107 protein-coding genes, 5 tRNA genes, 1 pseudogene and 1 other annotated feature (1 of these 114 only partly in view) are annotated in these 115,343 nt (G+C 39.7%); of the genes and pseudogenes, 77 read left to right on the top strand and 36 right to left on the bottom strand.

What is annotated here, in order from left to right; all coding sequences use genetic code 11:
- Nucleotides 1–474, top strand: the 3' portion of a protein-coding gene (locus tag PROVRUST_RS14920; RefSeq protein ID WP_006815699.1) for a LysR family transcriptional regulator. It extends 351 nt beyond the left edge of the window; only the last 474 of its 825 coding nucleotides appear in the window; the start codon falls outside the window, past its left edge; its stop codon occupies nt 472–474.
- A 58-nt stretch (nt 475–532) separates the two neighbouring features.
- On the opposite strand, the gene cptA is transcribed toward PROVRUST_RS14920, so the two are convergent.
- Nucleotides 533–2,242 carry a phosphoethanolamine transferase CptA gene (cptA, locus tag PROVRUST_RS14915; protein WP_006815698.1) on the bottom strand — a complete coding sequence of 570 codons (1,710 nt, stop codon included), beginning with the start codon at nt 2,240–2,242 and terminating at the stop codon, nt 533–535.
- A gap of 340 nt (nt 2,243–2,582) precedes the next feature.
- On the opposite strand from cptA, the gene PROVRUST_RS14910 reads away from it, so the two are divergent.
- The 14 genes from PROVRUST_RS14910 (at nt 2,583) to PROVRUST_RS14845 (ending at nt 15,118) form a co-directional block, all read left to right on the top strand.
- A complete protein-coding gene (locus tag PROVRUST_RS14910) occupies nt 2,583–3,761 on the top strand; it encodes an ion channel (protein WP_006815697.1) in 1,179 nt (392 codons plus the stop codon).
- 33 nt (nt 3,762–3,794) lie between these two features.
- The gene (gene ccmA / locus PROVRUST_RS14905; RefSeq protein WP_006815696.1) at nt 3,795–4,412 is read left to right on the top strand and encodes a cytochrome c biogenesis heme-transporting ATPase CcmA; all 618 of its coding nucleotides are present in this window, start codon (nt 3,795–3,797) and stop codon (nt 4,410–4,412) included.
- Nucleotides 4,412–5,077: a heme exporter protein CcmB gene (gene ccmB / locus PROVRUST_RS14900; protein WP_006815695.1), complete on the top strand. Its 666-nt coding sequence runs from the start codon at nt 4,412–4,414 to the stop codon at nt 5,075–5,077. The genes ccmA and ccmB overlap by 1 nt, the downstream gene beginning before the upstream one ends.
- 37 nt (nt 5,078–5,114) lie before the next feature.
- Nucleotides 5,115–5,927, top strand: coding sequence for a sulfite exporter TauE/SafE family protein (locus PROVRUST_RS14895; RefSeq protein WP_006815694.1), 813 nt, complete (start codon nt 5,115–5,117; stop codon nt 5,925–5,927).
- 136 nt (nt 5,928–6,063) lie between these two features.
- A complete protein-coding gene (locus PROVRUST_RS14890) occupies nt 6,064–6,624 on the top strand; it encodes a LemA family protein (protein WP_006815693.1) in 561 nt (186 codons plus the stop codon).
- A gap of 30 nt (nt 6,625–6,654) precedes the next feature.
- Nucleotides 6,655–7,692 carry a hypothetical protein gene (locus PROVRUST_RS14885; protein ID WP_006815692.1) on the top strand — a complete coding sequence of 346 codons (1,038 nt, stop codon included), beginning with the start codon at nt 6,655–6,657 and terminating at the stop codon, nt 7,690–7,692.
- A gap of 1 nt (nt 7,693) precedes the next feature.
- Complete coding sequence (locus PROVRUST_RS14880) at nt 7,694–8,236, top strand: LemA family protein (RefSeq protein ID WP_006815691.1); 543 nt, start codon at nt 7,694–7,696, stop codon at nt 8,234–8,236.
- Nucleotides 8,233–8,628 carry a hypothetical protein gene (locus PROVRUST_RS14875; protein WP_006815690.1) on the top strand — a complete coding sequence of 132 codons (396 nt, stop codon included), beginning with the start codon at nt 8,233–8,235 and terminating at the stop codon, nt 8,626–8,628. Before PROVRUST_RS14880 ends, PROVRUST_RS14875 begins: the two co-directional genes overlap by 4 nt.
- Nucleotides 8,629–9,493: 865 nt before the next feature.
- Nucleotides 9,494–10,120, top strand: a complete 627-nt coding sequence (locus PROVRUST_RS14870) for a hypothetical protein (RefSeq protein WP_006815689.1) — start codon at nt 9,494–9,496, stop codon at nt 10,118–10,120.
- A gap of 56 nt (nt 10,121–10,176) precedes the next feature.
- Nucleotides 10,177–10,836, top strand: coding sequence for a hypothetical protein (locus PROVRUST_RS14865; protein WP_039855575.1), 660 nt, complete (start codon nt 10,177–10,179; stop codon nt 10,834–10,836).
- A 32-nt stretch (nt 10,837–10,868) separates the two neighbouring features.
- Entirely contained in the window at nt 10,869–11,522 is a 654-nt protein-coding gene (locus PROVRUST_RS14860; RefSeq protein ID WP_006815687.1) for a hypothetical protein, read from the top strand.
- A gap of 39 nt (nt 11,523–11,561) precedes the next feature.
- Nucleotides 11,562–13,988 (top strand): fimbria/pilus outer membrane usher protein, encoded by a 2,427-nt coding sequence (locus tag PROVRUST_RS14855; RefSeq protein ID WP_006815686.1) that lies wholly within the window; start codon nt 11,562–11,564, stop codon nt 13,986–13,988.
- Between the two features lie 33 nt (nt 13,989–14,021).
- A complete protein-coding gene (locus PROVRUST_RS14850; protein ID WP_006815685.1) occupies nt 14,022–14,705 on the top strand; it encodes a fimbria/pilus chaperone family protein in 684 nt (227 codons plus the stop codon).
- Nucleotides 14,706–14,776: 71 nt separating this feature from the next.
- Nucleotides 14,777–15,118, top strand: a complete 342-nt coding sequence (locus tag PROVRUST_RS14845) for a helix-turn-helix domain-containing protein (RefSeq protein WP_006815684.1) — start codon at nt 14,777–14,779, stop codon at nt 15,116–15,118.
- A 167-nt stretch (nt 15,119–15,285) separates the two neighbouring features.
- On the opposite strand, the gene PROVRUST_RS14840 is transcribed toward PROVRUST_RS14845, so the two are convergent.
- The 7 genes from PROVRUST_RS14840 to PROVRUST_RS14810 form a co-directional block, all read right to left on the bottom strand.
- Nucleotides 15,286–16,095, bottom strand: coding sequence for a hypothetical protein (locus PROVRUST_RS14840; RefSeq protein WP_006815683.1), 810 nt, complete (start codon nt 16,093–16,095; stop codon nt 15,286–15,288).
- A 30-nt stretch (nt 16,096–16,125) separates the two neighbouring features.
- Nucleotides 16,126–16,647 (bottom strand): hypothetical protein, encoded by a 522-nt coding sequence (locus PROVRUST_RS14835; RefSeq protein WP_006815682.1) that lies wholly within the window; start codon nt 16,645–16,647, stop codon nt 16,126–16,128.
- Between the two features lie 53 nt (nt 16,648–16,700).
- Nucleotides 16,701–19,247, bottom strand: a complete 2,547-nt coding sequence (locus PROVRUST_RS14830) for a fimbria/pilus outer membrane usher protein (protein WP_230083628.1) — start codon at nt 19,245–19,247, stop codon at nt 16,701–16,703.
- A gap of 121 nt (nt 19,248–19,368) precedes the next feature.
- Complete coding sequence (locus PROVRUST_RS14825) at nt 19,369–20,079, bottom strand: fimbria/pilus periplasmic chaperone (RefSeq protein ID WP_006815680.1); 711 nt, start codon at nt 20,077–20,079, stop codon at nt 19,369–19,371.
- Between the two features lie 59 nt (nt 20,080–20,138).
- Entirely contained in the window at nt 20,139–20,717 is a 579-nt protein-coding gene (locus tag PROVRUST_RS14820) for a fimbrial protein (RefSeq protein WP_156777706.1), read from the bottom strand.
- A 93-nt stretch (nt 20,718–20,810) separates the two neighbouring features.
- Entirely contained in the window at nt 20,811–21,110 is a 300-nt protein-coding gene (locus tag PROVRUST_RS14815) for a helix-turn-helix domain-containing protein (protein ID WP_006815678.1), read from the bottom strand.
- A 520-nt stretch (nt 21,111–21,630) separates the two neighbouring features.
- Nucleotides 21,631–22,230 (bottom strand): FMN-dependent NADH-azoreductase, encoded by a 600-nt coding sequence (locus PROVRUST_RS14810; protein ID WP_039855572.1) that lies wholly within the window; start codon nt 22,228–22,230, stop codon nt 21,631–21,633.
- A 103-nt stretch (nt 22,231–22,333) separates the two neighbouring features.
- Between PROVRUST_RS14810 and PROVRUST_RS14805 the strand changes: the two genes are divergently transcribed.
- From PROVRUST_RS14805 to PROVRUST_RS14760, 10 genes are all read left to right on the top strand, one after another.
- Nucleotides 22,334–23,245, top strand: coding sequence for a LysR family transcriptional regulator (locus tag PROVRUST_RS14805; RefSeq protein ID WP_006815676.1), 912 nt, complete (start codon nt 22,334–22,336; stop codon nt 23,243–23,245).
- A 204-nt stretch (nt 23,246–23,449) separates the two neighbouring features.
- Nucleotides 23,450–24,142 (top strand): carbohydrate-binding family 9-like protein, encoded by a 693-nt coding sequence (locus PROVRUST_RS14800; RefSeq protein WP_039855571.1) that lies wholly within the window; start codon nt 23,450–23,452, stop codon nt 24,140–24,142.
- 169 nt (nt 24,143–24,311) lie between these two features.
- Nucleotides 24,312–25,232, top strand: a complete 921-nt coding sequence (gene murQ / locus PROVRUST_RS14795) for an N-acetylmuramic acid 6-phosphate etherase (RefSeq protein WP_006815673.1) — start codon at nt 24,312–24,314, stop codon at nt 25,230–25,232.
- Nucleotides 25,233–25,284: 52 nt separating this feature from the next.
- Nucleotides 25,285–26,649, top strand: a complete 1,365-nt coding sequence (locus PROVRUST_RS14790; protein ID WP_006815672.1) for a PTS transporter subunit EIIC — start codon at nt 25,285–25,287, stop codon at nt 26,647–26,649.
- 15 nt (nt 26,650–26,664) lie between these two features.
- Nucleotides 26,665–27,507 carry a MurR/RpiR family transcriptional regulator gene (locus tag PROVRUST_RS14785; RefSeq protein ID WP_006815671.1) on the top strand — a complete coding sequence of 281 codons (843 nt, stop codon included), beginning with the start codon at nt 26,665–26,667 and terminating at the stop codon, nt 27,505–27,507.
- 2 nt (nt 27,508–27,509) lie between these two features.
- Nucleotides 27,510–28,292 carry a sulfite exporter TauE/SafE family protein gene (locus PROVRUST_RS14780; protein ID WP_006815670.1) on the top strand — a complete coding sequence of 261 codons (783 nt, stop codon included), beginning with the start codon at nt 27,510–27,512 and terminating at the stop codon, nt 28,290–28,292.
- 715 nt (nt 28,293–29,007) lie between these two features.
- Nucleotides 29,008–30,474: a basic amino acid/polyamine antiporter gene (locus PROVRUST_RS14775; RefSeq protein WP_006815669.1), complete on the top strand. Its 1,467-nt coding sequence runs from the start codon at nt 29,008–29,010 to the stop codon at nt 30,472–30,474.
- Nucleotides 30,475–30,590: 116 nt separating this feature from the next.
- A complete protein-coding gene (locus tag PROVRUST_RS14770) occupies nt 30,591–32,963 on the top strand; it encodes an Orn/Lys/Arg family decarboxylase (RefSeq protein WP_039855570.1) in 2,373 nt (790 codons plus the stop codon).
- A gap of 100 nt (nt 32,964–33,063) precedes the next feature.
- Complete coding sequence (locus PROVRUST_RS14765) at nt 33,064–34,572, top strand: basic amino acid/polyamine antiporter (RefSeq protein WP_006815667.1); 1,509 nt, start codon at nt 33,064–33,066, stop codon at nt 34,570–34,572.
- Nucleotides 34,573–34,701: 129 nt separating this feature from the next.
- Nucleotides 34,702–35,727 (top strand): FomA family porin-like outer membrane protein, encoded by a 1,026-nt coding sequence (locus PROVRUST_RS14760; protein ID WP_006815666.1) that lies wholly within the window; start codon nt 34,702–34,704, stop codon nt 35,725–35,727.
- Between the two features lie 289 nt (nt 35,728–36,016).
- Here PROVRUST_RS14760 and PROVRUST_RS14755 read toward each other — a convergent pair whose 3' ends face one another.
- Nucleotides 36,017–36,895, bottom strand: coding sequence for a nucleoside hydrolase (locus tag PROVRUST_RS14755; protein ID WP_006815665.1), 879 nt, complete (start codon nt 36,893–36,895; stop codon nt 36,017–36,019).
- Between the two features lie 532 nt (nt 36,896–37,427).
- Here PROVRUST_RS14755 and PROVRUST_RS20720 point away from each other — a divergent pair.
- The 4 genes and pseudogenes from PROVRUST_RS20720 to PROVRUST_RS14740 all read left to right on the top strand — a co-directional run bounded on the left by PROVRUST_RS20720 (nt 37,428) and on the right by PROVRUST_RS14740 (nt 41,828).
- Nucleotides 37,428–37,744, top strand: a pseudogene (locus tag PROVRUST_RS20720) (hypothetical protein).
- A gap of 914 nt (nt 37,745–38,658) precedes the next feature.
- Entirely contained in the window at nt 38,659–39,507 is an 849-nt protein-coding gene (locus PROVRUST_RS14750; RefSeq protein WP_006815664.1) for an efflux RND transporter periplasmic adaptor subunit, read from the top strand.
- Nucleotides 39,508–39,510: 3 nt separating this feature from the next.
- Nucleotides 39,511–41,142 carry an FUSC family protein gene (locus PROVRUST_RS14745; protein WP_039855568.1) on the top strand — a complete coding sequence of 544 codons (1,632 nt, stop codon included), beginning with the start codon at nt 39,511–39,513 and terminating at the stop codon, nt 41,140–41,142.
- Nucleotides 41,143–41,168: 26 nt separating this feature from the next.
- The gene (locus PROVRUST_RS14740; protein ID WP_006815661.1) at nt 41,169–41,828 is read left to right on the top strand and encodes a MarC family NAAT transporter; all 660 of its coding nucleotides are present in this window, start codon (nt 41,169–41,171) and stop codon (nt 41,826–41,828) included.
- Between the two features lie 207 nt (nt 41,829–42,035).
- Here PROVRUST_RS14740 and PROVRUST_RS14735 read toward each other — a convergent pair.
- The 4 genes from PROVRUST_RS14735 to mutY all read right to left on the bottom strand — a co-directional run bounded on the left by PROVRUST_RS14735 (nt 42,036) and on the right by mutY (nt 44,835).
- A tRNA-Phe gene (locus tag PROVRUST_RS14735) sits at nt 42,036–42,111 on the bottom strand.
- Nucleotides 42,112–42,304: 193 nt separating this feature from the next.
- Nucleotides 42,305–43,378 (bottom strand): membrane-bound lytic murein transglycosylase MltC, encoded by a 1,074-nt coding sequence (gene mltC, locus PROVRUST_RS14730; RefSeq protein ID WP_006815660.1) that lies wholly within the window; start codon nt 43,376–43,378, stop codon nt 42,305–42,307.
- 123 nt (nt 43,379–43,501) lie between these two features.
- Entirely contained in the window at nt 43,502–43,771 is a 270-nt protein-coding gene (locus tag PROVRUST_RS14725) for an oxidative damage protection protein (protein ID WP_006815659.1), read from the bottom strand.
- Nucleotides 43,768–44,835, bottom strand: coding sequence for an A/G-specific adenine glycosylase (gene mutY / locus PROVRUST_RS14720; protein WP_039855566.1), 1,068 nt, complete (start codon nt 44,833–44,835; stop codon nt 43,768–43,770). Before mutY ends, PROVRUST_RS14725 begins: the two co-directional genes overlap by 4 nt.
- Before the next feature lie 236 nt (nt 44,836–45,071).
- Between mutY and trmB the strand changes: the two genes are divergently transcribed.
- The 5 genes from trmB to PROVRUST_RS14695 all read left to right on the top strand — a co-directional run bounded on the left by trmB (nt 45,072) and on the right by PROVRUST_RS14695 (nt 49,055).
- Nucleotides 45,072–45,788, top strand: coding sequence for a tRNA (guanosine(46)-N7)-methyltransferase TrmB (gene trmB / locus PROVRUST_RS14715; protein ID WP_006815656.1), 717 nt, complete (start codon nt 45,072–45,074; stop codon nt 45,786–45,788).
- A gap of 2 nt (nt 45,789–45,790) precedes the next feature.
- A complete protein-coding gene (locus tag PROVRUST_RS14710; RefSeq protein ID WP_039855660.1) occupies nt 45,791–46,120 on the top strand; it encodes a YggL family protein in 330 nt (109 codons plus the stop codon).
- A gap of 84 nt (nt 46,121–46,204) precedes the next feature.
- Nucleotides 46,205–47,131, top strand: coding sequence for a glutaminase B (gene glsB, locus PROVRUST_RS14705; RefSeq protein ID WP_039855658.1), 927 nt, complete (start codon nt 46,205–46,207; stop codon nt 47,129–47,131).
- A gap of 42 nt (nt 47,132–47,173) precedes the next feature.
- Nucleotides 47,174–47,908, top strand: coding sequence for a DUF2884 family protein (locus PROVRUST_RS14700; protein ID WP_006815653.1), 735 nt, complete (start codon nt 47,174–47,176; stop codon nt 47,906–47,908).
- 196 nt (nt 47,909–48,104) lie between these two features.
- A complete protein-coding gene (locus tag PROVRUST_RS14695) occupies nt 48,105–49,055 on the top strand; it encodes an ABC transporter substrate-binding protein (protein WP_006815652.1) in 951 nt (316 codons plus the stop codon).
- A 78-nt stretch (nt 49,056–49,133) separates the two neighbouring features.
- Here the strand turns inward: PROVRUST_RS14695 and hemW are convergent, their stop codons facing one another.
- From hemW to rsmE, 9 genes are all read right to left on the bottom strand, one after another.
- Nucleotides 49,134–50,273, bottom strand: a complete 1,140-nt coding sequence (hemW, locus tag PROVRUST_RS14690; RefSeq protein ID WP_039855563.1) for a radical SAM family heme chaperone HemW — start codon at nt 50,271–50,273, stop codon at nt 49,134–49,136.
- Nucleotides 50,266–50,859 (bottom strand): RdgB/HAM1 family non-canonical purine NTP pyrophosphatase, encoded by a 594-nt coding sequence (gene rdgB / locus PROVRUST_RS14685; RefSeq protein ID WP_006815650.1) that lies wholly within the window; start codon nt 50,857–50,859, stop codon nt 50,266–50,268. Before rdgB ends, hemW begins: the two co-directional genes overlap by 8 nt.
- Before the next feature lie 15 nt (nt 50,860–50,874).
- Nucleotides 50,875–51,459: a YggT family protein gene (locus PROVRUST_RS14680; protein ID WP_006815649.1), complete on the bottom strand. Its 585-nt coding sequence runs from the start codon at nt 51,457–51,459 to the stop codon at nt 50,875–50,877.
- Nucleotides 51,460–51,478: 19 nt separating this feature from the next.
- Nucleotides 51,479–52,300: a pyrroline-5-carboxylate reductase gene (gene proC / locus PROVRUST_RS14675; RefSeq protein ID WP_006815648.1), complete on the bottom strand. Its 822-nt coding sequence runs from the start codon at nt 52,298–52,300 to the stop codon at nt 51,479–51,481.
- A gap of 15 nt (nt 52,301–52,315) precedes the next feature.
- A complete protein-coding gene (locus tag PROVRUST_RS14670; RefSeq protein WP_006815647.1) occupies nt 52,316–53,008 on the bottom strand; it encodes a YggS family pyridoxal phosphate-dependent enzyme in 693 nt (230 codons plus the stop codon).
- Between the two features lie 129 nt (nt 53,009–53,137).
- Nucleotides 53,138–53,557, bottom strand: coding sequence for a Holliday junction resolvase RuvX (gene ruvX / locus PROVRUST_RS14665; protein WP_006815645.1), 420 nt, complete (start codon nt 53,555–53,557; stop codon nt 53,138–53,140).
- Nucleotides 53,557–54,120: a YqgE/AlgH family protein gene (locus tag PROVRUST_RS14660; protein WP_006815644.1), complete on the bottom strand. Its 564-nt coding sequence runs from the start codon at nt 54,118–54,120 to the stop codon at nt 53,557–53,559. The genes ruvX and PROVRUST_RS14660 overlap by 1 nt, the downstream gene beginning before the upstream one ends.
- Nucleotides 54,121–54,234: 114 nt before the next feature.
- Entirely contained in the window at nt 54,235–55,182 is a 948-nt protein-coding gene (gene gshB / locus PROVRUST_RS14655) for a glutathione synthase (RefSeq protein WP_006815643.1), read from the bottom strand.
- A 9-nt stretch (nt 55,183–55,191) separates the two neighbouring features.
- Nucleotides 55,192–55,923, bottom strand: coding sequence for a 16S rRNA (uracil(1498)-N(3))-methyltransferase (gene rsmE / locus PROVRUST_RS14650; RefSeq protein WP_039855559.1), 732 nt, complete (start codon nt 55,921–55,923; stop codon nt 55,192–55,194).
- Between the two features lie 242 nt (nt 55,924–56,165).
- Here rsmE and PROVRUST_RS14645 point away from each other — a divergent pair, with 242 nt between their 5' ends.
- Nucleotides 56,166–56,810, top strand: coding sequence for a prepilin peptidase (locus PROVRUST_RS14645; protein WP_006815641.1), 645 nt, complete (start codon nt 56,166–56,168; stop codon nt 56,808–56,810).
- On the opposite strand, the gene PROVRUST_RS14640 is transcribed toward PROVRUST_RS14645, so the two are convergent.
- Together PROVRUST_RS14640 and PROVRUST_RS14635 are read right to left on the bottom strand one after the other, a co-directional pair.
- Nucleotides 56,803–57,447: a DsbA family protein gene (locus tag PROVRUST_RS14640; protein ID WP_006815640.1), complete on the bottom strand. Its 645-nt coding sequence runs from the start codon at nt 57,445–57,447 to the stop codon at nt 56,803–56,805. The genes PROVRUST_RS14645 and PROVRUST_RS14640 overlap by 8 nt on opposite strands.
- A 102-nt stretch (nt 57,448–57,549) precedes the next feature.
- Nucleotides 57,550–58,422 (bottom strand): MBL fold metallo-hydrolase, encoded by an 873-nt coding sequence (locus PROVRUST_RS14635; RefSeq protein ID WP_006815639.1) that lies wholly within the window; start codon nt 58,420–58,422, stop codon nt 57,550–57,552.
- 124 nt (nt 58,423–58,546) lie between these two features.
- Here PROVRUST_RS14635 and PROVRUST_RS14630 point away from each other — a divergent pair, with 124 nt between their 5' ends.
- Entirely contained in the window at nt 58,547–59,461 is a 915-nt protein-coding gene (locus tag PROVRUST_RS14630; RefSeq protein WP_006815638.1) for a LysR family transcriptional regulator, read from the top strand.
- On the opposite strand, the gene PROVRUST_RS14625 is transcribed toward PROVRUST_RS14630, so the two are convergent.
- Nucleotides 59,441–60,376: a LysR family transcriptional regulator gene (locus PROVRUST_RS14625; RefSeq protein WP_039855555.1), complete on the bottom strand. Its 936-nt coding sequence runs from the start codon at nt 60,374–60,376 to the stop codon at nt 59,441–59,443. The genes PROVRUST_RS14630 and PROVRUST_RS14625 overlap by 21 nt on opposite strands.
- A 121-nt stretch (nt 60,377–60,497) precedes the next feature.
- Here PROVRUST_RS14625 and lysA point away from each other — a divergent pair, with 121 nt between their 5' ends.
- On the top strand, nt 60,498–61,757 hold the full coding sequence (gene lysA / locus PROVRUST_RS14620) for a diaminopimelate decarboxylase (protein ID WP_006815636.1): 1,260 nt from the start codon (nt 60,498–60,500) through the stop codon (nt 61,755–61,757).
- Nucleotides 61,758–61,820: 63 nt separating this feature from the next.
- Here lysA and fadE read toward each other — a convergent pair whose 3' ends face one another.
- The gene (gene fadE, locus PROVRUST_RS14615; protein ID WP_006815635.1) at nt 61,821–64,286 is read right to left on the bottom strand and encodes an acyl-CoA dehydrogenase FadE; all 2,466 of its coding nucleotides are present in this window, start codon (nt 64,284–64,286) and stop codon (nt 61,821–61,823) included.
- Between the two features lie 337 nt (nt 64,287–64,623).
- On the opposite strand from fadE, the gene lpcA reads away from it, so the two are divergent.
- Together lpcA and PROVRUST_RS14605 are read left to right on the top strand one after the other, a co-directional pair.
- Entirely contained in the window at nt 64,624–65,202 is a 579-nt protein-coding gene (gene lpcA / locus PROVRUST_RS14610; RefSeq protein WP_006815634.1) for a D-sedoheptulose 7-phosphate isomerase, read from the top strand.
- 27 nt (nt 65,203–65,229) lie between these two features.
- Nucleotides 65,230–65,997 (top strand): class II glutamine amidotransferase, encoded by a 768-nt coding sequence (locus tag PROVRUST_RS14605; RefSeq protein WP_006815633.1) that lies wholly within the window; start codon nt 65,230–65,232, stop codon nt 65,995–65,997.
- Here the strand turns inward: PROVRUST_RS14605 and PROVRUST_RS14600 are convergent.
- Nucleotides 65,968–66,705: a L,D-transpeptidase family protein gene (locus tag PROVRUST_RS14600; protein WP_006815632.1), complete on the bottom strand. Its 738-nt coding sequence runs from the start codon at nt 66,703–66,705 to the stop codon at nt 65,968–65,970. The two genes, PROVRUST_RS14605 and PROVRUST_RS14600, sit on opposite strands and share 30 nt — an antisense overlap.
- Before the next feature lie 414 nt (nt 66,706–67,119).
- Here PROVRUST_RS14600 and PROVRUST_RS14595 point away from each other — a divergent pair, with 414 nt between their 5' ends.
- From PROVRUST_RS14595 to nqrM, 8 genes are all read left to right on the top strand, one after another.
- A complete protein-coding gene (locus tag PROVRUST_RS14595; protein ID WP_006815631.1) occupies nt 67,120–68,463 on the top strand; it encodes a Na(+)-translocating NADH-quinone reductase subunit A in 1,344 nt (447 codons plus the stop codon).
- A 4-nt stretch (nt 68,464–68,467) separates the two neighbouring features.
- On the top strand, nt 68,468–69,706 hold the full coding sequence (locus PROVRUST_RS14590; RefSeq protein WP_006815630.1) for an NADH:ubiquinone reductase (Na(+)-transporting) subunit B: 1,239 nt from the start codon (nt 68,468–68,470) through the stop codon (nt 69,704–69,706).
- Nucleotides 69,699–70,493 carry a Na(+)-translocating NADH-quinone reductase subunit C gene (locus PROVRUST_RS14585; RefSeq protein ID WP_006815629.1) on the top strand — a complete coding sequence of 265 codons (795 nt, stop codon included), beginning with the start codon at nt 69,699–69,701 and terminating at the stop codon, nt 70,491–70,493. The genes PROVRUST_RS14590 and PROVRUST_RS14585 overlap by 8 nt, the downstream gene beginning before the upstream one ends.
- On the top strand, nt 70,486–71,115 hold the full coding sequence (locus tag PROVRUST_RS14580) for an NADH:ubiquinone reductase (Na(+)-transporting) subunit D (RefSeq protein WP_006657395.1): 630 nt from the start codon (nt 70,486–70,488) through the stop codon (nt 71,113–71,115). Before PROVRUST_RS14585 ends, PROVRUST_RS14580 begins: the two co-directional genes overlap by 8 nt.
- Before the next feature lie 4 nt (nt 71,116–71,119).
- Entirely contained in the window at nt 71,120–71,716 is a 597-nt protein-coding gene (gene nqrE / locus PROVRUST_RS14575) for an NADH:ubiquinone reductase (Na(+)-transporting) subunit E (RefSeq protein ID WP_006657396.1), read from the top strand.
- A 15-nt stretch (nt 71,717–71,731) separates the two neighbouring features.
- On the top strand, nt 71,732–72,958 hold the full coding sequence (nqrF, locus tag PROVRUST_RS14570; protein WP_006815628.1) for an NADH:ubiquinone reductase (Na(+)-transporting) subunit F: 1,227 nt from the start codon (nt 71,732–71,734) through the stop codon (nt 72,956–72,958).
- A 222-nt stretch (nt 72,959–73,180) separates the two neighbouring features.
- Complete coding sequence (locus tag PROVRUST_RS14565) at nt 73,181–74,212, top strand: FAD:protein FMN transferase (protein ID WP_006815627.1); 1,032 nt, start codon at nt 73,181–73,183, stop codon at nt 74,210–74,212.
- A gap of 16 nt (nt 74,213–74,228) precedes the next feature.
- Complete coding sequence (nqrM, locus tag PROVRUST_RS14560; RefSeq protein WP_006815626.1) at nt 74,229–74,456, top strand: (Na+)-NQR maturation NqrM; 228 nt, start codon at nt 74,229–74,231, stop codon at nt 74,454–74,456.
- A gap of 137 nt (nt 74,457–74,593) precedes the next feature.
- Here nqrM and PROVRUST_RS14555 read toward each other — a convergent pair whose 3' ends face one another.
- From PROVRUST_RS14555 to PROVRUST_RS14545, 3 genes are all read right to left on the bottom strand, one after another.
- Nucleotides 74,594–74,962 carry a hypothetical protein gene (locus PROVRUST_RS14555; RefSeq protein WP_006815625.1) on the bottom strand — a complete coding sequence of 123 codons (369 nt, stop codon included), beginning with the start codon at nt 74,960–74,962 and terminating at the stop codon, nt 74,594–74,596.
- A gap of 23 nt (nt 74,963–74,985) precedes the next feature.
- Entirely contained in the window at nt 74,986–75,345 is a 360-nt protein-coding gene (locus PROVRUST_RS14550; protein ID WP_006815624.1) for a hypothetical protein, read from the bottom strand.
- A 175-nt stretch (nt 75,346–75,520) separates the two neighbouring features.
- Nucleotides 75,521–76,417, bottom strand: a complete 897-nt coding sequence (locus tag PROVRUST_RS14545) for a glycerophosphodiester phosphodiesterase family protein (protein ID WP_006815623.1) — start codon at nt 76,415–76,417, stop codon at nt 75,521–75,523.
- A gap of 305 nt (nt 76,418–76,722) precedes the next feature.
- Here PROVRUST_RS14545 and dinB point away from each other — a divergent pair, with 305 nt between their 5' ends.
- Nucleotides 76,723–77,778, top strand: a complete 1,056-nt coding sequence (gene dinB / locus PROVRUST_RS14540; RefSeq protein WP_006815622.1) for a DNA polymerase IV — start codon at nt 76,723–76,725, stop codon at nt 77,776–77,778.
- 50 nt (nt 77,779–77,828) lie between these two features.
- On the opposite strand, the gene pepD is transcribed toward dinB, so the two are convergent.
- Nucleotides 77,829–79,289, bottom strand: coding sequence for a beta-Ala-His dipeptidase (gene pepD, locus PROVRUST_RS14535; protein WP_006815621.1), 1,461 nt, complete (start codon nt 79,287–79,289; stop codon nt 77,829–77,831).
- 309 nt (nt 79,290–79,598) lie between these two features.
- On the opposite strand from pepD, the gene gpt reads away from it, so the two are divergent.
- From gpt to luxS, 18 genes are all read left to right on the top strand, one after another.
- Nucleotides 79,599–80,063, top strand: coding sequence for a xanthine phosphoribosyltransferase (gene gpt, locus PROVRUST_RS14530; protein WP_006815620.1), 465 nt, complete (start codon nt 79,599–79,601; stop codon nt 80,061–80,063).
- 161 nt (nt 80,064–80,224) lie between these two features.
- Nucleotides 80,225–81,475 (top strand): esterase FrsA, encoded by a 1,251-nt coding sequence (gene frsA / locus PROVRUST_RS14525; RefSeq protein ID WP_039855547.1) that lies wholly within the window; start codon nt 80,225–80,227, stop codon nt 81,473–81,475.
- Between the two features lie 71 nt (nt 81,476–81,546).
- Entirely contained in the window at nt 81,547–81,948 is a 402-nt protein-coding gene (gene crl / locus PROVRUST_RS14520; RefSeq protein ID WP_039855545.1) for a sigma factor-binding protein Crl, read from the top strand.
- 115 nt (nt 81,949–82,063) lie between these two features.
- The gene (proB, locus tag PROVRUST_RS14515; protein ID WP_039855654.1) at nt 82,064–83,167 is read left to right on the top strand and encodes a glutamate 5-kinase; all 1,104 of its coding nucleotides are present in this window, start codon (nt 82,064–82,066) and stop codon (nt 83,165–83,167) included.
- A gap of 2 nt (nt 83,168–83,169) precedes the next feature.
- The gene (proA, locus tag PROVRUST_RS14510) at nt 83,170–84,423 is read left to right on the top strand and encodes a glutamate-5-semialdehyde dehydrogenase (protein WP_006815616.1); all 1,254 of its coding nucleotides are present in this window, start codon (nt 83,170–83,172) and stop codon (nt 84,421–84,423) included.
- 132 nt (nt 84,424–84,555) lie between these two features.
- Nucleotides 84,556–85,053, top strand: coding sequence for a shikimate kinase AroL (gene aroL / locus PROVRUST_RS14505; protein ID WP_006815615.1), 498 nt, complete (start codon nt 84,556–84,558; stop codon nt 85,051–85,053).
- 126 nt (nt 85,054–85,179) lie between these two features.
- Nucleotides 85,180–87,327, top strand: coding sequence for a bifunctional acyl-ACP--phospholipid O-acyltransferase/long-chain-fatty-acid--ACP ligase (gene aas / locus PROVRUST_RS14500; protein ID WP_006815614.1), 2,148 nt, complete (start codon nt 85,180–85,182; stop codon nt 87,325–87,327).
- Between the two features lies 1 nt (nt 87,328).
- Complete coding sequence (lplT, locus tag PROVRUST_RS14495; protein ID WP_006815613.1) at nt 87,329–88,531, top strand: lysophospholipid transporter LplT; 1,203 nt, start codon at nt 87,329–87,331, stop codon at nt 88,529–88,531.
- A gap of 14 nt (nt 88,532–88,545) precedes the next feature.
- Nucleotides 88,546–89,061 (top strand): nicotinamide-nucleotide amidase, encoded by a 516-nt coding sequence (gene pncC / locus PROVRUST_RS14490; protein ID WP_006815612.1) that lies wholly within the window; start codon nt 88,546–88,548, stop codon nt 89,059–89,061.
- A gap of 92 nt (nt 89,062–89,153) precedes the next feature.
- Nucleotides 89,154–90,221 carry a recombinase RecA gene (gene recA, locus PROVRUST_RS14485; protein WP_006815611.1) on the top strand — a complete coding sequence of 356 codons (1,068 nt, stop codon included), beginning with the start codon at nt 89,154–89,156 and terminating at the stop codon, nt 90,219–90,221.
- Between the two features lie 325 nt (nt 90,222–90,546).
- The gene (gene alaS, locus PROVRUST_RS14480; RefSeq protein WP_006815610.1) at nt 90,547–93,174 is read left to right on the top strand and encodes an alanine--tRNA ligase; all 2,628 of its coding nucleotides are present in this window, start codon (nt 90,547–90,549) and stop codon (nt 93,172–93,174) included.
- Between the two features lie 228 nt (nt 93,175–93,402).
- Nucleotides 93,403–93,588 (top strand): carbon storage regulator CsrA, encoded by a 186-nt coding sequence (gene csrA / locus PROVRUST_RS14475; protein WP_004264815.1) that lies wholly within the window; start codon nt 93,403–93,405, stop codon nt 93,586–93,588.
- A gap of 431 nt (nt 93,589–94,019) precedes the next feature.
- Nucleotides 94,020–94,112, top strand: a tRNA-Ser gene (locus PROVRUST_RS14470).
- Nucleotides 94,113–94,123: 11 nt separating this feature from the next.
- Nucleotides 94,124–94,200: transfer RNA gene (locus PROVRUST_RS14465), tRNA-Arg, on the top strand.
- A gap of 134 nt (nt 94,201–94,334) precedes the next feature.
- Nucleotides 94,335–94,411: transfer RNA gene (locus tag PROVRUST_RS14460), tRNA-Arg, on the top strand.
- A gap of 108 nt (nt 94,412–94,519) precedes the next feature.
- A tRNA-Arg gene (locus PROVRUST_RS14455) sits at nt 94,520–94,596 on the top strand.
- A 188-nt stretch (nt 94,597–94,784) separates the two neighbouring features.
- The gene (gshA, locus tag PROVRUST_RS14450; protein ID WP_006815608.1) at nt 94,785–96,344 is read left to right on the top strand and encodes a glutamate--cysteine ligase; all 1,560 of its coding nucleotides are present in this window, start codon (nt 94,785–94,787) and stop codon (nt 96,342–96,344) included.
- Nucleotides 96,345–96,489: 145 nt separating this feature from the next.
- Nucleotides 96,490–97,005 carry an S-ribosylhomocysteine lyase gene (luxS, locus tag PROVRUST_RS14445; protein WP_006815607.1) on the top strand — a complete coding sequence of 172 codons (516 nt, stop codon included), beginning with the start codon at nt 96,490–96,492 and terminating at the stop codon, nt 97,003–97,005.
- Nucleotides 97,006–97,082: 77 nt separating this feature from the next.
- Here the strand turns inward: luxS and PROVRUST_RS14440 are convergent, their stop codons facing one another.
- Nucleotides 97,083–98,369 carry a CNNM domain-containing protein gene (locus PROVRUST_RS14440; RefSeq protein ID WP_039855532.1) on the bottom strand — a complete coding sequence of 429 codons (1,287 nt, stop codon included), beginning with the start codon at nt 98,367–98,369 and terminating at the stop codon, nt 97,083–97,085.
- 42 nt (nt 98,370–98,411) lie between these two features.
- Entirely contained in the window at nt 98,412–99,203 is a 792-nt protein-coding gene (locus PROVRUST_RS14435; RefSeq protein WP_006815605.1) for a cytochrome C assembly family protein, read from the bottom strand.
- Between the two features lie 283 nt (nt 99,204–99,486).
- Between PROVRUST_RS14435 and ffh the strand changes: the two genes are divergently transcribed.
- From ffh to PROVRUST_RS14395, 8 genes are all read left to right on the top strand, one after another.
- The gene (gene ffh / locus PROVRUST_RS14430; RefSeq protein WP_006815603.1) at nt 99,487–100,848 is read left to right on the top strand and encodes a signal recognition particle protein; all 1,362 of its coding nucleotides are present in this window, start codon (nt 99,487–99,489) and stop codon (nt 100,846–100,848) included.
- A 137-nt stretch (nt 100,849–100,985) separates the two neighbouring features.
- Nucleotides 100,986–101,234: a 30S ribosomal protein S16 gene (gene rpsP, locus PROVRUST_RS14425; RefSeq protein WP_006815602.1), complete on the top strand. Its 249-nt coding sequence runs from the start codon at nt 100,986–100,988 to the stop codon at nt 101,232–101,234.
- An 18-nt stretch (nt 101,235–101,252) separates the two neighbouring features.
- Nucleotides 101,253–101,801: a ribosome maturation factor RimM gene (gene rimM / locus PROVRUST_RS14420; protein WP_006815601.1), complete on the top strand. Its 549-nt coding sequence runs from the start codon at nt 101,253–101,255 to the stop codon at nt 101,799–101,801.
- Between the two features lie 36 nt (nt 101,802–101,837).
- Nucleotides 101,838–102,602 (top strand): tRNA (guanosine(37)-N1)-methyltransferase TrmD, encoded by a 765-nt coding sequence (gene trmD, locus PROVRUST_RS14415; protein WP_006815600.1) that lies wholly within the window; start codon nt 101,838–101,840, stop codon nt 102,600–102,602.
- A gap of 41 nt (nt 102,603–102,643) precedes the next feature.
- Entirely contained in the window at nt 102,644–102,997 is a 354-nt protein-coding gene (rplS, locus tag PROVRUST_RS14410; RefSeq protein ID WP_006815599.1) for a 50S ribosomal protein L19, read from the top strand.
- 456 nt (nt 102,998–103,453) lie between these two features.
- Complete coding sequence (locus tag PROVRUST_RS14405) at nt 103,454–104,548, top strand: 3-deoxy-7-phosphoheptulonate synthase (RefSeq protein ID WP_006815598.1); 1,095 nt, start codon at nt 103,454–103,456, stop codon at nt 104,546–104,548.
- Between the two features lie 13 nt (nt 104,549–104,561).
- Nucleotides 104,562–105,683, top strand: a complete 1,122-nt coding sequence (tyrA, locus tag PROVRUST_RS14400) for a bifunctional chorismate mutase/prephenate dehydrogenase (protein ID WP_006815597.1) — start codon at nt 104,562–104,564, stop codon at nt 105,681–105,683.
- Nucleotides 105,684–105,971: 288 nt separating this feature from the next.
- Nucleotides 105,972–107,528 carry a methyl-accepting chemotaxis protein gene (locus tag PROVRUST_RS14395; RefSeq protein ID WP_006815596.1) on the top strand — a complete coding sequence of 519 codons (1,557 nt, stop codon included), beginning with the start codon at nt 105,972–105,974 and terminating at the stop codon, nt 107,526–107,528.
- A 50-nt stretch (nt 107,529–107,578) separates the two neighbouring features.
- Here the strand turns inward: PROVRUST_RS14395 and pheA are convergent, their stop codons facing one another.
- From pheA to bamD, 3 genes are all read right to left on the bottom strand, one after another.
- Nucleotides 107,579–108,751 carry a bifunctional chorismate mutase/prephenate dehydratase gene (pheA, locus tag PROVRUST_RS14390; RefSeq protein WP_006815595.1) on the bottom strand — a complete coding sequence of 391 codons (1,173 nt, stop codon included), beginning with the start codon at nt 108,749–108,751 and terminating at the stop codon, nt 107,579–107,581.
- A gap of 25 nt (nt 108,752–108,776) precedes the next feature.
- Nucleotides 108,777–108,896, bottom strand: a sequence feature (Phe leader region).
- Between the two features lie 170 nt (nt 108,897–109,066).
- On the bottom strand, nt 109,067–109,396 hold the full coding sequence (gene raiA, locus PROVRUST_RS14385; RefSeq protein ID WP_039855530.1) for a ribosome-associated translation inhibitor RaiA: 330 nt from the start codon (nt 109,394–109,396) through the stop codon (nt 109,067–109,069).
- Nucleotides 109,397–109,728: 332 nt separating this feature from the next.
- The gene (bamD, locus tag PROVRUST_RS14380; RefSeq protein WP_006815593.1) at nt 109,729–110,457 is read right to left on the bottom strand and encodes an outer membrane protein assembly factor BamD; all 729 of its coding nucleotides are present in this window, start codon (nt 110,455–110,457) and stop codon (nt 109,729–109,731) included.
- Between the two features lie 136 nt (nt 110,458–110,593).
- Here bamD and rluD point away from each other — a divergent pair, with 136 nt between their 5' ends.
- The 3 genes from rluD (at nt 110,594) to clpB (ending at nt 115,003) form a co-directional block, all read left to right on the top strand.
- Nucleotides 110,594–111,571: a 23S rRNA pseudouridine(1911/1915/1917) synthase RluD gene (gene rluD, locus PROVRUST_RS14375; RefSeq protein WP_006815592.1), complete on the top strand. Its 978-nt coding sequence runs from the start codon at nt 110,594–110,596 to the stop codon at nt 111,569–111,571.
- Complete coding sequence (gene yfiH / locus PROVRUST_RS14370; protein WP_006815591.1) at nt 111,571–112,305, top strand: purine nucleoside phosphorylase YfiH; 735 nt, start codon at nt 111,571–111,573, stop codon at nt 112,303–112,305. Before rluD ends, yfiH begins: the two co-directional genes overlap by 1 nt.
- 124 nt (nt 112,306–112,429) lie before the next feature.
- Nucleotides 112,430–115,003 (top strand): ATP-dependent chaperone ClpB, encoded by a 2,574-nt coding sequence (clpB, locus tag PROVRUST_RS14365; protein ID WP_006815590.1) that lies wholly within the window; start codon nt 112,430–112,432, stop codon nt 115,001–115,003.
- Nucleotides 115,004–115,343: the final 340 nt, after the last annotated feature.

Raw genomic sequence — 115,343 nt, 5'->3', positions numbered from 1 at the left:
GTTCAATTAACGTTAGACCCAGGTTGCACGGGAAATATTCGTTTAGGATGTGAAAGTTTACGCTGCGAGGATGAATTATTTATTACGCTTTTTGATGATACTTATGCGCTTGCTTATCCCGTTGACCATCCTATCTCTCAAATAGACGAATTAACGTTAGCGCATCTTTATAATCAGAATTGGATTTTGTACCCAGAATCCAATTTTCACCAACGGTTTCAATTATTTTATGATTCATCAGTGGGTGGGAATAATACCAATGCGGGGTCATTTTCTTTAGCGTTAGATCTCGTTGAGGCGGGTTTTGGCTTAACGATAGCGCCATCTTTACTGATTAAATCCCGTTGTCATTTAGCGTCTCGACAACTGCCCAGTTATCCTTTGCCTCATAGAATCGGTATTTGCTATACCATCCAAGCATTAGAAAATTATGGAGTATCGCAATTATTGAGTGTTTTAAATAAAAGTGTGTAGCAATAAATTCATATAAATAACGTGCAAGTGAATACTCACTTGCACGTGGGATTAATAACTATTTTTTTAGATCATCGTACAGCATCAGCGATGATTTATTTTCAGGATCACCAATCCAGCGAGGTTGTGGCTGGTAATCTTTATTAATCAAGCTTTTCTGTGGTTCAAATCCCGTGTAATTCAGACCCGATAAGTCAGACCATGTATAGATAAAATCCATAGTGCTATATGGGCGGTCGGCTTTATCTTTTAGATCAAACTGATGACTTTGCAGCCATTCTGGAGACTGCCAAATAAAGAACGGAATGTTATACATCACCTTACTTGGCTTGCCCTCACTACGGCCTAACATCTCATGAGGTGGCGTGTCGTAGACATCTTCGCCATGGTCAGAGAAAAAGACCAAGAAACCATTTTCTTTCGATGCATCAAAATCTTTGATCAATGAAGAAACGACATAGTCATTATAATGTTGAGCATTGTCGTAAGCATTGTAGTCTTTGATTTGGTCATCTTTTAAGTTTGCAGGTACCGGGCTATTTTTATCGCTAAATATCGCTTTGTTTTCAGGATAACGGAACTCGTAACGCATATGGGTTCCTAGCAGGTGCACGACAATAAATTTCTTCTCAGCCGGGTCAGCAAGCGCTTCTTTAAATGGGTCTAATACCACGTCATCATAGATACGTGAGCTTTGAGCCATGTCGTTATTCAAATAATATTGCTTATCTGTTTGACGAGAAAACGCGGTCAGCAAGGTATTACGCTCAGTCATCGTTTGCTGGTTGGTGATCCAGAATGTTTTAAAGCCCGCTTGCTTCATCATGTTCATGATAGAAGGGCGAGAGTTAAAGAGTTCTGGCTCAGTTTGCGAGGCAAACGTGAGGATTTGTTGTAAAGCTTCGATGGTATAAGGGCGCGATGTGACCACATCATTAAACACGGCTAGATTATCAGGATATTCTTTTTCTAACTGATCCAATTCGGGTGTGGTTGGGCGCGAATAACCATACAAACTCATTCTGTCACGGCTGGTGGATTCACCGATGACCAGAACAAATGTTCTTGGGGTATTGCCATTCACATCGACAAAGTTTTCAAGTGGTGGAATTTTGCTGTTATCACGAATCAACTCTTCCATATTGGCGAGTTGGTTTTTATAAAGAAAGTAACCACTCACAAACTGCCATGGTGCGGCATACGCGAGCTTACTGTTAACGTAAGAAACTACGTTCTCGAAAGGGCGCTGCTGTTTGATAGCTTTATTGTAATAAGGAACGCCAAACAAGATAGTCAACACTAACGCAGAGACAATCACGCGGGCTGGCACGGGTAGCGTGACGGGTTTTAAACGGGTCCATAAAAGTATTGCGCCAAGGGTGTAAACCAAGATGACGGCAACCACCTTAAAGCTCAGATATTGTTTGAGGAACTCTCCTGCTTCGTTGGTGTTGGTTTCGAACATCACAAACATCACGCTTTGGGATAATTGATGCCCATAGACCACGAAGTAGGCAAGAGCGATGACGGAAGAAAGCCAAAGCACAATCCCGATTAACCCAGCTACAAGTTTAATTTTTCGCGGGAAAAACAGGGCAGGAACTAGCCATAAGGAGCTATAAAGTAAAGAATCTCTTAACCCGATGGTGTTACTTTGCCCAGTCACCACGACATAGAGTTGTAATAGAGATGAAAAATACCAGAAGTAAATTAGTAGCCAGAATAAGGATAACCAGCTGAACTTACCTGTTTTTATCGAATTAACCATAAATTTTTTAGCTCTTAATTATTCGTTTCGTTAAGTAACAGTCAAAACATAGTCTAAAAATCGTTTTTTAGATAGAAAGGACGAGTTTAAGTTCAAAAATAGTTTAAAAATGGATAAGGCTATGACGTTAGTTAATCTAACTTATTATTTATAAATGTTTTTTAAATGACATTCTAATTTGGTAAAGATGGATAAAATATGACAATAATGCGCTGAAAAATGATGTTTTTTGATGATGATTTTTCATTTATTGCATAAGCAATGGAATTGATATTATTCTTTGTTAATCTAAGTGCTAGAAAATACTTATGGGCGGTTTAATTGATGAGTGACTCAAACGATGCTAGATAATTCCTTTGTGGCTTTTTTGAAATCCTCTTTAGCCGTGAGAATTCTAATTTCAGTACTCATCATTATTGATGGGGCCATGATTTTAAAACCAATATTAAGTGCTTATACCGACTATATCGATTGGCGTCAGAGTGGCTTTACCGAATGGTTAAAATCCTTAGGCTTTATGAAGCTATTGGATATTCCTCGTTTTTTGTTAGGCATTTCCTTAATTTTCCTATCGCTATTTATGATCAATGGTGCGCGTATTGCATGGGCTTTTGCATTATTACTTCTCGCGATTATTGCGTTTGTTGATCTTAAAGTTGCAGAAGAACATGTGCGTCAAGGCTATTTCTCGCTTGGCTTATGTGCGGCACTGGTTATTTTTTGGAAGCTGTATCCACACCATAGCTTAAGCAGTGCGGGGTTTGTTGCCGTCACCTGTATTATCGCATTATTACTCTACTCAATTTTTGGCACGCTCTATATTGGCAATGAATTTCTACCTGTGGTGAAGGATGGCACAACCGCGTTTTACTTCGCATTAGTGTGTATGACGACGGTAGGGTTTGGGGATATTGTTCCTGTCACTGTTGATGCACGTGTTTTTACGGTTACGGTGATTATTTTAGGGATCACGATCTTTACCACGTCAGTGGTGTATGTGGTTGGGGTATTGGCTAAAGGGACGAAAGAGATTGTCCGGAAGAGGTTTTCGTATATGAAAAATCATTATGTTGTGATTGGTAGCACGCCGATGGCAGTTAACTTGTACCAAGCGCTGAAAAAGCGAGAATTGCCTGTTGCTGTCATTTGCCAAGAGAGTCACCGTAGCCATTACCCAGAAAAAGACAATATTGTGGCGGGAGATCCGACAGATTCTGCATTGTTGGCAGAAACAAATGTGAGACAAGCCAAATGTGTCCTGATCATGACGGACAGTGACTCCCTGAGCACATTTGCTTTATTGGGCGTCAAATCATTAATGGACAGTAAAAGTGACACGAAAACCGTGGTGCTAGTAAATCAAGAAAGTAATATGGATAAAATTCGTTTACTTCATCCTGATATGCTGTTTTCGCTCTCATCATTAGGTTCTGAAGTTTTGATGCAAGTGCTTTGCGGTGAAACAATTTCTAACGACAGTATCAGTGATATGCTGCTGAATAAAATTACCAAAAGCTAACCATTAGATTGATGTAAAAAGGAAATCTGACTTATGCTGAGTGCAGCGAAAATCACTTGCCATCGACAAAATAGAACGTTATTCCAGCATTTGGATTTCTCTGTTTTGCCAAGTCAGATTTTACAAGTTGAAGGTCCTAACGGTGCGGGGAAAACCACCTTATTGCGAATGATGGCGGGGTTATTAAAGCCTGATGAAGGCGAGATCCTCTGGGAAAATCAATCAATAGATAAGCTTAAAGAAGAATTTACCCGTCATCTACTCTACTTAGGGCACAAGCCCGCCGTAAAATCGTTGCTAACGCCCTATGAAAACCTCAAATTCTATTACCAGATGCACCACAAAGATTCTGAAGGCGAAAAAATCTGGGCCGCATTAGAGGAGGTTTCACTCATTGGGTATGAAGATATTCCTGTGGGGCAGTTATCTGCGGGACAACAACGGCGGGTCAATCTTGCCAGACTGTGGCTAAGTGAAGCGCCTTTATGGATTTTAGATGAGCCATTTACTGCCATTGATGTGGCGGGAGTTAATCGTTTAACCGAGCGTTTTCACCAGCATGCTCAACAGGGCGGCATGATTTTATTTACCTCCCACCAAGCAATGTCTGGGCATTTTGGCACATTAAAACTGACAGGCGGGTACGAGTGATGTTTGGGTTATTAATTAAAAGAGAGCTCAAAATTGCCTTCAGAAGTTTTTCTGAATTGGTTAACCCGCTATGGTTTTTTTTGATCGTGATTACATTGTTCCCGCTGAGCATCGGACCTGAACCTCAATTATTGGCGCGTATTTCTGTGGGGATTTTTTGGGTTGCAGCGATTTTATCTTCGCTCCTTTCATTGGAGCGTCTGTTTAAAGATGATTATCTTGATGGCTCGTTAGAGCAGCTATTACTGGCTCCTCATCCACTTTTTGTTACGGTACTGGCCAAGGTGATTTCTCATTGGTTAGTGACTGGATTGCCGTTGGTGTTACTTTCCCCTGTTGCTGCCATCATGCTGTCAATAGATGGGGATACCTTGTTGGTGTTAGCGGGGACATTATTATTGGGAACGCCGGTATTAAGTTTTATTGGCGCGATTGGCGCTGCATTGACTGTATCGTTAAAAAAAGGCGGGGTGCTTGTCAGCCTATTAGTCCTACCTCTCTATATTCCTGTGTTGATATATGCTACCGGAACCATGGAGGCCTACAGTTTTAATATGCCACTTGGCGGTTATTTTGCCATTCTCGGCGCACTTTTTGCCGCAAGTATCACCTTTTCACCGTTGGCAATTGCTGCTGCATTGAAGATTAATGTGAGTAATAGTTAATTGCTCCGTTTCTTAGACACATAGAAAGCGCATAACGATGTTAATCCTGATAGTAGAAGGTTTATTGATAGGCTGTTTGCTTGGCTTAACGGGAGCTGGAGGCGGTATTTTGGCCGTGCCTGCGCTGATGACGAGTCAAGGATGGAGCGTTGCTCAAGCGGCTCCCGTGGGACTATTAGCGATAACGTTAGCGGCATTTGTTGGTGTAGTTCAAGGTCTTATTCAGGGTAATATTCGTTATAAAGCAGCCATTTGGATTGCATTAGTCAGTATTCCCAGTGCGAAATATGGGGTGTATTTAGCGAATATCATCTCGCCGCAATGGCTCACATTGGCTTTTAGCTTGGTGATGTGTGTAGTCGCTTACCGGACCCTTTTTAAGTCAGTGAGTGACAGTGATAATGCCCTGTGCAAAATAAACCAGCAAACAGGACGCTTTATTTGGAATTTTAAAACAGCGTCTATTCTAGGGGGCGTTGGGATTATTGCTGGGCTGCTGACTGGACTTTTAGGGGTTGGTGGGGGATTTGTGATTGTTCCCGCATTAAGAAAACTAACCAACTTAAATATCAAAAGTATCATTGCTACATCATTGATGGTTATTTTTCTGATTGGTGGCATCAGTATTACAATTAATTTATTAAATGGTTTCGAATATCCTCTCGATATTAGTGCTACGTTTATTTTATCCTGTGTTGTCGGTTTGATTATCGGCCGCATCATGATTCATTATATCTCGGCACTGCGGATCCAAATTCTATTTGGTATTTTAGTGATGCTGGTGGCGGCATATCTCCTGTACTCTTTTATCTCCTTTGTTGTTGTTAACGGAATTCCCCATCTCTTTTAATTGTTTTTTTCTATCTCAAATAAATCACGTCTGATTTTTCGTATTTGCTACTATTCCGATTGAATAAAACACCCTATTTATATAGCGTGGCTTAAGATCACAGGGAAATGTATTATTCTTAATAAAAGGTATCGTTATGACAACCACCGTTATTGTTATTCTGCTGGTATTGATTGTTATTTTTGTTGGTTGGGGAATTTCTATTTATAACCGATTGATTAGTGCGAAAAATCAAGTCAGTAACCAGTTCGCTAATATTGACGTTATTCTAAAACAACGTGCAGACCAAATTCCTCAATTAGTGGCTGTAGCTGAAAAAGCCATGGAACATGAAAAAACATTATTTACGTCATTGAGTGATGCACGCCAACACTATTTTAATGCTCAGGATGTGAATGAAAAAATTGCGGCATCCAACGAAATGGGGCGTGCTCTAAAAGGGTTGATTGCTGTTGCGGAAAACTATCCTACATTGATTTCGGGTGAGCAATTCACTCAGTTACAAATCGCGCTCAGTGAAGTGGAAGATAAAATTGCCCAGCGCCGTGAAGGCTTCAATGATGCTACTACAGAATATAATACCGCCATTCAAATGTTCCCTGACAGCCTCATTGCGAACGCTTTCAATTTTACCTCATTACCATTACTTGAAATTTCAGAAGATGAAAAAAAATATGATGGTATTCAATTCAAATAATGTGATGAATTTAGGGTGTAAGGCGTAAATATGTATTACATTCTCGGTGCGGTATTTGGTTTTATTTTGTTTTATTTAGACCTAAAGCTCTCTAAAAAGCCAAGAACAAATTGGGGCGTTATCCCATTTGCGGGTATTGCGGTAGGAACATGGGAGCAACTTTCTCCCTCCGCAGGTGATTATGAGAAATATGTTTATTTAGGCATTGCTCTGATCATTTCTTTCGTGGTGATCCGTGTCATCGTTAGAGTAAGTCGTGAAGCTAATGTGCGTTACCAACGACTACAGAATGAAGGCTCATCTAAATTTACAGCGCTGTTAAAAGTTATTGTAGGTTCGTTATTGGCCACCTGCTTAGCGGTGGGCTTCTTTATTGATATGCGGATATTTTTTGGGGCTTTTGTTCTAGTTTTTATTTTCAATATAATTGAAAATACGCCCAAAAAGCGATTTTTAAAATTTCAAAAGAGTTTAGCGACGTCAAAAATTCGCTCAATGGCAATGGGATTAGTGGAAGTCGAAGGGCAAATAACCCAAGGAACTGAAATCAAAAGTCGCTTAGGTAAGCGTAGCTGTTATGGTTCTTTTTATTATGAATACTCCATATCGAAAGATAAAGACGGCAAAAAAAGTTATACCCTCCAAGATAGCAAAGTGAGTTTGAACGATTTTACGATTACAGACGATACAGGCTCGGCGAAAGTCATTTGTGACCCTGATTATTTTGTTCATGCAGGCTTAACACCACACATGGATTTTGAGCAAGGCAATCGTCGTTATAAAGAGATTTTAATTGAAGGTAATGTTAGCTATTTATTAATTGGCTCAGTAGACAGTGAAAATGGTCAACGGATCATCACCCGCAAACCACCGCACTTATTATTAGGTATTTCCCCGTCAGAGTATGTCACTCGTTGGAATAAAACCGCCCCCATGCGTAAGAATCTAGGAATGACAGCAATCATTGCGGCTATTTTGATTGTAGTTATTTTAATGACCCCCTCCAGTTATCAAGATGGTTTCCTGACTTTACATTTTAATCAAATTTCCCTGTTTGGTAGCGAATAATATGAACGCTCTTATTTTTTTGATTTTTATTGGCGTCATTGGCATGATTTTGATCCGCTATATTGTGGGGATCTATAACAATATTATTTTCTTAAAAAATAACTGTGACAAAGCGTTTGCCAATATTGATGTACTCTTGAAAAAGCAAGCCGACTTAATGCCATCATTGACGGTAGTTGCTGGGGTGGCAATGGCGCATGAAAAAGTATTGATCAATGAGTTACTGGAAAGCCGCCAACAATATTTATCAACGAATCAACTTGATATTAAAGTTGATTCGGCAAACCAGTTACACTCACGTCTTAAACCTATGTTGGCCATTGCTGAGAATTATCCTCAGTTAATTAGCAAACAGGCGCTGTTGGCTTTGCAAACAACAGCAAAACAAATTGAAAATCAAATCGCAGATCGTCGTGAATTTTTTAACCAAACAGTGACGTTATACAATACAGATATTCGTATTTTCCCCAATGTCATTTTTACTGTGCTGTGCCGATTTAACGATATTCCGTTGCTCTACCCTCAGCAGGAGTTCAAGTCATGATTACAATCCCCTTTTCTTTATTTGGTTTTACCGATTGGCTGCTCTACAGAGGGGAAGGTGGGTTGGTGATCATGTTCGCTACCTTTGGCATGATCCCAGCCGGTATTGTCGTTGCTTTGGTTATGAGAGCTATTGGGCTGAAAAATTATATTGCACCAGTGGCATTCGGTATGATGAGCTCGATGTTTGTCAGTATGATCGTGATGATCCCGATGCTATTGATGTTTGGTTTGAGTGATATCCCAAAGGCGATACTTATTTGGATGGTGGTAGTGGTTAGCTGCATTATATTTTTTCTAGTAAATATAAATTACATAGATATATGGAATTCAAGTCTAGAAGGTAAAGAGTTAAAAAATTCAATAAAATCAAAAAAAAATAAAGCGAAGTAATCTCATGGCTTACCCGTATTGAGGGTAGGGTGAATAAAATTTGTAGATATCGTATTTTTAAAGATGAATTATTACTTGCAGATATTTTTATATCTTAAATCAATAAGCCATATGTTAACTCGTAGGATAATTCTTATATTATGGGATTGCCTCAAGGGGGCGTTCGGCTCGAAAAAATGATATGACCTACGATATCTCACCACAAAGGGTTGCATAAGATAATGCTGTTTGTAATAAAATAATAGCACGCTGATAACGCCTTACACTGTATGAGTGTAAATTTTTGGTGTTAATCTAGGTATTATATAACTAAATTGTGTGAGTTTTGTATAGATACTGTCTATGTATGTTGGTTTTGGATAGTTTTTCTTTTATTTAACTTTATAATATCTACAGAAAATTTTATTTAAGTCTTTTTTTATGTAAATATAATAATCACCGATTAAACTCCATAGTGGTGTGAAATTGTAAATAACCACCACTATACGTAAGTTAAGAGTATTTTCGATATAAAAATCTAATTTTTAGCTCATTTTGCGAATAGTTTGGTTTAATATATATTAATTACGTGGCTGTGAAATCAAAGTTGTACTTATTTTATTGTTTTCTATAGTGAAATAAAATGAAACAATTTGTCATGATTTGTTTTTTTAATAACCATATAAATTGGACTGATTTAAATTATAAAAATACATGCTTATAATAGCCTCATCGAATTAATTGGTCCGATAAAATTTATTGGCATTTAATCGATATTAAAAACAAACAATTTATTACTGAGTAATTAACTCATTTTCTTATTAAATATTTTAATAGGAGGGTTTTGTTTGTTTAAATATTATTTTTATTATATAGGGTTTAATCCATGTTCAAGAAAACAGTAATTGCACTATCTTTAGTTTCTTTATCAGGTGCGGCATTAGCGGCTGCACCGGTAGCTAATTTGAAAGTCACGGGAACAATCACGCCTCCAACTTGTACTATTAAGGGTCAAAACTCTGTTGATATTGAATATGTTTTCGATGTCTCTCCGGGAATGTTCCCTGTGTCAGGTAACTTAGCTCTTGAGCCAAAAACAAATAGCATTGAAGTTATTTGTGATGCTGCAACGTATTTAACATTCACCTCAACAGATAATCGTGCCAGCTCTGTATTAACCGAGAGTATTTATAACTTCGGATTAGGTTTATTTGATACAGATAAAAAAGTCGGTTTTTATACGATTAATATGAAAAATGCGACGGTAAAACAAGATTCAACAAGTACAGCTCAAAGTGTTGGTATTTCCAATGGAGCAACCTATGGAACTACTATGTTTGCAGATAAGACTAAAAAATTAGCTTGGGCAACAGCGGCGAGTACTTTAAAAGCTGGACAAGTATTTACTGCAGATTTGGATGTTAGACCAACTCTCAGTGCTGCACTAAAAACCAGTTCAGGTGATGCTCATTTAGATGGTTATGCAACGTTAGCATTCGCGTTCTCTCTTTAATATAAATGTGAAATGAATAGGTATAATTTTATATCTATTCATTATGGATGATTATAATGATTCAAAAAATAAAATTACTAATATTATCATCGATATTTGTATCGCCATGGATAATGGCAAATACCTCTGCAAATATAAAAATTACTGGTGATATTAAGCAACCAACCTGTTTAGTTAATGGTAATAAACAGTCTGATGTTATCTTTGAGCTTGCAGATATATCTCCAAAAGATTTGAATCAAACTTCATATATTTCATTGAAATCTAATGTCAGTAAAAATGTCACGGTTTCATGTGACGCAGAAACCTATTTAACATATAGAGCAGTCGATACATATATGAATACACCGTGGCCAGCATTTGTGAGTCCTGACTATTTTAATATGGTTTTATCGGATAATTCGAACAAATCAGTAGGTTTAGTTCTGTTTAGTACATCAGATGTTACTATTGACTCAAAGCCAGCATTTATTGCCAGAGATGGAGTAACGGCAAACAATACGGTTGTCAGGAAAAATATCTTAAATGGTTGGGCAACTAAAGATTCAACGGTATTTGCCAACAGGCTAACTGCGGGGAAAATATTTTCAGCTAATTTTACTGCGGCTGGTGGTTATCTAAGCTCTATTAATCAATTTAATACGGATGGTATTGATTTATCTTCTAAAGTTAATTATCAGGCAGAGGTTGTGCTAGCTTTTAACTTCGGTATTTGATTTTTTGAACATAGTTATTGATTGAGGGATGTATGCGTTTATCTACTGTAGCAATAACTAAAAAAATAATTTACTTTATTTTTTGTAGTTTAGTTTTTAGTGGGTCGATGTATTCGCGTACATTTCAAGATAGAAGTCTCGTTGATGTTATCGAATCACCTCCTACATGTGAGATAATTACTCCAGATGGTGGACAATATCAATTTAATCAGTTGCATGCTCGTCAATTTGATTTTATTAAAAAAACAGATATTCCTGAAATAGTAAAAACATGGCAAGTCTCATGCAATGTACCAACGCAGTTGCTTGTACAATTTTCTGATAATCGAAGTGATACTTCATTAATAGGAAATGAAAGTTACTTTGGATTAGGTCGTGTTAATAATCAAGGGTTATTAGGTAATTATCAATTAATTCTCGATCAAGCTAAGGTAGATAGCCAATCTGCTGAACTTGGATTGATAGAGAGTTCAGCATTATCTAAAAATGTGCAACGTATTTCGGTACTAAAAAATAAGAGATATGGATGGCTAACGAATGGACAAACCTTATCGAGTGGACGATTTTTTTCAGTAAACATTGCTGTTAAACCAATACTAAACAGTCTGAAAGAAACAAATGGTCCTATTATTGAAGCTACTGAATTAGATGGAAGCGTAGATATTATATTTTCATTTGGAATATAGTTTTATTTTTTGTTATTTACCTTGGAAATAAAAACAATAATGAATAAGAAAAATAAATTTTATTATTGTCAGTCATTTCTATTTTTTGCTGTGATACATGCTAATAGTTCTGTAGCGTCAGAAGGAATAAAAAGTAAAGAGAATACTTCACCTGCTTCGATTAACTTTGATATAGATTCATTGAAGTCACTTGGATATGGGGCTGAGGTCGCTGAATTTTTTATGAAGGGTAATCAGTTTCTACCTGGGCGTCACGATGTCACAATAAAATTAAATGGCAGCAATGAATATACTGAAAATGTTGAAATTAATGACACCGGAGAGCTTTGTCTTACTAGTGAATTAATGAATAAATTCAAACTCAAAAAAGTGAATTTAAGTGAAGGATGCAATACATTTCAGCGGATTTATCCAGAAGGGAAAATAACGCTACATCCGAATTCATATAAGATTGATATGGTGATAGCTGAAACTCACTTAGATCCTAAATTACAAGGAAATGAATTAACCTATGGTGGATTCGGCCTCTTAAGTAACTATCAATTATATGGGATGTATATTAGTGGCAATTATGGACAGCAATTTACCCAAGGTGAGTTTGAAACAGGGATCAATTGGAAAAATTGGATATTAAGAAATAATAGCAGTATGTCTGCTGGTGAATCAAAATCACAATACCAATTTAATGAAACGGTTTTGTCAAAGAGTATTGAACCTCTTCAATCGAAACTAGATATAGGTCAGCTAAATGCTCAAGGTGTTTTTTTTGGGGGAACTCCGATTGATGGTATTCAAATCTATTCGGATAGCTCTTTGCAATCAGCCAATGCTTTAGTGGTGCCAGTAACGGGATTTGCGAGTTCTCCATCAACCGTTGAAATACAGCAAAATGGTCGATTGTTATACCGAACGATGGTATCAGCCGGTGCTTTTGAACTAAATAGAATTAATAACGTTGTTATCGGAAGCCCCTTAGATGTCACGGTGATACAGGATAATGGTGAGCAGCAGAAATTTCAGGTAGTGACTGCAAACCAATTGAGCCAAGCTTCATCATCAACATCTTATTCGTTGGTTTCTGGGCGGTACCGTAGCCGAGATAATCAACAAACTGAAAAACCGATGGTGACCAGTGCAGAGCTCAGTCATCAATATGGTGACTCAAACTACGCAGCAGGTGCTCTTTATTCAGATAAATTCCAAGCTGTCAGTGGGCGTATGAGTTCATATTTTAATGTGTTAACGCCTGTTTCTACTGGGGTCGGTATACAAAGCGCTCGAAACAGTGAGAAACGTGGAGAGCAAATTGATTTTAATACCAATATTAATTTTGACAAAGTCTCGGTTGGGGCTTCTGTTTTGTACCGTACTAACCAGTTTCCTACATTGGATAGTTCGCTATTAAAAAATGATTTTACCCAAGATACGCAAGAAAAATGGAATGGGTGGTATAGCGGTGAAATACAAACATCCTCATCACTGTTTGCCAGTTGGGGCGATATTAAATGGGGGCGTTTTAGTGGGAATATTAACCATACCCATTTTTATGGAAATAAATCAGATACCATTTTTTACTCTGCGAGTTATGGCAGAAAAATAGCAGATATTTCTTTAACGGTGAACTATCAAACGGGTGATGACCAAGATAGCCGTTTTTTTATTAATGCATCGATGCCATTAGGTAAGAAAAAGAATATCAGCATGCAAAGCCAGCATGGTCAAGATAAAACCATGGTAATGGCGAATTTTAATCAGCAAGTGAGTGATAATTTAAGATATTCAGTGGGTGCTGGTCGTAATGATAATACGAGTGTTTTAAATGGAAGTATCAATAACACGAATGCTTATAGCAATATTTCTGTTAGTGGTTCGATGTCACAGAATAATACACGTTCAGTGATGGTCGCGGCTTCAGGAGGCTTAGCTTATTCCGATGGCTTATTGGCGACATCATCAGTACCGTTAAGTGACACTTTTGGTATTGTTTATATTCCGGGTGAGCCGGGGGTTAGAGTCAATACATTAGGAAGTGGAACAACCATAACGAACCATTTTGGGACAGCGGCAATTTCATCTTTACCGATGAACCAAAAATCGACAGTGCAGCTGAATACTGAAAAATTACCACTGAATGTGCGTTTAGATACCACATCATTTGATGTTGCCGCCGCAAGGGGGTCAGTGATTACTAAACGTATTAATTCAACCAAAATGAGACAGTTATTATTGAGTATTAAAATGGAGAATGGCGATGCCGTTCCTTTTGGTGCCAGCGTGTTAAATGAGAAAGGTGATTATATGGGCGTTATTATGGGAGAAGGTAATTTACTGTTAAGTAATGAACAAATCGGAAATGATATTATCTTACGGTCACCTAATTCTAATGATTGCATCATTAAATATACAGTACCGAAAGAATTCTCCGCTGAGTCACTTTATGAAGAGGCAGATGCTCTCTGTCATTAATTTTATTATATTAAATACAATTTTGAGGTTGTAATGAAAAAATTAGGATATACACATTTTTTGTTTTTATTTTTATTAATGAGTTTTTCTGTAAAGGCGAGTTTTCAACTTGAAACTATGACTATTATTTTAGATGCGGGCGAGGAGCGAAAAGTATTTAGTGTTAAAAATACATCACAAGAGCCAATCTTATTATCAACTAAAGTCTCAGATCTTGATGGTTCAAAATCAATGGCTAAAGATATTATGGTGTCACCACCCATTATTCGTATTGAACCCAATGAAAGCCAGCAAATTAATTTTGTCTTAAAAAAAGGTTTGGAATTAAAACAAGAAGAAATTCTTAGAGTCTCTTTTCAAGGTGTAGGAGTCGCTAAACAGAATTCTGCCAAAATGCCGATTAGGCAAGATATTGCGATGTTAATTACACCTGCAAATATGTTACTAAGCCAAACGTCATGGAAAAATATGACGGTTAATCAAAGCAATAACCAACTCATATTAAAAAATACCGGTGACCAAGTTATTCGATTATCTCCATCGGTAACCGCTTTACCTAACAATGAGGCTTATTCAATTGAACAGTTTTATTTAAGACCAAATGAAAGTAAGGTGATTGATGTTAAGGGACGTGTTCAAGAATTAGTTATTTCACCTTTGAGTCGTTATGGGTTTAAAACTAAAAATGATGAAGTAATAAAAGTAACACATAACTAATTAACTTTTCATGTTAATAATGTTAATAGTCAAATTTTTTTATTTAATTTTTATATATAGGTTTTTATAAAATGAAGAATTCAGATGAAGATGGCCATTTTGGCGATAATTTTTATTCTTCCATAGCTGGAAGGGAGTTAAGACGAATTAGAAAAATGAAAGGTTTTTCAGGTGCTAAAATTGCTAAGCAACTTGGGGTTTCACAGCAACATTATTCTCGATATGAATGTGGGAAATGTCGAATATCAATTGATACCCTTTTGATTTCTTTAGCTATATTGGATTTTGATTTTAGTGATTTTTTTAATGAAATGAAATTCATCATAAAAAATGATAAAAGAGAATATCCTATAGATATCAAGTTAAATGATACACATAAAGATATTGAAAAATACTTTGAAAAACAAAACTAGCCACAATTATGGTTTATTATTGTATTCCATCAATAAACTTCAAAAATTTAATTTTTTATGATGTTATTTTTTCGTTATTAACTTGAGTAAGTAATCCGCCAATTAGGCGGATTTTTGTTAATTATTAGCAATGGATAATTAAAGGTGATGAGGAGATTCAATCAGTGCTATTGAATGGTGGTAATGTACTCGGCATTCCAAACATATTCCCCTGCTTTATTTGGGCATAGCCCTTGCAAACGAGTTTCAATTTGTCTCTCTTTTTGTCCCATTGGCATTTGAATAGTTTGGGGGGAGGTATTAAGAATATTTTGGTTATCGAGGTAAATACTAAAACTATCAGGTAGATCATTAGATTTTACCGTTAACTCCATTCTTTTACTTTGCCCCATATATCCCACAAAGCCCACAGTCAATGGAATAATGGCTTCCAGATTGTCATTGGGTGAGCAGGATTTCAAATCAACAATTGCAGGTGCGCTGATATGAGGAAATGCTATACTCGAAGCATGTAATTTAATAATGGTATAGGTGACACTTGTAGGTCTAAATAGGACTTGGCTAGCGGAGTTTGTTACTATAGTACAGTAAAAAATCCATGTTTCATTGTCAAATCCTGACAGGCTGTTTATATATGCAATTCCACTAATTGAATTATCACCACCAAAGAAATTTTTTACGCTAGCACTTCCATTAAGCTTAATTTTCCCATCATTAAAGGTCTCTTCATAGGTTCCCAATCCTTCACTATAAAAAGCATTTTTCATTTCCTCAATGCTTGACCAACATGATGTTCGTAATGGACCTGATGTACCATTGGGATTACTGTAATCTACCATAAACGAGAGTGAGTTATTTCTCCCTTGAGCTTGAATATCTTCAATATATTCATCTTTAGTTTCTTTTAGAATAAATGTCGTCTCCGCATAAACAGATATCGGGAATAACGAAATAATAAAAATAAATAACTGGCGCAATATTTTTGACCTTACTGGTTAATTCGCAATTTACATCGGCTCGATAGTGACCGTAATCTGTCCATTAACATCACCAACGGGATTACTTGAGGTGGAAGCCACCTGCGGAACGACGGTGATTGTTGTCACATTCCCATCGTTGGTGTTATCCCTTTCCAACGTTGCGGTAGTCGATGATAAATCAAGATAATCATCATTGAATTTTAAGCAGTAGCGCATAAAGTCAGCATCAGTTTTAATACAGGATGCATCAGCCTCTTTGATTTGAAAGGTATACTTATATTTATCGGTTCCAGAACATGTGGCGGTTAAATTAAAGGTTTTAGAGTAAGCCGTTAGGTCTTCCCCAGTTAATTTTCCATTAAATGCAGAACTCGGAATATCATTTAAAGAAACGGTATCGGGTGCATCAAGTGAGCAGCCTGCCAAAACAGTCGCTTTTATTTTAACTAACGCACTTGCACTTTCAGCGATGGCTAAATTGATATTTGCGCCACCAACAAAGGTGACTGCCAAAATTAAATTAAAGAGTTTATTGGTAATTAAATTCATATTAAGCCTTTTATTTGAACGAATATTTAAAATATTTTTTTATGAACCAATGGTTATTGGCAATTAACATCGAATCGAATGAATGATTGCAGATCTGCATTCTCAGGTAGAGAGTAGGTCGCTTGGCACTGATTCTCATCATCATGTCCCCATTTAGCGTTTAACTTGCCAGAGGTTTCGAGCCCAGATAAATAAACCTGACCATCATCATTCACAATTGCGGTTTGGTGCCCAATTGAAACTAAGGTACCGAAAGGCAGATTTTTGCCATTTTTGACAATGTGAACCAGTGCACGAGCACCTTGGCGAGTCACAAAGTTTGCTTTGACGATAGCGCCACGAGTGGGCACAGTCGTAAGAACGCTATTTTCAATTTCCGTTTGTTCATCTAACTCACTGCTATCTAATGCAATGCGGTTTAAACGATACGGGGTAGCGTATGGTTTGACTGTGTAACCGAACCAGTCGGTTTTAACACCGCTAGTATGTTCTACGGGAATATCGCTTGCACCCGGTGCAGAAACTAGAATATTGGTTTCGCCAAGAGGTTGGCTAAAGATGACACCATCAGAATGTAAGGTCACCCCTCCAGAAATACCCGTTGATATTTTGCGGTAGTCCTTACCGTAGCTATAACCGACTTGTGTATTTCCATAACCACCTTGGTAGGCCAAATTAAGATTTCCATCATTCCCATTACTTGAGGAATAACCTTGAGCGACGTTCCAATTAAGATTTTGTTGAGCTAGCAAGCTCCCACTTAAACTGGTCTGCTGGATTAACTCTCCTTGGTTATCGTGATTAGCGCTATAAGAGGCATACATTGGAGGTGCTCCTTGAGGTAACCATTTTTGCAAGGGTAGGGACACTGTTAAGAAAATATTCCTATCAGTCGTTTTAACGTCGTATTGATCAATATTTTTATTTAACCCATATGAAAGCGTGTAATTAATATCGCCAATTTGGCTGCTCAACCCTGATTGTATGGAAACAGAACTGCCATTTCGTTCCCAAAAACTTTGTCTGACCCCAGTTAAATAAATGGAACCAACGCCAGTTATCTTTTGTGAGATATTGGTCTGTATTTTCTCACGCTTATTATCGTAAAGATTAAAATAGTCGGTATTGTTGGTTTTCAGCTCCCCGTCAGTGCCAAGGGTTTCATTCTGTGATAGCCAACCGGACATCCGATTTAGCGATGTTTCTTGTAGGGTATAGTAGCCTCGGGTTGAATATCGATATCCCGTGAGTTGAAGATTAGTACCGGTTTCAGGGAATGCTCGTGCATATAGAAATCGCAATGATTGCCCTTGATAGCGGCTTCCATCCGTTAATTGGCTATTTGCATGTGTGATATCTGCTGAAAATGCGCCCCATGCACCAAAGTTAAAACCTGTACCGAATGCACCAGACAGATAATTTTTGGCATATTGAACTCCGCCATAGAGCGTAGTTAATGAAGAAGCACCCCAGATGATCGTGGTTTCTCCAAATTGGGTTGTATCATACTGGTCGTTGTCGGAGCGAAATTCACCTGCGGTCAGGCTATAACTCATTCTACCGTCTCGTAATAACACAGGAACAGAAGCATAAGGCACGATAAATGATTGAATATCACCACTCGCTTCAATAATACTGACTTGCAAGTCACCGCTTGAGCTCATTGCGTTTAAGTCGGTAATAGCAAATTCTCCAGGTGCAATGTTTGCTTGGTAGATTAAATAATCGTTTTGGCGAATTTCAATGGTCGCATTACTGTTTGCCACTCCGCGGATAATCGGCGAAAACCCTTGTTGACTTGAAGGATACATCGTTTCATCAGTTCTTAATTGCACCCCACGAAAAGTCAGTGAATCGAAGACGGTGTTATTGGTAGAACTATCCCCTATGACTAAACGGCTTCGCCAAGGAATGATTCCGCGTTCGACATAGCTGTTGAGGTATTGCCAGTGATTTTCTTGATTGTGTTTGCTTTTATAGCTGGTCCATGTGCGGTTATCACGGTATCTCCAGCTCCCTAAATTGACGCCATTTCTTAGATTCAAGTAGATATTTTTACTGAAATCGTGCTGATATTGGTTATCAGTGATACCTAATGTATAACTGGTAAATAACGCATTAATACCGTCATCCCATTGGTTAGTCGGGATTTCATCTTTGGCTAAATTATTTAACGCAATCTGTGGAATACTGATTTCTAATTTCATTTTCGGAAAATCAAATTCCGTACTCGCATTAGGGATCAATTGTGCCAGAGGAATACATTGAGGGTTGTTAGACTGTAGCAATGAAACGCTATCGATATTGACCCCAAGCTCAGCCAGATCATGCTTAGTTAACACGGGAACTAATCCTGTTTGGTCTGCTGCGAACTTGGGCAACTGGCTATCTTGTTTTTGGCAATCTTGGGCTTTGACAAAGGTAATATTTCTTCTGTACTTGAGATTGCCATTCAATGAAACATCAACATCATAGGTTCCTGGTAATTGTGAGCCTTGGCTTTCAAAAGTGCTTAAATCAGCAATATGCTCTGAATCGATAGATATCAACGAGGGCGGGAAATAGTAATTAGCTCCATCTTGAGCATAAGTATTTTGCATTATAAAAAGGCAGATAAATAAGCATGAGGGTCTCAAATGGTTATTCATGATTTTTTTGTTTTTTTTGAGTGAAACGAACATAGAAAACCTTATTTCCATTTGAAATAAAATAAATTGGCTCTTAATTGAAAATGGCTGGTTTTGGTGATGTGATTCCACCAAAATCATTGATTGAGCTAAATGTCAGTTTACTGGCATCAAATCCTGCTGGTGCATTAACATCAATATGACTAAATGGTGCAATCATGGTTGATGGTAATTCATGATTTCCTGAGCGAAGGTCAGTTAACGTCATATAGTAAGGTGATGGATTAGATATTTTAATTTTTTTATTATCAATCTTACTAAATCGAATTAAGTCAACCGCTTCTTTAGATGTGATTTTTAATCCTTTAGGTCTGGCGAAAAGTTTAACTCGGGTTACAGCTGCGAGAATTAATGCATTTTTATCGGCCAGCTCATTTCGATCAATAGAAGGAATTGCTTTTACATTAAAATAGAATAAGGATTCTTTATCTGTAGGTAATTTTTCACCTGCATAAACTAGGCGTATGTGGTTTTCATTCCTTGGTGCACTAGTAAATAATGGCGGAGTGGAAATGAAGTCATTTATTTTATTTCCGTTTGCATCTTCAATCCATGTTTGAATTAAAAATGCTGATTTATCTGAGGTATTACGAATGCTAGTGGTAATTTGTTTACTTTCTTGAGGATAAATAATTCGGGTACTATCAAGTGTAATTCCACCAGCAAAACAAAAAGAAGAGAGACCAAAATAGAATAGCGAAACCAGCCATTTATAAAAATGACTTGTTTTAGGTAATGAAAACATAAAAACTCCGGAAATAAATGATGCGCACCCGCTATGACACGGGTGCTAAGACGGAAGTATTACTGATAAGTGATAGTGAAGTCGGCAGATGCATTAGCTGAACCCGCAGTGACTTTATCCGCTAATGCGATGTATTGCGCTTGGAAGCGTAATGTACTATCACCTTCATTCAGCGTAATAACATCCGTTGCTTTTAAACCATCAACATTGACTAATTTACTGTTCTGTAAAATTTGGATACCCACGCCAGTTGCAGTTGTTTGTCCACTTTGAGACGCGACAGGTGCAAGGATTTTCTCTTCGTCAGGGACAGTAATACCAGTAAAGGTCAGAGCGACATTTTTGAATGTTTCAGTTGCACAGCCCGTTAACTTAATATCAAAACCAACAGGTGATGAAACAGAAGATTTTCCAGTAAAGGCATCTTGGCGGTATTGACCTAAATTCACAGTTTGTGAAGCGTCATCATTATCAATAACGCAAGGGGTATTCACAATGGTACCTGCAAAAGTAACAATACCACCACCAACCGTTACAGGGGCTAATTCCTCTGGAATGACTGCCTCACTATCTGCAAATACATTTGCAGATAAAGCGAAAGAAATAGGTAATGCGATAGCGATTAACTTAAGTTTCATTATATTAACTTCCATTAGATAAAATTTAAAAGAGATTTGATTGCTTTTTTGGTACCTGCATTAAAAATGACGCATGCACTCCGAAAAATACATTTATATATTTTTGAGATTGCCTACATGAATTACACCGTCAGTTTCTAACTCATCAATAAGTAAATAGAAAAGCCTATTTTGTTCTGGTTTTATTATCTTGTTACTAAATTCATCAAAAGGAATATTTAGCGCATTTAAAAGTATTAAAATATTTTCAATGCTTAATGTTGATATTCCTCTTTCATATCTTGATATCTGTTGTTGGCTGACTGATATTAAAGATGCTAATTCCTTTTCAGATAATCCTTTGCTTACCCTTGCATTCCTAATAAAGTTTCCTATTTTTTCGTTTAGTTTCATTATATTGATAATTAGTTAATTACCTAAATTGGTTAAATAAGGTTTGTATAATTGAGTGATTTCAAAGCGAGGCGAATTGTAGATAGGTTAAATAATGATGTAAATACTCTAAATGTGATGAAATATAATGTTACATTAACTTGAAATAAAATATCTATAATATGGGGGATTATTTTACTCTTTTTATGAGTTATTTTGATGGTGAAAGAAAATAATTATTGGGTAATGAACCAGATTAATAAATGAAATCTATTTACTGATCCCTAAATGAAATAAAATGATACAATATATAATATTTATTTTCATTTTACGCTTTTATTTACTCATCATAAGAGTATTTTGGTTTAGGGATATTAAAATACATCCTATTTTTTTAATGATGAAATCCTGTAAATATCAATAAATACAATTAGTTAGTTGGTTGATGTCAATTGTGATTGAATATTTATAGATCATTTAATGAAAATAAAATCCCCACCGATTAAATAATTTAGAGTGAGGATTTATTTTATTATAATGTTTAATGATGAATGAGATACATTAATTGTTGTTGAGCTTTAGCAAGTCCAGCCTCATAGCCTTCGGGTTTCATATCCAGTCCTTCTGCATAGATAAATTGCACGTTATCAATGCCCATTAATCCTAAAACAGATTTCAAATAAGGTGTAATTGCATCGGTTTCTTGCCCATAGTGGATCCCACCTCGGGCGCTAAATACTAGAGCTTTAACATTTTCAACTAAGCCTAAAGGGTATGTTGCTGTATAGCGGAAAGTTTCTCTCGCTCTCACCACCAAATCAAACCAATTTTTTAATTCGGTGGGTACATTGAGGTTATACATGGGTGCGCCAAGGATCAGTAAATCACTCTCTTTGAGTTCTGCAATGAGTTGGTCAGAAAGCTCAGATGTATTTTTTAAATCATGATTACTTATTTCTGCACCTCTTAAGGCCGCAAAACGGGCTTGATTCAGAACGGGTAATGGGTTTTCTGCTACATCATGCTCGATAATACAGTCTTGGTAGCCTTGGGCTTTACGTTCATCAATATATTGTTGAATTAAGGTATTTGTTTGTGATTGAGCACCGTTAATACTGGATTTGATGACTAAAATTTTCATGGAATTCTTCCTTATCAATTTAAGATGTAGCCAGTATATCTGGCTTGATAAGTTGACAATGAGTGATATTATTTCCCTATATTGTTTCCATTTGAGCACCAATATGAACAAATTAGATCTAAACTGCTTACCTATCTTCATTGCTGTAGTTGAAAGCGGAAATTTTACCGCAGCATCTGAGTTGCTACATGTAACGCGTTCGGCTGTGAGCAAAAGTATTTCACGTTTGGAAAATAGCCTAGGTGTTGCACTGTTTCAGCGTACGACTCGTCAGCAAGTATTAACGGATGATGGAATGGTGCTTTATGAATATGCGAGTAAGGCATTAAATTCACTACAAGAAGCTTCAAATTTCTTAGAAAGTGGTAAACGTCATGTAGAGGGGAAAGTCTGCATCACTGCGCCTCGATTATTGGGAAACTTATATGTTATCCCGCTACTGATTGAGTTAATGAACCTTTATCCTAAGCTAGAAATTGAAACGTTATTGAATGACCGAAAGATGGATTTACAGCAAGAAGGGATTCATATTGCTGTACGAGTGGGAAAACTTCCGGATTCAAATCAATTAATTGCTCATGAAATTGGTCATCATAAAATGATCCTCTGTGCTTCTCCGGGCTACCTCACTAAAAATGGAATTCCGCAAAAAATCTCTGAATTAAATTCTCATCAACTCATTGCTTATACACAGGTAGGGCAAGTTTTACCTTGGCAACTTTATGATGACCACCAGCAGGAATATCTGTATTTACCTACCAGTAAATTTATGATGGATGATATGCAAGCGATTATGTCTGCAGTGTTGCAAGGGGGAGGAATTGCATATTTGCCACAATGGTTAGTGCAAACGCACATTCAATCAGGATCATTAAAAACAGTTTTATCTGAGTACCAAAGTGCGAGTTATCCTATTTCAGTCGTTTGGCTCACAACGCCTTTTTTACCTTTAAAGATCAGAGTCGTTATCGATACTATTCGTGAAAAATTACCCTTGATTTTGATGTCTGGATGATATTTTTTTCATCATCATAAACAGTGAGCCTCCTCACAGAGTGATGGTTTTTATTTGAACAGATCTTGCATGGTGTGAAATTTTAATTCTATATTCGATATATGATATGAAATTTAATTTCTTAATCAGGTGCAACTATTCAGCTATAAACAACACATCATTCAGCGATCAACACATTATAAAATCGATAAAGTGAGGCAAGGTATGAAATTAGCAACTTTACTCGCGACAATGGCGATGTTAGTCACAGCCAGTGTTGCAGCAAAAGAGTACCAAATACACCATACACAGCAGATTAAATCCTTGGAGGATGCCCAAAAATCAGCGAGTTGGGAACAGGCAGAAGTGCTAACTGATTTTATTTATCCATGGGAAAAAGAGACGCCACCAAAAACAGATTTTCGTGCACTCTGGAATGATGATGCCCTTTATTTTCGTTTTATCGTGGATGATAACGACATTCAACTGGGGGATAATCCTGATAAAGATCAGGCTGTATTAGATTCAGATCGTGTGGAATTATTCTTTGCCACTAGTCCTGAACTAAAACCTTATTACACCGCAGAAATGGATCCGCAAGGGCGCACATTCGATGCAAAAGCTAATTTCTATCGTGAGGTTGACCCAAGTTGGAACTGGGAAACCTTGAAGACGGTAGGAAAAATTACCCCTGAAGGTTATATTTTAACGGGTAAAATTGACCTTAATGAATTGACTCAGCTGGGTTTGTGGCAAGACACGGATCAGAAAACATTAATGTGTGCCATTCTTCGCGGTGAATTTAGTGCTGGCGAACCTAAGCAGGTACGCAAATGGATTAGCTGGATTAAGCCAGATTCCGTGAAACCTGATTTTCATATTCCTTCCGCTTTTGGTAGCTGCAAACTCGTCAAATAAATTTCATCCGGTGGTGTAATCCACCGGTTTTTCACTCTCTTTTACATCGTTGTTGTGAAACCAGTCACGTAAATCGTCACAGGTGAACAACTTATTATGATTAAGATTGAAATTAAAATTCATAAATAGTAATTTTTAATGAAATATTATTTCAATTAGGGGTGAGTTGATGACAGTCATCGAAAATACGCTCAGTAATTGTTTACAAAACGAACTTAATCAGGACACGTTACAGTTTTCTCGTTTAGATACATTGTCCATGTTGACAGTGATTAACCAGGCAGATAGGACTGTTGCAACTTCACTGCAATCGGTACTGCCGGAGCTGGCTCAGGTTGTTGATGTGATTGCCGAACGTTTAAAGCAAGGAGGAAGAATATTTTATGTCGGCGCGGGTACTAGCGGACGACTCGCTGTTCTGGATAGTGCAGAATGCCCTCCAACCTTTGGAACATCGCCCGATATGGTGCAATCGATTATCGCTGGTGGACATTCAGCCATGCTAAAAGCGGTTGAAAATATTGAAGATTCAACTGAAGCCTCTATTCACGAGCTACAACAACGTGGCGCGACAGAAAAAGATGTAATTATTGGCATTGCCGCCAGTGGGAGAACACCGTTTACCTTAGCTGCGATCGAATATGGTAACAAAATTGGTGCATTAACGGTGGCAATCACTACGCGGGGACATGGCTTACTCAGTGATTTAGCCCAATATGCGATTGCACCAGATGTAGGAGCTGAAGTGCTTTCTGGCTCAACGAGAATGAAAAGTGGCACGGCACAGAAAATGATATTAGGCATGCTGAGTACTTGTGTGATGGGGCGTTTAGGGCGAATACATACCAACTTAATGGTTGATGTGGTGGCGAGTAATATCAAGTTACTGCGCCGTGCAGAACGTATTGTTGGCGAAGTTTGTGGGATTGATATGCCAACGGCGGCGGCGCTATTAACACAGGTTGATTACCATCCTCGCCGCGCAATTTTAATGCATGAACTCAATATTAGTGCCCAACAAGCGACAGAAATTGTTCAGCGAAACCCCAATACCAGTTTGGATTCGATGCTAAATACCCACGGTAAATAGCCTAAAAATAACATAAACAGCGTCATGACTCAGTCAACACCGGGGAAATACTATGGCCAATAAAATAGAACATCTGGACGTACTCGCAAAAGAAATAGAAAAATATGCGGGTGGATTCGATAACATCGCAACACTAACCCATTGCATGACTCGTATTCGTTTGGTTTTAAAAGATAATAGTAAGTTTAATTCAGAAGCCTTGAAGCAAATTGAAGGCGTAAAAGGTGTCGTTTTCAATGGTGAACAACAGCAAGTGATTGTGGGTATGGGAACCGCGGCAAAAGTTTTTTCAGTGATGAATAAGCGAATGCAAGGCCAAGGTCTTGCCAGTGAGAATAATGCGGAATCTCTACCGGAGAAAAAACCGTTTTCGATTCGTCGTATGCTCAACACTCTCGCGGCTATCTTTGTTCCCACGATCCCCGCATTGATAGGGTGTGGTCTCATCATGGGAATGATTAATATTGTTCGCCTTGTGGCGCCGGGTGTAGTGGAGCAATTCCCTGAATTATTTAAATTATTAAAACTGATTGGTAGCGCGGTCTTTACGTATTTATCCATCATGATTGGTGTGAATACGGCGAAAGAGTTAGGCGCATCCACGTCAATTGGCGCCGTGATGGCAGGATTACTGGCAATGCCGGGATTGGCGGATATCACGCTATTCGGTGAAAAACTTCAGCCAAACAGCGGCGGCATATTTGCGGTTCTGATGGTGGTTGTATTTTCGTCTAAATTTGAGGTGTGGTTTAGAAGTATCATTAAAGAAAGCTTGGATCTCATTGTGACGCCATTTGTGACTATTTTAGTGTCAGCGATGGTTGCATTAGTGGTCTTCCAACCGGCAGGGCATTACCTAAACCAAGTGTTAGCGCAAGGTGTCTCTGTCGCACTGCTTAACAGTGGTGGGGGTGCAGTGGCAACTGGGGGAATATTAGGCGGAAGTTTCTTATTCTTACTTTTGACTGGCTTACATCAAGGTTTGATCCCAATCCATGCTGAAATTTTACAAACTTTTGGTTTGAACTATTTATTTCCAATCTTAGCGATGGGCGGTATGGGGCAAGTCGGTTCCTGTTTCTGGGTATTCTTAAAAACTAAAAATCCACGCTTGAAGAAAACATTAGTGGGTGCATTACCCGTTGGTATCTTTGGGGTGGGGGAGCCATTATTATTTGGCGTTTCATTACCTCTCGGTAAGCCATTTATTGCTGGATGTATTGGTGGGGCTGCGGGTGGAGCGCTAATGGCATTCTTCCATGTGGGCATTATTATTCCATTTGGTACTGCGGGATTATCATTAATTCCATTGGTTGGAGATGGGCAAATACTTGATTTTCTGATTGCGGTTGCAGGCGCATGGATTGTCGGTTTCATTGCCAGTATGATAATAGGCTTCAACGATCCAGAAAAATAATAAGAAGGAATAGCCATGTCAGCTCTGACGGTAAAATTGGAAAGCTTATTGACGAGAGGCAAAGGGACTGAGCAGCGTATCGCCAAGTTTTTGCTTGAATGTCGTGACAGTCTTGTCGCGATGAATGCCGCTGAACTTGCTCAAGCCGCAGGCGTCAGCAGCGCTTCAGTCATTCGCTTCGCTCGCCAGATGGGCTACCGTGGCTATCCTGAATTCAAAGTAGATTACTTATCTGATGAAAAACAGCTTAAAGCTGAAACGCTGTATGGCAATTTGAGCCGTAATGATGGTACGGCTCAAATTATCGCAAAATCAGGGCAAATGTTTATTTCTGCTATTGAAAAATCATTGGAATTACTGGAGCCTGTCGCTGTGGACACCATTGCTCAAAAACTGGTAGAAGCAAAGCGTATTGTGGTGTTTGGGATCGGTTCTTCGGCAATTGTCGCCAATGATATTTTTCATAAGCTTATTCGTGTTAATAAACCGGTTTTATTTAGCACGGATTTACACGTACAACTTAGCTATTCTGCCAATTTAAATGACGGTGATTTGGCGATCGCGGTTACTGCCAGAGGCAATACCCCTGAAATTAATCGGATGCTGAAATCGGCACAGGAAAGTGGTTGCACCACGGTTGCCTTAACCCGCTTCGGGCAAGACGAATCGGCACGTATCGCAGATTTAATCTTGCCTTATTACTATGATGAGCAGCATACCCAGCTAGGGGTGATTACGCCGCAAGTGTTACAGATGGTGATTTTCGACACGCTATTTTTTAAGTATTTAACACTCGCCAATGAAGATACGGATATCGCCTTACAAAAAGGTCGACAAGCCGTGACACAGGCAGGATAACTATGATTGTCACTGAATTAGCCATCGGCGCATTGATTGGCTTAATTATTAGCACCACAGGGGTAGGCGGTGGTGTGATTGTTTTACCCATACTCACTTACTTTTTTGGGCTTAATGCCTTAGCCGCAGTAGCAACTGCAAACTTTTTATCGATGTTGATGAAAATATCTTCGTCATATATGCACTTTCGGTTGGGTAATATCCCAATGAAAGGCGCATTGATTGTACTGGCCATTATGCTACCAAGTACCTTTTTATCGAGCCTATTTGTGACTTGGCTGGGAAGTATCCCGGAATATACACAACAGGTTGAGTGGGGAATTAATTTACTGGTTGCTACGGCGATTATTTTTTCTCTGTATCTGTTTATCCAACGGATGTTTTTTCTTAATCCACTCAAAAAATTAGCGGTGAAAGAAAATCAACTTCGGGCGATGGCATTTCCTGCGGTGATGGCAGGGATTGTATTAGGAGCGACAGGTGTTGGCGGCGGAGTCGTGGTATTGCCGATGTTACTGCGTTATATGAATTTAAACATTAAGCAGGCGATTGGGACATCCATCATTGTCACAACTGTTTTATCAGGATCTTCAGCATTGGCTTATGCACAAGATGGCTACACTGATTTAAAACTGGCACTAATCTTATGTGCAGGTGCGTTATTGGTGATGCCTTTAGCTAAATATCTGTTAGTGAAGTTATCTGAGCGCACTTTCCAATACATGACATTATTACTGATTTTGTGTAGTGCCGTGATGATGACATGGAAAGTAATAATGCCGTAAAAATAGCCCCTCTTGGTGTTGTTGAGGGGGCTTTTATCTATTTATATGATACTTGTGATTAACTCATTACTCTTTTTATGCAATGTAAAAAATGGTTAAGCATGTTTTTTTACTCTTTTCTATGTATGTCATTCCAACAGATATTTATCATTTTAGCTTCATTTGATCTTATCAATAGTTTCAGCTCTTAATTGACTGAATATCCTATTCTTATATGAAAATATAATTGTATAAATTACATGTGATAACCAAGTTAAATTTAATTTAATGTTTTTTCATAATGGTTGCATTTTGTCTTTTTATTGATACTTTTTAATTACTTGGTAATATATGTTGCTGAATGTATATCTAAATACCTATCAGTAAAGAATTGATATTTTTTGTTTTTTTATATTATTTAATATTGATGGAAGTTAATTTGTAATTAAAAATATTAAAAAATATTAATGTCAATATATAATCCTTAAATATTAGTCTAAATTTGAATTGATTTGGATTATATTACCATCTATTTTTGATGCTTTAAATGTGACTGCTTTGTAAATGTTTGTAATATATTAAATTTAATGGTTCCATTATACGATTAATGTTTTTTTTACATGTCAATTAAAATAACCACTAACTTGGCTTCTATTGTCTTTACCCTAAATATGATCCAGAATTAAAAAACTGATTAATATTTTTTGATTCTTCATTCTTATTTTGGGAGTTTTTTATGTCTGTGAAAATATCAAAGAAGAATGAAAATCAAAAGATTGGATTAATAGCCTTGGTTGCCATTGTTGTTAGCTCAATGATTGGTAGTGGCGTCGATGGGCTACCACAAAATATGGCTGAAAATTCAGCTGTAGGTCCAGTGGTCATTGCTTGGCTAATTTGTGGGTTTGGGATGTTTTTTATTTCCCGTGTATTTATTGTGTTATCCAATATTCGCCCTGATTTACAGGCTGGTATCTATATGTATGCAAGAGAGGGATTCGGACCTTTTATTGCTTTCATTGTGGCGTGGGGATATTGGCTTATGACCATTTTTAGTAACGTTGCCTTTGCTATTATGGTTATGGATACCCTAAATTATTTTATTCCTGGTGATTTTAGAGGTGGAAATAATATCCCATCTGTTATTGGTGCATCTATTTTGGTTTGGGGGTTTAATTTTCTTGTCCTATCCGGAACTCGTGTTGCAGGCGTCGTGAATATATTAGGTACATTTGCGAAAATGATACCTCTAATTGTCTTTGTTTTTACGGTAGCTTATTTTTTAAATTATAATGAGTTAACCAAAAATATTTGGGGGCATAGCCCCGAGTTTTCACATCAAAAATTAGGTTCTATTTCGAGCCAAATATTCTCTCCATTGGATGTTGCTCTTTGGTCGTTTATTGGTGTTGAAGGTGCTGTTGCATTATCCGGTAGAGCCAAAAATAAAAAAGATGTTGGTAAAGCTACTTTTATAGGCTTCGTTATCTCGCTATTTATCTGTATTTTGGTTTCAATATTACCTTTTGGTATCTTTAGTCAAAGCACTCTGAGTGAGATCGCTACACCATCGACTGCGGGAATATTAAAATCATTAACAGGGGATTGGGGTGAATGGTTAATTAATATTGGCGTTCTAGTCTCAGTATTAACGAGTTGGTTAGCTTGGACGATGATTTGCGCTGAGATACCTATGGTTGCAGCACAAGATGGTACTTTCCCGAAAAAGTTTTCTCAGAAGAATAAAAATGGCTCTGCATCAGTTTCACTATGGGTGAGCAGTGGATTTATGCAGGTGGTTATTTTCCTAGTCTATTTTTCTAATCATGCATGGCTAGCGATGTTAGCAATTTCTGCCCTAACAGTTTTACCTGCATATTTAATGTCAACCGCCTATTTATTTAAGCTTTGTATCACGGGTGAATACAGTAAATATACAAATAAAAACTCCACAATTGCATTAGTGACCAGTGTGATAGGAATTTCATTTTGTTTATTAATGTTTTATGCCAGTGAAGTGAAATACCTTACGATGGTACCAATATTATTAACAGTCGGATTACCTTTGTTTATTTGGTCAAGAGTGAAACATTTTAAAGATAAACCTATTTTCACTCGAGTGGAATTAAATATTTTTATTTTTTTAATTATGCTCGATATATTGATTATTATTCTTTTTATGAATGGTATTGTTAATTTTTAATTAACCCTATAAATAAGCTTATGATTTATTTTCCTACCTCATTCATTAAGGAATGGGTATCAATTTATGATTGTCAATTTTTTGCAGTAAACAATAAAATAAAATGGAGATATATTTTGAAATTTAATCATAATATTTTATTTGTATCATCTTCTTATCTAAAAGAAGATCACCCAGCCAAACAAGCTCTTGAGCGCCTTAAAGCTGCCGTAATAGAACGTGATTTTAAGGTTTTTATCGCAGATAAAATTCAGGATGGAATAAGATTAATTCAAGAAAACCCTAAATATAGTGCCGTGGCTATTTATTGGGACGACAATGATCCTAATATGGCGAAGAATTGTGTACAGGTTGTAGCCGTATTACGTAAACGAAATCCAACGACACCGCTCTTATTAGTGTCGGAGGAAAATATTACAGATAATGTTCCTCTAGATGTCTTAAAAGAAGTTAGTGAGTACATTTATTTATATTCAGAAACGCCACCATTTACGGCTAATCGTATTTATACGCTTGTACATCGTTACGCCGAAAACCTCTTGCCACCCTATTTTAAAACACTGAAAGATTTTACTGAGGATGGTGATTACTATTGGGATTGCCCGGGACATATGGGGGGCATGGCATATTTAAAACATCCAGTAGGTATTGAGTTTATTAATTTTTTTGGCGAGAACATGATGAGGGCCGATATTGGTGTCGCCACCGCAGAAATGGGTGACTATCTGATTCATGCTGGTCCCTCAAAAAAATCAGAAGAAATCGCGGCTGAACTTTTTGGTGCTGATTGGACTTTTTACGGTGTATCAGGCTCATCAGGTTCTAACCGTATAGTCGCGCAGGGTGCTGTTGCTGCAGATGAAATTGTCATCGTCGATCGCAACTGCCATAAGTCGCTTAATCATGGCTTAACATTGTCGCAAGCTCGTCCTGTGTATTTAAAACCAACTCGTAATGGTTATGGTCTTATTGGCCCTATTCCGAATGAGCGTTTAAAAAAAGCAAGTATTGATAAGCTCATAGCTCAAAGCCCATTAAGTCAAGGTGCAGCAACATCAGAAGCGACCTATGCAGTCGTGACTAACTGCACGTATGACGGCTTTTGTTATAATGTGAACGATGTTGTTAAATATCTCGGCGAAAGCGCCCCTAGAATTCACTTTGATGAAGCTTGGTATGCTTATGCACGCTTCCATCCGTTATATAAAAATCGTTTTGCTATGGGGGTGGAGGATACACCAAATCGTCCTACTATTTTTGCTGTTCAATCAACACATAAAATGTTGCCATCGCTCTCAATGGCTTCCATGATCCATGTGAAAAAAAGTGAACGTGCCCCCCTTAATTTTGATGATTTCAATGACTCATTTATGATGCATGGAACTACCTCACCTTACTACCCAATCATTGCATCCATTGATGTGGCCGTTAGTATGATGCAAGGTCAATCAGGTACATCATTAGTTCAAGAGTCTATAGAAGAAGCGATAGCGTTCCGTAAAGCAGTTGTGTCCGTGAAACGTCAATTAAAAGAGCAAGAAGGTGAGTCAGCTTGGTTTTTTGATGTCTTGCAGCCTACGGAGGTCAAGAATCAAGAAACAGGACAAAAATACAGTTTTGAAGATGCACCGATTGAATTACTGAGTCAGGACCCAAATTGTTGGGGTTTACGTGCTGGAGATAAATGGCATGGGTTTACTGATGAGGATTTAGCCGACACAAACAGTATGCTTGATCCAGTAAAAGTCACTATTACTTGCCCTGGAATTTCGCCTGACGGTAAATATCAAGATAGAGGGATCCCCGGTTATATCATCACAAAATTCCTAGATGACCGCCGTATTGAAATAGCACGTACGGGGGATTATACCATTTTGATTTTATTTTCTGTGGGGATTACCAAAGGTAAGTGGGGAACACTGCTCGAAAGTTTATTGTCATTCAAAAAACTCTATGACAATGGCACACTTGCGATTGACGCTATTCCATCATTAAAAAATCATTCATCGAATTACGATAAGTTGACCCTTAAACAACTCTGTCAGGAAATGCATGAAAAAATGTGTGATCTTGATTTAATGAAGCATATCAATGATGCGGTTAATACCGATCCTGAACCTGTTTTAACACCTGCGGATGCCTATCAAAAAGTGGTTCGCTATAAGTCCGAACACATTCGTTTAGATGATTTTTCTGGGCGTATTGCCGCCAGTATGCTTGTTCCATATCCTCCTGGAATTCCAGTCTTGATGCCCGGTGAACGTTTACCTAAAGGAAACCAAGGAATTATTGGTTACTTACGTGCACTTCAGGAATTTGATAAGCACTATCCGGGGTTTGAGCATGAAGTTCAAGGTATCAATGTCGATGATAATGGTGATTTTTGGGTTAGGGCCATTATTGAAGATGACCGCAAAGCAGTAGAGGTTCCTAAGCATATAACCTTTAAACGTCATGTGACTTCAACCATCAAAAAAGGTCGTCAGTAACTTTAGCTTAAAGTACTGGTGACGAGAGCCATCAGTACTTGATAAAAGCTAAAAATATATTTATTGGCGTTTTTTTAACGACTTTTAAAAGGCTCTATTTATGGCAAATCAACCTTCAGCGACATCAAGTAGCACAACAGACGCCTCCTCTTCTGGAGGAACTAAATTAGGGTTAATTGCATTAATTGCAATTGTTGTTGGGTCAATGCTTGGTGGTGGCGTATTCAGCTTACCGCAAAATACAGCCGCAAGTTCTGCAGTCGGTCCTGTAATTATTGCGTGGGTGATAGCTGGCATTGGTATCTATTTTATTGCTAATTCATTTCGTATTCTGTCGGATCTCCGCCCTGATTTACAAGCAGGGGTTTACATGTATGCACAAGAAGGATTCGGTTCTTTCATTGGTTTTAGTGTGGCGTGGGGATATTGGCTAATGACTGCGTTTGGTAACGTCGCCTTTGCAGTTATTTTGATGGATGCATTTGATCAATTTTTCCCCGGGGTATTTACTGACGGCAATAACCTTAATTCAATTATTTGTGGCTCAGTTTTAATTTGGGGTTACAACTTCCTTGTATTATCAGGGACTAAAGTTGCTGGTTTTGTGAATACCTTAGGAACAATAGCCAAGCTAGTTCCTCTCATTTTATTTGTTATTATCTTGGGTTTATTAATTGATTATACTCAATTATTTAATAATTTTTGGGGGACTGCGCCTCAAGTTGTTACTCAAGTTAATCAACATATAGAACCGGCTTCTTTAATGTCGCAAATATTAGCGCCTATGACAGTAACACTTTGGGCATTTATTGGTGTCGAAGGTGCCGTTGTATTATCGGGGCGAGCTAAAAACAAAAAAGATGTTGGTAAAGCAACGTTATTAGGGTTCTTAATTGCTTTAATTATTTATATGTTTTTATCTATATTGCCTTTTGGTGTAATGCCGCAAGCTGAATTATCATTAGTTGAAAACCCTTCTACTGCCGGTGTTCTTGGGAAAGTTGTTGGTGATTGGGGAAGCTTATTAATGAATATTGGCCTGATCATATCTGTATTAGCCGGTTGGCTAGCATGGACAATGCTTTGTGCTGAAATTCCAATGGTAGCAGGACAAAAAGGTGCATTTCCTCGAGCATTTGCACGTACTAACAAGAAGCAGGCAGCAAGTGTGTCTCTTTGGGTTAGTAGCTTCATTATGCAGGCCGCAATGTTATTAGTTTATTTTTCCAGCAATGCTTGGAATACCATGTATAACATTAGTGCCTTGATGGTTGTACCTGCCTATATTACAACTACGCTTTATATGACTAAAATATGCTTGAATAAGGAATATAATCAATATTCTCAAAAAGGTCGTAATATCGCCTTGGTGAGCGGTGTAATTGGTGCATTATTTTGCTTATTCATTCTTTATGCAAGCCAAATTCAATATGTTGCACTTATTCCTATTTTATTAACTTGTGGCTTACCTATTTTTATTTGGTCTCGTAAAGAGAAAAAAGATAACTTACCTATTTTTAATAAGATGGAATTAATCTCTTTAGCTATATTATTAGCTTTAGATTTGATTGTTGTTTTCTTATTATTTAAAGGCGTTATTTCCATTTAAATCTCAGTCTTATTTCAAAGGTTACTCTTTTTATAAGAGTAACCTTGTAATAAATAAATTATTCATGATTTTTAAATTTATTCAGTAATTATCTGAAGGGTTTTGTATTTGAAAGTTAAGGTAAACAGAATGAAAATATTAATTAAATCTACAGGCGCTGCACTAGTTCTGATGACTTTTGTGAGCCAAGCGGAAGAGTTTATACCTAGTGGCTCTATTGGGGTAACACAAACATTTTATGGCAATGCGGGTAGCTATAAAACAGCAACATCACACCCATCATTACTGTTCAATTACAATTTTTATCCTAAGTGGAGTATGGCTTTACAATGGGATAGAACATGGAATATGTACCATTATGACGGTTCAGAAAAGCAACAAGATAACCGGTTTAGTGGTCCAAAAGGTACATTAAATTATAACTATGGTGTGATTGATGGATCAAAAGTGAAATGGAACTCTTCGCTAATGGTTGAGAATGAGGATGATTTTGATGGTACCAACCAAACCTACGCATTGATGCAAACAGCATTCGATTTTTCTGAATACATTCCTAAAAATGATTATATTCAAGCGACTCAATTTGCATTTTCACCTATGTATATTTATGGATGGAATACCCAAGGACCGTCAGGACATGTTAATACAGGGATTTTAAGTTTACTTACTAATTGGCAGCTCCCTGCAAATTTTTCGATTACACTAAATGCTTATGCTTTTAGAGAATGGTATGACGGAAATATGCTCATAACTGATGGAACACAGTCCTACAGTAATGCAAATTATTATATGTTTTTAGCATGGTTAAATTATTCGAATACCTTATATCAATTTAATGATAATACTTCATTGTCATTTAATTTTGTTGGTGGATTAGATCCGTATATATCCTCGAATAAAAAAGCAGCTTGGGATCCATTTATTGCAGGAAATCAAATGTCTGAATGGTTATCGCCAACAATTATGGACGGTAATTATAAAAGTACTTATACCTTGTTTGCACTACCCCAGCTTAGTTTAAATTATCAATATAATAAGGCTCTAAATTTATCTGCATTTGTTCAAGCCAAATATTCTAATCAAGTCTGGGGTTCAACTGAAAAAGATTGGGAGCTACAGCCGCAGGGAGGCGTGGGTATTCGTTATGCCTTCTAGTAAAACATGCTCATATTTAAATATGAGCATGTTATTGTTCTAAATTGTACCCGGCTTATGCTTTATAGGGGAACAATATGGCAACGTATTAATAAGGTTTAGGCAAATCAAAAAAATTCTAATGGATTTACCTATTCTAATTCTTAGAATGCTGGTTTTTTGGATAAAAATAGTGATATTCACTAATTTTTAAATTAAAAAATATGGCTATATTTTAGAGGTTTTTAATAAAATAGATTCTGGATATCAGCGATTCTGAGTATTTATTTCTATAGATATCAGCTGTATATCAAAGAGTTAAAATACGTTCTACAATTAAAGACATTAATTTTGATGCATCGACATCAGTAATAATTTTACATTTAGATTCATTATTCATAGTTTCCGAACAGTGATTAGTAGCAGTAGATATGGTGGCAAGACTATGACCAAATAGTCTATTGGATTCATATTCAATAGTAATTGAACCGTCAACACCTGAAAAAATTTCAGGTTGAATGAGGTATGCGATAACGCAGGGGTCATGCAGAAAAGGATCACATTCGGCATATCTTCGGCACATCTCTGCCACTTTCAGGGCAATAACATCACCTTTTTCCAAAGACGTGCACAAACCTGCTCTTATATCAGCTTTACTTGTTACATCCAAACCAAGCATAGTAATATGTCGTGCGCTATCAAAAACAATATGAGCAGCATGGGGATCTACATAAAAATTAAATTCAGCTGCTGGTGTTATATTTCCCTGTGTAAATGCGGCTCCTCCCATAACTACAATATCTTTTACATTATCAACTAATTTTGGTTCTTTAATGATAGCTATTGCGATATTAGTGAGAGAAGCCATTGCGCATAATGTTACTTCACCTGGATTTGACATTACTGAATCAATAATAAAGTCTACCGCATGACCTGAATCATTTTGGTATTCTGGCGTAGGTAGGAGCACCCCAGCTAGCCCATCTGTACCATGAACATTAGTTTTATTTCCAGTTTTGGTCATTAATGGACGATCGCAGCCTTTTGCTAGAGGAATATCTAGCCTATTCGCTAATGTAAGTAATTTTTTTGCATTACTGTGAACCTTTTCTAACTCTACATTCCCAGCGACTGTCGTTATCCCGATGATTTCTATTTCTGGTGACGCTATCGCGAGAAAAATGGCCACTGCATCATCAACTCCAGGATCACAATCTATTATTATTTATGCATTTTTACTCCTTGATTTATATTTTATTAATTAGAAAGGTGAAAGTATTAAGAATTAAATCTAAAGTGACTATATATTTAAATTGTCTAAATATTAAAAAATATGAAAGATAAAGTTATAAGGACTGCAACAATAAAAACATAGAGGGTTTATTCTGTGTGCTTCCCAAAAAACATCTTTATTGGAATGATTACATTATCAATTCTTGATGCTATATCATCAAGAATGGCAAGTCTATTTTTTGAAGTCAAGAAAGTGTATAGTTAAAAATAAAAATCACAACAAATATAAATTACTCCAAAAGGATTACAATGTTAGTAGATTTTAATTTTTAATTAATTATATCGGTTATAAAAAAGGATTTTAAAATTAACCTATTATTGCATAATTGATTACATTAATAATTAAAAAATTTAAAATATAGTAATCTAAAATAAGCTATTTTGTTTGTCTTTTTTTTAAATAATTCTAAAAGTGTGAATTTCATCGCATTTATAAACTCATTGCTCAAAGTCCATTAAGTAAAGGTGCTGCAACATCAGAAGCGACTTATGTCGTCGTGGCTAACGGTAAGTATGACGGCTTTTATTATAATGTGAACGATGTTGTTAAATATCTTGGCGAAAGTGCCCCTAGAATTCACTTTGATGAAGCTTGGTATGCTTATGCATGCTTCCTCCCGTATATAAAAATCGTTTTGCTATGGGGGAGGATACACCTAACTGTCCCACTATGTTTGCTGTTCAATCAATACATAAAATGTTGCCATCGCTCTCAATAGCTTCCATGATCCATGTGAAAAAGTGAACGTACCCCATTAATTTTGATGATTTCAATGACTCATTTATGATGCATGGAACTACCTCACCTTATTACCTAATCATATCCTCAAATAAAAAATCAGCGTGGGGATCCAATAAGCCTTTTGATTGAAATTACGGGGCACTAAATTTACTCATAAAGCTAACTTCGCATGAATTATGTGTAATCGAAAAACAGGCTCCGGTTGGCATTTGTTAATAATAAATAGTAATTAAATTATATTTTTTATTATAATTTGATATAATTAATTTGTTATTAATAGTAGAGTAAGAATATGAAAGTATGTATGGGAGGGACACAGTTTGATGAAGATAGTACTTACATTGAATGAGGCCAGTTTGAATATATTTTATTGTTTTTTTTATTAGAATTTAAAATGGATACGAATTGTTTTAAGTGGATATTTATTACATTACCATTATTTACTCTGAAATGGAGTAATATATCAATGTAAGTTCGGTTGTTTATCGATTGATTGTCACTTTGTGACAATATAATAAACTGAAAATTATATATTTTTATGTCTATTTTAGATTAATTTACTAGAATATCTAAATATTCACATTCTCTAATCAATTCTTTGATGTTGTTACTATTTAAAATTATTATACATTATATGAATGTACTATTGTATTGAGTAATCAATGATATAAAGTCTAACTAAATATTTAATTTATGATGGGATGGCTATATGAAAGATCTAATTTTAGGGGGGAGTGTTTTTATACCCGGTATAGCCCTTATCTTGTTTTTGGGTTTTTTTTGTGGTTGTCTATAAGGGCTATCTATATTGGTTTGGTTATGAGGAATGAATATGCTGGCAGCCTTTTCGATATTTCAATGTTGTTTTTTTGCATATTAATAATACATGTGATTGCTAATTTATAATTGGTTATAGAATGAATATTAAAAAGTACTTATTAGTTGTAATATCCATATTTATTATTATCTCATCTATTTATGTGTTATGGAATCATTATGCTATGAGCCCATGGACCCGTGATGGCAGAATTAGAGCTGAAGTGAGTGAAATAACAGCTGAAGTTTCAGGTAAAATTGAAAAACTCTTAATTGTTGACAATCAAGAGGTGAAGAAAAATGAGCTACTATTAGTTGTTGATCCAACTGATTACGATATTAAATTACGCGAGTCTGAAATTGAACTTAATGAGCTTATTGTTCAATATAATTTTGCTAAGAGCCAACTTGCGAGACGTAGTAAACTTAGTCAAGTTGCTATATCAAAAGAGGAGCTGGAAGATGCAAAATCAAGGCTGGATAGTTTAACGAAAAAAATTGAGCTATCGAAAGTTAAAATTGAAAAAGCAAAATTGGATTTATCAAGAACGGAAATTAGATCACCAGTAAATGGTTTTATAACAAACTTAAATTTAAGAAAAGGTAATTATATTAGTGCAGGTGCGCCATTATTCGCTATTATTGATGAAGATTCCTACTATGTTATCGCTTATTTAGAAGAAACAAAAATGCGTAACGTAGCTGTAGATAATAATGTAACGGTAACGCTTTACAGTAATAATGAAGAACTTAAAGGAAAAGTACAAAGTATAGGCCGAGCAATTGATGATAACAACTCTAGAACGGGTAATCAGCTTCTTGAAAATGTAGAGCCTAATTATCCTTGGGTTCGGTTAGCACAACGAGTTCCAATTAAAATTTCCTTAAATAATATTGATGGGGTACACCTTATTCCCGGAACAACCTGTACCGTATTTATTGAAGATTAATATATGAATTCAAATTGGATGTTTGCAATAAAATTCACATTGGCAATTTTATTGGCTTGGTATGTATCTTCATACCTCGGTTTTGATAAGCCATACTGGGCAATGATGACTGTTGCAATCATTGGATACCCTGACCGGTCATTAAGTCTTGCTAAAATGGGAGCAAGATTAGTCGGTAGTTTTATCGGTGTCATAGCCGTAACCTTGATTGCTAACATTAGCCTCAATGATCAATGGTTATTTACATCATTAATTATAGTTTGGTTATCAGCATGCTTATTTTTAACGTTAACTTCACGCTATATGATGCCATACATGTTTTCGTTATCAGGGTATACTTCAGCAATTATAGCATTTGGTACATCGGTTTATCCTTTACCGATGACAATTTTTGAATTGTCCCAAGAGCGGCTAATTGAAGTGACAATAGGTATTATCGCTTATACCTTCGTTATGTATATTTTACCGTCTAAACGACATGTTTTTCAAACTCAGATAATTAAGAAAAAAATTCAGAGTGAGAAGAAAAAAGTACTTTCTGAATTATTTAAAGGTCATAGGGGTAATACCATTAAAGAAGTAAAGGAGGTTATTACATCGAGTATATCTTATGATGAGTTAAGTCAATATGAGAGTAATTTTATTTCATTTAAGAAGTCAAGTAGCCAACTATTTAAATTACCATTATTTATAACTTTTATTATTATTGGATTAGAAAATAAAGATATTTTGAAATATAAAGGCTATAGCGAATTTTTAAATATTAAAAGTAAGAGTAATATTAAGCTGGATTATAGCCACTATGAGTTTTTTGATTGGAAAGATATTATATCAAACATAATGAGGTTAGTTCTTGGTCTCGTGATCAGTGTTATCTTCTGGTTTAATACTGCATGGGATTATGGATATATCCTAGCTGTACTTGTTAGTATTTCATTTACTTTTGGTGTGACTATACCAAAAGCAAATAAACTTGCATTTGTCATTTTTATAGTTGCATTACTTGTTGTTTTAATTGGTTATATTTTGAAATTCTATTTTTTAATTCAAGTATCAAGTTTTTCTCAAGCTGCATTGGTTATGTTACCTATTTTTCTTTTATTAGGTATTCTTAAAACAGGTGGTAAGTTATCTTTTTTGATTTCACATGTTATGTGCATATCAATTATATTTATAATTAATTTCACTAACCCAATGAGTTTTGATTTTGTAAGCTTTTCAAATACTTCTATTGCTCTTGTATTTTCAATTGTTATAGTAACTCTTATGTTGTATATCATTCCTTTAAGTACTGATGAGCAAGTGGAAAAAAGAAAAACTCAATTTATATTGAGAAAAATAAGTGAATTTAAGGGAAATAAAGATGAAATTTCAAAATTAAAAAATACAATTATTATTAATATTAACTCATTCTCTAAAAAAGAAAATATAATTAAGATGTATGTTTTTTTATCATTATTATGTGTCTATGAAATGGCGAATTTACAAGAATCAAAGGATCTTTTAATGGCTGTTATTTTTGGGATTTTAAATGACGATGATAAAACAAAAATCTTATTCATATTAGAAAGCCAGAATAGTAAAAATGATGATGCAATTATTCGTTATACTAAAAATATTCTTAATTTTTTATAATAACTTTAAACTAAAATGAGGTGGTCATGTTTGATTTATTAACAGCGCTGGGTATTGGGCTTGCTGTTTTATTACCTTTATCTAACCCATTGACAACGGTTGCATTGTTTCTTGGTTTATCGGGTGAAATGACAATAGAAGGTCGCCAAAAAGTCATAAAAATGACACCTATCTATGTCTTTTTCATTATGATAATTTCATGGTATTCAGGCCAAGCCATCATGAATACTTTTGGTGTATCAATTCCGGGATTACGTATTGCTGGTGGTTTTATTGTTGCTTACATAGGCTTTAGAATGTTGTTTCCTATTGTTACTAGCAATATAAGTGATGATGATAAAAAAGTTAACGATAGCAATTCTAGCGTTGCATTTGTACCATTAGCAATGCCGAGTACTGCAGGGCCCGGTACTATTGCGATGATTATTAGTATGGCTTCTTCAGTCATTACTAATGAGCATGCCTATCCGCATTGGGTGATATTGATTGCACCTCCTTTAGTATTTCTTATATTTTCGATTATTCTTTGGGCATGTTTAAAAAGCTCGACTATTATCATGAAATTTTTTGGCAAATCGGGTATTGATGCAATATCAAGATTAATGGGATTTTTATTAGTTTGTATGGGTGTACAATTTATTATTACAGGTATAGGCGAGCTAACTCGGTCAGGTTTTTTTAGCTAATTTCATCAACTGTAGATAACGGCTATATACATCATAATTTAGGTCACATAGGTATATATTAATATGTGGCTTGAAGTATTTTGGGGAAGAAATATATGGTTGGGAGTGAAGTGAGTTGACCCCCAGTAGAATTAACACTTTGGGATAGTATGGGTTTTGGTAGATTTAAAAAGCAAAAACCCGCAATTAAGCGGGTTCTTTAAATAGTGGTGCCCGGACTCGGAATCGAACCAAGGACACGGGGATTTTCAATCCCCTGCTCTACCGACTGAGCTATCCGGGCAACGGAGCGTATTAAACCTGATTTAAGAGGGTGAGTCAAGGCAGATCCTAAAACTTTTGATTGAGTGCGCTTTTTTTCAGCATTTGAGTTAAATTTTAAACAAATCAACATGAAAATACGTAATGAAATAACCAAAATGCCAGCAAAGAGAAACACTTGCTGGCATTTTTTAATGGCATTTTAGTGAGCGAAACTAGCGCAAATAGTTTTTCTGAGCTTTATTCACTTTAATGAGATAGTTACGCGACTCTGCCGCAGGGTGTTTAGTGGATAACGTTTCATACACTTCACCAGGCTCTAAATTATTTATTTTCTGAGCCGCTTGTTTCTTATCATTATGGAATACGCGCAGAACGCTGCCTGCACCGCCATTATAAGCAGTGATCACCGCATAGCGGCGCGATGTTGGATTGCGGATATCACCGAGATAGCTATTTTGTAAAATAGCTAAATAGGCTGTACCCGTATCAATATTTTTCTCTGGGTCAAACAGGTAGCTGCGGCTTGGTACGCCAGATTTTCCTTGAGAACGGAACACATCTTTACCCGCAGTATTTTGCATTATCTGCATCAGACCCATTGCGTCCGAACGACTCACTGCATACGGGTTGAAGCTGGATTCAATCTGCATAATTGCCAAAATCAGCGACTCATCAACACCATACTTAGCGGATGATTTCTTAATATATGGTAGATATTTATGGGCTCGTTTATCTAAGTGGTTCGGTACTAACTGCATAGTGACCGACCAAACCACATTCATACCAGATTGCCTGCGCTGCATTTTATTGCTGATCAGATAATCTGCAAATTTAGTTGCACGCCATTCCCAACGAATAGGCTCGCCAGTATTATCCATCACTTGCCCAAACAAGAATGGCTCTTTACTGTGTGGAATATCGTTAATATCGGAGTAGAGGTCGATAGAGTTTGGGTCATCGCCCATTAATAATGTGGTAACAATCGCTTTTTTCAGATGCTCTGAAGGCTCGACTGCCGCAATTGTTTCGACCGTGATGGTTCCTGCATCAAAATTAATATGACTGCGGGTACGATATTGGTCGGTATATTTCACATAGTCCTTTGGACCGGCAATCAGAACTTCTTTTATCCCCCAAATATTTTCAATATTGTGGGCAAATTGACCCATTAAAATATCGAACCCATTGGTATCTTTGACATAGTCAGGATTAAAGTCAGATTTCTGTTTACTGGAACAGGAAACGATAAGTGGTATCAACAATGTGAGGGCAAATAATTTTTTCATACGATCCACAATATTAATGCAAACTAGCGATTATCTCGTCCATATACTCTAAATCACCCAAGTTGCATGTCGGTAGCAAACCGAGCCATGCAACTTGACGAACTATAAATATAGACCTAAAAATTATTTTTCAGGGGTATATCCATCAATTTTAATATCATGACCTTCAAATAAGAACTTAACCATTTCCTGTTCTAGCATTTTACGGTCATCAGGATTCATGGTATTTAATTTTTTCTCATTGATCAGCATGGTTTGTTTAGTCATCCATTGAGCCCATGCTTCCTTCGAAATTTCATTAAAGATACGCTTTCCTAATTCACCAGGATAAAGCTGAAAATCTTGCCCATCAGCATCACGTTGTAAGAAAGTGCAAAAAATGGTTCTACTCATTTAATTTTTCCTCGAATATCAGGTAGTAAGGCAAGTTGTTTTAATAAACTTTCAACCGGAGCTGCAAGACCGATTGTTGCGCCTAGGTGTAAGTTATACCAGAGTCCTGTGCCTTCATCCATGGCAGAGTTAAATGCCTGAATATTAACTTTTACAGGGATAATATCTAAATGGAAATGGCTAAACGTGTGGCGAAATGCAATTAATTGTTCTGGCGTGTCATATTTCATTCCCGAATCCGCCAGCCAAGCTGAAAGCTGCTCACTGTTTTCAAATTGTGGGAATGCAAATAATCCTCCCCAGATCCCAGAGGGTGGACGTTGTTCCAGCCACACCTTATCGTCGTGCTGTAGGATTAAAAACCAAGCGCTTTTCTCAGGGATCTTCTGTTTCGGTTTTTTCCCCGGATAGGATGCCCAAGAGTGATTGGCATAAGCGACGCAACCACTATTTAATGGGCACAATTCACATTTCGGTTTGCTACGTGTACAGACCATCGCACCAAGATCCATCATGGCTTGGTTAAAGTATTCAACTTCAACAGCAGGGGTAACTTTGGTACTAATTTCCCATAACCGATTTTCGACCTCTTTCTTACCCGGCCAGCCACCGACGGCATAGCAGCGAGCCAACACGCGTTTTACGTTACCATCGAGGATTGGAAAATGCTGTTGCTGAGAGAGCGAAAGAATCGCGCCTGCGGTAGAGCGTCCCACTCCAGGTAAGGCATTCACTTCTTCAAAGGTTGTAGGAAACTTGCCGTTGTATTGTGTGGCAATCACTTGCGCTGCTTTGTGAAGATTACGTGCTCGGGCGTAATATCCCAGCCCTGTCCAGAGGTGTAAAACCTCATCTAACGGGGCATTAGCTAACGCAGTGACGTCAGAAAAGCGTTGAATAAATTTTTCAAAATAGGGAATGACAGTGCTGACTTGGGTTTGTTGTAGCATCACCTCGGAAAGCCAGACATGGTAAGAGGATTTTTCCTGCTGCCATGGCAAGGTTTTTCGTCCATATTTGTGATACCACTTGAGCACTGCACTTGAAAATTGTTGAGCTTCCATTGATTCGTTATTTTTATTGGTATTTCAGTCATGGGGAGGATTGCAACATAGACCGAGGTAGCTGTAAACCGCTTCGTGTGTAAAGTTATCCAATTATCAACTGCAAGATCCCTGAAGTTTTGGTAAACTCGCGTACTCGCTATAATTTGGCGAGAATTGATGAACACAATTTGGATTTTTTTATACTCTTGTTGGCACATTATCTAATTGGACAACGAATTTTTTAGAACTTTATTATGATCAATAACGTTATCTCCCCCGAATATAATGAAGATGGGCGTGTTATGCGCCGTGTCCGTAGTTTTGTCCGCCGTCAAGGGCGTCTGACAAAACGTCAGGAAGAAGCATTAGAAAGCGAATGGGCTGAAATGGGTATCGATTTTATTAACGAACCTTTTGATTTCGCTAAATTATTTAATAATTCAAATCCGGTTATTTTAGAAATCGGTTTTGGAATGGGTACTTCGTTAGTCACTATGGCGGAGCAGAACCCAGATAAAAACTTTCTCGGTATCGAAGTGCATGCACCGGGTGTGGGCGCTTGTTTAGCATCAGCAAAAGAAGCAAATGTGACTAACCTGCGCGTCATGTGCCACGATGCGATCGAAGTCTTAGACTTTATGATCCCTAACGGCAGCTTGGCGATGGTTCAGTTATTCTTCCCTGATCCTTGGCATAAATCGAAGCACAGTAAACGTCGTATTGTGCAGGTGCCTTTTGCAGAAAAAATTCGTACTAAATTAACGGACGGTGGTGTATTCCACATGGCAACAGACTGGGAGCCTTATGCAAAACATATGCTTGAGGTAATGAACAGTGTTGCAGGCTATGAAAACGTATCCGTTTCAGGGGACTATGTGCCTCGTCCAGAATCAAGACCAGAAACAAAGTTTGAAAAGCGCGGCCAGCGGTTAGGGCACGGTGTATGGGATTTAATGTTTAAGAGGATTTAATGATGGCTAAACAACAACGTAGTCGCCGTTTACGTAAAAAATTACGTTTGGATGAATTCCAAGAATTAGGCTTCATCGTAAAATGGAATTTTAAAGAAGGTACGCCAATTGAAGAAGTGGATAGCACAGTTGACCAACTGATTGCTGAAGCTATCGAACCAAACGGTTTGGCATTTGAAGCTAGCGGCTACTTGAGCTGGGAAGGTATTGTTTGCCTACAAAAAATTGGCAAATGTACTGAAGAGCACCGTCAAATTGTTGAAAATTGGCTAAAATCAAAAGGGATGAACGACGTTGTTGTTTCTGAACTGTTTGATGTTTGGTGGGAATAATCACTAATTTGATTATTGATTAAGGCATCCAATTGGATGCCTTTGTTTTCTGTATTACGAAGTAACCATTCTGGAGTAACGCATTTGAGTACCCAGTTTTCTGACCAATTACTACATGATATTTTGGATCAAGTTCGCCCGTTGATAGGTCAAGGGAAGGTTGCGAACTACATTCCAGCTCTTGGCTGTGTTCCTTCACATCATCTGGGTATTGCGGTGTATACCGCAGAAGGCGATATTTTTACTGCTGGTGATGCACGGATACGCTTCTCTGTTCAGTCTATTTCTAAAGTCCTAAGCCTAACGCTGGCGATGACGCGCTATGAAGAGCAAGAAATTTGGAGCCGTGTCGGCAAAGAGCCGTCAGGTTTGCCTTTCAACTCATTGATTCAAATAGAAATGGAAAAAGGCATTCCCCGTAATCCATTTATCAATGCGGGAGCGATTGTGATTGCGGACATGCTGCAATCCCGTCTTAGCGCTCCGAAACAGCGAATGCTGGAGTTTGTTCGGAAATTAGCTTGCGAACCTAATATTAGCTATGACATTGCTGTTGCTCGCTCGGAAATGGAACATGCTAGCCGTAATGCGGCAATCGCGTATTTAATGAAATCTTTTGGTAATTTTGAAAATGATGTTTTAACTGTGTTAGAAACTTATTTTCATTATTGCTCTCTAAGTATGAACTGCGTTGAGCTGGTGAAATGTTTCTCCTATTTAATGGCTCAGGGGGAAACAGCTTGCTCAATTGACCCGATAATCACGCCGTTACAATCTAGGCAAATCAATGCGCTTATGATGACTTGTGGCATGTATGATGGCTCTGGCGAATTTGCATTTCGAATTGGAATGCCCGGTAAATCAGGGGTCGGTGGCGGTATTGTTTGTGTGGTTCCGAATCAATTCACAGTGGCGGTTTGGGCGCCGGAATTGGATTTAGCGGGAAACTCTTTGGTGGGATGTGCCGTCTTAGAATTACTTGCGAAACGAATTGGACGTTCTGTTTTTTAATTATCGTTCTATCAATAGAAAGATAATCAACGAGGAGATTTTATGTTGCGCCGTACTTTCATTGCATTTTCATTACTGGCATTTGCAGCTACGAGCCAAGCGGCTGATTATAATTGTGCCGTGACGCCAAAAGACGATATTTTTATGACGCCAGATAGCGTCCAAGTTGTTGGGCAGAGTGGGGATTTAAAAATTACGCCAAACGGCGATGTTACCCTGAATGGTAAAAATGTTGTGCTGACCGCTGAACAGCAGCAGCAAGCATTGCGTTACCAGTCGGCTATCCGACAAGACCTTCCATGGATAAAAAAAGAGTCTGAGCAGAAATTGTCTGCATCCAGAAAGTCACTGGATAAAGTGGTCGCAAAAGTGGTTGGCAACGAGAGTAATATTCGTAACCGTTTAACGAAACTCGAAAAAGATTTAAATGGTCAGATTGACCAGATCATTGAAACTCGTCCAAATGGCTATGTTTTCCATCATCAAGGTATTAAGAAAGTAGAAGCTAGCGGACGTCAGCTAGTGAATGAAAGCTTAGGTGGCATCTTACAAGACAGTATCAATGAGATGGGCTGTAAGCAGCTAATGGCTGGTGGTGATACCAATGCACTGTTGCAAGGTATGCTGGGTGATTTAGGTGGCTTACAGCAGGAAATTGAAGGCGAATGGAAAAACCAAGAAAATAGTTTCCAGCAGTTTGGCCAGCAAGTTTGCACCAAAGTAACGTCATTAGAGCAGCAACGAATCAGCTTACTTAATTCAATCAAAGCTAACTAGTTAACTTCTATCTCTAATTTTAAAAGCAGCAATCAGGAAATGGGTTGCTGCTTTTTTATATCAAAAATAAAGGATAAACTATGATGCAAATAACATAAACGAAAACAATAGTAATAATCATTATCATTTAATTGACTTATTAGTAACTCTCCTTAGAATGCGGGTTTGGCTTAACGACTAAATTGGTGTCATTCATATGAAAAAATTTATTCCAGCTGTACTCGTTTCTATCCTGTCATTCTCCGCACCTTACGCACTGAGTGCTGAATCTACTGCATTTACACCTAACGCAATCACTGCACAAGGTACGGATAAAGTGACTGTTAAGCACCTCTCCGGTGAAACTGACGTGGTTAAAAAACCACAAAAAGTAGTGCTATTTGATTTCGGTATTTACGACTCAATGCAAAAGCTTGGGCTAGGGGATAAGGTTGTTGCATTGCCAACGGCTAATGCACCCGCTTATGTGAAGGCCGGAATTCCTGCGACAATGAAAAATGCGGGGGGCATGAAGCAGCCAGATTTAGCTGAAATTGAAGCACTAAAACCCGATTTAATCGTGATCACGGGTCGCCAAGGCAAATCTTATGAAGCACTGTCAAAAATTGCGCCGACATTGAATTTAGGTTCTGATAGCAAAAATTATATCGATTCGGTAAAAGCGAACATCAGCTTAATTGGCGAATTGTACGGTAATCAAAAAGAAACTGCGGAGCAGTTAGCGCAATTGGATAAAACTATTGCAGCAGCGCAACAAAAAGCAGCTGCTTCCAACAAAAAAGTATTGGTTTTACTGCATAACGACGGCAAGTTAATCCCGAATAACCAAGCAGTTGTTTATGATGTAGTTAAAGCTCAACGTGCTGAATTACCGGTTCAAGCAGATGCTGATAAATCAAAACGTCGTGTCGTGGACACCAAAACTATTGCTCAAGCAGATCCGGATGTCATTTTAATTGTGGATCGTAGCGAAGCGATTGGTGCAGGTAAGCTGGATAAAACGGTATTTGAAGACAAAAATATCCAAGAAACCAAAGCGTATAAAGATGGCAAAATTACCTATCTGCAATCTGATCTGTGGTATCTCTCTGGTGGTGGCTTAGTCAGCTTAACCGAACAAATCGATGCAGTGACTAAAGCACTGTAATTGATAAAATCAGTTATTATTCTCAAGAGAAAGCCAGCATTTAGCTGGCTTTTTTTCATGCTGAAAATTATTCGTTACCTACTCATCCCCTAAAAATAGCTCCAGCAGAGAGTTTAGGAATAATTTACCATGTTCAGTAATTTGCCATTCATCAGCGGTTTCCGTGATATAGCCTTTGGCTAACGCTTCATCAATAGCGGAACGTACCACGGACTCAGGCAGTCCTGTATATTCCGTAAATTCACTACGAGGCATTGATTCGAGTAACCGAAATCGGTTCATAAAATATTCGAATGGACGGTCTTCATTCTCAACATTGTAACGGTTATCGAGATAACGACCTTCCATATAACCCCGTGGGTGTTTGGTTTTTACCGTGCGTAAAATTTGCCCATCGGTGGACGTGATTTTCCCGTGAGCACCGCAACCAATTCCGAGGTAATCCCCAAATCGCCAATAATTTAAATTATGCTGACATTGATAACCGGGCTTTGCATAAGCCGAAGTTTCATATTGCTGATAGCCTGCAGCTGACAGTAATTTATGACCTTCGGTGTAGATATCCCACAGTGTGTCATCATCAGGAAGAGTAGGCGGTCGCGAACCAAATTGGGTATTTGGCTCGATAGTTAACTGATACCAAGAAAGATGCGGTGGCGCGAGCTCAATCGCTTGGCGTAAGTCAGATAAACCTTCATCGCGAGTTTGAGAGGGGAGACCGTGCATCAAATCTAAATTGAAACTACGTAAATGCAAGTTAGTTGCCAGTTTGGCTGCACGTTTTGCTTCATCAGGACCATGAATGCGCCCAAGCGTAATCAGTTTATCGTTGCCAAAACTTTGAACACCAATAGAGATTCGGTTGATCCCTGCGGCTTGGTAGCCAGCAAAACGTTCGGCTTCTACTGTTCCGGGGTTGGCTTCCATCGTCACTTCGGCGTCAGGATCAAGATTTACACGCTGACGAATGCCATCCATCAGCATCTGCATGGATTTAGCACTGAGCAAGCTTGGCGTTCCACCACCGATAAAAATCGTTTTGACTGGACGGGAGCCTATTAGCCCCACGTCGCTATCAAGATCGTGCAGTAAGTGCTCGACATACTCAACTTGGGGGATCTCCCCCTTCATTGTATGTGAATTAAAATCACAATAAGGGCACTTTTGTACACACCAAGGAATGTGGATATACAGGCTTAACGGGGGAAGCTTAAGCATTTTTTAGGACATCCAACATCATGGCTAAGGCTTTACCGCGATGGGACACCGCTTGTTTTTGTGCTTTAGTTAACTCCGCAGAAGTACAGCCCAATTCGGGGACATAGAAAATAGGATCGTAGCCGAATCCACCTTGACCTTTAGCTTCACGGGTTAATATGCCGTGCCAGCGACCGTGAAAGACTAATGGAGTAGGATCCTCTGCATGACGCAGGTATACCAAAACACAGTTAAATTGTGCCTGACGTTGGTTATCAGGAATATCTTTCATGGCATCGAGAAGCTTGTCTAGATTTTGCTGATCACTTGCCTCTTCTCCAGCATAACGCGCGGAGTAGATCCCTGGAGCTCCACCTAATGCATCGACGGAAATACCTGAATCATCAGCAATTGCAGGTAAGCCTGTTTGTGCTGATGCATGGCGAGCCTTGAGAATAGCATTCTCAATAAAGGTCAATCCGGTCTCTTCTGCGGACTCAACCCCAAGGCTGGTTTGTGCCACGATATCCATACCGAAATCCCGCAGTAAATCGGCTAATTCATTCACTTTGCCCGGATTACCGGTCGCTAAAACTACTTTTTGCATCTTTTACATCTTCCCTTACATAATGCCAATAGAGAACAGCATGGCGGTTAATGATGGGTCAATCATTAAAGAGACATCAACACGCAGGTAGTTCAGGGCTATCAAAATAAACATGACAATCATGGCTGAAAAATCTAATCCGCCCATCGCAGGAATAATGCGGCGAATTGGTGCCATTAGAGGTTCAGTTAATTGGAATAGCAGGTAATCAACGGGATTACGACCTTGGCTAACCCAGCTTAAAATAGCGCGGATTAGGATCATCCAGAAAATCAGCTTACCAATATAAGTTAGTAGTAAAATCAGCGCCATAGGTAGCAAAGTAAGCCCTATCGCTGGGAGCATATTGGTTGCCCACATCCCAAAGATAATATCGGCAATGGAGAGCACAAATGCGACGAGTAACGTAGCCGTGTCGATAGAACCCACGGATGGAATTAGGCGACGTAGTGGCCCAACAATCGGCTGAGTTGCTTTGACGACAAACTGTGAGAATGGGTTATAAAAGTCTGCACGAACACACTGCATCCATACTCTGAGCAAAAGCACAAAGATATACAGTTGGAATAGGGTGGTAACAATAAAAACGAGAGTCTGCATGGCTTGTCCCAAAAATTAATTAAAAAAGTTTTTCCATCTCTTCCGCTCTATCAATCGCGCTTTGCATAGCTTTAGCGACAGTTTGCGGTAGATTACCATTATAAAATTGCTCTAAAGCCATAGCGGTAGTGCCGCCTTTAGAGGTGACTTGTTCACGTAATGTAGAGAATGCAGTGTCACCCTGTGATTTAGCTAGCGCAACGGAGCCTTCAATGGCATTAAGCACTAATTCACGAGCTTGTTTTTCATCGTAGCCAAGTTGCTCTGCTTTTTGCTGCATCGCTTCCATAAACAGGAATAAATAGGCTGGAGAGCTACCGGTTACTGCAATGATATTATTAATTTCTTTCTCTTCAGTACACCAAGTGGTACTGCCAACACTTTCCATTAACTGCTGGGTAAACTGTTTATCATCTTCAGTGACATTCGATTGAGCAAACAGGCCACTGACACCTTTACCTACCAGAGATGGGGTATTGGGCATAATGCGAACAAGGTGTAATGGATGTGCAAAATAGTCATTATAACGATCCGCTGGAATCCCCGCGGCGATGGTTAAAATAAGTTTATTGTCCAGATTATCTAGCTGCTGTAACGGTTCACAGACCTCTTTCATCATTTGAGGTTTTACTGCCAAAACAATCACTTCAGCTTGCTGCGCAGCGGTTAAATTATCATTGGTACTGATAATGCCGTATTGCTGTGCCATCTTATCGCGTCGGACGGGGGTCGGGGAACACACGGTGATCATTGATGCTGGGTAACCATGAGCCACGAGACCCGCAATAATGGCATTCGCCATATTCCCCGCGCCAATAAAGGCAATTTTGCGATGTTGCATGTTGTTCTCCTAAAATTAATTATGGTACTGACGAGCACCAAAAATGGCGGTACCAATGCGAACAAGGGTCGACCCGCAGTGGATAGCAGCGGCCATATCATCAGTCATTCCCATCGACAAAGTATCAACGGTAGGATAGTTATTTTTCAATTGTTGAAAAGCCTGTTCCATTTGTCTAAATGCTGCACACTGGCGCTCGTAATCAGTTTCGGGTGCCGGAATGGTCATTAAACCTCTCAGCACCAGATTCGGTAATTGAGCAACTTGTGCGGCAAGAGCGTCAACGTCTTCAAGTTTGATGCCTGACTTACTGTTTTCATCGCTAATATTAATTTGGATAAGTACATTCAGTGGGGCTTTATTTTGTGGGCGCTGTTCATTTAAACGCTGAGCGATTTTAGCTCGGTCTAATGTGTGGAACCAATCAAAATGCTCTGCCACTAAACGACTTTTATTGGACTGTAATGGTCCGATAAAGTGCCAAACCAGATCGGTTCTATCAGCGAAATATTGGATTTTCTCAACGCCTTCTTGAACATAGTTTTCACCAAATTGGCGAAGACCGGCGTCAATAGCCTCTAAGATGGCTTCACAAGGTTTGGTTTTACTGACGGCTAACAGTGTAATTTCTTGTGGGGAGCGGTGACACTCAGTAGCAGCAAGATTGATGCGAGCGGTGACTTCCGCAATATTATTTTGAATGGTCATTTTTATTCGATACCGTTTTTCAGTTGCTTTCGGTGAATATTCAGAATTAACCCTAGTGTAAAGCAATTTGCGGGAGAACGGCACCTTTGCAGCAACTGAAAGGGTAAAATAAACGTAAAGATGTGTTTTCTAGTAATTCTGCTCAAACCAACTTTCTAAAATCACGACCGCAGAGGCTGAGTCGACCTTACCTTTACTTAAGGCGCGATATCCACCTTGTTCAAATAGACCTGCTTTGGCTTCAACGGTGGATAACCGCTCGTCGTGTAATTTCACTTGCACACCAAAACGTCCGTGAATGCGGTTAGCAAAGTTACGCGCTTGGCTGGTGACTAATTGCTCGGTACCATCCATATTCAGCGGCAGTCCCACAATCACTAATTGAGGTTGCCACTCTTTAAGTAGTTTTTCAATTTGTTGCCAATCTGGTCTGCCATCATTCGCCTTTAACGAGGTGAGGGCGCGGGCGGTTCCTGTAATTTCTTGTCCTACTGCAACACCAATACTTTTGGTGCCAAAATCGAAGGCAAGTAACGTTCTTGCTGACATTATGCGTGCCCCGCTTGCATAGAAATAGTGTGGATATTGATCCCCAAAAGGTTGCCTGCCGCTTTCCAACGCTCACTCAGTGGCGTGTCAAAAATCAACTTAGGATCAGCATTGACGGTGAGCCAGCTATTTTCCATGATTTCACGTTCCAATTGCCCCGGCTCCCAACTCGAGTAGCCTAATGTCACCAATGAATTCATCGGATGTTGCTCATTGCCCAAGGTCTCTAAAATATCTTTCGATGTGGTTACCATAATATGGTCATTGAGACGTAGACTAGCCGCATATCCAGTGACTGGCGTATGGATAATAAAGCCGTGTTCTTCCGCAACAGGGCCTCCCGCGATCACCATTTTTTCAAGGTTTCGAGAATTAATATGTTCAGACACTGAAATTTCGAGTTTTTTCAGCATCGAAAACACAGAAAAATCTTCAATGGGTTTGTTAATCACTAACCCCATAGCACCATTTTCGTTGTGTTCGCAGATATACACGACGGATTGGTGGAAATAGGGATCCGTGAGTGACGGCATAGCAATTAAGAAATGGTTCTGTAAATTCATAAATGGCAAGCTCAGCGTTTTAGGTTCCTATATAAACTATAACGGATATAGAAAATAACACTAAAGGCAACCCAGAGGGCTGCCTTGTGAGTATCATTTCTTTCACGAAATCACTTATTTTTGTAGACGGCGCTCAATCGCATCCATCAACATACCCGTAATTGAAATATCAAATGCGGCTTCAATTTCACGGGCACAGGTCGGGCTGGTCACGTTAATTTCCGTTAGACGGTCACCGATAATATCCAAACCAACAAAGATTAAACCTTTCTCTTTCAGTGTTGGTGCGACGGCGCGGGCAATTGCCCAATCACTTTCTGTTAATGGGCGCGCTTCGCCACGACCACCTGCGGCAAGGTTACCACGCGTTTCCCCTTGTGCTGGAATACGGGCTAAGCAGTATGGAACGGGTTCACCATCAACGACTAATACACGTTTGTCACCGTCTTTGATTGCCGGTAAAAAGTTTTGCGCCATGCAATAGCGAGAGTTATGTTCGGTTAAGGTCTCAATAATCACGCCAACGTTGGGGTCGTCTTGCTTCAGTCGGAAGATTGATGCGCCACCCATCCCATCTAAAGGTTTAAAAATAACATCTCCATGCTTTTGATGGAATGCTCTCAGTTTGTCTGAGCTGCGGGTAACAAGGGTATCTGGGGTCAATTCAGGGAACCATGCGGTAAACAGTTTTTCGTTACAGTCACGTAGGCTTTGTGGTTTATTGACGATTAAGCAACCCGCTTGTTCTGCGCGTTCAAGAATGTAGGTCGCGTAGATATATTCAGTATCAAATGGGGGATCTTTACGCATCAAAATGGCATCAAGGTCACCTAATGCAATATCTTGCTCAGATTTGAATTCATACCATTTGTTAGGATTTTCTTCGACGGTAACGATTTTGGTGGTTGCGCGAGCTTCGCCTTGGTGTAAGTAAAGGTCATTCATTTCCATATAATGGATTTCGTAACCGCGACGTCCTGCTTCCAGCATCATTGCAAAACTAGTGTCTTTTTTAATTTTAATGGACGAAATAGGGTCCATTACTATGCCGAGCTTGATCATTTTATCTCCTTAACCCAAGTCACCTAAGCGCACTTGCAGTGCGGTTATAGCGGTTAACGCCGTCGTTTCTGTTCGTAATACTCTTGGCCCCAACAGGATATCAGTGAACTGATAATTCGCTGTCATGGCGATCTCTTCTGTTGATAACCCCCCTTCGGGACCAATCAGCAGTCTAACGTGTTTTAAATCTGCGGGGAGTGTATTCACACTGTGTGATGCCCGCGGATGTAAATTAATTTTAAACGCTCCGTCATTTTCTGCACACCAAGCTTCAAGTGATTGGACGGGACGAATTTCTGGAATACGGTTACGGCCACATTGTTCACAGGCTGCAATAGCAATTTTCTGCCATTGCTGTAATTTTTTCTCAAGCCTTTCTCCATCAAGACGAACGCCGCAACGTTCTGAAAGCAGCGGAGTGATCGTATTAACGCCTAATTCCACAGACTTTTGGATGGTGAATTCCATTTTTTCTCCACGGGACATAACTTGCCCAAGGTGGATATCTAATGGGGACTCGCGGTCATCAAGGGTACTACTTTCAATGTGGACAAAAACACTTTTTTTTGTCGCTTCAGTAATTTCAGCGCTGAAGGTATGGTTGCTGCCATCGAATAACTCGATTTTTTGCCCTACAGACATGCGAAGAACTCGCCCCACATGGTGTGCTGCATCATCACAAAGAGAAATGGTGGTATTGGTTTGTAATGGCTCTGGGTGATAAATGCGTGGGATGCGCATGATTTTTCCTTAGTCGATAATCAAGATAACTGTTGCAGGATATGGGGACTCAATCCCAAAAAGCAAGAGCAAGAGGATAGTTTATAACTAAAACGAGGTGTTTTTTGCTTAGTCTGTGCCTTGAGGTTGAAAGTCATTTAACCGTCGATAAAACCGACGGTTAACCACGAAATTATGGTGTTGGTTTTTCCTTTAAGCCCCGTATATTGAAAGGCAGTTTTACATAGGTTTAAGGAAAAACCATGGATACGTTCTTGAATGGGTTATGGGTAACTGGTTTGTGTTTTATCTCTAGCGGGTTAACGTCGAAATTACTGTTGCATATCCCCAATCGTTATTTAGGTCTTCCGAGTATTTCCATTAACGGTATAACTTTATTGATAGCTTATTCTGGTGTAGCTGGCGTGGGGCTGCTTTTAGGATATTCATCATTTTCTATTCTGATGCTGTTTTTATTCCTCAATTTGGCTCTTCCTCTATTCTTTATTGATTTCAAAACAGGTTATTTACCCAATATTTTAACCTACTCATTGTTATGGGTAGGGCTGCTTTATCAGGGGATTTCACTCAATGGAAATCTGATTTCTGCATTTTACGCGTTGATATTGAGTTATGTCCTGCTGGTGGTAATGACCACTATTATGGAAAAAATACGTAAACGTCCACAAATGGGGCGAGGGGATTTCAAATTAATTGCGGCGTGTTCAGCGTGGCTAGGATTGCTGGATTTACCTTATTTTCTAGGGTTATCTGCCAGTTTGGGAATAGTGCATTTTATAGCTCTTTGCATCAAGACCAAGGGAACTCTCGTTTCCAGCATTCCCTTTGGTCCAGCGATTATTTGTAGTGCAATGGTTTGGTTATTTGTCTCCATGTCGCCTAATTAGCGGCAGAAACCAAGGAATCTAAAAATTTCGACCATTTATCCGGCTCGCCTAGGTAATTTTGCAGAGGGACTCGTAGCCATTTATCTTGTTGCTGAATTAATAGCGTTGGAAAGCCAGATGCCCCAGATTGACTGAGCAGTTGCTTGCTATTTTGAATATGGGTATTGGCTTCCGATTGTGCACATTCAGCATAATCTTGCTGGAATTTCTGGTTATCTAAGCCAATTTCCTGTGCGATTTCGGTTAATACCTCGGGTTGTCTTATTTGGCGTCCCGCAACGTAGTGGGCTTGTTGCAGCGCTTTCAACATTTCGATGCCTTTATCTTGCTTTGTGGCTGCCAAAATAGCGGTTTGAGGTGGTGCAGAATCCATAACCACATTTGGTTGATGCAACATATTTATGTAGCCATCACCAAAGACTTGGCCGGTCATTGCGGCAATGCGTTTGTCTGATTGCAGAATGTATTGGCGGAATTGGTCATCAAGATGCAATCGTGCATCGCCAGCTAGCATACCGCCACCATGTAATTCTAATTGGATATTAGGGTGGTTTGCTGCAATGGCAATTAAAGGTGCCGCGGCATAGCACCAGCCACAGTAAGGGTCATAGATATAGTGTAGGGTTATTGTATTCATGTTTTTATACTCTTAATAATCGGTTTCTTTAATCATATGCAAGCTGACGGAAAATCGCTGATAAATCTGTGCGATTTCCGTGACAGCTTAAAAATTAATGGCTTATTGTGGCCACTGCATTTCACCTTTAATGACTTTAGCACTTAATTCTAAACTGGATTTATCATCCAATTTCGGGTGGCTGGTTTCCATTTTTTTGATCAGTTCAGCGGAGTTTTTGCTCTGGCTGTTCGCTTTCTCGAAGTCAGTTAAATACTGTTGAGTAAAGGTCACGGTAGATAAATCCATTTTTGATTTACCTGTAAAGTGCCCCGGAACAACGGTAGTTGGCTTCAGCGCTTTAATGCTTTCTAACGTTTGCTGCCAGTTTTGGCGAGATTGTGGAGTTTGGGTATCGGCAATCCAAACATGAATATTGTCAGAAACCACCACACCACCAACAACCGCTTTTAATGAAGGAACCCAAACATAACTTCTATCTGGGGATGCGCCATCCAGCCCTTTTATTTCTAATTTTTCACCGTCGACGGTGAAACTATTGGCTTGGATCACTTCAGGCACGACGACTTTGCTTGGTGCTTCATTTTTCAAAACATCACCCCAGTACGCCAACTTGCCATCTTTAGTGGCATTGATTGCATCGACAGTGTGCTGTGTCGCAACGACTTTGGCATCAGGAAAAGCTTTAGTGAGTGTTTCTAAACCAAAATAGTAATCGGGATCAGAGTGGCTGATATAAATAGTAGTGAGTTTCTTATTCAGCTTTTTAATTTTATCCACTAATTGTTGCGCATCGTTATTTTGGAACTGAGCATCAATGAGCACCACTTCTTTATCGCCACTGATGATTTCAGAGGAAACAGGAAATACGCTGTTATTACCTGGGTTATAAACCTCTAAAGTTAAGTTTGTTGCATGTGCAAACTGGGTGGCAGAGGCAAGTGTGATAGCAGTAAATAAAGTCGATAATTTCATGTTATATCCTAATGTTGTGTAAGGTTGTGTGCCTGATTTGGCTTGGTGTGTATATTAAATTGCAATTGAACTAAGAAAAACGCCATAATCAGGTCATCTTTGTTGCATAAATCGGACAAATAGCATGGATAGACTGAAGGCAGTGCAGGTTTTTATTACTATCGTCGAGCAAGGGAGTTTGAGTGGGGCAGCAGATAAGCTGGATATGTCCCGGGCAATGGTGACTCGTTATTTAGCGGAAATGGAGCAGTGGGCTGGGGTTCGCTTACTCAACCGTACTACGCGGCGGCTGAGCTTAACGTCAGCGGGAGAAAGTGTGTATCAGCAATCTTTGCAATTGAATGCTATTTCGCTAACGCTTCCTGTGCAGCAAAAACACAATACTAAAGATTTGGCAGGATTAGTGCGAATTAGCTGCTCTCAGTCAATTGCGCAAAGTGCGTTATCTCTGGCGATTAGCGAATTCCTTCAACTTTATCCTAACATGATGATCGATATGCAAATCTCCAATAAATCAGTGAATCTGATTGAAGAGCGTATTGATTTGGCGATCCGCATTACGAATCAACTTGAACCTAGTCTGATAGCGAAACCGTTATCTACCTGCCATTCTGTAATTTGTGCGTCTCCCGCTTTTTTGAAAAATAAAACGTTACCCACTCAACCCGAAGATTTGGCGCTATTAGAATGCCTGACATACAGCTTTTTTGGTCGTAGTTTGTGGAGTTTTGAAAAAGAAGGAAAAACCTCGACAGTATTGGTGGATGGCCGGTTAAGTGCGAATGAATCCGTATTCTTGATGGAGGCAGCGTTAAATGGTGCAGGCATTGCCATGCAACCTTATTATTCTGTTGCCAAGTATCTGCAATCAGGGGAATTAATCCAACTATTACCTGATTATACCCCTATGCCATTGGGTATTTATGGAGTGTATACCAGCCGCCAACATATGCCGACACCACTCAGAGCGGTCATCGATTTTCTAGCGAATTGGTTTAATACTTCCTCCCATTGGCACTCATTGATGCAGCAGGGCTAAGGATAAATCCTGCTCAATTTGCGTAAATGATTGCTGCAAATGTTCCGTAAATATTTGGGTAAGTTGCGAAGAAGGTCGATGATTTGGCGTGATTAAACTCACTGTAAAGGGAATGGAGAAACTCAGTGGACGGATCACCAGTTTACCCGATGATTGCTGATGGAAATCCAACGCAGTTAATGGGTTAACAATCGAAACGCCAATGCCCTTTAATGTCATTGCACAAATTGACGAGGCGGAATGAGTTTCCATCACCATTTTTCGCGTCACATGATACTCAGAAAAAGTGGTGTCAATCAATTGGCGATAGCTATCTGTTAATGAAAGACTAATAAAGCGCTCGCCATGAAAATCATGGGGAGTGAGTACGGTTTTCTCTTCAAATGGATGCCCTACAGGTAATACACAGACTTCATTTAATGACCCTAATGTTAATTGTTCAGTACCCGGTGGAGTTTGTAAGTGCTCAGTTAATCCTACATCGTAGCGTTGGGCGGATAGCCATTCTTCAAGTACGGGGGATTCTTGGGGGATTACCGTTAAATTGACATCAGGGTAGCAACTCATAAAGGATTGGCAGACTTGAGGAAGCAAGGATTGTGCAAAAGCGGGTAAGCAAGCAATGGAAATTTGCGCATGTTCAAAACGACGAATGGTTTCTGCCGAGTTTCTGATGCGCTCTAAGCCATAGTAAGAGTGTTCAACTTCTTCATGAAAACGTAGCCCTTGGGCGGTGGGATGCAAGCGACCTTTCACGCGATCGAATAATTTAAATTGCAATAAATATTCAAGGCGAGCTAGCTCTCGGCTAATCGTTGGCTGAGAGGTATTCAGTAAAGCTGCGGCTTCCGTTAAGTTTGGGGTGGTCATTACTGCACGAAAAATTTCAATATGCCGCCAAGAAATTGCCTGCATCTCCATTCCTTTTAAATTCATATCAAATATGAATAGACTTTAGCAAAAAGGATATTTTTTTTCCCGATTTATTTATCGAATAATCGAACGCATTATAATAAAGCTTGCTAACGAGGATTCGATGACAACATTCGCCAGCACGACCAGCCAATATCTTACCCCTGAACACCTACGTGCATTACCTGCTCAATTTGGTACGCCGGTTTGGGTATATGACAGTGAAGTGATTGTTGAGCGTATTAAGCAATTACAATTATTCGATACAGTGCGTTTTGCACAAAAAGCCAGCTCGAATATTCATATTCTTCGTTTGATGCGAACCCAAGGCGTGAAAGTGGATTCGGTCTCGTTAGGGGAGATTGAGCGTGCGTTAGTTGCTGGTTTTCAACCGGGGAGAGCGAAATCAGAGATCGTCTTCACCGCGGATGTATTAGATCCAGCAACATTACATAAAGTCACCGAATTAGATATTCCAGTCAATGCTGGCTCTATCGATATGCTGAAACAAATTGGCGAATATAAAGCGGGGCATCCTGTTTGGCTGCGTATTAATCCGGGATTTGGGCATGGTCATAGCCAAAAAACCAATACGGGCGGTGAAAATAGCAAACATGGTATCTGGCATCATGATCTGCCTGAAGCGCTAGCTATTATTCGTCAATATAATCTGAAGCTCGTGGGTATTCATATGCACATTGGCTCTGGTGTTGACTACCAGCATCTTGCGAATGTGTGTGATGCGATGGTGGAGTTAGTCATTTCCGCTGGCGTGGATATTGACGCTATATCTGCGGGCGGTGGCTTATCGACGCCATACCGTGAGCAGGATGAGCTGATTGATGTCGCGCATTATTACAGCTTATGGAACAGTGCCCGTCAGCGTATTGAGCAACATTTAGGGCATAAAATTGAACTGGAAATTGAACCAGGTCGCTATCTGGTTGCCGAGTCTGGCGTTTTATTAGCACAAGTCCGTGCGGTAAAAAATATGGGCAGCCGTCATTATGTGCTGGTGGACAGTGGATTTAATGATCTGATGCGCCCAGCGATGTATGGCAGCTATCACCATATTTCTGTTTTACCTGCGAATGGGAACAGTGTGGAAAATCAGCCACTGAAAGAGACAATTATAGCGGGACCTCTGTGTGAATCAGGCGATGTATTTACTCAGTTAGAGGGTGGAATGGTAGAAACCCGTTTATTACCTGATGTGAAAGTCGGAGACTTTTTAGTTTTCCATGATACGGGGGCTTATGGTGCATCGATGTCTTCTAACTACAATAGTCGACCATTATTGCCTGAGGTTATGTTCGTTGACGGAAAACCCACATTAATTCGTCGTCGTCAGACCATCCAAGAGTTATTGGCTTTAGAGTTATAATATCATCATAAATTATTCAAGGGAGCCAATGGCTCCCTTGTTATTTTCCACGCTACAAATTAACTAAGCCGCTTTTTTCTTTTTCGGTTGAGATTCATCCTCTGACTCACTGTGTGGCTTTTTTGATGGAATAACCCCCAAGTCATCAAACTCAAACTCATCAACATTAATGGTGCGCAAGCGGCTATCCTCGGCTTTACGTAAAATATCCGCTTCTTCCTGAGTAATTGCATTCTCTTGCAACATTTGGTCAGCTAATTTATCTAAACGGGTAAAGCTAAAATGACGTTCTTTTAGGCGGCAAATACGTTCGAAAATTGGCTCTGCGGCAATAATGTCATACAGAGCTTGGTTAACGAGCCCATGTGGGTTGTGTTCAGTCGGTGTTAGATATTGACCGCGTCCGATTCTGTCTCGCGTTTCCGAAGGCTCCATAATTAATTGTGCCAGTTTATGATCCAGACGATCGGATGGCATTGACATCGCGCGACCTGTCGGGAATAACACAATTCTCAATACGCCAGCAATTAAGCGATTTGGGAAGTTTTTCAGTAAATCATCCATCGCTTTTTCAGATTGATATAGACAATCTTCTACTGCCCATTTCACTAAAGGTAAATCCGCTTTTTGGCGACCTTCATCTTCATAACGTTTCAAGGTTGCCGATGCGAGATACAGGTGGCTTAAAATATCCCCCAGACGAGCAGAGATACGTTCACGGCGTTTTAAACTACCACCCAGAACGCCCATTGAAACATCCGACAATAAAGCTAAGTTAGCACTGTGGCGATTTAACATTTGATAGTAACGGCGAGTTTCATCTTTGGTTGGTGCACTACTACCACGACCATTCGTAAGACCTAGCCAGAAACTACGGCATTTGTTGCTAATAACATGCCCAATATGTCCAAAGACGGCTTTATCGAATTTATTCAGGTTATTGTCTTGAGCGGCGGCCATTTCATCAAGAACATATGGATGGCAACGAATCGCTCCTTGTCCAAAGATGATCATGCTGCGAGTTAAGATGTTGGCACCTTCTACCGTAATTGCGATAGGAGCCCCTTGATAGGATCTGGCCACGAAGTTAGAAGCACCTAAACAGATACCTTTACCGCCAGTAATGTCCATTGCATCAATGATGGAATGTTGGCCACGATGAGTACAGTGGTATTTGACAATAGCCGATAGAACAGCGGGTTTTTCACCGAGCATTATGCCCGAAGTGATTAAGGTTGCTGCGGCATCCATCAGGTAAGCATTACCTGCGATACGTGCTAGAGGCTCTTCAATTCCTTCCATCTTGCCAATCGGCAGCTTGAATTGGCGACGAATATAAGCGTAAGCACCCGTTGCTATAGCCACACTTTTCAGGCTACCTGTCGAGTTAGATGGCAGTGTAATTCCTCGTCCAACAGAGAGGCATTCCACCAGCATTCTCCAACCTTGCCCTGCCATTTGTGGTCCACCGATGATGTAATCGATAGGCACGAAAATATCATTTCCGCGAGTTGGACCATTCATAAACGGCACGTTCAGAGGGAAGTGGCGATGGCCAATTTCAACTCCTGGGGTATTGGTTGGGATCAAGGCGCAGGTAATGCCGAGATTTTTTTCTCCACCCAGCAGCTTATCAGGGTCAGTTAATTTAAATGCCAGACCCAGTACAGTCGCTATTGGGGCAAGGGTAATATAGCGCTTATTCCATGTTAAACGCATGCCTAAGACTTGTTCACCCTGCCATTCTCCCATACAGACGACACCTGCATCTGGGATGGCACCAGCATCAGAACCCGCTTCAGGACTAGTCAGTGCAAAGCAGGGGATTTCTTCACCAGTAGCTAAGCCAGGCAAATAGCGTTTTTTCTGCTCATCAGTACCATAATGTTGCAGTAATTCACCCGGACCTAAGGAGTTTGGAACTCCAACGGTGATGGCTAGGATGCCAGAAACGCCCGCCAGCTTTTGTAATACTTGAGATTGGGCGTAAGCCGAAAACTCCAGCCCACCGTATTCTTTTTTGATGATCATGGCGAAAAAGCGATGATCTCGCAGGTATTGCCAGACTTCAGGGGTTAAATCTGCTAGTTCATGGGTGACTTCGAAATCATTCACCATGCCACAGACCGTTTCTACTGGACCATCGATAAAGGCTTGTTCTTCAGCAGTGAGTTGTGGTTTTGGATAATTGTGGAGTTTGTTCCAATTAGGAGCTCCACGGAACAGATCACCCTCCCACCACGTTGTTCCTGCGTCAATTGCTTCTTTTTCGGTTCTGGACATTGGCGGCATGACTTTTTGAAATAAGGTCATGGCTTTTGCTGAGAAAAGAGATTGGCGAACAGGGGTAAAGACAAATGGGAAAAGCACCAGAGCCACGGGTAATAATACCCAATAACTCCATATGTCGGCTGCGCCCATGACGGCTGTGTAGGCAAGTAATAATATTGTGCTGAGAATTAATGAGCTTTTGTGGTAGCTCAGCACGCCGATTAAGGCGATAAATAAAACGATACTGAGAAGGATCATAGTGAAACTCCTGTCTACTTGTAAGAGGTCTGACCTGTTGGTTTCTTTAATCTATATCCGTTAATAAACAATTATCAAGATGTTTACATCTTAATTACAACTTGGCTCACAAAATAATCAAGTCATACCGTGAATTATTGGGAATACCCGCAGTTTTGTATCGTCACAAATTGCCTAAATGTGTGGTTGATGGAGATTTCACCAAACTTGGCTGATACAACACAATCAGAAGTAGAAACAAAGTGTACCCTGTGCAACAATCGGGAAATCAAAGATTAATTACCTAGAAAGGCGTAATTATCTTCATCAAGTATTCGTTAAATTTAAGGGGAAACTCATGTACCAAGACTTGATCCGTGGTGAGCTGACGGAAGCTGCAGATACGCTATCCAATTTTTTAAGTGATGAAGCTAACCTGCAAGCTATCGAGAAAGCGGCAGTATTGCTGGCAGACTCTTTTAAAGCGGGCGGAAAAGTTCTCTCTTGCGGTAATGGTGGCTCCCATTGCGATGCGATGCATTTTGCAGAAGAGCTAACCGGTCGTTATCGTGAAAACCGTCCAGGTTATCCAGCAATAGCCATTTCTGATGTAAGCCATTTATCTTGCGTGAGTAATGACTTCGGTTATGAGTTTGTTTTTTCTCGTTTCATTGAAGCTGTTGGCCAAAAAGGGGATGTCTTATTAGGCATTTCAACGTCAGGAAATTCTGGCAACATCATCAAAGCAATCAGTGCTGCACGTGAAAAAGGTATGAAAGTCATTACGTTGACAGGTAAAGATGGTGGCAAGATGGCAGGTAGCGCTGATATTGAAATTCGCGTCCCTCATTTTGGTTATGCAGATCGTATTCAAGAGATTCATATCAAAGTGATCCATATCTTGATTCAATTAATTGAAAAAGAGATGGTTAAGTAACTTTTTTTGAGGCATCGGAGGCTTTAAATGTGCGAACTGCTTGGCATGAGTGCCAATGTACCCACAGATATTACTTTTAGTCTGAGTGGATTGATTTCCCGGGGTGGACAAACAGGTCCACATAAAGATGGCTGGGGAATTACGTTCTATGAAGGACTCGGGTGTCGTACATTTAAAGATCCTCAGCCAAGTTTTGTTTCTCCTGTGGCGCGGTTTGTGCAGGAATATCCAATCAAATCAGAATGCATAGTCGCACATATTCGTCAGGCAAATCGAGGCGATGTTTCTTTGGTCAATACGCACCCGTTTACTCGTGAGTTATGGGGGCGCAATTGGACATATGCCCATAATGGCCAGCTGAAAGGTTTTCGGTCATTGAAAACAGGTCATTATCGACCTATCGGTGAGACGGACAGTGAATGGGCGTTTTGTTGGATTTTGCATCAACTAAATCAAAAATATCCTCGAAAGCCGACAAATTGGCAATCAGTATTCCGGTTTATTGCGACTTTAGCTCAACAATTACGTGCAAAAGGCGTGTTTAATATGCTGCTATCCGATGGTGAGTATTTGATGGCATTCAGTTCAACGAAGCTTCACTGGATCACTCGAAAAGCCCCATTTGGTAAAGCAAAATTACTCGATCAAGATATCGAGATTGATTTCCAACAATGCACCACACCGAGTGACGTGGTGTCCGTGATCGCCACAACACCACTCACTGGAAATGAAACTTGGCAAAAAATAGAGCCTGGTGATTTTGTGCTATTTCACCGTGGTCAACGCATATTGTGACTTAGATCCCAATAACTGAGTCGGGCTTTCTGGCATGCTGTTAACATTATATTTACCTAATATCACAGAGACTTCGGCTGGTGTTTTTGTCCGCTCGAAGTAGTCATAAGCTGGCTGGAGTTGCTTCCAAAAAGCATAATGGCTGGAATTTCGGTAACGTAGCATATTCGTTTTAGTCATTCTAAAAGGATAGATGTTAACATCTATAATCGGCTGACCGTTTTGGAGTGCACGTTCGACGGTTTGGTAGATTTCTCCCATGGATTTATCTGTCATGGCATAGCATCCGGTCGATACACAGCTACCATGAATCATCAAATAATTACCGGTATACCCCTGCGCTTTATCAAAATCATTAGGAAAACCTAAGTTAATAGACCGGTAAAACTGGCTATTAGGGTTAAGTTGCTCGGCTGTAATCTGATAAAAACCTTCGGGGCTTTTTAGGTCGCCCTCTATTTTTTTTGGGCCCAGCCCACCAGAAAACTTACAGATTGGATAAGTTTTGACTAATTTAAACTTTCCGTCAGACGCTTTTTGGTAGAGCTCAAGCACACCTTCTTGTTTAAATATTTGAATAAATATCGATGATTTCTGTTCGATATTCGCCCTTTCATTAAGATTAATTAATGTTTCTTTATTTTGGGCGTTAACAGTCGAAGATAAAGCAAACAGTAAGCTAAGACTGAGAATTGTACGTATACGCATAATTAAGCCGAATTTTGAAAAATAAATTGTTTAAAAATAGTACATGTTAGGGATATTTTAGACGAAGGAAATAAAATTTAATATAGAAAGTTAATAATTCTGTCTGAATGTTTGTTGATTACAAAATAATCAACAATCGATAAAGATGAATGCATAGGTAGGTAATTACGAGTTGTTACAACATAATTTTAAATTATATTACGATTTGCTTGAGCTACGTCACTTCTATAACCGGACAGAGGGAGAGGGAACTGATAAAATTATCGACGGCAGAAGAAGATAAAGTGTAGCAATATTGTGAAATTTACTTACTCAAGTGGCGAAAGTAACTTGGGTTATTTTTATTATTGAGTCGCTATCATTCATTGCTGAATCGTTAGCTTAGGGTTTAACTGATAAACTTGTGCAGATCTTATGATTAAAATTAAAAAAGGCCTTAACCTTCCAATCGCAGGTGAGCCAGCCCAAGTGATAGAAGACGGCCCGAAAATTCAACACGTAGCGGTGCTAGGTGAAGAATATGTCGGGATGCGTCCTTCCATGCTGGTTAAAGAAGGTGAGCGTGTAAAAAAAGGACAGATTCTTTTTGAAGATAAAAAGAATCCTGGAGTGGTATTTACTAGCCCTGCCTGTGGCAAAATTGTTGCCATTCATCGTGGTGAGCGTCGTGTTCTTCAGTCTGTTGTCATCGAAATTGATGGCGATGAACAAGAGACTTTTGAATCTTATGCAGCAGACCAGCTTTCAACGTTGACTAAAGAGCAGGTTGAACAAAATCTTTTAAGATCAGGTTTATGGACAGCTTTAAGAACGCGCCCATTTAGTCGTTCTCCAGAGCCTGGTTCATCCCCAGCTGCGATTTTTGTGACTGCAATGGATACGAACCCGCTTTCCGCAGATCCAACAATAATCATTGGTGAAAATTCGCAAGCTTTTAACGACGGTTTGGTGGTTCTGAGTCGTTTAACCGAAGGCAAAGTTCATGTTTGCCATGGTGCTGGTGAAATCCCAAAACAAGCAGCCAACTCACAAATTGTTTATACGCAATTTGCGGGACCACATCCTGCTGGGTTAGCTGGTACTCACATTCATTTTCTTGAGCCAGTTAGTCTCAAAAAAAGAGTGTGGAGCCTAAATTATCAAGACGTGATTGCGATAGGTAAGTTATTTACCACCGGTCATTTATATACTGATCGAGTTATTGCAGTTGCGGGACCTCAAGTCGAAAAACCGCGTCTGTTACGAACCCGTCTAGGCGCAGATATTTATGAATTAACTAAAGGGCAGCTTAAAGCCGGAGAAAACCGTTTAATTTCGGGGTCTGTGCTTTGGGGTGTGACCTGTGATGAGGCTCATCACTATCTTGGTCGTTTTCATAACCAAGTTTCTGTCTTAGCAGAAGGCCGTGATAAAGAATTGTTTGGCTGGATTATGCCGGGGGTGAATAAATTTACCATCACTCGTACAACCATCGGTCATTTTCTGAAAAATAAACGATTTAACTTCACGACAACCATGAATGGTGGCGAACGTTCCATGGTTCCAATTGGTAACTATGAGCGTGTTATGCCACTCGATATCATGATTACGCACTTATTACGTGATCTACTCGCGGGCGATACAGATACTTCTCAAGAGTTGGGCTGTCTGGAACTTGATGAAGAAGATTTAGGTCTGTGTACATATGTGTGCCCAGCTAAGTATGAATATGGTCCAGTGCTGCGTGATGTTCTGACCAAGATTGAGCTAGAAGGGTAATTCCATGGGTCTGAAAAATTTATTTGAAAAATATGAGCACCATTTTGAACCCGGTGGAAAGTTAGTCAAACTCTATCCATTGTATGAAGCTGTTGTGACAGTTTTTTATACTCCGGGCACCGTCACAAAAGGTCGTTCACACGTTCGAGACACAATAGATCTCAAGCGCATGATGATTTTAGTCTGGCTTGCGGTTTTCCCAGCTATGTTCTGGGGAATGTATAACGTCGGAAACCAAGCTATTCCTGCGCTGTACCACTTGTATAGCGGTGCAGAATTGCAGCAAGTACTGGCGAGTGATTGGCACTACAGTCTGGCGCAATTATTAGGGGCTTCATTAACTCCTGATGCGGGCTGGGGCAGTAAAATGTTGCTGGGAGCCGTTTACTTCCTACCGATTTATTTAGTGGTATTCCTTGTCGGTGGATTCTGGGAAGTATTGTTCGCGATGATCCGTGGTCATGAGATCAACGAAGGTTTCTTTATCTCCTCTATCTTATTTGCCCTGATTGTCCCGCCAACCATTCCATTGTGGCAGGCAGCACTCGGTATCACCTTTGGTGTGGTTGTGGCAAAAGAGATTTTTGGTGGTACAGGGCGTAACTTCCTTAACCCTGCATTAGCGGGTCGTGCTTTCTTATTCTTTGCTTACCCAGCGCAGATTTCGGGTGACTTAGTTTGGACTGCGGCTGATGGTTTCTCTGGTGCAACTCCGTTATCCCAATGGGGTGCTGGTGGTCAAAGTGCACTGGTGAATACCATTACCGGTGAACCGATCACTTGGATGCAAGCTTTCCTAGGAAACATGCCGGGCTCAATTGGTGAAGTTTCCACACTGATGATTTTCATTGGTGGTGCATTCATCATCTTTTTCCGTATTGCCTCATGGCGTATTGTTGCCGGTGTGATGTTGGGCATGATTGCCATGTCTTACCTGTTCAACTTTATTGGTTCAGATACTAACCCACTATTTGCAATGCAATGGTGGTGGCACATGGTATTAGGTGGCTTTGCTTTCGGTATGATCTTTATGGCGACAGACCCAGTTTCAGCTTCCTTTACTGATAAAGGTAAGTGGGCATACGGGATTCTGATCGGTGTAATGTGCGTACTTGTTAGGGTTGTAAACCCTGCATATCCAGAAGGAATGATGCTAGCAATCCTATTCGCCAACCTGTTTGCTCCTCTGTTTGACTATATGGTCGTTCAAGCAAATATTAAACGGAGAAAAGCCCGTGGCTAATGATAAACCAGTAAATAAAGATGGCATTGGCAGAACCTTTATTGTTGTTTTTATTCTCTGCTTAGTGTGTTCCATCATCGTTGCCGGTGCTGCCGTCGGTCTCAAACCGAAGCAGCAAGAGCAAATTATGTTAGATGCTCAGCGTAATATTTTAAGTGTTGCGGATTTACTCGAGCCTAAAATGAGCGCTGAAGCAATTCAGAAAACCTACAGTGAGCGTATCGAACCAAAACTGTTGAATTTCAAAACTAACGAATTATCCGATAGCATTGGTCGCTACGACTTAAACAGTGAATTACGCAGTGATGAAACCAGTATTGCTCTGTCTCCAGCAGAAGATATTGCCAAAATACGTCGCCGCGTAAATAGTGCTGAAATCTATCTGGTAAAAGATGAACAGGGAAAAGTTTCCCAAATTATCTTACCTGTTTATGGTTCCGGTTTATGGTCAGTGATGTACGCTTTTATCGCCGTTGATATTGATGGTGTGACCTCTCGTGGTATTACTTACTATTCACATGGTGAAACTCCAGGTCTAGGTGGCGAAGTCGATAATCCACAATGGAAAGCTCAGTGGCCAGGTAAAAAACTGTTTAATGAGCAGGGTGTTCCTGCAATTAAAATCGTGCGTAGCGGTGCTACCGATAGCCCTTATGGTATCGATGGCCTTTCAGGTGCAACACTGACATCAAACGGGATTCAACATATGTTTGATTTCTGGTTAGGTGATAACGGTTTTGGTCCGTTCCTGAAAAAAGTTCGTGAAGGAGCGCTGAATAATGGCTGATTCTAAAGAAGTAAAACGCGTCCTACTTGGACCATTGTTCGATAATAACCCAATTGCATTGCAGGTTTTGGGGGTATGCTCGGCATTAGCCGTCACCACCAAACTTGAAACGGCACTGGTTATGACTATCGCTGTAACCTTAGTCACAGCGTTCTCTAACTTTTTTATCTCATTAATTAGAAATTACATCCCAAGCAGTGTTCGTATTATTGTTCAAATGGCAATTATTGCATCGTTAGTAATTGTTGTTGACCAAATCTTACGTGCCTATGCCTATGAAATTTCAAAACAGCTTTCGGTATTCGTTGGCTTAATTATTACCAACTGTATCGTTATGGGACGTGCTGAAGCATATGCGATGAAAGCACCTCCAATTGAAAGTTTTATGGATGGTATCGGTAATGGTCTTGGGTATGGTGTGATCCTAGTACTGGTTGGCTTCCTTCGTGAGCTGTTCGGTTCTGGTAAACTGTTTGGTATCACGGTATTTGAATCACTGCAAAATGGTGGTTGGTACATGCCAAATGGCTTATTCCTGTTAGCGCCAAGTGCATTCTTTATCATTGGTATGCTGATTTGGGGTTTACGTACTCTGAAACCAGCTCAGATAGAGAAGGATTAAGAGTATGGAACATTATATTAGTTTATTTGTTAAAGCCATTTTCATTGAAAACATGGCATTAGCCTTCTTCTTAGGAATGTGTACATTCCTTGCAGTATCGAAGAATGTAAAAACTGCGTTTGGACTGGGTATTGCCGTTACTGTTGTTTTAGGTATTTCTGTTCCTGCCAATAACCTCGTATACAACCTAGTGTTGCGTGATGGGGCTTTGGTTGAAGGTGTGGATTTATCATTCCTAAACTTCATTACCTTTATCGGTGTGATTGCTGCATTAGTTCAAATTCTGGAAATGATTTTGGATCGTTACTTCCCATCACTGTATAACGCACTAGGGATCTTCTTACCGTTGATCACCGTTAACTGCGCAATCTTTGGTGGTGTATCTTTCATGGCTCAGCGCGACTATAACTTTACGGAATCCATCGTTTATGGTTTTGGTTCCGGTATAGGTTGGATGTTGGCTATCGTCTTAATGGCGGCTATCCGTGAAAAAATGAAGTATTCAGACATTCCAGCGGGTCTAAAAGGGTTAGGTATCACCTTTGTTACGACCGGTTTGATGGCATTGGGCTTTATGTCCTTCTCCGGTGTGCAGCTATAAAGGCGAGAAGAATTCATGGATATTATTATTCTAGGCGTAGTTATGTTCACCCTGATTGTCTTGGCTTTGACAGGTCTGATCCTGTTTGCAAAGTCCAAGTTGGTCAATACAGGGAACATTAAAGTTGAAGTCAACGGCGATCCTGATAAGAGCTTTGATGCTCCAGCAGGCGATAAGCTGTTAGGTATGTTAGCAAACCAAGGTATCTTTGTTTCTTCTGCCTGTGGTGGCGGTGGTTCATGTGGTCAGTGCCGTGTGAAAATCAAAGAGGGCGGTGGTGACATCCTGCCAACTGAGCTTTCTCACATCAATAAACGTGAAGCGAAAGAAGGTTGCCGTCTGGCGTGCCAGGTTAACGTAAAACAAGACCTTAAGATTGAATTACCTGAAGAAATTTTCGGCGTGAAAAAATGGGAATGCGAAGTTATCTCCAATGATAACAAAGCGACGTTCATTAAAGAGCTGAAGTTAAAAATTCCTGAGGGAGAAGTGGTTCCATTCCGTGCGGGTGGTTTTATTCAGATTGAATGTCCTCCTCATGTGGTGAAGTACTCAGACTTTGATGTACCTGAGGAATACCGTGAAGATTGGGATAAATTCAACCTGTTTCGCTATGTTTCTGATGTTAAAGAAGAAACAGTTCGTGCTTACTCGATGGCTAACTACCCTGATGAGCACGGTATTATCATGCTCAACGTGCGTATTGCAACGCCACCTCCGCGCAATCCTGATGTACCACCGGGAATTATGTCATCTTACATTTGGTCATTAAAGCCGGGTGATAAAGTGACAATTTCGGGTCCATTCGGTGAATTCTTCGCGAAAGATACGGATGCAGAAATGATCTTCATCGGTGGTGGTGCGGGTATGGCTCCAATGCGTTCTCACATTTTCGACCAGCTACGCCGTTTGAATTCTAAACGTAAGATTAGTTTCTGGTACGGTGCGCGTTCAAAACGTGAAATGTTCTATGTGGAAGATTTCGATCAGTTAGCTGCAGAGCATGATAACTTTACATGGAATGTTGCCCTTTCTGATGCTTTACCGGAAGATAATTGGGATGGATACACAGGGTTTATTCACAATGTCCTGTATGAAAACTATCTCAAAGATCACCCAGCACCAGAAGACTGTGAGTTCTACATGTGTGGGCCTCCAGTGATGAATGCCGCGGTCATCAAGATGCTGAAAGATCTGGGTGTTGAAGACGAAAATATTTTACTGGATGATTTCGGTGGTTAATAAATAGGCCGAAACTATTCACCAAGCGCCCAGGTTACTGGGCGCTAATTGACTGTAAAGAGGAAAAAAACGGTTTTTTCCTCTTTTTGGTTGTAAACTTAAATAACCAAACTGGTATTTCTATTTTTAAACGTGAGTATTCTCTAGGTTTGTGACATGTTGAGTTTTTTGGAAGTCTCAGCACCTCTCTAGTGGCGCTTACAATTAACGCTGAGAAAATTTATGCTAAACAGAAAAGTAATTGCCCCTGTGCTGTTATTCGCAGCCACTCTCTTTCTTGCAGCCTGTGGTGGACCTGAGCAACAAAATCTTCAGGGACAAACCATGGGTACCTATTATTCTGTTAAATATGTAACTGACTCTTCAGAGCCGACACCTGAAGTGATTCAAACTGAAATTGATAAACGTTTGGAAGAAGTTAATGACCAAATGTCTACTTATCGTCCGGGCTCGGAATTAAGTCGCTTTAATCAATCTACTGAAGTGAATGTTCCTTTCCCGGTCTCTGCGGCAACAGCAAAAGTTGTTAGCAAAGCGATTGAAATTAACAAATTAACGGATGGTTCATTAGATGTGACTGTTGGGCCTCTGGTTAATCTTTGGGGATTTGGTCCTGAAGGTCGAGTGACTAAAGCTCCGACAGACGAAGATTTGGCTAAACGTCGTGCATGGATAGGTATTGATAAGCTTGCAGTACAAGATAACAACCTGATTAAAACTATCCCTGAGCTTTATGTCGATCTCTCTTCCATCGCAAAAGGCTATGGTGTTGATGTCGTTGCTGAGTACTTGGAATCTCTTAATATTAATAATTATATGGTTGATATTGGTGGTGAGGTCCGAACTAAAGGTAAGAATGGTAAGGATGCTCCATGGCGTATCGCGATTGAAAAACCGGCAACGGATGGTGTGAGCCAAACTGCTCAAGAAATTATCGAACCGGGTGATTTATCTATCGCGACTTCGGGTGATTATCGTAATTATTTTGAGCAAGATGGTGTGCATTTTTCTCATACTATCGACCCTAAAACAGGTAAACCTATTTCTCATAAGCTAGTTTCTATTACTGTACTGGCTGACGATTGCATGACGGCTGATGGTTTATCGACAGGTTTGAATGTACTGGGTCCTGAAGCTGGTCTAGCACTAGCAGAAAAAATGAATGTTCCTGTTTTTATGATAGTGAAGACAGATAAAGGTTTCGAAGAGCGTTACACTAAGGCATTCGAACCATTTTTACAGAAGAAGCAGTAAATAGGAGAATAAAGGAATGCTGAATGTTTTTCTGGCAACCTTTGCCTTATTTTTGTTGGCATTTTTGGGTATGTCTCTTGGATACATTATTAAGCGTAAAAGTATTCAAGGAAGCTGCGGTGGTTTAAGCAGTATTGGTGTTGAAAAGGTTTGTGACTGCCCTGAGCCTTGTGATGCCCGTAAAAAACGTATGGCACGTGAAGAAGCCCGTAAAAAAATGTTAGAGAAAAATCGAATTATTTGATTTTTAAACTGACTATTTTATCTTCAGCCTTAGTCATGATGGATATCATCTGACTAAGGTTTTTTGTTATAAAAGAAAGTGCATTTTTGTGTGAAAAAGCTCGGTGACTAAAACAACATTTTTACTACTTAGATTCATCAGACTACAAATAATTCAGTTGAGCAGGAGCTTGATGCCGGGAATGCTGCATATAAACGTTTAGATTCACCATTAATACCCAATATGACTTGATGATTATCTTCAGGCTTTATTTGGCAGGTAAAGTTAACGGAAGATCTCCAGTGCTTACCAGACTGGGTAACAAATTCAACTATCCAGTGATGGGGATCTTCAACGCGATAAAAAAAGGATAATGCATCAGGGGTAGTAGACAGATTTTTTACATTATATAGGTACATACCTTGAACAGGAGAATGCAAATCTGAAATATCATGAATGATTCTAACCTTATTTAAATCTTCTCCCCAAAAATTTTCAAATGTTATATGGCAACGTTCGATTGTCATTTTATTTCCTCTCGTTGCTATGGTTAAATTAATTGCATTTTTTTAGAGCATGAAATAGAGACAGGGTAATTAACAAATAAGCTCTTCACGTTACCATTAAAACTAATTTTGACTTTACCATTATCTCGTTCATTAATTTTACATGATAAAAAATCGCCACTATCCCAAGTTTCTCCACTCTTCGTTATGATTTTCCCTTTCCAATTGCTCATTTCTGTGACAGAAAATTGAAATTCAAATATATCAGTAAGTATTTGTTTATCTTTTAAATTATAAGAAATAAATGCACTTTCATACTCATTTGCATTATTTTGAAAAATAATTTCTACTTTTTTTATATCTTCATTCCACATGTTCTCAATTGATAAGATACCTTTTGACATAGCCAAATTTTTTCCTCTATGAATATTTGGATTTTAAATATCATGGCATTTTAAATTGATAGTGTAATTAATATTGAATGTTATTGATTAATGAAAAGAGAGGGGCTAATAGAAATAAATTAAGCTACTTAAAATGGACATCATATGGTGCCAAATAAGTAGCTTAAAAATAAGATTACTTTTTAAAGGCTTTAGGGGAATCAACCATCACCGCATTAGCGCCAATATCTTTAGCAAGCTGGTAGTCACTTTCATTATTTACGCCAAAGACAATAATATAAGCGTTACCATTTTTTCTAAAGCAATCAATCGCTTCTTTATCCCACGATAAAGTCGCAGGAGAGCGGGCTTCACCTAACGTATATTTCTCGACAACTTCGACTTTGCGATGTAGTTCAAAGCCATACCAACGAGTTGCTGATTTATCATTTTCTACCGAGCATTGGTGGCTCATTACGCTATTGGCTAACATAGTGCGAGTTTCATCGCGACTTTCAAAGAGCTGAGTTTGGGATGAAAGCGGTTTCAGTGCTTTCAAAAATGAATCATTAGTGGAATAGAAACGTACCTGATTAAAAGCTTTAGTCTTGTTTAACAACGCTAGAATTGCTTGAGCTTGAGTTTCTGGGTTCGCATCGGGGGACTTTAAATCAATATAAAAAGTCGTGTCAGGATATTGGGATAATACGTTTTCTAATGTAGTAATCGTGGTTTGGAGAGCAGGTAATTTCGCGTTATTCTTTTGATTAAACTTATAGGCCGCATTAATTTGGCTCAGCTGTTTAGCGGTGTAATTTGAAACCATACCGTTCTTATCTGTTAGTGCATCTAAATCACTTGGGCGATAAAGCACCAGCTGATTATCTTGGCTTAATTGAACCGTTAACCAAATCGCATCGGCATTATTTTTCTTTGCTAACTCGATAGCATAGAGGGTGTTTTCTGGCGCATCTGCTGTTCCTGCACGATGGGCAACAATGTGTGGTGTTAAGGCAAAGGCTGATTGGCTAGCCAAAAGTAGTAATCCGATAACAGTAGATTTTTTGAATATTGATGTTGATATCATTGGCATGTGTATTATCCATAAAAATAGTGAATTCAAGAAACTAGAGAGAAATTAAATGAATACCTGTTTTAATGTTTTTAGTAGACTTTGTAAGTAGCGAGCCGGCAAATTAGGAGTAACTTTGAGTATTTAGGCTCATTAGCAGTGTCTCAGAAATTTATTTCAATCAGATGAATAAGTTGTGAGTGGAAGTTGTGTTATTACATTTATAATTATTGTCATCTTCAAAATGGTATTTTCAGAACTCATTGCATGGCTAATAAAATAACTGTATATTTAAACAGTTATTTTTGGTGGGTAGGGCATCTATCATGCGTAAAATTATTCATATTGATATGGACTGCTTTTTTGCTGCGATAGAAATGCGTGATAATCCTGAGCTGCGCCATGTTCCCCTTGCTGTAGGTGGGAGTGCAGATCGTCGAGGTGTGATTAGTACAGCAAACTATGAAGCGCGTCGTTATGGGGTGCATAGTGCTATGTCTACGGGAATGGCTCTAAAGCTTTGTCCTCATCTTAAAGTGGTGCCCGGTAGAATGGCGGTTTATAAAGAAACCTCGATTCATATTCGTCAAATATTTTCCCGTTATACAGATTTAATCGAACCGCTATCTTTGGATGAAGCCTATTTAGATGTGACGGATTGTTTACAGCTTCATGGCTCGGCCACATTAATTGCCGAGGCAATCCGTCAACAAATATTTGATGAGCTACAACTCACTGCATCAGCAGGAATAGCACCAATTAAGTTTCTAGCTAAAATTGCATCGGATTTGAATAAGCCCAATGGACAATATGTTATTACTCCTCAAGAGCTACCTTCATTTGTTGCTTCTCTTCCCTTAAAGAAAATCCCAGGGGTGGGGAAAGTCACAGCTCAAAAACTCGCGGATATGGGGCTATTAACCTGCGCAGATGTGCAAAAGTATGACATGTTGTCGTTGATTAAAAGTATGGGGAAATTTGGTCAGGCTCTATGGGAGCGCTGCCATGGCGTTGATGATCGCCCTATTAATCCAGAAAGGGTTCGAAAATCGGTGGGTGTTGAGCGTACATTAGCAAAAGATATTCATCATTGGGATGAGTGTTTACCACTGTTAGATACTTTGTATGATGAGCTCTATTTTCGCTTAGAGAAAATTAAGCCGGATCTACGAATTGCTCGGCAAGGCGTAAAATTGAAATTTGAAGATTTTCAACAAACGACCCAGGAACATGTGTATCCCATCATTAATAAACAAGATCTCATTCAGTTAGCAAAACAGGCTTGGGACAATAGACGCTTAGGGCGAGGTGTCAGGCTGGTTGGCTTACATGTATCGCTTCAGAATCCTCAGTTAGAGAGACAGCTGTCTTTGATATTGTGAACAAAAAGTGGGGTCATATGCCGATGACCCCAAATTTCATTGAATACGGGTTAGTTTTTAACGGGGATCGCTTTGAGGATCGCGGTTAATAACGTCCAGTATTGACCTACGCTTTCGATATGTACACGTTCGTCTGGTGAGTGAGCACCGCGGATAGTTGGTCCAATAGAAACCATGTCCATTAGTGGGTAAGGTTTTTTGAACAAACCACACTCAAGACCCGCATGGATCACCATGATATTGGGTGTTTTACCGAACAATTTTTGGTAAGTATCACTCACAATATGCATGACTGGCGAGTCAGCATCTGGCTGCCATCCAGGGTATCCACCTTCTGCGCGGAACTGAGCTTTTGCTAACTTACTTAAAGAGGTCAGCATGTTCACAACGTAGTTTTTACCTGTATCGATCAGGGAACGAACTAAGAAGATCACTTCAGCTTTATCTTCCGTCATTTTCACGACGCCTTCATTCAGCGAAGTTTCTACAACCCCTTTGACAACATCACTCATACGGATTACGCCGCTTGGTGCTGAGTTTAGGAAGAAAACCAAACGTTGTTGGCAATCATCAGTTAGTGCTTTTAACGCACTGGAAGTTTCTTCTAAAACTAAAACTAAGTTAGGTTCTACAGCAGCCAATTCATTTTTCAGAATACCTTCGTAGCGAGTTCTTAATACCGTTAATTCAGCAACTTTATCCGCTGGTACTGCAATGGTGGCATGACCTTCGCGAGGGATAGCATTACGCAAAGTACCGCCAGTGAATTCCAACAGTTTTAAGTTTAATTCTTCAGCATGACCAGCTAAGAAACGAGCTAATAGCTTGTTAGCGTTTCCTAAACCTAAGTGAATATCTCCACCAGAGTGACCACCTTTGAGGCCTTTTAACGTCATGGTGAACGTTTTATAACCTTGAGGTAAAGCTTCACGGGTTAAATCAAATGTTGCAGTGAAGTCTACGCCACCCGCACAACCCATGTAGATCTCGCCTTCTTCTTCTGAGTCAGTATTGATTAGAATATCAGCTTGTAGCCAGTTAGGTTGTAAGCCAAAAGCACCGTCCATTCCGGTTTCTTCTGTCATGGTTAGTAAGACTTCCAGTGGACCATGTTCAACGCTTTCATCAGCTAATACGGCAATCGCTGATGCCATACCGATACCATTATCCGCACCTAAAGTTGTACCTTCCGCAGTCACCCACTCGCCGTTGATATAAGGACGGATAGGATCTTTAGTAAAGTCGTGTTCCGTGTCGTTATTTTTCTGTGGCACCATATCTAAGTGAGCTTGCAATACAACTGGCTTGCGGTTTTCATAGCCTGGAGTTGCTGGCTTACGAATTAGAATATTTCCAACTTGGTCACGCTCAACGTGAAGACCTTTACCTTTTGACCACTCAATAATATGAGCAGCTAAGGCTTCTTCGTGTTTAGAAGGGTGAGGGATGGAACAGATTTTAGCGAAAATATCCCACAGCGGTTGTGGTTTTAGTGTAGCGAGTTGTGACACTGTTTTCTCCTTAGATCTTTTTCCCCGCCATATTTCAAGCTGTAGAGTTTACGAACACCCAAACAATCAACTGGCGAAGTTCACGGTTGAATTTTGTATTGCACTTAAGTGTAAAAACTCAAGTTTTAAGCGGTTTTATGTATTGAATCAGCATACCACTTTCTATCGAATAATGGAGAGTGCTAATAAGAATAATTCATTCTGAGGGATGGTTTTGCTGGTTTTTCCTGCGTCGAATCACTATAATCTCGCGCAACCTTTTTTCCGCAAGACACATTTCTGTTTTACTCAAGTCGGGACCCGAATTTTATGAGCGAAAAATATGTCGTAACGTGGGATATGTTGCAAATACATGCCCGTAAACTCGCACAACGTTTATTACCAGCAAAACAATGGACAGGCATCATCGCAGTAAGCCGTGGTGGTTTAGTCCCAGGCGCATTATTGGCGCGTGAGCTGGGTATTCGTCATGTTGACACCGTTTGTATCTCTAGCTACGACCATAATAATCAGCGCGAAATGCAAGTGATTAAGCGTGCAGAAGGTGATGGCGAAGGCTTTATCGTTATCGATGATTTAGTTGATACTGGCGGTACGGCACAAGCGATTCGAGATATGTATCCGAAAGCTCATTTTGTCACCATCTTTGCTAAACCAGCAGGTCGTCCATTAGTTGATGACTATGTGGTTGATATTCCACAAAACACATGGATTGAACAGCCTTGGGATATGGGGGTTGTTTTCATTGAGCCTCTGTGTGAACAAGATAAATAATCTGGTTGTGTTGTTCAAAGATTAGTGAGTGTTTATTTATGATAAACAACACATTAATACCTAAATGATTTGAACAAAACACGATATGATATAGGGGAGTGCAAATGCACTCCCCTTTGTTTTTTATGTGGCAGATTGATTGGTAAGATTAGGGAAGCAAAATGACTCAACAAAATTTATCCGAAAAACTGTTTAAACCTAGAGTTAGACAAGTCGAAACCTCGACATTAGTTTCCTATTCCTCCCATACACTGTCGCAATTCAAAGACCATAGTGTATTAAGTGGCTCCCAGCACACCCATTGGTATCGCATGATTAACCGTCTTCTATGGATTTGGCGTGGAATTGATGCCATTGAAATTGAAGAGGTTCTCAGCCGGATAGCGGTGGCTGATGCAAAACGTAGCAGTGATGAGTGGTTAGATACCATCATTGGTAATCGCCGAGGTAATTGGTGTTTTGAATGGTCAACGCAAGCAATGCATTGGCAGCAAAAAGCATTGAAATATGAAAAAGGTGATAAAGCGAGTGAAGCTTGGTTACACGCTGCTAATTTATATAGTATTGCCGCCTATCCATTTATTAAAGGGGATGAGCTAGCAGACCAAGCCATATTACTCGCTTGCAAAGCATACGATAGCGCTGCGAAATTCTCTGACTATCAGCTCAAGAAAATTGCATTCAAGGTTGATGGGGGAAAAGAAGTTTGTGGTTTCCTACATATTCCATCTGGAGTGCAAGGGCCATACCCTACCGTCATGGTTTGTGGGATGCTTGATAGCTTACAGATTGACTATAGCCGCTATTTTCGTGACTATTTAGAACCTCTGGGTATCGCAATGTTAACATTGGATATGCCATCTATTGGTTATTCCATTAAGTACAATCTATCCCAAGAAACCAGTACTCTGCATGAGCAGATCGTTCGCCAGCTCGACACTATCCCATGGATTGACCATACACGGTTTGGGATAACGGGAATTCGGTTTGGAGCGAATATTGCTATTAGGTTGGCATATATGTGCCCTGATAAAATTAAAGCAGTGGCAACCATTGGCCCTATTGTTCATAGTTTATTACACGAAGAAAAATACCAAAAAAATATCCCTCGTATGGTTTTGGATGTTTTTGCGAGTCGATTAGGCATTTTTCAAGTTGATGGGCAATCATTACGCCATGAGCTAAGTTGTTATTCGTTAAAAACTCAAGGTCTATTAGGGCGTCGTAATCGAGTACCTATGATGTCCGTTTGTTTCAAAGATGATCCTTATAGCCCGAAAGCTGATTCTGATTTAATTATTCGATCATCTATGGATAGTCATTTATTAGTATTGCCTAATAGCCCTGTTTTCGAGGCTTTCGAGCGTTCTATGTCTGAAACGACAAAATGGTTAGAAAGTAAAATATTATAATTCTATTGAATAACTTGCTTATTTTTTAACATTTGTTAAAAAGGGATCTTCCCAAGAAGGAGATCCTTAATATGGCTTTACCGACTGATTACTCGAATGGAAAATATTTAAAGAAATTTGCTGCAATAGGTCCTTATTTACGAGAGAAACAATCTCTTAAAGATTGCTATTTTTTCGATAGTCTCGTGGTTTGTGTGAATGCGAATATCGCACCAGAGAAACGTGAGTTTTGGGGGTGGTGGTTAGAGTTGGTATCTACCCATGAAGGATTTGAATTCGCCTATCATCTTGGGATGTATGATAATCAGGGAAATTGGCAGGCAAAAACGCTAAAGAATTCAGAGACAACGAAAGCCGTAGAAAAAAATCTCGTTTCGTTTCATAAAAGTCTTTCTCAAAGATTATCAGAGCTTGAATTAACCTTATACCCATCCCCTTTAATGACAGAATTAAAACTGGAATTAAGCGCATAAAATTGTTTTAAGCCAACTTTTGTTTAATTTTGCGTTATGCCTGTTGGCATAACGCGCTTCTCCTGATAAAACTGATAGCTACGTTGTATTTATTAATCCTAATGGCAGAAAAATGATGAAAAATAGCCAAACGCTAGTGGTTAAACTTGGCACTAGTGTATTAACAGGGGGCTCACGTCGTTTAAATCAAGCTCATATTGTTGAGCTGGTAAGACAGTGTGCGCAGCAGTATGAAAAAGGTCACCGTATTATTATTGTCACCTCTGGCGCCATTGCTGCTGGTCGTGAACATCTTAATTACCCCGAATTGCCGGCTACCATTGCATCTAAGCAGTTGCTAGCGGCGGTCGGTCAAAGTCGTTTGATCCAACTATGGGAACGGCTATTTTCCATTTATGGAATTCATATCGGCCAAATGTTATTAACTCGCGCTGATTTAGAAGACCGTGAACGTTTTTTGAATGCTAGAGACACACTTCAAGCTTTGTTAGATAACGGGATTATTCCTGTTATTAACGAAAATGATGCGGTTGCAACAGCAGAAATCAAAGTTGGAGATAATGACAACTTATCTGCTTTAGCCGCTATCCTTGGGGATGCAGATAAATTGTTATTACTGACAGATATCGAAGGCCTGTATGATGCAGATCCTCGCAGTAATCCGGATGCGAAACTCATTCCAGAAGTACATGGTATCAATGATGATTTACGCCGGATGGCTGGGGATAGCGTCACTGGATTGGGAACGGGGGGGATGGCGACTAAACTACAAGCTGCAGATGTGGCGGGTAGAGCCGGGATTGATGTCATTATTGCTGCGGGCAATAAACCCGATGTGATCAACTCAGTGATCGAAAATATTCCTGTAGGCACACGTTTTTATGGGCAGAAAAACCCAATGGAAAATCGTAAGCGTTGGATTTTTGGTGCACCAGCCGCAGGAGATATCTATATTGATGATGGGGCGCAACTGGCTATCGTAGAAAAAGGTAGTTCGTTATTGCCAAAAGGCATAAAAAAAATCGAGGGTGATTTTTCTCGTGGTGCAGTAATCCGTATTCGCAATATGGCAGGTAAAGATCTAGCCCACGGAGTGAGTCACTATAATAGTGATGCATTAAGGATGATTGCAGGTCATCACTCTCAAGAAATTAGTAAAATCCTTGGCTATGAACACGGCTCTGTCGCGGTTCATCGCGACGATATGATAGTGAGTTAATTATGTTAGAGAAAATGGGTAAAGCGGCGCGTACTGCGTCATGGCAACTGGCTCAACTAAATACAAAACAAAAAAATACAGCACTTGAGCAAATTGCGGATCTGTTAGAACAAGAAAGTGCGGTGATCCTAGCGGCTAACCAACAAGATATGGCTCAAGCTAAACAAAGTGGCATGAGTGAGGCTTTACAAGACCGTTTACTGCTAACTGAAGCTCGTCTAAAAAACATTGCTGATGATGTCAGAAAAGTGTGCCAATTAGCCGATCCGGTTGGTCAGGTATTGGATGGTAGCGAGCTTGATAGTGGCTTGAGTTTACAACGTCGTCGTGTACCTCTTGGGGTTATTGGCGTGATTTATGAGGCGCGTCCTAATGTCACTGTCGACGTGGCATCCTTATGCTTAAAAACGGGTAATGCCGTGATCCTCAGAGGCGGTAAAGAAACACATAATACCAATCTTGCCGTGGTAAATGTTATTCAGCAAGCATTAAAAAACAGTGGGTTACCTGCTGATGCAGTTCAGGCAATCAATAATCCAGATCGTGAGTTAGTCACACAGTTGCTCAAACTGGATCGTTATGTTGATATGCTTATTCCGCGTGGGGGCGCTGGTTTACATAAACTGTGCCGTGAACAATCGACTATTCCTGTAATCACAGGAGGAATCGGTGTTTGTCATACCTTTGTGGATGAATCTATTGATTTTGATAAAGCACTCAGTGTGATTACCAATGCAAAAGTTCAGCGTCCAAGCGCATGTAACTCGCTTGAAACGCTTTTAGTGCATGAAAACATTGCTGCAGATTTCTTACCTCGCTTGAGTGAAAAAATGGCACAACAGAAAGTGACGTTACATGCGAGCGAGAAAGCCATGCCATTTCTTGAAAAAGGTGCAGCAAAAGTTGTGCCTGTAAAAGCTGAAGAATTGGTTGATGAATGGCTGTCACTGGATCTGAATGTAGAAATTGTTTCAGGTATCGATGAAGCAATTGATCATATTCGCCAATATGGTACTGCGCATTCAGATGCAATTTTGACAGAGTCTATTTCTCTAGCGGACGATTTTGTTAAACGTGTGGATTCAGCGGCAGTGTATGTCAATGCGAGCACTCGCTTTACTGATGGCGGTCAATTTGGATTGGGCGCGGAAGTAGCCGTAAGTACTCAAAAATTACATTCTCGCGGGCCTATGGGCCTGGATGCACTGACTACTTATAAATGGATTGGTTATGGCGATTTTTTAAGTCGACCTTAATTGAGACATAATAATTGTAAGCCACACAGTGTTGTGGCTTTATTTTTTATATTGTTTGCCATTTTGGCTTACCTTCAAGAAGCATGAGTACAGCTAATTTATAATAGTAATCATGATAATGGGATGATATCGATGTTTTACATTATTGGTCCAAGAGGCTCGGGAAAAACAACAATTGGTAAAAGACTCGCAGAAAAAACGGGATACCAATTTATTGATACAGACAAATGTATTGTCGAACAAGCGGGAATGAGTATTGCTGAAATTGTTGAACTGCAAGGATGGGATTATTTTCGCCATCTTGAAAGCGATGTTTTGAAATCAATTCAATCTCAAGATGCGATTGTTTCTACAGGTGGCGGAATTATTTTGGCTCCTGAAAACCAGCAAGTGATGCGTGATAATGGTGTCGTTATTTATTTGCATTCGACGCCAGAAATTCTCGCTAAGCGACTCGCAGCTGAACCGCAAGCTGAGCAGCGACCAAGCTTAACGGGGAAATCATTGCTTGAAGAAATTGCAGAAGTCATGGAGCAGAGGGATCCCATTTATCTATCAACAGCTCATCACGTTATTGATGCCAATCAGTCTATTGATGCTATTATTAGCCAGATCGCAAATTTGACATAATTATTGGCTATATCGAGCGCTTTAGGAATAAACCGCTTAATGCTACGGAATGACCGCGACATAATTATTGCAGTATCTAATTGTTAGTTAATAAATAAAACAATCACCATAATAAAGAGAATCATTATGTTGGCAAAAATAATTAAAAAAGTACTTCGATTTTTATTTCGCGTCGAAGTTATTGGCGATGCGAAAGAATTCAATCAAGACAAATGCATAATTACGCCTAACCATGTTTCTTTCCTTGATGGTGTGTTAATTGCACTATTTTTGCCGGTGAAGCCCGTCTTTGCTATGTACAGCACGGTGGCAACACCAAAGATGATCAAGCGGCTCAAGCCTTATGCGGATGTTGTGGCTCTCGATCCTAAAAACCCTTTAGGTTTAAGGCACCTTGTCAGAGAAGTTGATAAAGGGCGCCCGATCGTCATTTTCCCTGAAGGGAGAATATCTGTTCATGGCTCATTAATGAAAATTTATGAAGGGGCTGCCTTTATTGCGGCTAAGTCTGGCGCAAAAGTTGTCCCTATCCGAATCGATGGTCCAGAACGTAGCCACTTAGGTCGCCTGAAAGGTATCATACCATTAAAGTGGTTTCCCAAAATCACACTGCATATTCTACCTGCTGAATCTATTCCTATGCCAGAAGCGCCTCGTGCGGTAGAGCGCCGTGCTTTAGCGGGTGAGCATCTGTATCAAATCATGAAATCAGCGCGTATGGCATCTCGCCAACCAATGACATTGGTGGAAGCGTTCCTTGACAGTATCGAACGTTACGGTCGTCGTTCCCCTTGCATTGAAGATATCTCATTTAAAGAAGATACCTACCAAGGGCTACTAAAAAAATCCCTAGGCGTCGGGCGGATTATCGAGCGTTATACTCATGAAAATGAGCGAATTGGCATTTTATTACCGAACACAACAGTAACCGCTGCGGCTATTTTCGGGGCGTTAATGCGAGGCCGTGTTCCTGCAATGCTGAACTATACAGCGGGTAGCCATGGAATTAGCAATGCACTTAAAGCATCAACAGCAAAAGTAGTCTTTACCTCCAGACAATTTCTCGAAAAAGGTAAATTAACCCATATTCCTGAACAAGTTCCTGAAGCAACGTGGATTTATCTTGAGGATTTAAAAGATACAGTTACTTTCCAAGATAAATTATGGATTGTGAAACACTTATTCTCCCCGCGTAAGGCGATTGTTCCTCGTAATATCGATGATGAGGCTATTGTATTATTTACTTCTGGCTCTGAAGGAACGCCTAAAGGTGTGGTGCATAGTCATGGCAGCTTAATGGCAAATATCGAGCAAATTAAAACTATTGCTGATTTTACTCCGCGCGACCGCTTTATGTCCTCATTGCCCCTATTTCATGCATTTGGTCTAACGGTAGGGCTGTTTATTCCTCTATTTTCGGGGAGTCGTGTATTCCTATATCCAAGCCCTCTGCATTATCGAATTATTCCTGAATTGGTTTATGACCGAAATTGTACCGTGTTATTTGGAACATCAACATTCTTAGGTAATTATGCGCGATTTGCGCATCCATATGATTTTGCTCGAGTTCGTTATGTAGTTGCTGGAGCGGAAAAGCTATCAGATAAAACCAAGAAGATTTGGTATGAAAAATTTGGTATTCGAATTCTTGAAGGTTATGGCGTTACTGAATGTGCGCCAATTGTGTCTATCAATGTACCAATGGCTGCAAAAGAGGGTTCTGTAGGGCAAATTTTACCGTGTATGGAAGCGCGTCTGATTTCGCTTCCGGGGATTGAGCACGGAGGGAAATTACAGCTGAAAGGCCCGAATATTATGAAAGGGTATTTGCGTGTAGAAGCCCCTGGTATCCTTGAGGTACCTAAAGCAGAAAATGCTCAAGGAGAAATCGAAGACGGTTGGTATGACACTGGGGATATCGTCGAACTTGATAATAAAAACTTCTGTACGATTAAAGGGCGCGTGAAACGTTTTGCTAAATTAGCGGGTGAAATGGTTTCTCTGGAAAGTATTGAACAAATGGTGACTGAAATTTCCCCGCAAAGTGACCATGGTGTGGTCACCAAACCAGACAGTAGCAAAGGTGAAGCGCTGGTGCTATTCACTACGGATAAAGAACTGGATCGTAGTGCGCTTTCTGCGGCAGCAAAAGCAAAAGGTTTAACGGAACTGGCTGTTCCTCGAGATATTCGTTGGGTGAAAGAATTGCCCGTGCTAGGAAGCGGTAAAACAGACTTTGTTACTCTGAAACAAATGGCATTGAAAGGGGATTAGTATGCAGGATAGCGCACCGAATACGCCATTAATGAGTACTGGAATGAAAGCTGTCTTGGCATCCCAATTCCTGTCTGCATTTGCTGATAATGCTTTACTTTTTGCAATATTAGCCCAGCTAAAAGCGGAGTTTTATCCAGAATGGAGCCACCCAATTCTGCAAATGGTATTTGTATTTACCTATATTATTTTGGCCCCTTTTGTGGGGCAAATCGCTGATCGATTCTCCAAAGGTCGCGTAATGCTGTTTTCCAATGTATTTAAATTTATTGGCGCGCTCGGGATCTGTTTAGGGCTTAATCCATTCTTATGTTATGGGTTAGTCGGCATTGGTGCTGCATCTTATTCACCTGCAAAATACGGAATTTTAGGTGAGCTTACGGGGGGAGAAAACCTTGTTAAAGCGAACGGATTAATGGAGGCCTCGACGATTGCAGCGATTTTAGTAGGATCCGTAGTTGGGGGGATGCTGTCGGATATCAACTTATTATTAGCACTTGGTACTTGTACTGTGTTGTATGCGTTGGCGGTTGGCGTAAACTTCTTTATTCCGCATCTTGTGGCGGCAAGGCCTGCAAAAGGTTGGAATTTTAAATTATTACTTAGTGATTTTTTCACCGCTTGCCGAGTTTTATGGGCAAATCAAGAAAGCCGATTCTCTTTAGTGGGAACGAGTATGTTTTGGGGAGCAGGGGTCACATTACGCTTTTTATTAGTGGCATGGGTACCCGTAGCGCTCGGTTTACAAGATAATACAACGCCAACTATTTTGAATGCGATGGTGGCTGTGGGGATTGTTGTTGGTGCTGGTTTAGCCGCCAAATTTATCACTTTAAAAACGGTATATCGTTGTATTCCTGCGGGTATTGTTATTGGGGTGATGGTGGTATTACTCTCATTACAAACTAATATTATTCCATCCTATTTTATCCTGATGGTGTTAGGGATTTTTGGGGGCTTATTTGTTGTGCCACTGAATGCTCTTTTACAGGAAAAAGGTAAAGAAACCGTTGGCGCAGGGAACGCGATAGCTGTGCAAAACCTTGGCGAAAATAGTGCAATGTTATTAATGCTAGGGTTATATTCACTCGCTATTAAGGTCGGATTCTCTGTAGTAGGCGTAGGCATTGGTTTTGGTGTGGTATTCGCAATAGGTATTGCGGGATTATGGATTTGGGATCGCGCTCGTAAGAAAACAGCATAATAGTGAATAACCAAATGATAGATGAGAAACAGCTCGAAATATTAAGTATTCAGCTAGGCGAATATTTACTAAAACAAGGTAAAACAGTGACAGCGGCGGAATCCTGCACAGGTGGTTGGATTGCGAAAGTTCTGACTGATATTTCTGGTAGCTCAGCTTATTTTTACCGTGGTTTTGTGACTTACAGTAATGAAGCTAAACATCAAATGATTGGTGTTAAAGAATCTTCATTAAACACGTTTGGTGCTGTGAGTCAGCAAGTCGTTCAGGAAATGGCATTAGGGGCCCTCAGTGAGGCTAATGCAGATTTTTCTATGTCAGTCAGTGGCATTGCAGGTCCTGGCGGCGGAAGTGATGAAAAACCTGTGGGTACAGTATGGTTTGGTTTTGCCTTAAAACGGGCTGATAATTCTGTTGATGTGGTCACAAGCCACCAAATATTTGGCGGTGATAGAAATCAAGTTCGTTTACAATCAACGGGTTATGCACTTCAAATGCTTTTGCAGCTAATAACTGAAAAATTTTCTTGATACTGTATGATTATACAGTATACTTGATTTCAACAAATCGAATTCAATCGTTTTATTCGCAATGGTCAAGACCATTGCCTGAAGGAGTCAACATGGCTATTGATGAAAACAAACAAAAAGCGCTTGCAGCGGCACTCGGTCAAATTGAAAAGCAGTTTGGTAAAGGCTCCATTATGCGTCTTGGTGAAGACCGTACTATGGACGTTGAAACTATCTCAACGGGATCTTTATCTCTTGACGTCGCTTTGGGTGCTGGTGGCTTGCCATTAGGACGTATTGTTGAAATCTACGGTCCTGAATCCTCAGGTAAAACTACACTGACTTTACAAGTGATCGCTTCTGCACAACGCAGCGGTAAAACATGTGCGTTTATTGATGCAGAACATGCCCTTGATCCTGTTTATGCTAAAAAGCTTGGTGTAGATATTGATAACCTGCTGTGTTCTCAGCCAGATACGGGTGAACAAGCATTAGAAATCTGTGACGCACTGACTCGCTCTGGTGCTGTTGATGTTATCATTGTTGACTCAGTTGCAGCTTTAACACCTAAAGCTGAAATTGAAGGTGAAATCGGTGATTCTCATATGGGTCTAGCGGCTCGTATGATGAGCCAAGCAATGCGTAAGCTTGCTGGTAACCTGAAAAACTCAAATACCTTACTGATCTTTATCAACCAAATTCGTATGAAAATTGGTGTGATGTTTGGTAACCCAGAGACCACCACTGGTGGTAACGCACTGAAGTTTTACGCTTCTGTTCGCTTAGATATTCGTCGTATTGGTGCAGTTAAAAACGGTGAAGAAATTGTTGGTAGCGAAACTCGCGTTAAAGTCGTGAAAAACAAAGTTGCTGCGCCATTTAAACAAGCTGAATTCCAAATTCTTTATGGTGAAGGTATCAATACCTTTGGTGAGTTAATCGATCTTGGTGTTAAACATAAGCTTATTGAGAAAGCCGGTGCTTGGTATAGCTACAATGGCGACAAGATTGGTCAAGGTAAAGCTAATTCAACGACCTATTTGAAAGAGCATCCAGATGTTGCCAAAGAAATTGATACAAAACTGCGTGAAATGTTATTGAGCCATACTGGTGAACTTAGCAATACAACAACAGACTTTGTCAGTGATTCTGATGTAGAGGAAACACCTGAAGAGTTTTAATCTTTAGTTAGTTTCTTGAAAATAAAGAAAAATATAAACGTCATTCTGTATAGGATGGCGTTTTTTTATTTTTAGCTATCATAATAATAGTTTCTTGAACAGTTTTTTTGTGGAAAAATACCCTAGAGAGAAGTATAAACATACTTTCAGAAAATATTCAGACGCTTTACAATGAAAGCCACGAATGGATGTATCTATATTTTACTTCTACACAAAGAGACTTTATCTTATCAGTCACTTTTTAATCGGAGAGTTGATTAGAGGTGATGTTACATTCCATCTCAACAATTCGTAATTCTGTTTCCAGCTTGATATCGGGATAAATATGAGTAAAAGCACCGCTGAGATCCGTCAAGCGTTTCTCGACTTTTTCCATACGAAAGGTCATCAGGTGGTAGCCAGCAGTTCGCTAGTACCAAACAATGACCCAACACTATTGTTCACTAACGCAGGGATGAACCAGTTCAAAGATGTATTTCTTGGTCTGGATAAAAGAGCATATTCCCGAGCGACAACTGCACAGCGTTGTGTGCGTGCAGGTGGTAAACATAACGACTTAGAAAATGTGGGTTATACAGCACGTCACCACACATTCTTTGAAATGTTAGGTAACTTTAGCTTCGGTGATTATTTTAAACACGATGCTATCCGATTTGCTTGGGAATTATTAACTAGCGAACAATGGTTTAACCTACCAAAAGAAAGACTGTGGGTAACTGTATACGCCACTGATGATGAAGCTTATGACATTTGGAACAAAGAGATCGGCGTTCCAGCAGAGCGTATCATCCGTATTGGTGACAACAAAGGGGCTCCTTACGCATCTGATAACTTCTGGCAGATGGGGGATACTGGTCCTTGTGGTCCGTGCACCGAAATTTTTTATGATCATGGGGATCATATCTGGGGGGGACCTCCAGGAACACCAGAAGAAGATGGCGACCGCTATATTGAAATCTGGAACCTTGTTTTCATGCAATTCAACCGTCAATCCGACGGGACTATGGAACCGTTACCAAAACCATCTGTAGATACAGGAATGGGTCTGGAGCGTATTTCTGCGGTTCTACAACATGTCAATTCTAACTATGACATCGACATTTTCCGTGAACTGATTGCAGCAGCAGCAGAAGCAACTGGCGCGACCGACTTATCTAACAAGTCTCTACGTGTTATCGCTGACCATATTCGCTCATGTGCTTTTTTAATTAGTGATGGTGTAATTCCATCAAATGAAGGCCGTGGTTATGTATTACGCCGCATTATCCGTCGTGCTGTACGGCACGGTTATATGCTGGGTGCTAAAGATACATTCTTCTACAAATTAGTTCCTACTTTAATCAAAGTGATGGGTACCGCGGCAGATGAGTTGCAGCGCCAGCAAGCGATGGTTGAGAAAGTTCTAAAAACTGAAGAAGAGCAATTTGCGCGTACTTTAGAGCGCGGCTTACAATTATTAGATGACGAGCTGGCATCACTGAAAGGTGACACTCTAGAAGGCGAAACTGCTTTCCGCTTATATGATACCTACGGATTCCCACTGGATTTAACTGCTGACGTTTGTCGTGAGCGTAATATCAAAGTGGATGAAGAAGGCTTTGAGCGTGCAATGGAAGACCAACGTCGCCGTGCGAGAGAATCCAGTGGTTTTGGCGCTGACTATAATGCCCTGATCAAAGTTGATAAGCGTAGCGAGTTCTCTGGTTATCAACATGATGAACAGCAAGCGACTATCACTGCACTGTATAAAGATGGCCAACCTGTTGACGCACTAAACGCGGGTGAAGAAGGGCTAGTTATCCTTGATAAAACTGCATTCTATGCAGAGTCAGGCGGTCAAGTTGGTGATACAGGTGTGCTAACGAATGAAAGTGGCAACTTTGTCGTTTTGGATACTCAAAAGTATGGTCAAGCAATTGGTCATGTTGGAAAAGTGGAATCAGGTTCTTTGGTTGTTAACCACCGTATCTCAGCGAGAGTTAATAGCGAAAGACGTAATGCTATTCGTCTGAATCACTCAGCCACTCACTTATTACATGCGGCGCTACGCCAAATACTTGGTGAGCATGTTTCTCAGAAAGGCTCATTGGTTAATGACAAATATCTACGTTTTGACTTCTCTCATTTTGAAGCCCTGACACAGCAGCAGCTACGCCAAGTCGAAGATATTGTGAACGCACAAATTCGCCAAAACTCAGAAATTGAAACTGAATTGATGGATTTAGAGGGCGCGAAAGCGAAAGGTGCTATGGCATTATTCGGTGAAAAATATGAAGAGCGCGTACGTGTTCTGAGTATGGGGGATTTCTCCATCGAATTATGTGGTGGTACTCACGCTAGCCGTACTGGAGATATCGGTTTATTCAGTATTCTAAGTGAGTCAGGCACTGCTGCCGGTGTTCGCCGAATTGAAGCGACAACAGGTGCAACAGCTATTGAGCATCTTCATGCTCAATCTGAGCAACTTTCTGCAATTGCCCATTTATTAAAGGGTGATGCGAATAGCCTTGTTGAGAAAGTAAAAGCAGCATTGGATAAATCGCGTAATCTTGAAAAAGAGATTCTGCAATTGAAAGATCAGCAAGCTTCTCAAGAGAGTGCATCATTGGGTAGCAAAGCAAAAGATGTCAAAGGTATCAAGCTATTAGTTAGCCAATTAAATGATACAGATCCTAAATTATTGAGAACAATGGTTGATGATTTAAAAAATCAGCTGAAGTCTGCGATTATCGTGCTTTCAACCACGAGTGGTGATAAAGTCAGTATAATTGTTGGTGTGACTAATGATTTGACTGCTAAAATTAAAGCAGGTGATTTAGTATCTTATGTTGCTCAGCAAGTTGGCGGTAAAGGCGGCGGGCGACCTGATATGGCAATGGCTGGCGGTAGTGATGTAAAAGCATTACCTACAGCGATGGCAAGTGTTGAACAATGGGTTGATTCGAAACTGTAAGCGCTTATTGAGGTTGCCTTGCTTGATGTGAGGCAACTTTAATCTGTTGCAACATTGTTAATATGTTGCCGGTAGTGTTATATTTTGCTTGTAAATAACTAGAATTATTGCCTTGATGGCATCAATGCTTTAGGTGAATATCATTGCTTTACGTTTTCACGGTGTGTGATGGACAATAGCGGGGGATACCTAGAGACCCGACTCTTTTAATATTTCAAGGAGCAAAGAATGCTTATTCTGACTCGTCGAGTTGGTGAAACACTCATGATAGGCGATGAGGTAACAGTGACTGTATTGGGAGTAAAAGGCAACCAAGTTCGTATTGGTGTTAATGCCCCAAAAGAGGTTTCTGTTCACCGTGAAGAAATTTATCAACGGATCCAGGCCGAAAAGACTCAACCAGACAATCAATAATAATGAATAAGCGTCCAGTGAGTGATCACACAGCAATAATGGGCGCTTGTCTTCTATTCCCCTTTAAAAACCTCGAAAATTTCTTATTCCTATCTGTTTAATTAAGAATAATGGTACTAAAGGTACATTCCTTTTCTCATTTGTTATTTTTATTCTGTATTATTTTTCTACAGTTAACCAATATGTTATGGTTTTGAAGTCAATATTACCCATTTTTTTGATGTAACTTTGGTTGATAAAATTCTTTAGGAAAGCACAGAAATATGGCTTTTTCGGTGTTAAACTAATCATCTTGCTTGTGAAATGTGCAAACGAACGCCAGAATGCAAAAAGTTTGGAAAAATTGTTTGACTTCTAAGGCTAGGAAAGTAATATGTGCGCCACACAGAGACGAGATGTTTGAAAAAACAAATCATGTGTAACTAAAATATGGTGAGGTGGCCGAGAGGCTGAAGGCGCTCCCCTGCTAAGGGAGTATGCGGTCAAAAGCTGCATCGAGGGTTCGAATCCCTCCCTCACCGCCATTTTAGGCTCTGCATCCGTAGCTCAGCTGGATAGAGTACTCGGCTACGAACCGAGCGGTCGGAGGTTCGAATCCTCCCGGATGCACCATTTTAAGCCCTATGAGTTAGACTGATAGGGTGATGTTTTAGCTTAGCAGGCTAAGACAAAGCAGTAGTTTTAGATTGATGTTGAAGTAGATTTTGATAAGTAGTATTGAGAGAGAAGTACGATTGCACGAAAATGCATCCGTAGCTCAGCTGGATAGAGTACTCGGCTACGAACCGAGCGGTCGGAGGTTCGAATCCTCCCGGATGCACCATCTCTTAAACTTTTCTGTAAAGTATCAATAATCCCTTTTAATAATATTCAAACTGATAAATTACTGATTGCTGTAAATGCAATTGTCGATTGATAATCGAAGAATTTTGCATCCGTAGCTCAGCTGGATAGAGTACTCGGCTACGAACCGAGCGGTCGGAGGTTCGAATCCTCCCGGATGCACCATCATTAAGAAACTCCTCAATTTGAGGAGTTTTTTTTTACCTAAAATTAGTCTTCTCTATTCAATTCTAAGTAGAATCATTCATTTCATAACTCTCTAAACCACACATCTAGACAGCGACAATTTCTGTGATTTAAGCTAAAGTAACCTCCTTAATAAAATAAATCTAAATCACAGGCGGGAGGTCAATTTGATCCCGGACGTATCAAAAGCGCTCTCTTGGTTAGAGGCGCACCCGGAAATTCTCAATGGTATTCAACGTGGTATTGAGCGTGAAACATTGCGTGTCACACCTCAAGGCGCAATTGCTGAGACTTTACATTCAGATGAGTTAGGTAAGGCACTGACGCATAAATGGATCACTACCGATTTTGCTGAGTCTTTACTCGAATTTATTACACCTGTAGATAAAAGCATCAGCCATAATTTGGCTTTTCTCAGGGACTTGCATCGATATACTGCTCGTCATTTACATGATGAAAGAATGTGGCCGTTGAGTATGCCTTGCTTTATTGAGGGTGAAGATAAAATCACTCTGGCGCAGTACGGCACTTCTAATGTTGGCCAATTTAAAACTTTGTACCGCGAGGGTTTAAAAAACCGCTACGGTGCTTTAATGCAAACCATCGCAGGGGTGCATTATAACTTTTCATTCCCGATTGAATTTTGGCAAGCTTGGGCTGGAGTGGAAGATGAACAAAGTGGTAAAGAAAAGATTTCTGAAGGCTACTTACGTCTGATCCGAAATTATTACCGTTTTGGCTGGGTGATCCCATATCTATTTGGAGCTTCTCCTGCAATCTGTGGTTCATTCCTGAAAGATAGGGAAACGTCACTCGATTTTAATAAAACTGAGTGTGGTACTTACTATTTACCTTACGCTACATCTTTAAGAATGAGTGACTTGGGATATACCAATAAATCACAGAGCGATTTAAATATTACGTTTAATCACCTAGATGAATATGTTGAAAACCTCAAGAAAGCTATCCATAAACCTTCAGCTGAGTTTGAAAAGCTAGGTGTTAAAAAAGATGGCAAATACATTCAGTTAAACACTAATGTGCTGCAAATCGAAAATGAACTGTATGCACCAATTCGTCCTAAACGTGTCCCGAAAGGTAATGAATCACCTTCTGATGCGTTACTGCGTGGTGGTATTGAGTATATTGAGGTTCGCTCTCTTGATATCAATCCATTTAGTCCTATTGGTGTTAATGAAACCCAAGCTCGTTTTGTGGACTTATTCTTAATCTGGTGTGTATTGGCAGATGCGCCTGAGATGAATAGTCAAGAGTTAGATTGTTGCCGTAAAAACTGGAATCGCGTGATCTTGGAAGGACGTAAGCCCGGACAAGTGATCGGTTTTGGTTGTGGTAGTGAGCAAAAGCCTCTTGTTGAAGTTGGGCAAACATTATTTAACGATCTGATCCGTGTTGCTGAAGTACTTGATACTTGTTGTGATGCCAAATACAAAGAAGTTTGTCATCAATTTGTGGCTATGTTTGAAGATCCGACCTTAACTTACTCTGCTCTTGTCATGGATGAGATGTTAGAGAAAGGTATTGGAGGTTATGGTCTTGAACTGGCTGAAAAATATTATCAGCAATTGATCAATGAGCCTTATGAAGTGATCACTGAAGAGCAATTTGAGCAAGCTCGTTTGGCTTCAATAGAGAAACAGAAATTGATGGAACAGGATAAAAGCGAGAGCTTTGAAGAGTATTTACGGATTCACGCAGGACGCTAAAAGAAGTGGCCACATTAAGTGGCCAAATAAAAAATCTCTTAGAGAATTAGGGATGATAACAATTTGCGCGTCTTTCATATATTCAGACTCTGCGTTTTTAGATTAGTTTCATTTTCTTCATAAATATTTTTTAGGAGGTCATGAAATGCCATTATTAGACAGTTTTACTGTAGATCACACGCGTATGGCAGCTCCTGCTGTTCGTATAGCAAAAACAATGAAAACACCAAGTGGTGATACAATCACTGTTTTTGATTTACGCTTCACAGTTCCAAATAAAGAAGCAATGACAGAAAAAGGCACGCATACCCTTGAGCACCTCTTTGCTGGATTTATGCGAGATCATCTGAATGGAGATGGTGTAGAAATCATTGATATTTCCCCTATGGGGTGTCGAACCGGTTTTTATATGAGTTTGATTGGTCAGCCAGATGAGGCACGTGTGGCAACAGCATGGAAGGCTTCGATGGAGGATGTGTTAAATGTCCAAGATCAAAATAAGATCCCTGAGCTCAATGTTTATCAGTGTGGAACTTATATGATGCACTCTTTAGAAGAAGCGCAGCAAATTGCTAGTCAGGTTCTTGCTAAAGAGATCGGTATCAACAAAAATGATGAGCTGGCTCTACCTGAAGAAAAATTAGCTCAATTACATATTTAGTGGGTTATGCCTTAATTTAAAAAGCCTTAAAATCATGCATACAGGCTGATTTTAAGGCTTTTTTGTTTTATAACTGACTAGAATTCAGGTTCTTGAGAATCAAAAGCTAAAGGGATAATTTTTACCTGTTTAATGGTATTGTCGTTCATCACTAAAACTTCGATGAGATAGCTCCCTATGGCTATTTGTTCTTTTGGTTGAGGGATATCCCCTAAAACCTCTAAAACCATCCCATTGACCGTTCTAGGACCATCTACAGGTAAGTTCCAATCGAAGGCTTTATTCAAATCTCGAATATTTGTTGTTCCATCAACCAATACGCTACCATCACTTTGTGGAATAACTTCTTCTGCTAGGGAAGGTGACATTGATGTGGTGAAATCGCCAACAATTTCTTCCAAAATATCTTCTACTGTGATTAAGCCTTGGATTTCGCCATATTCATCAACGATTATCCCCAATTTTTCTTTTTTATGTTGGAAGTTCACGAGTTGAATATTTAGGGGGGTGCTATCAGGAATGAAGTAGATATTATCGGCAGCTTTTATCAGATTTTGTTTGTTAAACTCCCGTTTTTCCATCATCAAACGATAGGCTTCACGCACTCGTAAAATACCAATAGAATCATCCAAAGAATCTCGATACAGGACTATTCGACCATGAGGTGAGTGGGTTAGTTGCCTCACAATCGACTTCCAATCATCATTAACATCGATGCCGACAATTTCATTGCGTGGCAACATAATGTCGCCAACCGTGACTTTGTCTAAATCGAGGATAGAAATCAACATATCCTGATTACGTCGGCTAAGTTTATTTTTAGATTCATTGACGATGGTGCGTAGCTCTTCTTTATTCACTGCATCGCTGCGTATAGCGGAAGGGCGGATCCCGCAGCAACGTAAAAACGAAGCTGAAATCGCATTGAATCCCAAAACAATAGGCATCATGATTTTTTGTAATGGATTTAATATTAGACTGCTCGGAAACGCAATTCGCTCAGGATAAAGTGCTGCAAGCGTTTTAGGCATGACTTCTGCGAATAATAGAATTACAAACGTTAGAATTCCCGTTGCTATTGCTACACCAGTATTGCCGTATAAGCGCATACCAATGATAGTCGCAAGGGCTGAGGCAATAATATTAATTAAGTTATTACCAATAAGTACTAAACTTAACAGTTTATCTGGATGCCTCAGTAATTTCTCAACACGCATAGCGGAACGATTACCTTGCTTCGCTAAATGTTTTAATCGATAACGGTTCAATGTCATCATACTGGTTTCTGATGCTGAAAAATAAGCAGACAAAAAGATTAAAACAATCAATATGATGATTAGAGTACCAGTGGATACATCATCCAAAACAAGGTTCCTTATAACAGGAGTTCAACGTTAACTTTCTGACTAAGAGACGGTCAGTTGTTGGACTAAACGATTACCGAAAAAAGCTAACGTGAGGATCAATGAGCCCCCTACGTGGAAAAATAACACGCGTTTTCCACGCCATCCGCCATGAAAGTGTCCCCATAGCAAAATAACGTAAACAAACCAAGCCACAACCGACAATATCGATTTATGGATATTTTCTTTATCAAAAATATTATCGATATAAATAAAACCAGTACATAAAGTCAGCGTGAGTAAAATAACCCCCACCTGAGTAACGTGAAACATTTTGCGCTCAATGACCATCATTGGTGGCATATCAGGGCTAAACTTCAGAATTTTATTCTTTAGCTGATAATCGATAATCGCCACTTGAAACGCATATAATGCCGCAATTAAGAGTGTTGCATAGCTTAAAAGTGCTAAACCAATATGAACAAATAACGGAGTACTGGCTTCCAAGTGAGTTATAAATTCACCTGGCATTGTCGTTGATAAAATGAGGTTAATAATCGCGAAGCTATAGACAATGGGCGTTAAATACCATGCTCGCCCTAAATACCCCACAACGGTCATGATTAAACACATCAATAAACTGACGGAAGAGCCGAGATTCAATAAAGTTAAGTTTTGCCCGCTCACTTCACTGAAAATTTGTAATTTCAGTGTAATTGCGTGAGTAATCATCGCGATGATGGCTAATAAAATAGCTAATCTGCGATAGATTGCTTGCTTACGCACTTGACTGGGAACGATCAGCAGCAGACTGACCATGTATGTACAAACTGCTATGACTGCAAATACGGGCATAGTATAGTGTCGTTATTCATTTTTAGTGGATAGATACTTTATAGTATAACTCGTGCGCGTGTAGGCTCCAACCATTGGTATGGCGAATCCCTTGATATTCTTTATCGATAGCTCATTAGAGTTAGGTAAACAAGGCAGCGAAAAAGCATCAGATATGATACACTCCTCAGCCAATATCAGCGTTGGATTGTGTCGTGGCTATTTTTATTTGCCCTTGAAATACATAGCGCGAGTAACCAAATAAGGCTACATATAGGCCCATAACAGAATTGAGCTAAGACATATGTTTGATAATTTAACTGACAGACTATCGCGCACTTTGCGCAATATCAGCGGACGTGGACGTCTGACTGATGACAATATTAAAGATACATTACGCGAAGTTCGCATGGCGTTACTGGAAGCTGACGTTGCATTGCCAGTTGTCCGTGAGTTTATTCAAAAAGTCAAAGAAAGCGCTGTTGGTCAAGATGTTAATAAAAGCCTAACACCGGGACAAGAGTTCATAAAGATTGTTCAAAATGAACTGACCCGTGCCATGGGTGAAGAAAACCATCAACTGAATTTATCTGCTCAGCCACCAGCCGTGGTATTGATGGCTGGCTTGCAAGGCGCAGGTAAAACAACCAGCGTTGCTAAGCTGGGTAAACTGTTAAAAGAAAAGCAAAAGAAAAAAGTGCTTGTGGTCTCTGCCGACGTATACCGTCCTGCGGCGATTAAACAGTTAGAAACATTAGCCGAAGCGGTTAGCATTGATTTCTTCCCTTCTGATGCACAAGAAAAACCTGCATCTATTGTCCAGAAAGCGCTAAAACACGCTCAACTTCAATTTTATGATGTTCTACTGGTGGATACTGCCGGGCGATTGCACGTTGATGAAGTGATGATGGAAGAAATCCAAGAAATTCATCGCATTATTAACCCAGTAGAAACGCTGTTTGTCGTCGATGCAATGACGGGGCAAGATGCTGCAAATACAGCTAAAGCCTTTAACGAAGCCTTGCCATTAACGGGTATCGTATTAACGAAAGTTGATGGTGATGCACGTGGTGGTGCTGCGTTATCGATTCGCGCCATTACAGGTAAACCAATTAAATTCCTCGGGGTCGGTGAAAAAACGGATGCCCTTGAACCATTCCACCCTGAGCGTGTTGCATCACGTATCTTGGGAATGGGGGATGTATTATCCCTGATTGAGGAACTTGAGCACAAAGTTGATCGCGATGAAGCAGAAAAGCTAGCTAAGAAACTCAAAACAGGCGATACGTTCGACCTAAATGACTTCTTAAACCAGTTAAAGCAGATGCGTAATATGGGCGGAATGACCAGCATGTTAAGTAAAATGCCAGGCATGTCCCAGATACCAGATGCAGTTAAATCCCAGATGGATGATAAAATAACTATCCGTATGGAAGCCATGATCCAATCAATGACGCGTAAAGAACGTGAAAAGCCAGAAATTATTAAAGGCTCACGCAAACGCCGTATTGCTGCGGGTTCTGGGACTACAGTTCAAGAAGTTAATAAACTCTTGAAACAGTTTGATGATATGCAACGCATGATGAAAAAGATGAAAAAAGGCGGCTTAGCCAAAATGATGCGCGGCATGAAAGGTATGATGCCTCCGGGATTTCCGGGGCGTTAAGCAGTAAAGCTTGAAACTAAAATGCACTTTTGATTGATTTTTGCGTCAAAGTGAGTAAACTTTTCGGGCTTTTTATATAACAACCGGACTCTATCCCTCGATGGAGTCTGGTTGTTTTGTTAACTAATGAGGATGTTATGGTAACAATTCGTTTATCTCGTGGCGGCGCTAAAAAACGTCCGTTCTATCAAATCGTTGTAACCGATAGCCGCAATGCGCGTGACGGTCGTTTCATCGAGCGTATCGGCTTCTTTAACCCGATCGCTACTGGTCAAGCAGAAGAACTGCGTTTAGACCTAGACCGTATCGAACATTGGGTTGGCTTAGGTGCAACTGTTTCTGACCGTGTTGCACAACTGGTCAAACAAGCTAAGAAAGTAGCTTAATCTGTCACGGTGGTAACAATGAGCACGCAAACTAAACTTCAGCCCCCAGCAAACCCAATTGTTTTGGGCAAATTAGGAGCTGCATACGGTATTCGTGGTTGGCTCAAAGTTTTTTCGTCCACCGAACATGCTGAAAGTATTTTTGATTATCAGCCTTGGTTTATCCAACGTTCTGGTCAATGGCAACATATTGAAATAGAAGATTGGAAACATCACAACAAAGATATCATCGTCAAGCTGAAAGGGGTCGAAGACCGTGATGCAGCGACATTATTGACCAACTTTGAAATTGCGGTTGATTCAACCCAACTTCCTGAGTTGGAGAATAACGAATACTATTGGAAAGACCTTATGGGTTGCCACGTAGTAACGTTAGATGGTTATGACCTTGGTACCGTTGTTGACATGATGGAAACCGGATCGAATGACGTTCTGGTGATTAAGGCAAATCTGAAAGATGCATTTGGCATCAAGGAGCGGCTGGTTCCGTTTCTTGATGGGCAGGTTATCAAGAAAGTCGATCTCTCCGCCCAAGTTATTGAAGTGGAGTGGGATCCTGGTTTTTAAATCTCCGATTAACGGTTTTTATGAGTGGGATAAATCATGTGGATTGGTGTAATTAGCCTGTTTCCCGAAATGTTCCGCGCAATAACCGAGTACGGGGTAACTGGTCGGGCAGTGAAAAATGGCTTGCTGACTGTTGAGTGTTGGAATCCTAGAGATTTTACGCACGATAGACATAAAACAGTCGATGACCGCCCATATGGTGGTGGTCCAGGCATGCTGATGATGGTGCAACCGTTAAAGGATGCGATTCGTACAGCAAGAACTGAGGCCGGTGATGGTGCAAAGGTCATTTATCTGTCACCACAAGGTCGCAAACTCGGTCAAGATGGGGTTTGTGAGCTGGCAACAAATGAGAAGCTAATTCTTGTTTGTGGCCGCTATGAAGGTATTGATGAACGGATCATTCAAACCGAAGTTGATGAAGAATGGTCAATCGGTGATTACGTTCTCAGTGGTGGGGAGCTCCCCGCAATGGTGTTGATAGACTCAGTCTCTCGGTTTATTCCTGGAGTTCTGGGGCATCAAGCTTCAGCTCAAGAAGATTCTTTTGCAGATGGCTTGCTGGACTGTCCTCACTATACTCGACCTGAAGTGCTAGATGGCATGCAAGTTCCTGAGATTTTACTTTCAGGCAATCATGCCAAGATTGATAGCTGGCGCATGAAACAATCACTTGGTCGTACCTGGCTTAGAAGACCTGAGCTTCTAGAAAGCCTAGCTCTGACTGACGAGCAGAGGATGTTGCTAGCTGAATTCCAACGGGAATATCAGGCTGAGCAATCAATGAATCCAGACAATTAATTGTCTACATATATCAGTTTACCTAGGGTAAGAGAGTTATTATGAGCAACATTATTAAACAACTTGAACAAGAGCAGATGAAGCAGGACGTACCTTCATTCCGTCCAGGCGACAGCGTGGAAGTTAAGGTATGGGTCGTTGAAGGCTCTAAGAAACGTCTGCAGGCATTTGAGGGCGTGGTTATTGCTATTCGTAACCGCGGTCTGCACTCTGCATTCACTGTTCGTAAAATTTCTAACGGCGAAGGTGTTGAGCGTGTATTCCAAACTCATTCACCAGTCGTAGATAGCATTACTGTTAAACGTCGTGGTGCTGTTCGCCAAGCTAAACTGTACTACCTGCGTGAGCGTTCTGGTAAGGCTGCTCGTATTAAAGAGCGTCTGAACGTTAAGTAATACGCTTTCGCTACATCCGAAAGTTGAGGCCCGCTTATAGCGGGCCTTTTTTATATTCGTCATATATTCGTCATATTTCGCGCTGTGGCGGTGTTGGCTTCATTCAGCCACACAGGTCACATACTTATGTATGCTCCCTGCGCTGTCTTCATTTTGCCACCTAGCCACAACTCGAACTATTTAGAATATATCACCCAATAAAATTATTTTTGTAAACATATGTTTACTAATTTATTCATTGTATTCTCTTGAATATAAAATTTACCTCAGACTATTGTTTTAATTACTTTAAATTCAATTAGATATCATTATGTAATTTTTTATGTACATCAAATTGAGTTATTTTACAGTTTTGGATTGAAATCTTTACGATGCATGATATGTTATCTCTCACGCACCAAACACAAGATCGATAAATAACATCACTAATAAATAATAAGCTAAATAGGTAATCAAATGATCATGCAAAAAGATGTACTCAATAATGTGAATATTCAAGACGAGCAGGTTTTAATTACTCCTGAAAGTCTGAAGCAAAAATATCCATTGAGTCACAGCAATCTGCATGCCATTGCGACATCGCGTAAAGTAATTGCTGATATTATTCATCAGCGTGACCCGCGCTTACTCGTGGTATGTGGTCCTTGTTCAATCCATGATGTTGATGCCGCCATTGAGTATGGCGAGCGTTTGCAGAAACTAGCCGCTGAGTTAAGTGATAGCTTATATATTGTGATGCGTGTGTACTTTGAAAAACCACGTACAACGGTTGGTTGGAAAGGTTTAATCAGTGATCCATTTATGGATGGTAGTTTTGAAATGGAAAAAGGGCTACATATTGCTCGTGATCTATTAACTAACTTAGTCAATATGGGATTACCGTTAGCGACAGAAGCTCTCGATCCTAATAACCCACAATACCTAGGTGACTTATTCAGCTGGTCAGCCATTGGAGCGAGAACTACAGAATCTCAAACTCACCGTGAAATGGCCTCTGGTTTGTCCATGCCAGTTGGTTTTAAAAATGGTACAGATGGTAGCCTATCGACAGCAATAAATGCATTAAAAGCCGCTGCGATGCCACATAGATTTATGGGCATTAACCAATCTGGGCAAGTGTGCTTACTTCATACTAATGGTAATAAAAATGGTCATGTTATTTTACGTGGCGGAAAAACACCTAACTATGATGCTGAAAATATTGCGGCGTGTGAAGCTGAAATGAGAAAGGCAGGGCTTGAACCATCATTAATGGTGGATTGTAGCCATGGTAACTCAAACAAAGATTACCGTCGTCAGCCACTTGTTGTTGATTCAATTCTTGAACAAATTATTAATGGTAATGAATCAATTACAGGTATTATGCTTGAAAGCCATATTAATGAAGGAAGCCAAACATCTGAACAGCCAAGAGAAAACATGCAATACGGTGTTTCAGTTACAGATGCCTGCATTAACTGGGAAACAACAGAGTCCGTGCTGCGCAAATTGCATCAAGCATTATCACCAATGCTTGAACAGCGTGGGCAAAAATTAAGTAAAGTGAGCTGAGCAAGGTATTGGTATGTCTGTTGAATTATCCCATTTAAGGGAGCAAATTGATGAAGTTGATAAGTCATTATTAGATCTATTAGCTAAGCGGCTTCAACTAGTTGCGGAAGTGGGTGAAGTTAAAAGCCAACATGGATTACCTATCTATGTACCAGAGCGTGAGTCCAGCATGTTAGCCGCACGTAGAGCTGAAGCTGAACGTATGGGGATCCCTGCTGACCTAATCGAGGATATCCTCCGAAGGATTATGCGGGAATCTTATACGCGTGAAAATGATAAAGGGTTTAAAACACTAAATCTGGAAGCTGGCCCTATTATTATTGTGGGTGGAGAAGGGAAAATGGGGCGATTATTTAACCGCCTTCTGACGCTCTCTGGCTATCAAGTTAAGGTATTAGCTGAGCAAGATTGGCCTCATGCATCATCTATTGTTTCTGGTGCAAGTGTCGTGATCATCAGTGTTCCTATTCATTTAACGGTGGATGTGATTAACCAGCTACCAAAATTAGATCCAAAAACGATTTTAGTCGATATCGCATCAGTTAAACAGAAACCACTGGAAGCTATGCTTCAGGTACATAAAGGTCCCGTTCTTGGTTTACATCCGATGTTTGGTCCCGATATTGGTAGCGTGGCTAAACAGGTATTTGCATACTGTGATGGTCGAGATGCTGATGTTTACCAATGGTTCCTTGAACAGTTGCAAGTATGGGGCGCTCGATTAAAACAGATCAAGCCTAAAGAACATGATCGCAATATGAGCTTCATACAAGCGTTACGCCATTTTACAACGTTTACTTACGGGAAAAATTTGGCAGATGAGCAAGTTGATTTACAACAATTGTTGGATCTTTCTTCTCCGATTTACCGTTTAGAACTAGCAATGGTAGGGCGGTTATTTGCTCAAGACCCCCAACTATATGCGGATATCATTATGTCCTCGGACGAAAATGTAGAGTTGATCCGCCGCTATTATCGACTTCTAGGTCAATCGATTGAAATGTTGGAACGTAATGATAAAACCGAATTTATCCGACAGTTTACGCAAGTAAGCCAATGGTTCGGCGAAGATGCATATCATTTTATGAAAGAAAGCCAATCTTTATTACAAAGAGCCAATGACAATCGTAAATAACGTTTTTTCCCCTACTTCCTGCTTGGCGGTAGGGGAAATTACTCAAGAATTTTTCAAAAAAGCATCATAAATATCAATATTTATTTAAAATAAGTAATTGTACTTATAATCTTAGTTTGTCCCAAATGAGGCTATTTCTCATTTAACTTGCACCATAATCTCTTGTGCAATCACAAATCAATCAATTTTAAATATTCATATTTGTAAATTGAGCGATTTATGTGGTAAAGATCCCTTATATTCTACCGATAACTCTAATCATTAAATGATGAATAGAGTGGTAAGTATATGTCTTTTCGAAATCTCAAAATTAGTGTGAAGTTAACTGTCGCATTTGGAGTTTTTATCGCTCTGATTGTTTTAAGCTCCCTATTTTCATTAGTGAATATGAATCGCGCTAATGAAAGTATGCAGACTATTATTTTCAAAAGTTATCCCATCACGGCAAATGCTAACTCGGTCATGGATAATTTTTATTCTTATATTGGTATCCAAGAGCTCATTTTATTAGATGACAGAGGTAGTGAGAAACGCAAGGAAGAGTTGGTTAAAATCAGCCAAAATATTTCAGACTTATTGGATGAATTAGATCGAAGTATTACCGATAGTCGCTCTCGGGAAACCTTAGAAAATATTCATGATGTGAGAGTTAAATTTCATGATTCGCAAAAACGAATGATGGAATTTATGAATCAAAACAATCGTCAAGCAGCGATAGAAGAAATGATGACCAAAACATCAGCAATCCAACGTGAGTATCGTGAACAGGTTCAAAATCTGATTGCGACTCAAAATATGCTGATGCAAGAATCGGGATACAAAGTTGAAGATGACTATAAACTGAATAGAACATTACTCGCTTTTCTTTCGATCATCAGTATTGTGGCGGGCTGTGTGATGGGCTGGTACATCACGATGACTATTACTCGCCCATTAGAACAGGCTGTTGATTTTGCAAAAGCGATTGCTAGTGGTGATTTAACACAGGATATCAAAGCACAATCTAAAGATGAAACCGGCATATTGCTAGATTCTCTCGGTAATATGAAAGAACATTTACTAGAGATCGTGCAAGAAGTACAAAATGGCTCTGAAAGCATCTCTGCAGCCGCTGGCCAAATAGTGGCAGGCAACCAAAATCTTGCTGCACGTACAGAAGAGCAGGCTGCTTCAGTGGAGGAAACGGCAAGCTCAATGGAGCAAATTACGTCCACAGTAAAAAACACCACTGAACATACCCATGAAGCAACTATGCTTGCGGATGATGCGGCTGTTATTGTTAAAAATAACGGTCAAATGATGAATCAGCTAACGGATAAAATGCGAACAATTAATGCATCTTCGCAGCAAATGACGGATATTATCAATCTTATTGATACGATTGCTTTTCAAACTAATATTCTTGCATTGAATGCCTCCGTAGAAGCGGCTAGAGCAGGGGAGCATGGACGAGGATTTGCAGTAGTAGCAGGAGAGGTTCGATTATTAGCACAAAAAAGTGCGGCATCAGCGAGCGATATTCGTGGCTTGATTGAAAAATCATCCTCCCAAACTCAAGAGGGAATGGAGTTAGTTGAGCAAGCGAGTCAGCAAATCCATGGCATGATAGAGAGTGTTGATGAGATGAATGTGTTATTGCGTGAAATTGGCCAAGCCAGCCATGAACAGAGTGATGGTATTTCTCAAATCAATAGTGCAGTAGGGCAATTGGATTTAACGACTCAGCAAAATGCGAGTTTGGTTGAAGAATCGGTTGTTGCAGCAGGTTCATTGAATGAGCAAGCATTCCATCTACAGGAATTAGTTAATTACTTTAAACTCTCTTCTTCTCCTCTTAAGTCATAGTAGATTAATAACTAACACGGGCAGATTGCCTGTGTTAGTTATCTGAAATTTTATGGTGCTATTTTTTCTGGCTCAACGGGAACCACGTTTTCTGATGGGTAACAGCCAAGGATTTTTATTGACCGAGTAATTTCTGCTAGCTCTTTTAACGCTTGTTGCAGATTATCCGAACGTAAGTTGGCATGAACATCCACATAAAACATTTCTTCCCAAGGCTTACCATTGATTGGGCGCGATTCTAATTTACTCATCACAATCTTATTATTTTTTAAGATAATTAAGGCATCGACTAAAGCCCCTGCTTGTTGACCGGTAGTCATTAATAATGTTGTTTTTGCTGGGACTTGCTCAGTTACGTCGATAGCTTTTGGTGCTACAACAATAAAACGAGTCATATTAATTTGCTGATTAGCAAGATTGTGTTCAAGTACCTCTAAGCCATATAGCAATCCACCAGCTTCGCTACCTAAAGCTGCAACATTCGGTGAGTTGTGCTCTGCAACTTTTTGCATTGCAGTTGACGTACTATCGCAATATTCAATTTTCCAATGGGGAAATTGAGATAAATATTGGCTGCACTGCTGGAAAGGTTGGGGGTGGCTATAAACAATTTCTATTTTACTCAGATCGCTATTTTTAGTGGTAAGTAAGCAGTGATTAATTGGAAGACGGATCTCACCAACGATTGATAAAGACGTATTTTGCAATAAATCGTAAACATCGTTAATTGCCCCGGAGCTAGTATTTTCAATGGGTAAAATACCGTAATCAGCTTGACCGCTTTCTACTAATGAAAAAATATCTTGGAATTTATGGCAGCTACATTCAACGAGTTGGTCAAAATGGCGAGCAGAATACTGACGAGCAGCGACATGAGAGTAAGAACCTTTGGGACCCAAAAAGGCAAAGCGTGCTGTATCACTAGGCGTAAGATTTAAATGTTTCTGTAAAATAGTCTGCTGAGTGAGGACGGAATCCTCGATAATCATTTGGAATAATCGAGTGATATAGAAACCATCAAGGCCTAGTGGTTTGCCTTTATTGATCAAAGCATCGAGTAGCTGACGTTCACGTTCTTTATCGCGAATAGGTCGATTATCATCAATTTTGGTTTCTGCAACTTCAATGGCATAACCTCGACGTTTTGCGAGAAGTCCAAGGAGTTCGCTGTCTAACTGGCTAATTTTCTCACGCACTTTCAGTAAATTAGTACTATTTTTCATTCTGCGCCCCTATCAACATCAGTGAATAAAAAAAGCCCCCAAAAGAGGGGGCTTTAAAATTTTGTCTTCTTTTTTTTCTCGAACGACAAAAGCCCCTTAATAAGAGTGGCTAAAGAAGAAAAAGAAAACAAAATTTAAATTCATTACAAAATACCTTTAAATAGAAGTCACTCAAATAGACATGATAGTGAAGGGGATGTCAACAAAAAATAGCAATCAACGTAAAAACGCGCCCATGATGAGCGCGTTTGGAAAGTTTCAAGATAAGTGGATTGATAATATAAAAATACAACGTAACTACTTAAACGTAACTGATTATAACGTAACTAGATTCGCTTCTTTTACACTATTACATGCCCTTCTTGATTCTCCTTTATGTTGCACTTTATTTAACTGTCTTTCGAGCTTATTGATTAGTTCATTTATTGCAACGTACATATCTTCATGCTTAGCAGTTGCTACCAATTTTCCGGTAGCGGTTTTTATGTTGGCATCAACCATAAAACCTTGGGGCTCTTTTGATAACACCACATGAGTGTTAATTAGGGAAACTTGCCATTTATCGAGTTTTGTTAGACGGTTCTCAATGTGTTCACGAATTGCTGGGGTAATGTCCATTTGTTTGCTAGTAATATTAACTATCATATAGTTACCTCTCATTGTTTCCGTCTTTAATGACTTCAGAATACCGAGTTATAACAATAAAAAAATGACATAGATCACATTTAAATCATGGGGTAGGGATCACTCATCCGAAGTGTGATTTTGACTAAGAAAGGGGGCTAAAAGGATTGCCAAAATAGATAAATTGAGGGAAACTGACAGAGTTGACTATAGATACGGTGAATAGTCGGTGCTTCTTTTGGGTTAAAAATTAGGGTATTAATTATAAATGAAAAATAGTCACATTTTTCATGAGGATAGTACCCAAAAATGAAAACAGCAGCCTAGGCTGCTGTTTGTGATCTTAACGGAGCCTATTGGTTAGCCGCAAGAATGCTTGCTACTTTATTTGCTTCGTTATCTAAGCCCATTTCTTTATAAGCAATTTCCATGTAAGTCAGTGCCTTACGAGTTGCTTCAGTATCTGGGTAATCTCTTAGCATCTGTTGAACACGATTAACAACCGCGACATAAGCCCCACGTTTGTTGTAATATTCAACCACAGAGAGATCGAATTTAGCTAAACGATCTTTTAAATAGACTAAGCGTTTACTCGCATCATTTGAATATTGGCTATTTGGATAATAACGGACTAATTGGCTAAGGTCTTTGAATGCAACTAATGCATGTTGAGGATCTCGGTCAGATCGGTCTATACCAAAGAAACCTTGTAACATACTGTCATCTAGCGCCATTGCTGTTAGGCCGCGCATATACAGTACATAGTCAATATTTGGATGGGTTGGATTTAAACGCATGAAACGGTCAATGGTTGCTATCGCCATTGGTAGCTCAGCTGATTTATAATAAGCATAAATCAGGTCTAATTGTACCTGCTGGGCATATGGACCAAACGGGTAGCGGTTATCAAGCGCTTCAAACTGTTTAATAGCCGCGCTATAGTTACCGTCCTGTAATTTTTGCTGACCCGTACTATAAATTTCAGCTGGGGAGCTATCGGGGCTGACTTCGTTATTGCTGGAGCATCCGGCAAGAGCCAGGCTCAACGTGGCAGCTGCCACCAGATATTTCATACGTATCATCACGTGTAGGTTATCCTCTGACTGTATCAAGGGAGCCTATCCGAAGGCTCCCGGCAAAATTCGAGTTACAATAGCACACATTTTAAATGAAACGGCAGCGCCGTCAAAATACAAACACTAAAAAGTAGATTAATTTATGGCTCAACAAGTACAACTTAGTGCAACCATCGCTGAATCACAGCTTGGTCAACGTTTAGATCAGGCTTTGGCCGAATTGTTCCCTGATTATTCACGTTCTCGAATAAAAGAATGGATTTTAGACGATAGAGTGCAGGTTAATGGCAAAGTTATCAATAAGGCAAAAGAAAAAGTTTTAGGTGGCGAACAAATTTCAATCGATGCTCTTATTGAAGAAGATACTCGTTGGGAGCCTCAAGATATACCTCTTGATGTTGTTTATGAAGACGAAGATATCCTAGTTATCAATAAACCACGAGGTTTAGTTGTTCATCCCGGAGCAGGTAACCCAGATGGAACCATCTTGAATGCGTTGTTATACCGTTATCCTGAGATTGCGGATGTGCCGAGAGCAGGGATTGTTCATCGCTTAGATAAAGACACAACTGGCCTGATGGTTGTAGCAAAAACAGTTCCAGCACAAACGCATTTAGTTGACGCTTTGCAGCGTAGAGAAATAACTCGAGAATATGAGGCTGTTGCGGTAGGTCGTATGACCGCAGGGGGAATGGTTGAAGAACCCATTTCACGTCACCCAACGAAAAGAACTCATATGGCGGTTCACCCAATGGGGAAACCCGCAGTAACTCATTACCGGATTATGGAGCATTTCCGTGCACATACCCGTTTACGCCTGCGCTTAGAAACAGGAAGAACGCACCAAATTCGTGTGCATATGGCACATATTAATCACCCACTAATTGGTGACCAGTTATATGGCGGTAGACCTCGTCCATTGAAAGGTGCCACGGAAGAGTTCTTTGAGGTAATGCGCAAGTTTGATAGACAAGCTTTACATGCAACGATGCTGCGCTTATATCATCCAATTTCGGGGATCCAAATGGAATGGCATGCACCATTACCTGATGATATGGTGGAGCTAATCAACGCATTAAAAGCGGATGCTGAATTACATAAAGACAACATGGACTGGTAATGAATACATTGATTTTCCCTGAATGGCCACAGCCAAAAAATATTTCAACATGCAGTACTACTCGCTTAGGTGGTGTCAGTCAGCCACCTTTTGATAGCTTAAATTTAGGCGATCATGTTGAGGATTTACCTGAAGCTGTCAGTGAAAATCGGCGTCGTCTCGAAGTGCTTGCTCAATTACCACAACAACCTGTGTGGCTTGAGCAAGTACACGGAACTCATGTTTTACATCTGAATGGTGAATATATTGAAAATCGCCAAGCGGATGCGGTGTATACCGATAAGGTTGGGCAAGTCTGTGCAATTATGACGGCTGACTGCCTACCCGTATTATTTTGTAGCCGTGATGGTAAAGAGGTAGCAGCTGCGCATGCGGGTTGGCGAGGACTGTGTGATGGCGTACTCGAAAATACAGTGGCACAGTTTAAATCTCCACCCCATGAAATCATGGTATGGCTTGGGCCTGCAATTGGTCCTGAAAAATTTGAGGTTGGGGCTGAGGTTAAATTGGCATTTATTAATCAGTCGGCCGAATTAGTTGAGGCATTTGTTCCTCATCAAGATAAATACCTTGCAAATCTCTATTTATTAGCCCGTAAAAAGCTCGAAGCCGTGGGAATCTCCTCTATTTATGGTGGTACTTTCTGCACCGCTAGTGAAGAAAATAGATTTTTTTCCTACCGACGTGAGGGTAAAACAGGGCGGATGGCATCACTTATATGGATAAATACTTAGATATTAGATTAATGTTTCAAATTAAAAGATATTGCAAAAATAATCCATTTTAAAACTTGAATCCCCAAAAACAGACCGCATCTTATCTTCAGTAGCAAGTTTAACTTATTCTATTGGAGGTGTTATGCGTCTGGATCGTTTAACTAATAAATTCCAGCAAGCTCTCGCTGACGCCCAGTCATTAGCCCTTGGGCGCGAAAATCAGTTTATTGAACCAATTCATTTATTAAGTGCTTTATTTAATCAAGAAAATGGCACCGTTCGTCCATTGCTGACGACGCTTGGTGTTAATGCCATTGAATTTAAACAAAAAATTGAAGATGTATTATCTCGGTTGCCACAAGTACAAGGTGTTGCTGGGGATGTTCAACCATCAAGTGATTTAATGCGTCATTTGAACCTATGTGACCAGCTGGCTCAGAAAAATGGAGATGAATTTATCTCCTCAGAATTATTTTTGCTCGCTGCTTTAGAAGCCAATACAACCCTTGCCGATATGTTGAAAGCGGCGGGTGTGAATAAAGATAATTTGAAAAAGGCGATAGAACAGATGCGTGGTGGAGAAAAAGTGAATGATCAAAGCGCTGAAGACCAGCGCCAAGCCTTGAAAAAATATACTGTCGATTTAACTGAACGAGCAGAGCAAGGCAAATTAGACCCAGTGATTGGTCGTGATGAAGAAATTCGTCGTACCATCCAAGTATTACAGCGTCGTACCAAAAACAACCCAGTGTTAATTGGTGAACCAGGTGTTGGTAAGACTGCAATTGTTGAAGGATTAGCTCAGCGTATTGTTAATGGTGAAGTGCCAGAAGGCTTAAAAAACAAACGTGTTTTATCACTGGATATGGGCGCTCTGATTGCAGGGGCAAAATATCGTGGTGAATTTGAAGAACGTTTGAAAGGTGTTTTGAATGACCTAGCTAAGCAAGAAGGTAATGTCATTCTGTTTATCGACGAATTGCATACGATGGTTGGCGCAGGTAAAGCCGATGGTGCGATGGATGCCGGTAACATGTTAAAACCAGCACTGGCACGTGGTGAATTACATTGTGTGGGTGCGACAACATTAGATGAGTACCGTCAATATATTGAGAAAGATCCGGCGTTAGAGCGTCGTTTCCAAAAAGTATACGTGGCGGAACCATCTGTTGAAGATACCATTGCAATTTTACGTGGTTTAAAAGAGCGTTATGAATTGCATCACCATGTGCAAATTACAGACCCTGCAATTGTAGCGGCGGCGACGTTATCCCATCGTTACATTACAGACCGTATGTTGCCAGATAAAGCTATCGACTTAATCGATGAGGCTGGTGCAAGCTTACGTATGCAAATGGATTCTAAGCCAGAATCTTTAGATAGACTAGAAAGACGTATTATCCAATTAAAGTTGGAGCAACAAGCTCTGAAAAAAGAGTCCGATGATGCGAGTAAAAAACGTCTTGAAATGTTAGAAGAAGAGCTGGCGGAAAAAGAGCGTGAATACTCCGCATTGGATGAAGAATGGAAAGCCGAAAAAGCATCATTAACAGGTACACAGCACATTAAAGCTGAATTAGAAAATACGCGTATTGAAATGGAAAAAGCACGTCGTATGGGTGATTTAGCTAAAATGTCTGAACTGCAATATGGCCGTATTCCTGAGTTGGAAAAACAGCTAGAAGCTGCGACTAAGGCAGAAGGTAAAAGCATGAAGCTTTTACGTAACAAAGTGACTGATGTTGAAATCGCGGAAATTTTAGCTCGCTGGACAGGAATCCCGGTCTCTAGAATGCTGGAAAGCGAAAGAGAAAAATTATTGCGTATGGAGCAGCAATTACATCAACGTGTAATTGGGCAGGACGAAGCTGTTGTTGCTGTATCGAATGCTATTCGTCGTAGTCGTGCCGGTTTATCTGATCCAAACCGTCCAATTGGCTCCTTTATGTTCTTAGGTCCAACTGGGGTAGGTAAAACAGAGCTGTGTAAAGCGTTAGCAAACTTCATGTTTGATAGCGACGATGCGATGGTTCGTATCGATATGTCCGAATTTATGGAAAAACATGCAGTCTCTCGTTTAGTGGGTGCACCTCCAGGATATGTTGGATACGAAGAGGGTGGCTATTTGACTGAAGCGGTAAGACGTCGTCCATACTCAGTTATTTTATTGGACGAAGTTGAGAAAGCACACCCAGATGTATTTAACATTTTATTGCAAGTGCTGGATGATGGACGTTTAACTGATGGTCAAGGTAGAACGGTAGACTTCCGTAATACGGTTATCATCATGACATCAAACTTAGGTTCTGATCTCATCCAAGAACGATTTGGCATGATTGATTATTCAGAAATGAAAAATATGGTGATGGAAGTGGTATCCCATAACTTCAGACCTGAGTTTATTAACCGTATAGATGAAGTTGTTGTGTTCCACCCATTAGGTAAAGAGCAAATTGCGAATATTGCAAATATTCAATTGGCTCGTTTGTATAAACGTTTAGAAGAGCACGGTTATGAAGTGACAGCAACGGCTGCAGCATTAGAAAAAATTGGTGAAGCAGGCTTTGACCCAATCTTTGGTGCCCGTCCGTTGAAACGTGCAATTCAGCAAGAGATTGAAAACCCACTGGCACAAGAAATTCTGTCAGGTAAATTGATTCCGGGTAAACCAATTACTCTGGATGTTGAAAATGATGAAATTGTGGCAAAACAGTAATTAGGTCATAGATATTATGTTCATCAATTCAAATTAAATCGAAAGGCGGCTGATAAAGCCGCCTTTTTTATCATTAAAACAGCCGAAAATGGCCTATTTTGGTGGATAATTGCTCTTGAAGTATAAACGGTGAGCAATTGAATATTATTTTTCAAAAAACACTTGCCAGATTTTTCTGACTCCCTATAATGCGCATCCACTGACCGGGAACAAGCCAACGCAAAGCGCGATGGACACTGAACCGGCAGCGAGAGAATCTGAAAAGATTAAGTAAAAAAATGCTTGACTCTCACCGAGGAAAGCGTAATATACGCCACCTCGCGACAACGACCTAAGTTGA

The organism is Providencia rustigianii DSM 4541, assembly GCF_000156395.1.
Classification (GTDB): Bacteria; Pseudomonadota; Gammaproteobacteria; order Enterobacterales; family Enterobacteriaceae; genus Providencia; species Providencia rustigianii.
This window is presented reverse-complemented; position numbering and strand designations above follow the sequence as displayed.

Bases quoted from the DNA above. Each gene is read 5' to 3' on its own strand.
- PROVRUST_RS14680 (WP_006815649.1), bottom strand. From the start codon at position 51,459: ATGCAGACTCTCGTTTTTATTGTTACCACCCTATTCCAACTGTATATC.
- PROVRUST_RS14825 (WP_006815680.1), bottom strand. From the start codon at position 20,079: ATGTTTTCATTACCTAAAACAAGTCATTTTTATAAATGGCTGGTTTCG.
- alaS (WP_006815610.1), top strand. From the start codon at position 90,547: ATGAGTAAAAGCACCGCTGAGATCCGTCAAGCGTTTCTCGACTTTTTC.
- PROVRUST_RS14725 (WP_006815659.1), bottom strand. From the start codon at position 43,771: ATGAGTAGAACCATTTTTTGCACTTTCTTACAACGTGATGCTGATGGG.
- PROVRUST_RS14815 (WP_006815678.1), bottom strand. From the start codon at position 21,110: ATGAAACTAAACGAAAAAATAGGAAACTTTATTAGGAATGCAAGGGTA.
- rluD (WP_006815592.1), top strand. From the start codon at position 110,594: ATGGCTCAACAAGTACAACTTAGTGCAACCATCGCTGAATCACAGCTT.
- trmD (WP_006815600.1), top strand. From the start codon at position 101,838: ATGTGGATTGGTGTAATTAGCCTGTTTCCCGAAATGTTCCGCGCAATA.
- PROVRUST_RS14660 (WP_006815644.1), bottom strand. From the start codon at position 54,120: ATGAATTTACAGAACCATTTCTTAATTGCTATGCCGTCACTCACGGAT.
- PROVRUST_RS14695 (WP_006815652.1), top strand. From the start codon at position 48,105: ATGAAAAAATTTATTCCAGCTGTACTCGTTTCTATCCTGTCATTCTCC.
- proA (WP_006815616.1), top strand. From the start codon at position 83,170: ATGTTAGAGAAAATGGGTAAAGCGGCGCGTACTGCGTCATGGCAACTG.
- nqrE (WP_006657396.1), top strand. From the start codon at position 71,120: ATGGAACATTATATTAGTTTATTTGTTAAAGCCATTTTCATTGAAAAC.
- bamD (WP_006815593.1), bottom strand. From the start codon at position 110,457: ATGATACGTATGAAATATCTGGTGGCAGCTGCCACGTTGAGCCTGGCT.
- pncC (WP_006815612.1), top strand. From the start codon at position 88,546: ATGATAGATGAGAAACAGCTCGAAATATTAAGTATTCAGCTAGGCGAA.
- ffh (WP_006815603.1), top strand. From the start codon at position 99,487: ATGTTTGATAATTTAACTGACAGACTATCGCGCACTTTGCGCAATATC.
- PROVRUST_RS14845 (WP_006815684.1), top strand. From the start codon at position 14,777: ATGAAGAATTCAGATGAAGATGGCCATTTTGGCGATAATTTTTATTCT.
- PROVRUST_RS14435 (WP_006815605.1), bottom strand. From the start codon at position 99,203: ATGCCCGTATTTGCAGTCATAGCAGTTTGTACATACATGGTCAGTCTG.
- PROVRUST_RS14855 (WP_006815686.1), top strand. From the start codon at position 11,562: ATGAATAAGAAAAATAAATTTTATTATTGTCAGTCATTTCTATTTTTT.
- aroL (WP_006815615.1), top strand. From the start codon at position 84,556: ATGTTTTACATTATTGGTCCAAGAGGCTCGGGAAAAACAACAATTGGT.
- nqrM (WP_006815626.1), top strand. From the start codon at position 74,229: ATGCTGAATGTTTTTCTGGCAACCTTTGCCTTATTTTTGTTGGCATTT.
- murQ (WP_006815673.1), top strand. From the start codon at position 24,312: ATGACAGTCATCGAAAATACGCTCAGTAATTGTTTACAAAACGAACTT.
- proB (WP_039855654.1), top strand. From the start codon at position 82,064: ATGAAAAATAGCCAAACGCTAGTGGTTAAACTTGGCACTAGTGTATTA.
- ruvX (WP_006815645.1), bottom strand. From the start codon at position 53,557: ATGTCAGCAAGAACGTTACTTGCCTTCGATTTTGGCACCAAAAGTATT.
- rdgB (WP_006815650.1), bottom strand. From the start codon at position 50,859: ATGCAAAAAGTAGTTTTAGCGACCGGTAATCCGGGCAAAGTGAATGAA.
- PROVRUST_RS14910 (WP_006815697.1), top strand. From the start codon at position 2,583: ATGCTAGATAATTCCTTTGTGGCTTTTTTGAAATCCTCTTTAGCCGTG.
- fadE (WP_006815635.1), bottom strand. From the start codon at position 64,286: ATGATCCTTCTCAGTATCGTTTTATTTATCGCCTTAATCGGCGTGCTG.
- PROVRUST_RS14890 (WP_006815693.1), top strand. From the start codon at position 6,064: ATGACAACCACCGTTATTGTTATTCTGCTGGTATTGATTGTTATTTTT.
- PROVRUST_RS14545 (WP_006815623.1), bottom strand. From the start codon at position 76,417: ATGCCAATGATATCAACATCAATATTCAAAAAATCTACTGTTATCGGA.
- dinB (WP_006815622.1), top strand. From the start codon at position 76,723: ATGCGTAAAATTATTCATATTGATATGGACTGCTTTTTTGCTGCGATA.
- PROVRUST_RS14850 (WP_006815685.1), top strand. From the start codon at position 14,022: ATGAAAAAATTAGGATATACACATTTTTTGTTTTTATTTTTATTAATG.
- PROVRUST_RS14670 (WP_006815647.1), bottom strand. From the start codon at position 53,008: ATGACCATTCAAAATAATATTGCGGAAGTCACCGCTCGCATCAATCTT.
- PROVRUST_RS14805 (WP_006815676.1), top strand. From the start codon at position 22,334: ATGAACAAATTAGATCTAAACTGCTTACCTATCTTCATTGCTGTAGTT.
- pheA (WP_006815595.1), bottom strand. From the start codon at position 108,751: ATGAAAAATAGTACTAATTTACTGAAAGTGCGTGAGAAAATTAGCCAG.
- PROVRUST_RS14885 (WP_006815692.1), top strand. From the start codon at position 6,655: ATGTATTACATTCTCGGTGCGGTATTTGGTTTTATTTTGTTTTATTTA.
- PROVRUST_RS14800 (WP_039855571.1), top strand. From the start codon at position 23,450: ATGAAATTAGCAACTTTACTCGCGACAATGGCGATGTTAGTCACAGCC.
- PROVRUST_RS14830 (WP_230083628.1), bottom strand. From the start codon at position 19,247: ATGCAAAATACTTATGCTCAAGATGGAGCTAATTACTATTTCCCGCCC.
- PROVRUST_RS14810 (WP_039855572.1), bottom strand. From the start codon at position 22,230: ATGAAAATTTTAGTCATCAAATCCAGTATTAACGGTGCTCAATCACAA.
- PROVRUST_RS14635 (WP_006815639.1), bottom strand. From the start codon at position 58,422: ATGAAATTATCGACTTTATTTACTGCTATCACACTTGCCTCTGCCACC.
- PROVRUST_RS14565 (WP_006815627.1), top strand. From the start codon at position 73,181: ATGCTAAACAGAAAAGTAATTGCCCCTGTGCTGTTATTCGCAGCCACT.
- ccmB (WP_006815695.1), top strand. From the start codon at position 4,412: ATGTTTGGGTTATTAATTAAAAGAGAGCTCAAAATTGCCTTCAGAAGT.
- PROVRUST_RS14710 (WP_039855660.1), top strand. From the start codon at position 45,791: ATGGCTAAACAACAACGTAGTCGCCGTTTACGTAAAAAATTACGTTTG.
- PROVRUST_RS14880 (WP_006815691.1), top strand. From the start codon at position 7,694: ATGAACGCTCTTATTTTTTTGATTTTTATTGGCGTCATTGGCATGATT.
- PROVRUST_RS14405 (WP_006815598.1), top strand. From the start codon at position 103,454: ATGATCATGCAAAAAGATGTACTCAATAATGTGAATATTCAAGACGAG.
- PROVRUST_RS14580 (WP_006657395.1), top strand. From the start codon at position 70,486: ATGGCTGATTCTAAAGAAGTAAAACGCGTCCTACTTGGACCATTGTTC.
- frsA (WP_039855547.1), top strand. From the start codon at position 80,225: ATGACTCAACAAAATTTATCCGAAAAACTGTTTAAACCTAGAGTTAGA.
- PROVRUST_RS14875 (WP_006815690.1), top strand. From the start codon at position 8,233: ATGATTACAATCCCCTTTTCTTTATTTGGTTTTACCGATTGGCTGCTC.
- mutY (WP_039855566.1), bottom strand. From the start codon at position 44,835: ATGGAAGCTCAACAATTTTCAAGTGCAGTGCTCAAGTGGTATCACAAA.
- gshB (WP_006815643.1), bottom strand. From the start codon at position 55,182: ATGATCAAGCTCGGCATAGTAATGGACCCTATTTCGTCCATTAAAATT.
- aas (WP_006815614.1), top strand. From the start codon at position 85,180: ATGTTGGCAAAAATAATTAAAAAAGTACTTCGATTTTTATTTCGCGTC.
- PROVRUST_RS14820 (WP_156777706.1), bottom strand. From the start codon at position 20,717: ATGAAACTTAAGTTAATCGCTATCGCATTACCTATTTCTTTCGCTTTA.
- lplT (WP_006815613.1), top strand. From the start codon at position 87,329: ATGCAGGATAGCGCACCGAATACGCCATTAATGAGTACTGGAATGAAA.
- PROVRUST_RS14645 (WP_006815641.1), top strand. From the start codon at position 56,166: ATGGATACGTTCTTGAATGGGTTATGGGTAACTGGTTTGTGTTTTATC.
- PROVRUST_RS14860 (WP_006815687.1), top strand. From the start codon at position 10,869: ATGCGTTTATCTACTGTAGCAATAACTAAAAAAATAATTTACTTTATT.
- PROVRUST_RS14785 (WP_006815671.1), top strand. From the start codon at position 26,665: ATGTCAGCTCTGACGGTAAAATTGGAAAGCTTATTGACGAGAGGCAAA.
- trmB (WP_006815656.1), top strand. From the start codon at position 45,072: ATGATCAATAACGTTATCTCCCCCGAATATAATGAAGATGGGCGTGTT.
- yfiH (WP_006815591.1), top strand. From the start codon at position 111,571: ATGAATACATTGATTTTCCCTGAATGGCCACAGCCAAAAAATATTTCA.
- PROVRUST_RS14550 (WP_006815624.1), bottom strand. From the start codon at position 75,345: ATGTCAAAAGGTATCTTATCAATTGAGAACATGTGGAATGAAGATATA.
- PROVRUST_RS14600 (WP_006815632.1), bottom strand. From the start codon at position 66,705: ATGCGTATACGTACAATTCTCAGTCTTAGCTTACTGTTTGCTTTATCT.
- clpB (WP_006815590.1), top strand. From the start codon at position 112,430: ATGCGTCTGGATCGTTTAACTAATAAATTCCAGCAAGCTCTCGCTGAC.
- PROVRUST_RS14895 (WP_006815694.1), top strand. From the start codon at position 5,115: ATGTTAATCCTGATAGTAGAAGGTTTATTGATAGGCTGTTTGCTTGGC.
- PROVRUST_RS14760 (WP_006815666.1), top strand. From the start codon at position 34,702: ATGAAAATATTAATTAAATCTACAGGCGCTGCACTAGTTCTGATGACT.
- rpsP (WP_006815602.1), top strand. From the start codon at position 100,986: ATGGTAACAATTCGTTTATCTCGTGGCGGCGCTAAAAAACGTCCGTTC.
- PROVRUST_RS14590 (WP_006815630.1), top strand. From the start codon at position 68,468: ATGGGTCTGAAAAATTTATTTGAAAAATATGAGCACCATTTTGAACCC.
- PROVRUST_RS14870 (WP_006815689.1), top strand. From the start codon at position 9,494: ATGTTCAAGAAAACAGTAATTGCACTATCTTTAGTTTCTTTATCAGGT.
- PROVRUST_RS14395 (WP_006815596.1), top strand. From the start codon at position 105,972: ATGTCTTTTCGAAATCTCAAAATTAGTGTGAAGTTAACTGTCGCATTT.
- PROVRUST_RS14740 (WP_006815661.1), top strand. From the start codon at position 41,169: ATGTTTGATTTATTAACAGCGCTGGGTATTGGGCTTGCTGTTTTATTA.
- PROVRUST_RS14790 (WP_006815672.1), top strand. From the start codon at position 25,285: ATGGCCAATAAAATAGAACATCTGGACGTACTCGCAAAAGAAATAGAA.
- luxS (WP_006815607.1), top strand. From the start codon at position 96,490: ATGCCATTATTAGACAGTTTTACTGTAGATCACACGCGTATGGCAGCT.
- PROVRUST_RS14640 (WP_006815640.1), bottom strand. From the start codon at position 57,447: ATGAATACAATAACCCTACACTATATCTATGACCCTTACTGTGGCTGG.
- raiA (WP_039855530.1), bottom strand. From the start codon at position 109,396: ATGATAGTTAATATTACTAGCAAACAAATGGACATTACCCCAGCAATT.
- nqrF (WP_006815628.1), top strand. From the start codon at position 71,732: ATGGATATTATTATTCTAGGCGTAGTTATGTTCACCCTGATTGTCTTG.
- rimM (WP_006815601.1), top strand. From the start codon at position 101,253: ATGAGCACGCAAACTAAACTTCAGCCCCCAGCAAACCCAATTGTTTTG.
- gpt (WP_006815620.1), top strand. From the start codon at position 79,599: ATGAGCGAAAAATATGTCGTAACGTGGGATATGTTGCAAATACATGCC.
- PROVRUST_RS14780 (WP_006815670.1), top strand. From the start codon at position 27,510: ATGATTGTCACTGAATTAGCCATCGGCGCATTGATTGGCTTAATTATT.
- recA (WP_006815611.1), top strand. From the start codon at position 89,154: ATGGCTATTGATGAAAACAAACAAAAAGCGCTTGCAGCGGCACTCGGT.
- PROVRUST_RS14605 (WP_006815633.1), top strand. From the start codon at position 65,230: ATGTGCGAACTGCTTGGCATGAGTGCCAATGTACCCACAGATATTACT.
- hemW (WP_039855563.1), bottom strand. From the start codon at position 50,273: ATGCTTAAGCTTCCCCCGTTAAGCCTGTATATCCACATTCCTTGGTGT.
- PROVRUST_RS14775 (WP_006815669.1), top strand. From the start codon at position 29,008: ATGTCTGTGAAAATATCAAAGAAGAATGAAAATCAAAAGATTGGATTA.
- PROVRUST_RS14625 (WP_039855555.1), bottom strand. From the start codon at position 60,376: ATGCAGGCAATTTCTTGGCGGCATATTGAAATTTTTCGTGCAGTAATG.
- PROVRUST_RS14595 (WP_006815631.1), top strand. From the start codon at position 67,120: ATGATTAAAATTAAAAAAGGCCTTAACCTTCCAATCGCAGGTGAGCCA.
- PROVRUST_RS14630 (WP_006815638.1), top strand. From the start codon at position 58,547: ATGGATAGACTGAAGGCAGTGCAGGTTTTTATTACTATCGTCGAGCAA.
- rsmE (WP_039855559.1), bottom strand. From the start codon at position 55,923: ATGCGCATCCCACGCATTTATCACCCAGAGCCATTACAAACCAATACC.
- lysA (WP_006815636.1), top strand. From the start codon at position 60,498: ATGACAACATTCGCCAGCACGACCAGCCAATATCTTACCCCTGAACAC.
- tyrA (WP_006815597.1), top strand. From the start codon at position 104,562: ATGTCTGTTGAATTATCCCATTTAAGGGAGCAAATTGATGAAGTTGAT.
- PROVRUST_RS14865 (WP_039855575.1), top strand. From the start codon at position 10,177: ATGATTCAAAAAATAAAATTACTAATATTATCATCGATATTTGTATCG.
- rplS (WP_006815599.1), top strand. From the start codon at position 102,644: ATGAGCAACATTATTAAACAACTTGAACAAGAGCAGATGAAGCAGGAC.
- PROVRUST_RS14750 (WP_006815664.1), top strand. From the start codon at position 38,659: ATGAATATTAAAAAGTACTTATTAGTTGTAATATCCATATTTATTATT.
- cptA (WP_006815698.1), bottom strand. From the start codon at position 2,242: ATGGTTAATTCGATAAAAACAGGTAAGTTCAGCTGGTTATCCTTATTC.
- PROVRUST_RS14555 (WP_006815625.1), bottom strand. From the start codon at position 74,962: ATGACAATCGAACGTTGCCATATAACATTTGAAAATTTTTGGGGAGAA.
- csrA (WP_004264815.1), top strand. From the start codon at position 93,403: ATGCTTATTCTGACTCGTCGAGTTGGTGAAACACTCATGATAGGCGAT.
- lpcA (WP_006815634.1), top strand. From the start codon at position 64,624: ATGTACCAAGACTTGATCCGTGGTGAGCTGACGGAAGCTGCAGATACG.
- proC (WP_006815648.1), bottom strand. From the start codon at position 52,300: ATGCAACATCGCAAAATTGCCTTTATTGGCGCGGGGAATATGGCGAAT.
- mltC (WP_006815660.1), bottom strand. From the start codon at position 43,378: ATGAAAAAATTATTTGCCCTCACATTGTTGATACCACTTATCGTTTCC.
- PROVRUST_RS14745 (WP_039855568.1), top strand. From the start codon at position 39,511: ATGAATTCAAATTGGATGTTTGCAATAAAATTCACATTGGCAATTTTA.
- PROVRUST_RS14765 (WP_006815667.1), top strand. From the start codon at position 33,064: ATGGCAAATCAACCTTCAGCGACATCAAGTAGCACAACAGACGCCTCC.
- crl (WP_039855545.1), top strand. From the start codon at position 81,547: ATGGCTTTACCGACTGATTACTCGAATGGAAAATATTTAAAGAAATTT.
- ccmA (WP_006815696.1), top strand. From the start codon at position 3,795: ATGCTGAGTGCAGCGAAAATCACTTGCCATCGACAAAATAGAACGTTA.
- PROVRUST_RS14700 (WP_006815653.1), top strand. From the start codon at position 47,174: ATGTTGCGCCGTACTTTCATTGCATTTTCATTACTGGCATTTGCAGCT.
- PROVRUST_RS14835 (WP_006815682.1), bottom strand. From the start codon at position 16,647: ATGAATTTAATTACCAATAAACTCTTTAATTTAATTTTGGCAGTCACC.